We start from the raw sequence: 86,155 nt of genomic DNA, 5'->3' as shown, positions 1-86,155 counted from the left end.
ATTGTAAAAATAATCAAAGCCGGTGAAATTTACTCGTCGTAAATTTCACCGGCTTTTTCATTATCAGAGCAGGGTTTTGTCCCAGCCTCTTTTTTAAATTAATTCGCATGATTCCTGTCAATCTCTCGGTAATGCGATGTCTTTGTGTTCCAATATTGACTTAAGCGTTTATTAACAGATTACCCCCGTGACGCCCAGACAGGTCTGCCATCACTCCTGTAGATGACCACGTTTCCATCATCCTGGACGACCAGACGGCTGTTGTCATGGCCCCATGTATTGGAAGACCACCGCGGCTGGTTGGCTTGATCATAGATCACCAGGTTCCCGTCAGGCTGCATGACGCAAACTCCAACGCCCCCCACTGTATTGGAAGCCCAGATGGCTGTTCTCCTTGTGGTGGTCTGCGGTGGGTTTGCTGCATTGCAGTCCCGAAGTTTGGTGTTTTGCGAGTTGAGCTGGGTAGTGAGCATGCGCACCCGGGCAAGAATGGCTGACTTTTCTCTTGCAGAGGCCCCAGCAAGCTCAGACTGGAGACTTGAAATCTCGCTTTTTATGTTCTCGATTTGTGCTGCGATTGGCTGGCATGCCGGTGAAATGGATCCGGTCAACCTGATGTTTTGATAAAGAACAAGATTTCCGTCGCCTTGATAGACAAACGTATAAACTCCATTTGGTGACTGAATAGGTTGGTCCATACCGAGCACTTCACCCGCCGTCATATCATCGCCGGTGGCAGCGGGACCAGTCTTCATCCACAAATCACGGGTCGGGCTCCAGGAATGGCGTTCCCAGCTGGTCCACCAGGTTTCGGCATCTGCAGGAACTTCACCATGCTCCGCACTCCTTTTATTTACGAGTTCTTTCAGCTTATTCTTAAGCTCCCGCACTTCCAGGATGGCCTGTGGGTCAGCCTGGATCGTCTGTGCTGGATAAATTGGTGCACCGCCATCGTCGTATTGCAGCAGGAATCCGTTTGCTGCATATTCCTTCTCCCAGATCGCCTTCCGTGTCTGGATGATCTCGGTCGTAAGACGACTGTCTCCATACTCATTGGCAATCCGCCGGTAGTCGGCTGCGTTTTCTTTTTTTGCCTTCAGGATGTCATCCGTCCTCATATACCCGTGTGCCATGCGAATGTCGATGAGTCCCGGATCAATCGTCATGATGTCATGGATGTCAAAGTTCGGCTCAATGATTGTGACATTTGCGCCCCATCCGTTAGGAGGATCCGTTTCATTCAGTACCGTCTCATTGGTCATGATGTCATTAGCCGCCCGGTTGGCCACATCCCCAATGTTCGCCACTCCTACATCAAAGGAAGGCAGGCGCTTGCCGCTCAGCAAACTGTGAGCGGGTTCCATTGCCGAGTTAGAGGCAATGATGGCGTATACCTCTGTGGCTCCTTCCTGAATTGCCACCTGGATCGGCGCAATTTCCCGAACACCGCCGTCCACATAATTTTCGCTCCCCAGCTTGACTGGCGGAAACGCTAACGGAATCGAGGCAGATGCCATGACACCCTGAACAAGGGAGACTCGAAGCGTGCTTGGCTGTGCAGGATTCGCGAGCTTGCAGCTGTTTAGCTGTGCCGTCAGCTGGCTAATCTCTGCAGTAAGATTACGGATGGCTGCCACAATGGGGGCCTTCCCGTTTCCGGCTTCATTATGCAGCTCCTCCTGAAGGCTGGCCCGTTCCTGCTTTAGGCCTTCAATCTTGCTGGCAATCGGCCGGCATTCGGATGATAAAACCAATTCCGGCGCAACCACTTTTGTGTGGTTATCCCGCTCGAGCATTTCTCCCGTCTCGGTCACATAGCGCAATGCACCGCTTTCCAGTGCCACTGCTGCCAGGCGAAGCTTAATGCCGCTTTGCTTTACTTTGTTTATATCCAGCCTGGATGGATCATTCAGCTTATCTAGGATCGGGTTCAGATTATACAGTGAGCGGGAACTGGCATTGATGATTTTATCCAGCTCCCTCTTAAATTCATCCAGATCCTTTACTGTCTGGGCAATATCCCTGGCCACCCAGATCCAGCCGATAACCCCGAGGCCGAGCTTCGCAACCTCGAGGCCCACCGCACCAATCTGACTCGCAGCCGATTGCTTGAGGAAGGCAGCCACTTTTGAATTCTTGATATTCTTGAGCCAGTCCTCTTCCTGCCACATGTCACCATTATTATTGAGCCCTCTCCAGATGTTCGTCAGCCCCTGAAGGCCTCTGGAAGGATCATTGCCGTCCCCTTCACCTTCCGCAAGCTTAATTGCATTGATGGCACCAACCGAACATCCCGTCAGTACCTGCGGCCGGATATTCTTTTCATAAAGGTAGCGCAGCGCTCCCACCTGAAAGTCCCCGCGTGCTCCTCCGCCGCTTAACACAATTCCAACAGCCATTTCCTGATTCCCCCTAAACACTATGTAGCCTCTCTTTTTTTATAAAACTGGCAGGTGGAAGAAAAGCTCATTTTAAATGATAAATTTGACCTGCCTAATCAAAATATTTCCAGAGGGCGATGAATAGACCGGGACTATTTGCTTATTTAATGGAAATTTTTGAAAGAAGCAAAATTCCATTGGTATTTGGAAGATGACGGCTAAGGGGAATGCCTTTAAGGTGTTTTAACTTGAATGATCAATCAGTGTACCCTATCTTTCTGTTTGTACTCCCTGCCAAAAGGCATAAAAAAACCAGGCATCAGCTGCCCGGTCCCTCTATGTTCGATCAGCAGCCTTACAATGACTGCCTACTCTCTCTGTTTCTATCATTTTTGATCTTTTATCTCTTCTGTTTAAAATTGTTTACCCCTGATGGCTTCCTTCCAAACCTACTTCTGAATTTCTTCCTTGTCCAACCGGTCCATGAACTCTTTCATTTTCCGGTTTTCCCACTCGGCAGAGAACGGAGTGATTCCGTATGTGACAATTCCATGGGCAAGCAAACCAATCGACCAGCCTCCCAGCGACCAGAAGAACCAGATTTTTTCCGGAGAAACCAGGATATTTAATAGAAACAGACCAAGATTGACGACTGTAAATACAAAGGCATGGATATAAAAACCTTTTAGCTTGTTGACCATGCTTTTGGCTTTTCGATACTTCTGTTCTTCTACGTCCAAACCCTTCTCCTCCTGTCAGCCCCAGGCTGCCTGTTATTGCGGCTGTGCTGCCTTTGCGCCAAGCTCCAAAACCCTGGGGTTAAAATATTCCAGTATTTTTATTCCGTATGAGCTGAAACCCGGGAACTGGATGGTGTATTCTTTGAACGGCACAGCGCCGAGCCCGTTAATGGGAAAGCTCAGGCTCGCATCCTGATAAAGGATGTCCCATAAAGTATGCGGATCCCTGAACCCGTATTGAATGAGCATGCGCTTTGACTGCATTTCGTACGTCCGGATGACTTCCCCGATTCCTCTGCCCTTCAGATAGATTTCATCCTCAAGGGTTCCCGGCAGCAGTTCCGGATAGATGATGGCAAAGTTATGGGATGTAATCAGGTTATGTTTGGTGGAATATAAATAGCTTTCTCTCATGATGCTGCAAGGAGCTTCTCTTGCTAGTGGATCATTCGCCAAAAAGCGATCCACCAGATTTTCCTGTTTCAAAACGCGGACTTGCAATTTATCATGGGCCAGTTTTTCAAGCATATCAGTGGTTCTCTCAATGGATTTCAGGATTTCATAAAAATCCGTTTCAGTATATTGGTCCAAATCCCATCCCCCAATTCCTTGAATTCGTATCATCCCAGGCAGCTTTACAAGCCCGAATGATGACCAATGAACATCCTTCCATTCATTTAGAAGTGAAAGATTGCCCCGGCCATGACCATGAGCAGATTGATCAGAAAATGCAGGACAAAAGACGGAAGAATCCCTTTTGCCCGGATGGCCAGCCCTCCCAAGAGGAAGCCGCCGACAATAAACCCTGCGCAGAACCAAATATTCAGTCCCATTGACAAGTGATATAACCCAAATCCAAAACTGGAAAGAATCAGCCCGCTTTTTTCCCCGAGCGCATCCACAAAATAGCTGAGAAGCAATCCTCTCCAAAACACTTCTTCAAGAGAAGCATTGACAATGGCAAATAAAAAGCTGATAAATATGACCTTTATAGCACCTGAACTGCTGGACGGAAGATCAATAAAAAAGGCAAAAACAACGATATTAACCGAACCTGCTATGAGAAGAGCTCTCCAGATTGGATCCTTGATTCCCTTCCAGATGAAAGGTGTGTAGATGGTGTTGGTGAAGGACCCTTTTGCCAAGTATCTTGGCGCTTCTTTGCTGATCCGCCAATACAGCAGGAATGGAATGATGTAAACCAGCAAGGTCAATCGAGTGGCAATGATGTAGTACTCCCTGCTTAGAAGCCAATGGTTCCACGTGCTGTCCAGTCCTTCTTTTATGGTAAGGGCTGTAAACACCCCGATGGTAAACAAGCTGAAAAATGTAAGGATGTCTCTGCTTGCCGGAAGCTTCCTGGCCATCAAAATAAAAACTGGAACCACAAAAACGGCAGCAGTTCGAGAAACGGAATTAAGATGCAGAGCGAGAGTGATCCCTATAAACAAGATCAGGTAAAGATAATTCATCGAAGTCAGCTTGACGCTATGTACTTCATTTAATTTGAGCTGCATGTGTTTGTACTCCCTTTTAATAATGGGTGCTCCATTCTCCTCCTCATTCCACTATTCGTTTGAATTTTATTGTGAGCATTTAGAAGTGACTCGCCCTTCTGCATAAAAGCACAAGGGCCGTATGATGAGAATGCTGTCAGTTAAAGCTAGAGGCCTGTCAGCCAACGCTGATTTCCTGGCTCAGCAATCGTTCAAGAGACTTTTTATCCACCTTCCCGCCGAGGTTCACAGGAATGTCGGCTACAATCGTGAAATACTCGGGGCATTTATATTCCGCCAGCCTTGTCAGCAAGGCCTGCCGGATGGTTTCGCACACCTCTTCTGGGTGATTGGCCCCCTGCAGCTTTAGGAATGCTGCCGGCACCTGGCCCCATTTCTTGTCTGCCACCGGAATGACTGCAGCTTGCTTGACCTCTTCAATTTGCAGGAAAGCATCCTCAATCTCCGAGCAGTAAAAATTGTATCCGCCTTTATTGATGACTTCTTTGCTTCGGCCGACCAGATATAAATATCCGTCTTCATCCAAATAGCCGAGGTCGCCGCTTCTCAGGAACTCCCCGTGAAAGGTTTGATCTGTCAGCAGAGGGTCATTATAGTACTCATTCATAATCTGTCCCGACTTGATACTAACCTCGCCAATTTCTCCTGCTTCCAGCTCCCTGCCATCTTCATCCATGATTCTCAGCTGGATAAAATATTCAGGGAGACCGGAGGAGCCCGCCTTTTCGTTCCACTCGCAATGATCGATGGACGTAATGGGCCCTGCTTCGCTTGTTCCATAGAAATCAATAACCGTTGCATGTGGAGCAAGAGCCGGCAGCTTCCTTCTCAGCTCGGCGGAAAGTGCTCTTCCCGTACTCATGATTTCAGCCAGGGAGGATGGAATATTCAAAGAGTTTTCTTCCATATAATCAACCAGCTGCTGAAGGTCTGTAGGGCCGCTTGTGATTTGAGTCACTTCATGCTCCGTGATCAGCCTGTAGATTTCACCTGGCGAATCGTCCTCACTCAGGATCAGCGTATCGCATTGAAGAAGCGTGCCATACGCCAGGGTCAGATGCGATCGGAAGAAAATGGGCCTGACAATAAAGTGCCTTGATTGCCTTTCCTTCGCCATGTCCGGCAGAATGGCAGGGGCAATATTGCTTTTTTTCACCACAATCCCTTTCGGTTTGCCTGTTGAACCCGAGGTAAAGAAAAGCATCTCGCCACTTTCCAGGCTTCCTTCATCCTCCTGATCAAGGGATCCGGCCCCAGCAGTCTTCTCCAATCGGACCTCCTCTTTATAAAGGACATCCATGGATACATCCGAAAACCGGTTTCTAAAAAACTCTTCAGTAATAAGCAGGGAAATTCCGTATTCGTCCGCTAATTGTTCGACTTCCTGGGAAGGTGTATGATAATTCAGCGGGATGATCATGGTGTTTAGCTTCTCCAATGCCAGGAGAATCGCAACGAACACCGAGCTGTTGCGAAGGCAGATCATCACTTTAGCGCCAGGCTGAATGCCGGATTCTGCTAAAAATCGTGCCCAATTTGAACTATAAGAATCCAACTCTCGATAGGTCAGTGTCTGATGACTGTCGATGACAGCATGATAATCAGGGTATCTGGCAGAGAATTCTTTTACAGAGCTGATAATCGTCATGTGTGATTTCCGGCCTCCTCGTTTATTTGTCATGTGGTTACGCCAATGTCGTAAACTGGGCTAACGTTAGCTTAAGAGCCACTGCAGGAAGATTTGCTCAGCTTAGAAGCAGCTAAAATAGCTCTATGAATCTGTCAATTATCTTAAGCTATTGACCCTTTCTTCTAACCTATAGATCGTTTCCTCAAAGGGTTTCTTTCTATTAGTTTAGTAAAAAACCGATGTCCAGCCTTTGAAAAATAATAGAGTTCCCCTCTTTTGGCCCCCAAAGTGATACAAATTCACTAAAGATCCCCTTAAGAGAACCTAATTTACATCAGAATGGGGTTTGAGAAACAGGTTTGGGGTCATATATATATGTTTCCTCAAGGTTATACATAGATTCTTTTCATTTATAGATTGATTATTTTGGATTATAGATTTATTATTTTCGTTTATGCATCGATTCTCTTCATTTATGAATCGATTATTCTCGTTTATTGAAAAACTTGTGTCTTCGGTCCGAATTAATCGTTAGAATGTTTCTCATTCCTGCTTCGTAGACTTTAGCGATCTTCCCCCAAAGGGTGCATGAGCCTATGAAAGCAAACTTAGTTCCTTTACTCTCTCAAGTGCCTGCTCCCCTTTTTCCTTTTCGCCGAGGTCCAGGTACGCCCTTCCCAACAGCTGGTAAACCTCAGCGTCTTCCATTCCGTGAGCGATGCTGTACTGCAGCTCTTCAATCGCCTTTTCCACGTTTCCTCCGAATTCTGTTGGCGTCTTCAGAAGCCTGATTCCATTGATCCGGCGAACCATTGGAGAATCCGGCGCCAGCTTAAGCGCACTTTTTACTGCTTTCTCGAATTTCGGCATCAATCTCATTTTATTGACGATATTGGTGATTTCCATTTTCTTTCCTAATGCAATCGCCAGCCAGGTGGTTGCCTCCGGATCGTTCTTATCCATGGAAACAGCCTTTTCAAAGCTCATTCTCGCACCATCATAGTTCGTTTCATTGAGCTGCTGAATGCCTTCCTGAATGAACGCCTTCACCTCTGGCTGTTGATCATATTGAAAGAACTTTGAGCTGTCCCCGAACAAAAGATCTTCCTTGTCCTTTTGGCCGGCTTCATCGGACTGTCCTTTGCTGCTAGCCTTTGCTTCGCTGCAGGTGAGCTCCAATACTTTTTTTACAATCACTTCGGAGCTGTCAATTACGGCTGCACCCTTGATGTCCTCGGCAGACACAAGGATCGGTAATTCTGTACATGCCAGGACAATGGCTTCGGAACCTTGATTTCTTACACCGTCAATGATTTCGAGCACCCGTTTCTTTGAAGACTCGCTTGCGATTCCGTAAATCAATTCTTCGGAAATGATTTTTTCTATTTCTTCCTGCTCCGATAATGGCGGCTGGATTAACTCAAATCCTCCCGCCGTGAGTTTCTCGCCGTATACGAAGTTCATGGTAATGAGCGTCCCGAGCACCGATACTTTCTTCGTGTTCAGCTGATTGCAGGCTTCCACGACTGCATCGACTACATCCACGATCGGCACTTTCGGGAATCCCTCTTTAATCGTTTTAAAGGTGTAAGAAACCGTGTTCGCCGTCGTCACAATAACATCGGCTCCCGCACCGGCCAGGGTCGTAAGAGAGGCCAGCACCGTCTGGCCGATCTTGGTATTGTCCTGCTGTGTATACTGATCATACGGCATATTATGGATCGTCAGCTGAGGATGGGTCCCGCTCCTCTTTATGGACTCCACCACAATGTTCTGATAGCAGAGGGCTGCTCCGACTCCCGTAACTCCAACTAAACCTACATGCTTAAAAGCTCCCATTCTTCTTTCCTCCCGTTCCATTCATTAATCAAACTTAAGCTTCCACACAGAAACCAGCAAAAATGCCAGGCCGAATGCAAATAGGACTCCAATGTTCGAAACTACATCCTCGAGGCCGCCGCCCCGGACCAGGATATCCTGAAATCCGTTTAATGCCCAGGCATGCGGTGTGATCAGCGCCAGCTGCTTCATAAAGTCCGGCATGATAAACAGCGGAACCATCGTGCCTCCAAGCGCTGCCAGTGTCAGAACGATCAGGACAGACCAGCCATTCACCTGTGCTTCCGTCTTAAATAAGGCGGCGATCAACATTCCCAGACAGGAGCTGGCCCAAACCAGAGCGATGGAAATGGCTGCGAGGCCAAATGGTGAAGTGCCAAGGGACATGTCAAACACAAAATAGCCAAAAGCAAACAGAACGGCTACCTGGGCGATTCCTACAATGAAATTGGGAAGCATTTTGCCAAAAAACAAGGTCCACCTGTTCACTGGTGCATTGAGAATCCTTGTAAAGGTTCCAGAACTTTTTTCATTTAAAAATGAACGCCCGGCATACATCACAATAAAGAAGGCGTACATGACCGTAAAACCTGGCACATTCTGCTGGAACGCATCCGGCGTAGGCGGCTCTTTTTCCCCTTTGGTCGAAGCGGTGACAAAACCAATCATGGGCTCCTTCATCGAGGATTGCGCCTGGCTTGTCAGGCTGCTTTTCAATTCGTCCGTATTGACGGCATCCCCATTTGCGGGAACTGCTTCTTGATTGGCCGGCTGTCCGGCACCCTGCGGCAGCTGTGCGGTTAGGCTGGCAATTCTTTCTTCATACGCCTTTGTGATGTCATTTACCTGTGTTTCCATCGTTTGATTGATGCTTGCGACCTGCTCGTCGACCATCGAACTGATTTCATAATTGACAGATAAAGACTGGGCAACTCCTTCAATCGCCTTTTGCAAAACCGAAACGGTTTCAAGCTGCGCCATGTCGCTGATGACTTTTACATCAATCTTTTCGCCCTTTTCGAGACTGTCCTGGAATCCCTTTGGAATGATGATGCCCATCGGGTTTTCCCCGTCCTGGACCGATTTCTCAATCTCACTCTCTTTTTCCAGTTCATCGACATCCATGCCCTCGACTTCATCAATACCTTCTATGTACCTTTTAGAATCCTCGCTTTTGTCCATATCTGCGACTAATATCTTAACGGCATCTGATTGGTCGCCATAGACTGGCTTTAAGGCAAAACTCATAATCGTGATCAGCATCATAGGTAATAAGAATAAGACCACTAATGCCCCGGGATCCTTCAGCATCAGCTTTATGTCCTTCTTGGCAATGTTGAGAAAGTTCATATTACTCCTCCAGTATTAATCTCGTAATGCTTTCCCTGTCTTATATAAAAACAATGTTTCTAATGTTGGAGGCATAATCGTCAAATTCATAATTTCATAGGAGTAAGTTCGGAACTGCTCGACCAGGTACCCGATGTTTTCCTGCGGGTCCTTTACAACCGCCTCCAGCTTGGAGTCGGAAACTCTTGCTTCCTTCACATGCTCATACTCCTCGGCAAGCGCCTTGGCGGACTGTGCGGTATCTGGATCGCGGAACTGAAACTCCAGAATCCCGCCGTGAATTTCTTTGATCAAGCCTTTTACACTGTCAAGTTGAATCATTTTTCCGCGGTCGACAATGGCCACCCTGTCACATAGATTGGTTGCCTCTTCCATATAGTGGGTGGTATACACAATGGACATCCCCTGCTCCTTGAGCAAGGCAATGAGTTCATAAATCTTATTTCTGGATTGAGGATCAATCCCGACAGTCGGCTCATCCATGAACACCACCAGCGGATCATGGAGAATTGCAGCGGCAATGTTGATTCTCCGTTTCATTCCGCCAGAATATTGCTTGATCGGATCCTTGGCCCGGTCCTTCAGGCCGATGAGATCAAGGACTCTATCAATCTTTTTTTTGAGCTGCTTTTTATCCAGCTTGTAAAGGGAACCGAAGAACTGGAGATTTTCATAGGCATTCAGTTCAGGATAGAGCGCAATGTCCTGCGGAACCACACCGACTAGTGATTTCACCTTGAGCTCATTGCCTTTAATTTCATGTCCATTTATCTGGATGGTTCCGCCCGTCTGCTTGATCTGGGCACTCAGCATTGAAATGGTGGTGGTCTTCCCCGCTCCATTCGGCCCCAGCAAACCTAACGTTTCCCCTTTTTTCATTTTAAAACTGATTTTGTCCACTACCCTTGTCCCGTTATACTCTTTTTCCAACTCTGTACATTCGAGGATATTCAAAAGCTGCCCCCCCACTTTCGTAATCTGCCTGCAGCCTGCTTTCCGGCATCGCCCTCGCCTTACCGTCTTGTACAAATGTACCTCTGGTCAAATGAGATGGACAATGCCAGACTGAAAGCTGCAGTTTCTGAACAAGACTTCTGTGATTCCCTATTTAAACTCGAGGGTTACTTTTCGAGTATGGTTTCCTGTATTTTGACTCCAACATGCCTTCCCGGCTCACAAAGGTAAGCGAGGATGGAATCTCCTTCCTTGAAGGTTGTGGCATTTTTGGGATTGCCGTCCCCATCAAAGATCCTGATATGCCAGTCATCCTGGACAATGGCATTGATGGTCTCCCCTTCGTATTCCGCTTCAATCAGCAGCAGCGGCCGGACTTCGATTTTCATCCGCCCGATTGTCACGGTTCTGGCATTTCCGCTTGTATCCACGACGGTTACTTCATTGCCCACAGACAGGTCCGTGATGTACTGGGTCTTATCGCCCGGACACCATACATAGCTGTGCACAGCGCCCGCGTTGACACGAAACGGCCGTGTATTCATGTACGGAAGATAGTGTGTTTCGCTGCACACCAGCAGGCCGCCGCTGGAGGTGGACCCGATCACCATCGCTTCTTCACTGGTCAGAAGGGAGGTGGTATCGATGCAGGCTCTTTCACCCGGCCCCAGATGTTCCACCTTTGTCACCTTTGCCTTCACAACTTCGAGCTGGCTGCGCCTTTTTAAACTGGCCAAAGAATTCAGCTTCACAATTTCCTCCACAGAGTCGCTGGACAATAGAACCCCTTTGGAGCCCACTTCCATCACATCTCCGGAGATCCTTCCATCCACAGCGGTTTTCACATACTTGAACACGTCTACATCATACCTTTGCATTTCAGCAATGATGAGTTCCAGCGGAATATTGGTTTCATCCTTGAACTCAATGATCAGCAAGGGATTTTCCGTTCCCTTTTCGTAGGCAAGATTCATCGTGGCTTCGTCCACTACCTGGATGTACCACGCGGTGACAAACCCTTTTTCTCTTGCACTTTTTAAAATGGCAAGGTTTTGCGACGCAACCACGACCTCGCTGTCCTCCAGCCCCAGAAGCTCTTCTTCCTCTTCAATCATTGCCGCCACCGTCATGCGCGGGGAATGCTCAATTTTATGGAGCTGCTGAGAGCTGTACAGAATTCCTGTAAAATTGCTGGACTGGTTGACCGTTAGGATCATATTATTCACATTCTCATTCAGCTTCCTGGCATCAAACCAAAGTACTTTTCCTTCCATGATCGATTCTCCTAATCATTAGTCTATGTACCAGACTCTTTTAATTTTTCCATCGTTCCGCTGTACCTTCTCAACCACCCTTGCTGTGCACGGGGAGTTTGTATAAAACTCCAGCTTTTCCTCAATGAGCTGGGCCAGATACTCTTTGTCCACTTCATCATTGAAAGGCTCCACCTCAACGGTCAGGCTGTTGCCTTTTACTAAAAAGCGGTACCAGTTCCCCACACCCTCCACCTGCATCAGGATGTCTTCCAGGTAAAATGGAGAAAAGCTGCCGGACTGAAGGACAATCTGATCGCCGCTTCTTCCTCTGAGGTGCAGCTTGGGGAGGTTGATCCCGCAGGCACAGCCGCTTTCCTCAATAAACCCAAGGTCACCAGTACGGTACCTGAGAAGAGGCATGCCTTCTCTCAGGAGAGTAGTGATAACAATTTCCCCCTGCTGGCCGGGATCCAGTAATTCATTGGTTTCAGGATCGACAATTTCGACATACAGATGCCCGTCCGGAAGATGGAACCCGCTTTGGCTGTCACACTCAAGGCCCAACAGCATCGCTTCCAATGATCCGTAAAGAATCGTGGACGTACATCCCCAAATCAGCTCAATCCGCTTTCTAAAAGAGTTGGACGATCCCTCGCCGGTAAGGAAAATATGAGAGACCTTCAGATCCTTGGTTAAATCGATGTTCATTTCCTGTGCTGCTTCCCAGAGTACGATGGCATAGGAAGGAGTTGTCACCAGCACTTCTGCCTCCCAGGCCTGCATGAACTCAATCGCCTTTTTCGGTTCAGAGTAGGCCCCGCCCTTTCCTAAAGGAAGAATAGTACAGTTCAGCAGGTGCTGGAACTCATGGTGGAAGGTTAAAGCCGATGAGCTCATTTCATAAGGCAGCGCATTGGCAACCACTTTATTTTTCACCCGTTCCATCAGGCTTGGATATTTCGGTGCAAAATAGTAGCTGTAAAGTTCATCAAGCGTATGGCCGATATAAATCGGCTTCCCGCCAGTGGTACCCGTGGAGCAGCACAGCTGGGCAAGCTTTTTCTTCGTAAGAATGACTTTCGAATCCTCTCTCAGCTCATCCTTGGTTAAAAACGGAATTTTGCTGAACTCTTCGAAGTCAACGTGAGAGGCAGAGGTGATGCCTGCTTCCTCCAATTTGGCACGGTAGAAAGAATTGTTCTCATAGAGGTAGTGGATCAGCTTATTCACAGCCCTTTCGTGATAAGCTTTTACCTCTTCCCGTTCCAGTGTTTCGATCGACAGATTATTCTCATCCAGTGTTTCAAACCATTCAACATGCTCCTGAAGATGAAGGGTTTTGCCTTCTGCTTTTACTCCAACCGCACTCATGAATTAGCCTCCTTTTAATTAAGCTTTTAGCAATTCCAAAATGGTCTTTGAGTAAATCTGTTCCTTTTGACCGTCCGGGATGTTCAGGCGCTCAATTTTCGTTCTTTCAACCACCGGGTCAGACATCGGGAATTCCGATCCGTAAAACATTTTCTCCGCACCTGCTTTTTCGACCGCCATTTTAATGGACAAGAAGTTGGCTGTCGAGGTTTCCAGGTAGACATTGTCAAGGGTGGAAGCCAGCTCAATGGCTTCGACATCCAGCGGGCCGAACCCCATATGGCCGATGACAAAGTTGGTGTTTTTAAATTCTTTTGCCAGCGTGCCGACGGAGGACGTGCTGGCACTCGCGTGGAAAAGAGTATGGGTGTAGTAGGGCATCCCGAGCTGTCCGCACAGATCTGCGATCGATTTCGATGCTTTTCCCAGCAAGGAGAACTGATGAACCATCGGGGCCATCTTCACTCCCTTGAATCCATCCTTTGCATGCTGCTCCAGCTTTTCGGTAATCACATCGATCTTCTCGTTCGGATTCATGCAGCAAAAGCCAATAAAATAGTCCGGATTTTCCTTGATCATTTGCAGGACAAAGTCATTGGGGGGTTCCACCGTTTCCGGCTTCTTCTTTCCGGTGACATAATCCGTCATCTGCCTTACATCCAGCATTCCCCCAGGGATCAGCACGGCACGGGAAACTTCGGCATCATTCATCGCGGCAATAAGCGTTTCGGCATTGGAGTGCGCCTCCGGTGAAATATGGGCATGTCCATCGATAATCATCTCTCTCACATTCCTTTCCTTATGATTCGATTGGCTTTTCCAAATTGTCTTGGCAGAGAATCCTTTACAAGCACGGTGCATGAAATACCAGCTGTCCGGTACATATGGCTCCGCACCTTATCCGCCAGTTCCTCGTCAGTCAAATCGGAGTGCAGCTTTTCAATCTCGATTGTCAGTTCTTCGTCCTCCAGCACGAAATGGTACCACAGCCCCACTTCAGGCAATAACAGAAGGAGATGTTCCAGCATAAACGGTGAATACGGAATTCCATCCACCACCATATGTCCGTCCATTCTTCCCCGAAGATGGAGCTTGCTGAGCGTAATGGCCGAATCGTCCTCCATTCTTTCCAGGAACCCGATGTCGCCCGTGCGGTATCGGATAAAAGGCATGGCTTCTCTCAGCAAAGTAGTAATGACGACCTCGCCCTCTTCACCATCTGCCACCTGTATTCCGGAATCCGGGTCAATAATTTCTACTTTTACATTGCCTTCCAGAACGTGATAGCCAGTGTCATCATTCAATTGAACACCCACCAGCCCGCACTCGGTCGAACCATATAAGTGCTGGATATCACACTTCCAAAGCTCTTTCAATCTGGAAGCAAATTGCGGCGAGCATCCTTCCCCTGTCAGCATCAGCTTTCTTGGCGTAATATCTTCGCCGAGGACAATCCCAAGCTTCTCCCCCTCTTCCGCCAGCAATGCTGCATAGGAAGGAGTCGTTATTAAAATAGAAGCGTCATATTCTTTCAGGACATCGAGGCTTTTATCGACCGGAGCCATATAGCCTCCTTTGCCTAATGACAAAACAGTCGCTCCAAAGGTAAACTGGTACAGCCGCTGGAAACCAAGCGCTGGCTGGGCAAACTCATACGGCAGGGCAATCCCCACTACGTCCGAAGAGGAATCTCCTTCAAATAGTGACGGATAAAAAGGAATCGCATCATGGATATAATGATCGGCCAGTGTATAGGCGGTATAAATGGGCTTGCCAGTTGTCCCTGAGGTTAAGTGAATCTGCCCAATTTCCTTTGGATCGCATGACAGCAGCAGGTCTTTATCTCCTCGTATCACCTCTTTATCAAGAAATGGCAGCCTGTCGATCTGATCCAGACTTTCCAGGCGAGGCTGAGAGAACCCTTTATCCTCAAGAGCTTTGCGGTAATAAGGGTTATTATTCCAGACGTGTTCAAGCGTCAGATTGACAGCATACAGATGGTAGTCGTTCCGCTCTTCCTCTGAAATGTTTTCAACATTCTTATTTTTTAATGCGAACCCCTCGTACAGTTCCCTCAGAGCTTCAATATGGGAGGTGCGGTGATTCAAAACGGCTTTTAAAACAGGAAATGCATGTGCTGTTTGTTGCATTCATTTTCCTCCTTATGATGAAAAATACATCTTTTCGGCTATAAGAGATTCATAGCTATCGTATGCCTCTTGATAGGTTCTGCCTTCGTGAACCATTCCGTACAGGGCATAGCCCATCTGGGCAGGATAGGCATCCTGAAAAAAGTTCCTGCCCACGCATAACCCTTTTCCGCCTGCCATCAGAGTTTCATGGACGGCCTTAAACCATTCCCGTTTGTCTTCCACCTTCTCTCCGCCCGCAAACAGAACAGGGGTGGAATGGCTTGTCACAATATCGGTTAAAAGCCTGAAGTCATTTGGGTACTGGACTTTTACAAGGTCAGCCCCCAGCTCGGCAGCAACCCGGACCGCATGGGAAATTTTCTTTCCCTCATAGGACATAGAATTTCCTTCGTCAAAGACGTTAATCATGACCAGGACCGGCATTCCCCATGAAGCAGCCTCGTCACAGATTCTTGCCATATCCTTCAGCATGCCGAACTCGCCAGCCACTCCCAGATTGGTATGTACGGAAACCGCAGTGGCTCCCATCCTGACACCATGCTCCACAGAGGAAACAATCTCCTTGCGTGTCGAATCCGGCCCGAGCGCAGTTGAACCTGAAATATGGAGAATATATTCAAAATCCCTGCTGGTTCCGCCTTCGCTCACTGCCCAGCTGATCGCCCCTTTATGGCCAATCACTCCCTGGAAACGGGACTGCTTCGCCAAATTGGAAATCAGCGGCGTGTCCCTTAACCCGTCCAGAGGCCCTAATGTCACACCATGGTCGATTGCAACGAGAATTGAATTGCCTGACTCGTTATTGAAAAGCCTATTTAATCTCACTGTTTTCCCAATCATTAGGTATCCCCCTTGTTTCTTAACGATTTTATCTTGACACTGGGCGGCGTTCGAGCTCATTCCCTTCCCTTTGCCTGCTGAATGTGAAGATATTCACGAACGGATACCCATCTTCAGCATGTCCCATTCCAAAGGCAGACTTTTTTGAAAGGAATTGCAGCAGCATATACCTTGAAGCGCGACTTTCAACTTGTTATCTTGCAGAGAGAATGCGGATTCGGGAAAAGACTCTAGCAGTTGTTTTAAATTCCTAAGAAACTTTTACTGACCTTGCTAAACTAGGACATGTGTAAAATGTTCAACATAATGGAATTTGGAATAGTGCGGAACGGAGGTCAGGTCGGCTTCGTCCACTAATTCGGTAAAGTTCACCGAGACGTCCACACCCAAATGCTGCCTTAGCTCTCCTTCGAGACAAAGCCTCATATCTTCGGTCTTTTCCATTCCAAACATCTGATAATGAAATTTGATCTGGTCGGGATAAACCTGGGCTCTCCAAAGCATAGGCACATATGGCAGAGAATAGACAATGTCCTGTAATTCATAAAGGCTCAACGTTCGATCCTTTAAGGCAATATGGTCACTCTTCCGGCCATAATGAACCAGAACAGGATAAGAACTTCCGCACGTACAGGATGTTGCTTCCCTGATTTCCGCCATGTCGCCATTGGCATAACGCAGCAGCGGCATTCCTTCCCTCGCAATGGAAATGGCAAACTCGCCTTTTTCGCCTAGAGGAACATTCTGGGCTTCTTCGTCCAGGATTTCCACTTTGGCAATGGGATTTTTCATATGATAGTTTCCATGATGACAGGTCATAAAGAGTCCGCCGGTTTCCGTACTGCCAAAGGAGGCAAAAGCAGGAACTCCCCAGAGGGCTTCTATGTACTTTTTACGTTTTGGACTGACAACCTCGCCTCCCAGAACCAAACATCTGAGATTCTTAGTAGGCAGCGGGATGTTCAAACTCCTAGCCAAGGTGCCGATGATTTCCGCTTCGGCCGGAATGAACGTAATCACGGTCGGCTGAACACGTTCAATAATCTCGATCACCCGCATATGAGGGGTCAATAAGCTGGATTTACTGGCAGCAATGTGTGCGGCCCTGGAAAGCTGACATGCCCAGTATAAAATAAAAGAAGGAATGGCAAGTGCGAAAGGAAACCGGTTTAATACAAGGTCATCTTCTGTTAGTCGTAAATGAGATTCCACCGTAAACTTCGCTTCCATATCAACGTCATCGAAAGAGAACCAGCTGGGAGAAGGCTTGCCGGTGGTTCCGCTTGTTTCGTGGTAGGTGGCAATGTTCTGAATGGCCGTGCCCAGCAGGTCATAAGGATCTGCATCCCTCAGCTCTTGTTTTGTGGTAAGCGGAATTTTGCTCCACTCACGAACGTTCACATTGCTCAGTTTCTTTTTGTAAAAGTTGGACTGCAGTGCAGCGCTGATTAATAAATCTTCCATGATAAAGCCAAACACCCCTTTCGAACAAAAGCTGTCGTAGTTATTTTCCGGTGACATGTTAAAAAAGAGAAACCAAACTAGTAAATGATTGCAACAAAAAAACAGGTACGGCTGGGCAATAAAAATTCAGTCAGTTCCTGTTCTCTAAGAAGTTTTCTCTGTAAGATGTTTACACATTGGACGCTGTTCCCTGAATCCTGTTTCCGATAAAGAACAGGAAACCCTTGAGGAATAGTAGAAGGACCAAAGTATTAGTTCCTTTTCTCTAAATATTGCAAATATTTACTATATTTATAATTATATGTAAAATTTTAAAAGATTACAAGGAAAAAGTCCCATATTTTTAAAAATAACCCATATCTCTTATAAGCTGGAAATCCTATGAATTTACTCGCTTTAACAAAACGGTAATCTTATTGGTGGAAAAAAGGAAAGGCAGCAGAAAGGGATTAGTGTGCAGTGTGACGTATACCTCTAAAGGGGCTCATTCCAGATTACTAGGAACGACTCTTCGAAAATTATGCCCCCGGCACCAGTTCTTTTATCTCATTTCAAACTGCATCTTCAAGTGAGTATCTCCTCATAAATTCCGCGTTCGTACGGGGCGAATATGACCATATCCCTCCTTCCTAACCCTCTATATAGTTCTACAGTTCACGGAAATAACCTTCGAATTTACAAAATATTTACAAAATTAGGCACATAGTGGGATTATGATCATTTTATTGTCGCAACTTTATGCCCATTGGCTGGATCCTTCTGAAAGTCAGGAGAAACGGAGGTTCTATTAATATAAAAAAACCGGGCAAAATTTACCCGGTTTGCACGAACGTTAGTCGATATTTTTAGTCATACACTCGCTTATTATCGAATCGCCAGCTTGCTGTTTTGCACGACGTTTAACCATTCCCGTGCAATCAATTCGTGGCCTGCCGGAGTTGGATGCACCCCATCCCACAGCCAATAGGAAGGTTCCTGGCGTTCGCAGGCTTCGTTGAACGGTTTTTGCAATGGAACAAAAACAGCTCCAAATTCCTCCGACAAGTTACCCGCGATATCCTGATACTGTTCAAGGCGCATCTTCCAGGCATCCCATTTCTCGGCAGTGGACCCTGTGTTTAAGATAAACGGTTCGCATATCACCAGGCCTGTTTCTGGAAGCACCTCTTTTGTTTCTGCCAGCAGATGTCGGTAAGCCCTTTCAAAACGATCCGTTATTCCGCTTGGCTCATTGGACATCGACCTCCAGGCATCATTCACACCAATTAAAAAACTAATTAGCGATGGCTGTAAGCTAATGGCATCCTCATTCCACCGGGCATATAAATCAGAAACCCGGTCACCGCTCACTCCCCTATTGATAAACTGAGGATTTTTCTCCGCCAGTTCATAGCTCAGCTTGCCTGCAATCGTAAATGCATAGCTGTCTCCCAGTAAATGACTTGGATCCTGGTTTCGTGACCGTGCTCCATCTGTAATCGAATCTCCTTGAAATAACACGATGTGTTTCTTGTCACCCATAAATCTTTCCCCTCTCCTGTTCATTATGTATAACTATATTTATAGTATAGTGGTTTTGCAGAACCTTCAATGTTTTCTAAAAACAAATGTCAGCTTCATTTGTTTTTTGATTATCGTCGAAAGCAACGAGAGCACAAGAAACAATATAAAAGAGTTTTAATGATCATCATTATTATTTGAAATGACAGATACTTATGATCGTTTACGTTTAAGCTGATTGATAGAGGGAGGTAACATTGAAAAAATCATTAACAATACTCTTAACAATGGTTGTCCTTATCACCTCATGGGTTATTTATATCAATTTTAAAATAAACTTGGTTTTACTCCCATATTAACTATTAACACCCTGTTGATTGGAGTGGAAGCCGCGAGACTCCTGCGGGAGCACGGGTCAGGGGAGACCCCGCAGGTGCGTCAAGCGCCGAGGAGGCTTCCCGGACCGCCCGCGGAAAGCTAAGCGGCTGGAACGGAAGTCAACAGCCCAGTTTTACAACCGCACAAAATAAAAGACTGTTACAAACTCAATTTTCAGCGAGAGTTTGTCTACAGTCTGAAGCGACTAGTAATAGCAGCTTTCAAGTTTTCCCCAAAATCAACAAAGAACTTTTACATAGCCAAAAAGGGTCCGGAATGACATTCCGAGCCCTTTTCTATTAAACTGAGGCTTAGGTATTTTCATTCACTGAACTTCATCTCGTTTCAGCGGCAGCTTTTTCCTCTGGCTTTCCGTAATGATAATCTCTTGCGTCGATGGGTTTCCATTCCTTATTTGGTGTGTAGAAGCGCAATAGATCTCCATTTAACAGTTTATCTGAAAATCCTAATTCCTGAAGTACGGTATCTCTGGTATTAACCATTTTATCTGTTGGATTCGTTATCGGTTCCTTCGTCTCATTATTGTAAAATACTCCTTTAATGTAGCTGTACTCAGCTGTTACAAAGTCCCCGTTTCGGAACGGAACATAGCTTCGGTGATTCTTCGAGAATAAGTCACTTCCAAATAGCAAGTAATCCTTAGCATCGATTCCCAGGATATGAAGGAGAGTTGGCACCACGTCCACCATGCCTGCATATTCATGGTTTATCCCTTGTCCGTCTACCCCCGGGATACGAATCATAAGAGGAACCCGCTGCAACTCGGCATATTCTAAAGGCGTAATCTCTTCATTCAAGATTTCCTCCATGGCCTTTTTATGATTGGAGGAAATGCCGTAATGGTCGCCGTAGATCATGATAATGGAGTCATCATATAATCCGGCTTCCTTTAAGTCGTGAAAAAACTGTGCCAAGGCTTCATCCAGGTAACGGGCCGTCCTGAAGTAGCCATCCACAGTGCTATTGCCTGTTTCCGGTGAAGCAATCGTGGCTTCTTCTTCGTCCAGGATAAAAGGATGGTGATTGGTCAGCGTAATCATATGCGCATAGAAAGGCTGTTTTAACTCTTTAAGCATGGGAACGGATTCTTTAAAAAACGGTTTATCTTTTAATCCGTAGTTAATCACATTTTCATCACTCATATTATAGTAAAGATCGTAATAGAATTGGTCGATTCCCAGTCTTTTGTAGATTTTATCACGATTCCAGAACGATTTCCCGTCTCCATGGAAGACCGCACTCGTATATCCTTGCTGCTGATGCATGATGGCCGGCAAGGACTGAAACGTATTTTTCCCCTTGGTGACAAAGGCTGCTCCTTGTGACAGACCATAAAGGGATGTATCCATAATTAACTCTGCATCGGCTGTCTTCCCCTGTTCGGTCTGATGAAAGAAGTTGTCAAAGTACGTAAAATTTTTACTGCTGTCATGAACCAAAGAATTAAGAAACGGGGTTACTTCTTCCCCATTCAATTTATAATCGATCAGGAAGGACTGAAAAGATTCCAGATGGATTTTTATGATATTTTTACCTGAGCCCATACCAAAATAGTCCGGGTTTGGATCAGCATATTTTGCTTTCGTATAGTTTTCAACTTCAATGAGATCACTGCTGTTTGCCAGCACACGCTGAGTTGAATTTTGAACGCTTAAGTAGGAATCATAAAGGATAAAATTATAAGTTCCCAAGTACTTGACCAAATAGTTGCGGTCAAATGTCCTTTCAAGAAGCTGCGGACGGTCCTTTTCAGCCAGGTGGAGATTGACACTGAAAGCGATGACTCCAGCTGCCAGTACCGTTATAGGCTTATATAGTTTTAATCGTTCATTGGTCCAATTGCCACTAACCTTTTTATAAAAGTATATTAAAAATAGAATGTCGATGAGATAGAGAATATCATAAGGTTCCATTAAATTTATAATGCTTCCGCCTAAACTGCTTCCAAAATTGGAAGTCTGTGTAAGTGTCGCCAATGTGATGAAATCGCTGTTAAAACGGTAATATACCACGTTCGAATACAAAATCAGGAATAAGAAGGCACTAAGGTAGATGATGCTTCTCCCTGCTCTCTTCCCTTTTAAAAATAAAGCAAGTCCCATTAAAAGGATGCCTGAACTTAATGGATTGAAAAACAAGAGAAACTCCTGCATGGCACCTTTTACACCTAATAGAAATTCAATTTTATATATGCTGTATGTTTTGATCCAAAAAAGAACAACGGCTACCCAAAAGAAGCCGAGCCTTGACGAAAAAAATTTGAACATGTTAACACCTCTTCTAATCTAAAAACGGCACCGTTGTGATAAATATTTTAAAAGTTGGTGATTCCACGGCACCAATGCGATTCACCAAAAAAGTTCATTACATCTTGTTGTATTCCTTCCTTGTTGTTTTTCCCTCCAACCTTCAGACAGCATCAACAGCTGATGTTCTGTAATTTTTGCAAAATATGCCCGCGGTATTTTTTCAGCAGAATGTACAATCCGCCATACATAATAAGGGAAAAAACGATGATATTAATAACCGAACCAGCCAGGAAAAGTACACTGCCCGATTGAATGCTCCCTACTGTTTCATTTAAGGTTTCTACATATTCGATATCGTCTACTTCATCCAAGTTGATTTGTTTTATAAAGAAAAGACTTCCCATTTTATAGTTAAGGAAAAAGAGCAGCGGCCAAATAGGCGTTCCAATAACACCGCCAATAACGGCGGCGATGATATTTCCTCTTAGTACTTTCGTGATTGCAACAGAAAGGATCGGTCCAATGCCAAACGTAGGAATCCAGCTCGGGATAAAACCTAATGTCAGACTAAAAGCCACCTGCTGAGGGCTGGCCTTTATACGAAATAAGCGGAGCAGATAGTATTTTATCCTTCGCTTTATCTTCAACCCATATACCTTCTTTCCGTATCCAATCCCAGTCATTCCATATCAAAGGAATTAGATTTTGTTGCTGACAGCCAAAAGGATGTACCCATTAATACTGTTTAAGTTCCTGAAAAGTTTCATCTTCATTTAAATTAATGAATCTACTTGGGTAGAGTGCACATTTCCAGCTTAGATGTACCTTTGCTTTCGCTTGTCGCCCTACACATATTTTTCGAAGTCAGCCTCTTATTTTTCAAATTCCCTGATTATTATCCTAATCGACATTTTTATTTTTTGTATGTCCCTTTTTATTTATTATTTCCACTCATTTATTTTTCATAGCCTTTGCCTTCGCTTGTGGCCCTACACTTATTTTTCAATGTCAGCCTCTTATTTTTCAATTTCCTGATTTATTATCCTAATCGACTGGTTTATTTTTCAAAGTCGCCTTTTTATTTTTCAATTCCAGTCATTTATTTTTCATAGCCTTTGCTTTCGCTTATGGCCCTACACTTATTTTTCAAAGTCAGCCTCTTATTTTTCAATTTCCTTATTTTTTATCCTAATCGACTGGTTTATTTTTCAAATGTCCCTTTTTACTTTTCATTTCCAAGCATTTATTTTTCAAAGCCTTTGTCTTTGCTTGTGGCCCTACACTTATTTTTCGAAGGAAGCCTCTTATTTTTCAAATTCCTGATTTATTATCAAAATCGACCAATTTATTTTCCAAATGCCCCTTTTTACTTATCATTTCCAAGCATTTATTTTTCAAAGCCTCTGCCTTTGCTTGTGGTCCTACATTTATTTTTCAAAGTCAGCCTCTTATTTTTCAATTTCCTGATTTATTATCCTAATCGACTGTTTTATTTTTCAAATGACCCTTTATATTTTTCAATTCAGACCATTTATTTTTTTAAACGAATTCCCGGGGACATTTAATTTCTTACTGAGTAAAAAACGGGCACATCCCTAATTTAGGTGATGTCCCCGTTTCTGACATGAAGTCTTTTCCTTACTAAAAGCCTTACTTCTTAATTCCCTTCAATGCCCGATACGCATTGGCCTCACCTGAACCGAAAAGAGCATCCTGGCCTGGCTTTCCGTAGTCAATGGCTGTCTGGTTAATGATGGCTGAAACTTGTGAAGGTTTTAGGTCTGGGTTTGCTGCTTTTAGAACCCCTGCAATTCCGGCTACTTGCGGAGCAGCCATTGATGTTCCTGCGTTATAGGAATAAGGGGTACCCAAGTAGGTCGGCCATGTACTAAGGATTAGGTTCGTTGTATCGGCACTTTCTGGATCTAGGGTTTCTGCATATTTCCTGCCAAGGTCTCCTCCTGGAGCAGCCACGTCAATCGCACTATTTCCATAATTAGAGAAGAAGGCAAGTTCTTGTTGAGACCATTTGTTCGAAGCGGATACATTGATTACACCTGGCATCTGTGCCGGCACAACCGTTGTCGGTCCCTTGAGTGTGATTCCAAGTGGTTCGTAAAGGGTGCTTAAGTAATTAGTAACCTCATTTTTGTTATCAAGGTTCAAGCTCTCATTCCCGCTCCCCCCTACTACGGTTACATTTTTCTTCAGGGCGTATTGAATCGCACGTTTCCACAATAAGGTATCAGCTGTTGTTTTATAGGTTTCGCCATCCATAATTGTTTTTGAAGTATTATAGAGTCTGAGAGACATATTGATAACGTCGACCTCGTCATTCGCAGCTGCAATGATGCCATCAATGATGATGGATGGCGTCGTGAGAGCCAGCTCCGAATAGAGGACACGATAGGTACGAATTCCAAGATCAGGTCCTACCCCTTTGACATTTCCATTTGCGGCAATGATTCCGGAGACATGTGTTCCATGGCCATTTCGGTCCACTAGGTCATTGGGATCTCCGGTTTCAGTTTCATCCATGCCGGCGGGGACCAAATTCACCCCTCCAAGAAGATTTTTCTGTAAATCCGGATGTTCCGGGTCAATTCCCGTATCAATAACACCTACAACCGCTTTATGTACGGTATCTCCGTCTTCATTTTTATATCCGCCGGTTTCGATTTTATAGGATTCTCCATTGTTTGTTACCCTCTGAATGTCCCATTGAGAATCCCACAGACTTCCCTGTTCATTGATGGCAGCAGTTTGGGCCAGATTCGAAATCACTGCTGGCTGGTTCAATGTGAGCGGCACTTCCCTGCTGGCCACCTCAATGGACGGCAATTTTTTTAGATTGCTTAAAAATGCAGGATTATCGGACATGGCCTGGATCCCACCCACTTCCGGGAGTGCATTCCCGACATGGCCGCCTGCCTTCTCGATTGCTTGTTCATAATCCTTTGGCAGCCCGTTTTTAAATGCGATTGCATACAGGTTTTTCCCTTCTGTTTTTGCCACTTGGTTTTCAGCAGCCAGACCAGGTGCTGCACCTCCTGCCACGAGACCGAATGCTACGGTCACAGAAAGCATGGATTTTACTAAAATTTTCTTCATCGTTCTCCCCCTCGTTATGGAATATATTACCTCACAATTTACCATTTTAATATAAACTCCAGATTAATTCCATTTTTGGGAATTGACTGTGAATGAACAGCCTTTACGATTGAATATAAATCAACTTATATTAAGTCCCTTTTGGACATAAAAATCAGCAAAAAAAGGCGCTTTTCTCAGAAGCACCCCAGCCTGTCATTGCAAGACATTTTTCATCAAAAAAATGATTTTTGCAGAAAGTCTTTTAATGCCCCAACAAACAAGCCTATATAGGAAACTTATTATCTTGTAAAAGCGTCTACCCCCTTTCCGTTATAGGAGGTCTTTTGTTAGGTTGGGAATCGAACTATCTGCTGCATGTTCCTGAGACATTATATACTTTTAAGACTCCGAGGATAGGATTTCAAACGTGCCTACCTTATTTCAATTTCTTATTCTCCTGTTTCGATGTCCGCCAATATCTCATCCAGCGTTCTTTTCGCCAGGGTAACAAATTGTGGGTTTGTTGCTCGATAGTATGGAATGATCAGTACTGCCTGGTGAAGTGCATACCCTCGGGCGCGAAGCCATGTATCCTTGTCGGCATGGATGGAATTCTGAAAGACTTTCCGCCCTTTGGAGTTGAAGATACTCCAAGCAGGTATAAGGTCAAAAGCCGGATCTCCAATTCCCGCTCCGCCAAAATCGATGACTGCAGCTAAACGTCCCGAATGAACCAAAAGATTGGTTCTAAGTAAATCAGCATGTATCCATACTGGATGACCGTTCCAGACAGAAGCTTTACAGGAATCTTCCCACGCTGCTAATACTCTGTCTCTGTCCAGCAAATCATCTGCCTCATTCATACAATCTATTGTTCTTTTATTTAACTCAAGCAAAGGAGCTCGTCCTGCCCTGGGCGTACCAGCCGGCACATCAATTGAGTGAATTTCATTAACAAAATGTGCCAAATCCCTTGCAGCTCCTCTTTCGTCATCAATTAACTCATCAGAATAGTTATTGCCCTCTATCCATTTGTATATGGCCCAGTTCACAGGGTATAAAGGATCAGGTTGACCTAAAGCCACGGGTTCGGGTATCTTGAGTGTCAAGCGGGGAGCTAGATAAGGAATCCATCTCCACTCTTTTTCTATATCTGCCCACTCTTTTACCCTTGGCAGGCGTATAAATAGCTCTTCCCCCAGCCTGTATACATGATTAACCGTACCAACCGAATTCACGGGAGTTATCGGTAACCTGGAGAATTCAGGGAACTGCTGATCGATTAAGTCTCTAACAAGACTCATATGAACATCCAATTCATTGGCATGCATTCTGCTCATAATTCCACCTTCTATTTATGTTATATTTCTCAAAAGTCTTTCTTTACAAGTAATAAACATTATTCAATAGAGGAAAATAATAAAGAGCTCTCTATGTTACTTTCTGAATGATGGACATGTAAAAAAATGAACATCATTATCAATAAATTAAAAAATTGTACATCAAGCGGAACTTCCCAGCGGAAGAATACTCTGCATAAGATTTATAAGTTAAATCTTTCTTTAATAAATTGGGCTGCCTCTGCAGCACTCAAATCAGTATTGTTTATCTTTATATATTGTTCCTTTTTTATTTCACCTTCATGGGAGTTCAATCTGTGTTTTTCGATTGATGCCTTTAATTCTTTTTCAGACCATTCAACGTTTCTTTTAGTGGGCTTGTGTTCAAGTCTGTTAGGACTTTTGTTTCGTCGAAGTCTTTCTTCCAAATCCGCCTCAAGTTCTACAAAGTAAACTGTCCCTCCTCTGGACTCGAAAATTCCACAAATATTGTTGACATAATCCCAATCTTCTTGCAGGTCAAATCCCCACACATATGTAAAGATCAAACCTTCCATGTCACTCTTTGCAACTGACTCAAATATTTCCTTACGAAACAAATTGACCAATCTCCACATTTCCGGATTAAATCCGAATATAGGTGCAAGTAAATCAATGGTCATATGATTGTGGAATAGTTTCAATTCCGTTCTTTTTTCCAATTCCTGTCCTACTGTCATTTTGCCGGCTGCCTGGGACCCAAATATAAGCACGAATTTCATAAATCTCCTCCAGATACCCATTTCCCCTGAATCATTCTATTCTTATGTGGCATTTTCCTTCTCAAGTAACCTTTATTGGAAGAAAAGGCTGCTTTTTTGCTCCCTCTCCTTTAAGGGATTTTTTACCCCTTTTAAGAAATCATTGCATTCCCATCCTTTTCTTCCATATAAAAAGTGCAGCAAGGCGTTAGATGCCTTTCTTTAACTACTCAGTCTTACTGATATCCCGTAATACTGACTACCGTGTTAAAAAAAACGGATTAGTAAGGGTTACACATTACAATGTTATTCTATAGGGAGTATCTATTGAGTTTACCCTTTTCAATCGCTTCATGATCTCATATCTTTACAAAACTTGCGGACTTAGTTTTTACGTTTGCTGGTAGTTCCTAGGAAAGGAATTCAAGTCGTCCTGTGACATTGTGAGATTATTGCTTATCGAAAAATCCACTAGAACTTTGCCGTTAGCCACGATCAATCGTATCGTTTAATTTCTTGCGGTATTTGTCCTTCCAGGTTTTCTCGTCCTTCACTAGCTCGTCGCAGAAAGCAGCAACGTCCTTGCCCGTTAGGTCAGTGACTTTTTTGCCTTCCGCGGCACCTTCCTCGAAAAGATCGAGAATGCCGCCAAAGATACGGCTGCTGTCTTTCCAGTCGGAGGGGCCGCCTGCGGTCCACAAATATTTTTTGATGGCGTTGTAAGCGTTGCGGTACTCAGTTGGAAGTGACTTCGCACGCGCTTCCATCGCCTTCCATTCCCGTTTGTCATCCAGACTTCCAATAATCTTTTCAAAAATAGTCATATTATTTCTCCTTTACTTTACTTTTATTTTAGTTTTAAGTTCGTTTATTTTACTCGAGACGAAGTCCCATTTTTCCCAAAAAATTTCGAGTTGCTTTTGACCTGCTGCGTTGAGTGTGTAAAATTTTCTGGGCGGTCCCATTGTGGATGGCTTTTTCTCAATGTCCACCAGATTGTTTTTCTCAAGCCGCATGGTAATCGTATAAACTGTGCCTTCAACCACATCAGTGAAGCCGAGTTCTCGCAGCTGTTGTGTGATTTCATAGCCGTAAGTTTCACCGCGGCTGATAATTTCTAGCACACAACCCTCAAGCACCCCTTTCAGCATTTCCGTGATATTTTCCAATTTTTTACCCCCCCATTTCTTTTACTTATATTTTTGAGTAATAAGTTGTAAATGTATTGAGCGTTTCCACTATTCAGTGTTACTGATTACTAGTATATAGGATTACTAAATAGCTCCACTTGTCAAAAAAACTTTTCGACAAAAAGCCCGATATTAGTTGTTCGTGGAAAATGGGCTTTTTTGGTGCTTTCCTTGCTTAAGTCTTGCTCCGCAGCGCTTTAATCAAATGCGCAGAGTGTGATAAAATATTAGCCCGGTTCATTTATACAACTAAAGCACTCAAAAGATAAAGTACACGATTTTTCCAATTTCTCTCATTACATAACAAAAATGGCGACCTTCATCTTGAAGAAATCGCCCTTTACTACATATTTTTAGGTTTTCCTAGACTAAACTTGCAAGTAAATCATTTATGGTAACAATACAAAAATCGTTATGATCAAGATGCTTCATCTCAAATCAGCTTCCTCACAAAAAGGGCATAATTCTTTCGAAAAAATCCAATTATCTCCTCGCTTTTCCGGCTCAATATACAGGCCTTCACTCAAAGAGTTTTCTATCGCTTGTAAAGCAGCGTGTTCGTCACACCCATTTGCAGTAATCTCGACATAAGTTCCAGGTTTAATGTTTAAAGACATAAGCTCCATCAACGAATAGGGGGTGTTTTTCAGGTTGACAGAAACACTCTTGTACTCAAGAAATAGTTTAGATTTGAACTTAGAAGCATCTCTTATGATCAAGCATGCCGGATGGGCAAATCCCGTAACACCAATTATTTTATAACGCTTTTTAATCACTTTTCACCCCTCCTTTCGAGTTCATCCAGAAAGGATTTGCGCAACTCACTTTTACCAGCTGATTTGTTTACCATCTCTGAAGAATTCACCATTAGGACCTTCAGGACCAACTGTTGCTAACCACAGGATGGACTCGGCTGCTTGCCTTGGAGTTCTAGGAGCCGATGGTCCACCCATATCTGAACTAACCCACCCTGGATCAACAGCATTTATTTTTATGTCTCCTTTGATTTCTGCAGCAATTAATCGTGTCAATCCATTTAGGGCCAGTTTAGACAATTTATAAGCGCCTTCTCCTGAATATGACATTTCGCTCATCGCCCCATATTCTGAGGAAACATTAATAATTCTTCCGTACCCCTGTTTTTCCATGAGGGGAATGAAGGAACGGATGACATGGTAAGCACCGAAGAAATTAGTTGTCATTGTTCTCTCCAGTATGGAATGGTCCATCGCTACTAGCTTTTTACTCCCCTCTAAATACACGCCAGCATTATTAATCAATACATCTAATCTTCCATATTGCTCATTTATTTCAACTGCAGCTTGATGGATGCTTTCTTGATTATCCACATCCATTACTACGTGCGAAACATCCAGGTTTGACTCCTTAAGATTTTGCGCTGCTTTATGACCCGTCTCTGGATTTCGACTTGACAAAATGACCTTAAAATTTTTCATTGCCAATTGCTTGACCAGCTCATATCCAATTCCTCGATTCCCGCCGGTGACCAGTGCAACTTTTATCTCTTTTGACATTTTGAACTCCTCCATGCACCCTATGAAATAGGGATATTGAATGGTCCAGATAGGACTTAATCTGTTTTTCTAATAAACTGTTTATCTCAACTTTATTTTTAAAAGCACTCACATTAAATACGACTTTTTCTATTATATTTATTATAGTTATGTCTTAATGACATAGCCAATACTTATATCTAATATCATGATATGCTTATAAGTTATAAGATAAATATAATAAACGATTAAAAGAAAAGTTACATTTTGGATTAAAAGGTATGCAATATTTCCTGACTGTTCCAAAAGAAGGAAACATAACGGCGACGGATGATTTTTGCATGATAGACAGCGAACGATATCCAAAGGATTAAAAGACACTGAACACGATCTATAATCTTAAGATGAAGGAATTCATGGAGGAAACAATAAGTGGTGATGTCAATATAGGGTTAGGGGAAAACTGAGGTATGAGACAGAATGCACGGGCAGCAAAAGGTTTACAGTTACGTTAACCAGATATACAGTATCATCCCTTTAGCGAATCGAATAAGACTAACCGCCGTTAGGGCAATTAGAAAAAGGCTGCCATAATGACAGCCTATAAGTTCAGCGCTTGCACCCGATACTTAAATACCTTCTATCGCTGACTTCCTATCCAGGGGGACATTCATTCTCAAAAGCTGGAAGCAGATTTGAAAAGGCGCGGGATTAAGGATTTTTCATTCCGATCGATTTAGTAGCAGACAGACAACCCCTGACCGGTATTTGGTGTATTGCCTTATCTACTGCCCATTCATTTGACGAGCTATCTTTAGGAATGGAAATTTTAAAGGCGAACCTTCGTTCATTCACTTGACTGACGAACTTCCTAAATAGATTCCTTTTTACCTAATTGCAGAAAAAAATAAAAGGCCGTCAAAGAAACCGGCCTTTTGGCTGCTGGATGGCGGATTTAGGCTTATAATAAAAGACCTTTTCCCTATTTAATGATTGCAAAGGCCGTTCCGGCAGATACAGCACCTCCGGAGAATTCATAATCACCGGTAAGTGTGTCCCCTATTTTTCCAGTTACCTGGACATCCTTGTAGTCTTTAGTAGTGCCCTTCGATAACTGAAGATATTGCTCGAAATCTAATTCTATGTTTTTTTCAGTAAATTTATGGGTTGAGTAATTTCGAGGGTTGAATGTCCAAGTAAGGTTTACCGATTCTTTACCCACGAAAGTTTCCTTAGGAGAATCTGTTCCATCATCAGCGTATTCAACTTTATATACATCTACTGTTTTATTGACCGTTACAGTTCCTTTAGTTGTATTAAATTCCACTTCCGATGCGGGAATGACGGTATCTCCATAAAAATATTCTTCACTTTCAAAATTTAATTTCTCTATAAATAAATTGTATTGACCATTATTCCCCGAATAAGAAGAGAGGGTTACATAGGTTTCCGTATTTTCATTTACACCAGAAAAAACAGCTTCCTTAAATGAACTTTTTTGAGCAGGAGAATCAGTTTGACTGCCTTGCCCCATCGCTGGCAGGGCCATTGTTAGTAAAAATACTACCGTCAACATGAACACTCTTAATCTTTTCAATGCATACACCCCCAAATAATAAAACCTAAATGCCGTAGATTCATATTACTTTATTTGGCAAAGCAAGTGTTCAATTAATAATCGACATGTTTTTTATCGTTCTTTTATTGTGCTCAAGACCTTTTTCCTCTGTTACAGCTAGGCATTTACCTTAGCGTACTTTTCAATTTGGTATTTATTGGGATTCATTTCTTTCCTAACATCCCGGAGATACATACGGCGTTCAATAAAAAAAGCTGTCTATATGACAGCCTGACTCTATCAATCTTGGTATCAATCTCATTTAAACAAAAATTCCTGATTGTGTATAAAAAACAAAAGGCTTACTATTTAAGTTTCAATGGCTCTATGTTTACTTTTAGCACGATCTTTTGAGAATCGTGAACCATGTTAATTTTATTTACAATATACTCTTGTTTGTAGATTGTTACAGTGTCGCTGGCTCGCAACGAAGCTACATATTGATCCCAATGTTCGATTGTCGTACTTAAAAGAACACGATCTCTTAAATGATAATCCACTCTGTTTTTATTCATTGCTTCATCTCTCCCCTTTACAATCCAACCATAATGAATACCCCTGGCTTATGTAAAACTTATATGATGAAAGCGCTTTAATCAAGTGTTTTTTTAATTCTTTATATTGTGTTAAAGATAAAAGGACTTCCGTTCCCGGTCTCACCTGATCTCTTTGTTTCTTGGAGAACAATTTATAGTATCTTATAAAACACATTATTAATCGTGTTCTGCCATTTTTAATTCCACTTTTCCAGAAGGTTTCCTAAATTGAAATGAAAATTGCAATGGGAACTCAGTAACTTTTAAACATTCAGATGAACCAGTTTTCGAACTAACTTAAGATTCAATAGAAGGATTGAAAATATGACTGGGTAGGCAAGTGCTGAATACCATATTTTCCACCCATTGTAATAAAAAAAATGAGTATGAAGACAAAACCATTCAAAAGTAATCGAAAATAATGTCCAAGCAATTATATATATAATCTTTTTACTTGTCTTATTCTCTAATGGATATAGATTTAAAAACAAAATGCTGATGGAGGGAAAATAAAGAACGATACCTAGAAGTCCTAACCATTGAAATCCTTCTTCAAAATATCCGTAAAGTCCGTAATGTAAATCTAATATCATATCTATTGTAACTCCATAGGTGAAGGCAAAAAAGGTAGTAGCATAAATTTCAATATTGCTTAGTTTTTTGGGTATGACTAATGCAGCTGCATTAAAAATAGCAAAACATACATATACAAGTTCCCACACAGAGATTTCCCCTTAGTTTGTTTAGTAAGAAAACAATTTAAAACTCACTTTACTCATAAGTTGAGAAGGAACTGCGAGGGTCTCGGCCCGATTCTTAAGCTCCTTTATTATAGTTAAAGAATGGTTACTATTCAGGCAATGGTACGTGAAAGTAAATAATAAAAAATGCTGTAATGATAAAAGAAACAACCCAAGCTGGAATGGGCTTATAAAAATGTAATTTCATCATAAGAACCCATAAAATATTAAACCCAATGGACCACCAAAAGTTCCAACCATGATGATAGGTGATTCTGCCAGTAAGATACATGATGAATTCAATACCCGCAAGAATTGATGCCGCTAGGATTATATAGGTAATTTTTTTATGCTGATATTTAGGTAAGTAGGACAAGAACAGGATGATAAGGCACGGAAAAATAATGAAGTTTTGTACTAAAAAAGAAAAGGTAGGATTCAATAAAAAATCAGGTTCTAACTTCCACAGAAAATATTTCTTTTCACTAACGAAAAAGCTATACAATAAGTTATTAATAATAACATACAAAATAGTGGGATAATATGTTCTCCAATTTTTGATATCTCCAAGCTTCCAGCAACTAATCACTAGGATTAGGGACAAAAGTATCCGCATGCATATCACCCTTACTGAACGTTTATCACTACTATCACCTAAAAAATGATAAATATTACCTTCCTCATCTAAATCCTTCATCTTATTACACTAAGAATGCTTCGTTTCCTTTTCAGACAAAACATTTTTAGTTGACGAATTTTATTTTAACGATACTTATGTACGTCGGTTTGGTGTTGGAGATCCCTTTTGTTTCTGCTGCTAAGGATAGAAGATATTTCAAAGTATTCCCAAGACAATGCATTCCAACTTTCTTTTGCCATCTAGTTGGTTCGAAAACTCCAAATTAAAAGAGATAGCTGTATCCCAGCTATCTCTTAGGAAATCACTCTTAGCAACCACCAGCTTCTTCCTCTTCTTCACCAGCGTCAGCCGCGGCTCCAAAAAGCATTCCGTTGATTTTCTTAGCCTCATAGACACCTACTTGGCCAGCAACATCAAAGTAAGCCAGACCTTCTTTTTCGTTAACGAATTGAGTCACATCTGCCGCAGCTCCATTAACCAGGATACGGCTCATTGGATAACCAGGAGGAAGTTTCTTCATGATCTTCTTGAGATTATTACGTTTTCCCATTTTGTTCACCTCGCTTCGTTTCTATGAATCCCTGCATTTCATCAGGGTTAATATATACTATTTATGACGGTCGATTTATGTATAGACAAGCGTTTAACTTTTACAAAAAAGGCATTTGTACCTGCAGGCGAAACTACTACCCTGATTTTTGCTATCCTTTACTTACACTTGGTCACGAACTCTATTTATATGATGCTTAGAAAAAAATTGTGAAAGCCGTGAATCAAAATGACCGCCCATAAGGAACCCGTCTTTTTAAAAATATAACCAAAAAGCAAGCCGATACAGAAAACGTAAAGATGGCTGCCATAGTGATGAAAAAGGTCATTGTAAATCCAGATCGGATAATGGATGACTAAAAACAAAAGAGCCGTGATCCCGTTTGCCTTCCAAAAAGCCATTCTTTTATTGATTTCCTGTAAAATCAGCCCTCTAAAAACAATTTCTTCGGCAAGGCCAGCCATAATAAAAGTATTTAGATAATCATCAAATGATAACGAAAAATGAAAGGCTGCGTTGTCAAAGATGAATGCTTCCAGAATTAACCCTCCACCCAACAGTAGCGAGAGAGCAATGCCCCACAACAGCCCTCTCTTAACCTTCTCATTCAATTTCAAATAGATGACTGGATCAGCACGTAAAGAATACTTGTTCAATAACCAGACAGGAATGATCCAGATCACACTCTTAACAAACGCTTCCAATAAAGGTGATCGTATGTCACCGAACATGTAAATCTACTCAATCAGCCATAATTCTTTTAAACTCCATACGAAAAAAAATACTAGCAAATAAACTGCCATCCTATTTACTTGAAGTGGTGCAGCTTTTTCCGCGACGCTCATGTGACCCCTTCCCTCTCCTCGTTTTTTTAACAATACGAATGAATAGAGAAAACGTTCCATATTCTTCCTATCTTTTTTGTCAAATAAACAAAGGTTAACGCTTTTCATCAAAAAGAGGCACGCAAATCCTTCCAGGATGAACGCACCTCTTGTTTAAAAATAAATTCATTCTATTATTTCTTGCTGTTTAAATATTCTCGTTCCTGTTCGCTGCTAAGGATGCCCGTAGCCTTGCCAATGGTTCCTCCCTGCATTTTCCAAATGGTGTTATGATCTTCATCTACCTGACTGAAATCACCCTTTTTCCATCTTTCAAGAATGCTTCTGAACGTGGCTTCCCTTTCTACATCCGCCTTTTCCAGGCCTTCCAGCAGCCAGTCAATCCTCTTTTGATTAATACCGTAGAAGCCCCACTTTTGGTCAGCCACTACTTTTTGATGGGACATTCCATGAATAAATGTTTCGTAGTCGAACTGAGTTAGATTTTCCTGCTGCGTAGCCGTTCCAAAAGGATTCAATCCATCTTTCTCGTACTCTTTCATTTCTTCTTCTGAAACTTCACCAACCGGCCCTCCATTAGCAGGAGGCGCTTCAGCCCCTTGTGCAGCCTGCTCACCTTGATTGTCGAACTTTTCATTAATGTCGGTGAAAATAAAATAGAAAATCCCTGCTACCACTAAAATACAAACACCCATAAATATGAGTATATTTTTCGTACTGAACACTTTTTCTAACAAAATATGTACTCCTCCCCCAAAACAAATAAAGCTAAGACTAAATAGTGAAGGTCTGATGTCCAGTTCTCCAGTTCTCTTGCTGGATTTGGGCCATCATCAGCTCTATGAAGGCCTTTTCCAGTAAGCTCTTCCCGAAATTGGGCCATCATCAGCTCTATGAAGGCCTTTTCTAGTAACCTCTTCCCGGATTCTGGTCTTCATCAGCGTTATGAAGCCCTTTTCCAGTACGCTCTTCTCGGAGTTTGGCCTTCATCAGCCTTATGAAGCCCTTTTCCAGTAAGCTCTTCACCGATTTTGGTCTTCATCAGCGTTATGAAGTCCTTTTCCAGTATGCTCTTCTCGGAGTTTGGCCTTCATCAGCTCTATGAAGCCCTTTTCCAGTACGCTCTTCTCGGAGTTTGGCCTTCATCAGTGTTATGAAGCCCTTTTCAGCTCTTCTCGGAGTTTGGCCTTCATCAGCGTTATGAAGCCCTTTTCCAGTAAGCTCTTCTCGGAGTTTGGACTTCATCAGCGTTATGAAGCCCTCTTCCAGTAAGCTCTTCACTGATTTTGCTCTTCATCAGCGTTATGAAACCCTTTTCTAGTAAGCTATTCTCGGATCTGCGTCTTCATCAGCCTTCAGATGTCTTTTTCCTTCCAAAGCACTTCATGGTTTTCGCCTTTATCGGGCATTATTGTTACTGTTGCGTTAGAGATTATTGCTGCAACTATTTTCATCAACAAAATCAGGATTTACCATTGCGGCCAGCTTGTTCCTGCCCTTGTACTTTACTGCCCAACCCCCTGCTGTCGCATCTTCCCTCAATCCTATGACGAACCCAGATTCATATCATTAAGTTCTTCTCGATTTCCCCCCATGAATTATTTCTGTAATATAACCGTAACATAAAAACTTTGTTCTCGCATTGAGAATTCCATTTTTTTTGACTTCTTACTAAATTTTCTAGTCCCACTCCTTGCATCTTATTGGTATGATTACTGCTGCATCGCTCCTTTCCATATAAATAGGGAGACTTATTTTTAACCGGCTTCCTCAATCCATTCAGGACTACAACACAAAAAATCCGGCTTATATTTAGCCGGATTTTTGCGGAAGAAGCAAGCACTGTAGAGATGGAACGGCCTGCCCTGACGGATGGCAGCAGGCTGTATCTGAGACCCATGTTTCGAACTCCTCCGGATACCGATTTTACAAGTGGTTTTCTACTGCACAAGCCATTTAACCACTCCCTGCTACTTAACTATGCACGATTCCCCGCGTTCATCAAATGCCTGCTTAAAATCAAAGGCAAAAGGTGTGGCTCCATGCTGAAGATAATACCTGTATCTTTTGAAAGCCTCGTCCCATGAAACATCCTGCACACTGTCTGTCCACCATACTACATATGAAAGATGTTTCTCCTGATAAGGCTCCATCCATTTGCCCCTGTCTCTCAACGCCTGGCGATGTCGGCCAGAATAAGTAAAAGCGTATAAAGACTGAAGGCTTTTCCAAACGGTAAGGGTAAGAACAGGGAACCCCTCCCCCTTTTTAGCTTCCTCAGGCAACGGAACTCCATCAGATGAAAATGCCTCGACAAGCTGTCCTGAACCAGTTGCCTGGCGGAACACTTCATTCCCCACCTCATAAAATTCACGTGAGGCAGGGTGGTCATACGGGTGGTTCAGCCTGCCAATTGTATAGATTGAAACAAAAGTCATGTACAGCCCTCCAGATCCTGTTTTTACTATTCATATTCAGGGACCACCACCCCTCATCACTTATTCATTGTAAAGTTAGAGTCCTGGACTGTTATCCTAATGTTTAAGTAAGTCTTTTATAAAAACAGCGATCGATATGAACAGGATTCAAAAAAGTCACATGAATGCCCGCTTTGTTTCATATTTTTAATCTGGGGGTGATAATATGGCACGAATAGCTTACCGGGATGCGGACGTTGCCCTAATGGCGAGAATGATGCGAGCTGAGGCTGAAGGTGAAGGACAGCAGGGAATGTTATATGTTGGAAACGTCATTGTTAATCGTCGAATTGCAAACTGTTTAGACTTTAGAAATTTAAGAACGATTAACCAGGTTATCTTCCAGGTGCAAGGAGGAAATTTTTCCTTTGAGGCTGTACAAAAAGGAAACGTATTTTATCAAAGAGCAAGAAATGTAGAAAAGAGATTAGCAAGGAAGAATCTCGAATTTTGGAGACAACACCCAGCAAAATTTGCCCTTTGGTATTTTAATCCAGGTGGTCAATGCCCTCCAACATGGTATGGCCAGCCTTTTTCCGGCCAATTTAAAAATCATTGCTATTATGAACCTAGACCAGGAACCTGTGAACCTGTTTATGGGGGCTGAGCTTACTCTCTGAGTAAGCTCTTTTATCTGCTTCCAAACATACAACTCTGAACCTTGGCATCGCTGTGTATCCTCCCATAAGTCCCAAGCCATACAAGGGCTGTTCTTCCATCCGATTTTTTAGGTAAAAATAACTAAATATTTAAAAAAGTTTGCAATCGATTTCATAGGCTGGTATATTCAATTTGTATTCAAGTTGTGCAACCGCTTGCACTTTTGCGCAAACGATTGCACCCTACAAAAGAGAGGAGAAGGAAAAAATGAAAAAATGGTCCGTATTAACCCTGTCATTGCCGCTTGCAATCAGTCTGTCAACAGGAGTCCACGCCGAGAACGTACATAACAGCAAAACTCAAACAGATGCTAAAAACGGTGTTTTCTATGAAATCTATGTCAATTCTTTTTATGATTCCAATGCAGACGGACACGGGGATTTAAATGGAATCACTAAAAAACTGGATTACTTGAATGATGGCAACCCTCACAATAAAAAAGACCTGCAGGTAAATGGCATGTGGCTCATGCCGATTAATCCCTCGCCAAGCTATCATAAATACGATGTAACTGATTATTATTCCATTGACCCAGAGTATGGAACCTTGAAGGATTTCAAAAACCTTACAAAAGAAGCAGATCAGCGGGATGTGAAAGTCATCATGGACCTCGTGGTTAATCATACAAGCAGTGAACATCCATGGTTTGAAGAAGCGAGCAAAGATCCGAACAGTCCATTCCGGGATTATTATATTTGGAGTGATGAAAATACAGATTTAAACGAAAAGGGATCTTGGGGACAGCAGGTTTGGCACAAAAATCCAAACGGGGACGGATATTTTTACGGCACCTTCTGGTCTGGAATGCCGGACTTGAACTTTGATAACCCAAAAGTGCGGGAGGAAATCATTAAGATCGGGAAGTTCTGGCTTGACCAGGGAGCTGATGGTTTCCGGTTAGATGCTGCTCTTCATATATTCAAAGGAGAAACTCCGGAAGGCGCCGAAAAAAATATTGAATGGTGGAATGAATTCCGAGATGCGATGAAACAAACCAATCCGGATGCTTACCTGGTTGGAGAGGTTTGGGATCAGCCGGAAGTGGTGGCCCCTTATTATCAGTCACTAGATTCTTTATTCAACTTCGATCTCGCCGGCAAAATCATCAATTCCCTTAAACAAGGTGAAGATCAAGGCATTGCACAAGCCGCCTCTGCTACAGATGAATTATATAAAACCTTTAATCCGAATAAGATTGATGCAACCTTCCTGACAAACCATGATCAAAACCGGGTAATGAGTGAGCTTAGCGGTGATGTGGGCAAAGCCAAAACAGCTGCCTCCATTCTCCTGACGCTCCCCGGCAATCCGTTCATTTATTACGGCGAAGAAATTGGCATGACAGGCGAAAAGCCGGATGAGCTCATCCGCGAGCCATTCCGCTGGTATGAAGGAAACGGAACAGGACAGACAAGCTGGGAGACCCCGGTTTATAATACTGGACATAATGGTGTTTCTGTCGAAGCACAGGATAAAAAGAAGGATTCCCTCCTGAATCATTACCGTGAAATGATCCGCGTTCGCCAGGAGCATACAGAGCTCGTAAAAGGAAATCTGGAATCGATCCAAACTGTAAACTCAAAAATCCTTGCCTACAGCCGTTCTTATCAAAATAAATCGCTCCAAGTCTATCATAACCTTTCAGACGAGACTGTCACTTTGATCCTTCCGCAAAATGGCAAACTGATATTCTCTAGTGAAAAAGGAGCGAAGAAAGTTAAATCAACCCTTGTCATACCAGCTAACTCTACCGTACTGGTAAAATAGTCAAAATGCGTGGGCTCTCAGCATCCCCGGATTCCTAAGCATCCGGGGATGTTTATCATTCCTTTAAATTAACAGTCTTCTTCCTTTTGACTTCCGTTAAACATGAATAGATTCCAAAATCTGTTAAGTTCCTTGATCTCTACCTGCTTCTTCTTATTGCAGTCCAAGCGAGTATTCCTAATCCGACACCTGCCAGCTTGAACAGGGCAGAATGCTTTGATGCTTTCACATACATACTGGAAGACCGTTTCCAGCCTATGTTCGTCCCTCGCTCGTGCATCCCGTAACCTGCGTGATATAAATTCCCTTCTTCGCGGAGATTTGAAGGTCTATTTGGGTCATACTGGGTCGGAGGCATAAACCGTTCCATTAGTTTATCTGTCAAACGCGGAAAGTTTGCACCGATCAATTTTATCGCTTTAGCTTGCGAACCGATAAACATGTCCCTCTTTGGGTGTTCTGCCGCATACAGGATTGCTTCAGCTACAGCTTCTGGCGGATAAATCATCCCTTTATGTATCGGCTGCTCGTCTAGATAACTTGTTGCATGTTCATTGTAAGGTGTATCGATTCTCCCCGGATGAATGAGTGTCACTGAAATGGGGACATTTTCATTTTCTAATTCCATTCTTAAGCTCTCCGTCCACGCGTGCACGGCAAACTTTGAAGGAGCATACGTTGATTGAATAAGAGTGCCTCGGTCCCCAAATAAACTACCAACGTTAATGAGTGCACCTGGAACACCTCTTCCTTTAAAGTGTTTCACCGCTTCCTTCGAGCCGTAAACAACTCCCCAATAATTCGTATCAAACATACGCTTCATATCCTCAATACTAACATCCATTGCGTACCCATATATCGTTACCCCGGCATTATTCACCCACGTGTCAAAACGTCCAAATTCCTTTAAAGCCGCTTCCGCAATTTTTTTAACATCTTCCTCTATCCCGACATCTGCTTTTACCATCATGGCAGTATGGCCCTTTTCCTGTAATTCTTTAACGAGTTCCTTTAATGCTTCTTCATTTCTTGCTGCTGCCACTACTTTCGCACCACTTTCAGCTGCCATCCTCGCAGTTACAAGACCAATTCCGCTTGATGCCCCTGTAATCACAATAACCTGGTCTTTTAAATTCTTTAAATTCATATTCCTTTTTCCGCTCAGAATCCCCCTCTCCCCTTTGTCCAGATTGCTTATTTCTCGATCCATAAAAATAGCCTCCCTGATTAACCAATATATATATAGAAGAATTAGCCGTTGCTCTACTTACAGTAGTATTTGCTCAATAAGGAAAACAATTTATATAAATTACCGTGATTCCATTTACCAGTCCGTCCTGTACTTTCGTTAAGCTAACCAGTTAATGACTTTCTTACGTACAGAACCCCTAACGGGAACAAGCCGCAGGGGTTTCTCTTTAGCCACGATATTGGTTTTACAAAAACGAAAAATCATTTTCCACTAGAGTTGATTCCATTATTTGTAAATCCTTTTAACATCCCGGTTCTGCACGCTTTCGTTGAAGAGCGTCATGATCCTTTTTTGATTACATTCACCCAGTAGTCCCAGGCTTTAAGATATTCCCCAAAATCACTTGAATGATGTTTAATACACGTCCCAAGCCTTAGATATAAACCAATGACCACTTTTTCGTATAAGAATGACTTCTCTTTTTCTCCTTCAATCATCAAATGACTTACTGCGTAATCAAAGGTTTCTTTTGTTAAATCATCAGGGGAAGAGCAAAAGGCATAGATTAAATCATATAGAGGTTCTCCTATAACGGGAGCAGGATCAATCACGCCACAGAGCTGCTGCTCATGAAAAATGAAATTATGAACTCCGCAATCCCCATGTATTAAATATGGTTTTATTTCTAATCGGATTTTTTTAACAAGGGTAATGACAAAATCATGGTCATCTCTACCCAATCGTGAATCAATCCATTTTTTTGCTTCAAGGATTTCATTGATCAGAAAATTCTCCCAGGAATCTGCCGGCTGGTCCGCCCACCCCCAGCCGACTACATCGGGTATGGGCTTATAATGATTCAGAAGTCCTTGTACCAGAGCCTTGAGAATTTCTTTTTTATTTTTTCTGCCGTAATCTGTTGACCCGTTAATGAAAGAATAAACGATATATTTATAAGATGGCTCCATAAATAACAGTTTAGGCAATAAAGTTGTTTCTTTATAATAATGGAGAAAAGCTGCCTCTGACTGAATCACTTCAGGGGTATTTATCTTAACTACGTATTTGATCCCATCACTGTTCAGGAGATACAGTTGACTGACCGTACCCCCGATTAATGGTTCATATTGTGTTGGTTTTGTATGTATGATCTTATTTTGAAGCAGCTCCAAAATGACTTTTTTAATGTCCATTTTTCATCCCCACTTTTAAATCCGAATACTAATGTATCTCCTTTCAATTTCCCCGCCTAGCCTTTACAATTAAAAAATTAGGATTGTTCATTAGTCTCTCATACCCATCTGGTTTTAGTGATTTAAATTCTACGGTTGGCTGAGGTTCAACAATGCTTTCGATCGTAAAATACTGAAGAGTCTTGTTCAATATTTCATTCAAAGGCCTACGGTAAAACGGGACATCGATCAACTTTCCTTGCCTTTCCCATTGGTCATTAATGAGCTCTGTAGAAAAGTACTTCTTTTCTTTAGAAAGGTTTATATCCATAAAAGGATGATGGGTTGAAAATAGCAGGATCCCTCCTGGTTTTAAAATCCTTTGAAACTCACTAAAAGGCCTGTCCCAATCTTGAATATAATGCATGACCAGAGAACTGATTATGAGATCGAAAGAATGATTTTGAAAAGGCAGTTCTTTGCTAAGATCCAGATTTAGAACCCTCGCTTTGTTCCCAACACGCCTTTTAGCAGCTGCTACCATATCTGTACTGATGTCAGTTGCGGTCACTTCTGCGCCAAGCTTAAGTAACTCGGCTGTATACCAGCCTGCTGCACAGCCAGCATCAAGCACCTTCTGGTTTTTTATATTTGCAGGGAACAAGTTCAACATTGCCGGTCTTTCGTAATAAATGTTATATGCATTTTTAGTGTCTGCATGGTGTTCATAATCGCTCGCAAGCTGATCGAAAGCTGTTCTTACGTTTATATCCATTCAACTATTCCCCTTTTAATATGGATTATCCATTTAACATTACCTCTAAAAAGAAAGAAAACTGTCTGTTGGGCGGCAATTCTCCCTTAAAGTTTAAATTTATTATGAAAGTTTATAAATCATTCCTTCGTTATCTTTCCCATTGAATTCTAAATAAAAGGGGTGAGTACTTTCATCTAGGCAATACTCGATCCTCTTTCTGAAATTTTTCCAGGTTACCATCTCTAATGCTTCTTTAATGGGGTAAAATCCGACTTCTAAGCTCTCACCAGGGCAGGCAGTTGGAGCTCCCCCAATTGCTTTACCTAAAAATAATGTATTGCAGATGGAGCGATCTACATTTTGAAAGACACCACAAAATTTTATGATCTCAATATCGATTCCTGATTCCTCTTTTGCTTCCCTGATGGCAGCATCTTTAATTGATTCCCCCTCTTCCACTTGTCCGCCAGGCATCTCCCATCCACGGCGCGGGCCTTTTATCAATAAAATTTCTCCTTTATCATTAAAAACAATACTTGCTGCTGAAACAATGTGTTTCGGTATTGGCATCCAGATATCCTCCCCAAATTTCACACAAATTGTTATGGAGTAACTAAGTATTTTTTCAACAAATAAGCTGCATATCCCTTTGTAAAAAACGCATACACCAAACCTTTTATTATTTCTGGAACGACATTGTGGACAACCCCCGCAGTCGATACAAAAAAAATTGGTGGGCATTCATGAATTGTTTAGGTTGTACATATGGACGAGGCACATCACAATCTCCCGTAAATAATTGATCAAAGGTTTCTTAAAATAATTAGGTGAAATAGCGGCAAACTAAGAACTCAAAATTCAGTTATAAAGGTGGTTATTTGCATGAAAAGTGTAAAAGAAATTATGACGAAAGATGTAAAGGCCTGCGCACCACATGATTCAGTGAGATCAGCTGCAAAAATTATGCAGGAAATTAATTGTGGCGCAGTCCCAGTCTGTGAAAATAAAAAAGTGATCGGCATGATCACGGACCGGGATATTGTATTAAATGTGGTTGCAGACGGACAGGATAGTGATTCTGTTCATTGTCATGATTGTATGACGAGTGATGTTATTACTTGTTCTCCAGAAACGGACGTTCATGAATGTGCCCGCATCATGGCGGACAATCAAATCAGGAGAATACCTGTCGTTGAAAATGGAGAAATGGTCGGCATTTGTGCAATCGGGGATTTGGCAAGAGTCAACATTTTCGTCAACGAAGCTGGAACAGCATTAAGCCAAATTTCAGAACCTACCCATTTGCAGTAATACATGGAATAGATAAGATCGTAGTTACAAGCTGGAGCGTGCTTGCTTCAGCTTTTGGATTTATTCCATCACCTAGCACCCGGGGGACGACACCAGGAATGCAAAAATGGGTTCTGGTTATCACTCCTTAAGGATCACAGCATTCATAGTAAGCAGGCTTAAATATTGGGCATGCTATAAAGGAAAGTTACCTAAAGGACAACAATAACGAGGAAGCGATCATCTCCCCCCAAAAAAACTTACTTCTAATGGGTACAATTAAAAAGACACTGTTCAAACTATGATTAGGAGGCAGAAAGATGCCAGGGAATGAAAACAAGAAACAGCAAACTAAAGGGGACAACCGTAATCAAGATAAAAACAATAAAAAAGATACGATGAATTCTGAAAAAATCAGGTACGAGCATGCGGACGACATATATAAATAATAAAAAAATTAAGGGCCAATCAGCAAACGACTAAACGTATGAACCGGCCCTTTATCTTGTCTATATATATGTTTCATAAAGTATCATTTTAAACTTCTTCTGTTCCTTATTCCTACCCACGTAATAGAATAGAAAATCTTCTACTTCTTTCTTATGGATTTGACTACCAACATTACACCTATTAACCCTAATAAAATAGAAAGTATAACTGGAAATGTCCCTGTCTCTCTAAAAGCAGTTCCGTAGACTCCGTATCTATTATCCCACCCCAGACCATCAGTACCTGCTAACACCTGAGAATAGAATGATGCAGAAATCAATGTTGAACCATAGATAATTGAACTTGATAATAAAAAAGTTAAACCAATCGTTAATAGTTTCATTTTATCTGCCCACCTATATCATACTAATCTGTATAAGATATCCTGTTTATATAATACGTAAATAGTAAAATTATTCCTTGTCTTTTTCAAAAGTAGTATCCTTACAAAGAAAACCTTGTAAAAAAATGTGGCGGATTAACACCATCCCTTTCTGCATTGGGGATGTTCGTATCCATTTAACTTATTCATCCACTTTTATTCCTAAAAGGGATATCCTCCATGAAGATCCAATTTCCATTGAAGGCGAAAAAAGACGGAATTACTCTCGAAGCAGCCCTGCAATACGAAGGATTGTATATATCAAAATTTACCGAACTGCCAGTTGATTATTATACACCCTGTCCCTAATATAATTTATATAAGAAGTAATATATGCACTCTGAGGAGGACATTTAGTGAAAGTCAGTAATAAAATGATTGATAAACAATTGAGAATCAGAGGAAAGCTTTTTAATCTTTTAATAAATAAATCCAGTGAAGCCAAGTATATAAAGTTTATGCATGCGATTAATAAACGAATGGAGAAACAGAAAGGAAAAGCCATTGAGGGATTATACTCTAGTCAAGAGTGGATTACACGGAAAGATGGCTCAAAATTACGTATCTGTATATATAAACCGCTTAATCCAAAAACCGATGTACCTGGTGTCCTTTGGCTGCACGGCGGAGGATATGCACAAGGGATTCCTGAAACATTTGCGGACACTTACAAAAGATTAATAGAGGCAAGCGATTGTGTAATCATAGCCCCTGACTATCGTTTATCAATAGAGGCTCCATTTCCGGCTGCATTAGAGGACTCTTACGCTGCCCTTTTATGGATGAAAAGTCATGCAAGCGAACTTGGGATTAGGGACAATCAACTTATCGTAGGCGGGGAGAGTGCTGGCGGGGGATTAACTACTGCACTTACTCACTATGCGAGGGACAAACAAGAAGTAAATATTGCTTTTCAAATGCCTTTATATCCAATGATAGATGACCGAATGATAACAGAATCCGCTAAAGATAATAACGCTCCTATTTGGAATTCAAAAACCAACAGATGGGCATGGAAGCTATATCTTGGTGAATTATTTGAGAAAAATGTGCCTGCATATGCTGCAGCTGCCAGGGCAACAGATTATAGTAACCTTCCACCTACCATTACATTTGTAGGTGATATCGAACCTTTCAGAGATGAAACGATTATGTATGTTGAAAATTTAAAACGAGCAGGTATCCCAGTATACTTTGAGTTGTATAAAGGCTGTTATCATGGGTTTGATATTATAAACCCCCATGCAGAAATAAGTAAAAAGGCAATCTCGTTCTTCATTCGTTCGTTTAAATTGGCGGTAGAACGTTATTTTGCAGAACAGAGTTAGTCCTTAACTTTACCACCTTAATCATTCATACAGTTAAAAGGAATTTGTTAGAAGAGCTTTACTTCCTCTAAGGATGAAGCTCTTCCAATAATACCCTCTGCAACAAACCTTGTTTATCAAGAAAGGTATTCAAGCTGAAGGATCTTTTTTTGTTCCTTGATGAAAGACCATTTTCCATTTACCCTCGTTAAGTTTCCATATAGAACTGCGCAAAGAATGTTGTTTACTTTCTTCATTGAAAATGCTGTATGTCGCTAACAAGACGGAATCCGATAGAGGGTGAACATCAAAATCACTCAATGTCATCCTAACTATTCCTATTCCGCTTTCACCGATCTCTTCATCCTTATACAAAACCTTCCCTGAACTTCCGAATTCAAAGAAATCATCAGCCAATAATTTTTTTAGCTCCGTTCTCGATGAACGTACTTCTGGGTTTAATAATTTCTCCTCCAACTCTTTAATATGGGCTTTTAAATAGTTATTGGTTTTCATTAGGTGATGTCCCCTTTACAACGATTATTCATCTCTTTCAACCTAAAGAGCGCAAATTTAACCTGATTAATGCCCGTCCTGTTATAAAATAAAACTGATTTCTTGTAGAAGAAAAAATCACGCTAAATCAAGTTGCTTTTGCATCCTGTAGTTGATTAAGTAAAAGCTTTTGTCTATAAAAAATATTCTTGGTACTCAATAACGGTTGCGATTGTTGCCCCTACTAGGTAAACAATAGATGCAAAAAATGCATATGAAGGGTAGAATTTTTTCTCCGGCGAATTAACTTTAATCCCAACCCCCCCTTGTACTTGCCTATCTAAATTACGGCTTGTTACCCCACCCGATGATGAAAAGAAATAGATACTTACTGCACTTATTAGTCCGACAAAAAAAGATGATTCAATAAATCCTAGATCAGTAATAAAAGTGATACCAAAATTGATCATTCCAATTATAACTAAGGTTATCATGCTGCTTACCATCTTACCTATGCCAATTCCCCCTTTTTATTTAATACGACTGAGATATCAAATTGTTCCCAATTCAATAATTATTTTAGCTGATGTCATAGAAGCCCTATTCTACTCCCCTGCACCGTACTTAATAACGAATTTAATTAGCCTAATCCTCCGATTACCTACATCATAAATCCTTACTATTTGAATATATTTTATTTAGAAAATAAAGTTAATTCAATGGAATGAGGTTATGGAAATGAAAAAAATGATTAGTATCACACTGGCAAGTAATCTTATTTTAATCATTAATCTATCAGCACTTTTGATGCATATCCTGATATTACTTAAAATTCTTCCATATAGCTTTGTATGGGGAGGAAGATTAAAGAACGAGGCGGATTTAATCCTATTTGAAAGCATATCAATAGTTGTGCAAATACTTTTCATTTCAATTATTGCGATAAAAGCAGGATATGTTTTTAAAGAAAAGTTCAGAAGGACGGTGATGTTGGCCACTTGGGTCCTGTTTGCTCTTATGGTGCTTAATACAATAGGAAATTCAGTTTCAAGCTCTGGATTTGAAAAGCTGATCATGACTCCATTGACCAGTCTGCTTGCCATTTTAGTCTTCAGATTAGCCATCGAAAAATAAATTTTCACGAAGAAAAATAGATGATTTTCTTAAACTACTGCCCTATTTATTGTTGAAAGTAGAAAAGAGACCGGCTGGAATAACAGCCGGTTCTTAATCTTGCATCCGTTTGGTTTAGCACAATTCTTCACCATTTAAAATGCTATTTTTCCGTAAACTTAGCCAAGGAATCCGAATAAAGGTTTTCACTCCTCAAAGAAATGACAGGGAGATGAATTGACTTATAAGATTCGTTAAGAAAAGCCCCACTAACGCCACTATGACAAATATCCTCCAATATAGATATAGGTTATTCAAAAAACCCTCCCCTTAATTTTTTTCGATTCGTGAGATTAGACATTTTTGAAACCTCACTTTAGTTATTTCGTATTCATAGATGATAAATAAGGAATGCAATCTTTTCACCATAATTTTTTTCGAAATCAATTATTTCCAACTTCTTTTGATACGCTGCATTTAAATTCAATGACCGAAGAACCGTTTGAATCGGTTAGTTGATTATGTCGGAGTCATTGCGTATAGAAGGAGGAAAAAGGGGGAAATCCAATTAAACATTAATATGCAGCAAAAAAAATGTCTACATAATGAATGTACCGTTTCCTTATTTCATTAATAATTGATCTATAAAGACAAGAAATGACTGTTTACCTTTTTTGAGAGGAGTACACCTTTGAAAGAATCAAAACTAAAAAAAACGTGGCTGGGATTAGGAGCAGTAGGGCTGTTCCTTTTAAGTAAGATGAAATGGCTATTTGTTGTGTTAAAATTAGCCAAGTTCGGGAGTTTAATCTCCATCTTTGTCTCTTTGGGTGCCTATGCCCTTGTATACGGATGGAAGTTTGCGGGTGTTATTGTGTACTTGATTTATGTGCATGAAATGGGACACTTGCTTGCGGCTAAAAGAAAAGGGGTCAAAACATCCAAAGCCATCTTCATCCCTTTCCTGGGAGCCTTTATCTCCATGAAAGAGCAACCAAAAGACGCCAACACTGAGGCATATTTAGCTTATGGCGGTCCGCTTTTAGGGACGATCGCCTTCCTTCCAGCAATCCCCTTGTTCATTATGACCGATAATCCATTCTGGTTGTTGGTCATTACGCTAGGTGCCTTATTAAACCTGTTTAACCTTATGCCTGTCCATCCCTTGGACGGAGGGAGAATTGTCGGCGTCATTTCAACAAAAATTTGGGCATTAGGGATAATTGGTATGATACTGTACTTATTCTTCCATCCGAATCCACTTCTAATATTGTTTCTGTTATTTGGAGTCGGAAAATGGTGGAGTGATTTCCGCGGAGAAATGAATGCTTTTAAAAGACAGGTTGTTATCGATGCGAACCGCTTTGCGATGGAGGAGTTTGAGAAATTCACAGCAGCACCTTTTGACGAAAGAATTGGGTTCATTAATAAATGGAATGCTGAAGCTGATTACATGAAGCGTAAATTATATAAGATGAATGGTTGGTTCATTCCCGTTTTAGAGGATAAAAAGAAGAAGGAAAAATACAAAATCGAAACGGAAATAAGTACCCGTTCCTTATTGATGGACCATATCTTAAAGATAGATACCGAACCAAAAGAAACGGTTCTAGATTTCCACAAAAATAAAATCAAAGAACAAGAAGAGCAATTGGAAAGTGAACGGTCGTATTATGTTTCAGACCGTAAGACAAAAATCGTTTGGGGTATCCTTTATGTGGGACTAGCCATTTTCCTGATTGCAACAAGCATGTATGCCGGGGATTTAATGGACCAATACAAATCAATGCTTCCTTAATCTGTTAGGATAATCTGATGAAACCAACATATCTGCCCATAATAGGCAGTCTCGTTTTGACTGCTCCCCTAAAAACGTACAACTACGTAAATTCACCATCCTGTTGGCATCTAAAAAAGCAAAACTCACCTAGTGAATTGGTGAGTTTTTTGTTATAAATCCTAAGCCTTATTTGACTAAAAAACTCGTTAGTTTAAGTACATTGCTTTACAATGTTTTAATAATGATTGAATTAAAACTCGTCTTGGGTTAAGTCTGTATTCACTCCAATTGCGGCTTTACTACCTTCAGCCGCCGCAATAATCACTTGTGAAGGAGCGATAACTGATGTATCACCTGCTGCATAAACACCTTCAATATTGGTCCTGCCCAACTCATCTGTTATAATTCCGCCAAGCTGGTTTATTTCGCATCCTAAAGATTGACCCAAATGTGAAGCCTGAATCCATTGGGGTGTCACAAATCCGCCATTCCTCTTTACTTCTTGACCATCCTCAAAAATTACGGATTCTAAAAATCCATTTTCACCAACAAGAGTTTTGATTTTTTGTTCAGATACCTTTATACCTTTTCTTTGAAGCACTTCTTTTTGCTCCGTAGTTAAAACCTTGTGTCCATTGGTACAAACGATTAAGTCTTTGCTCCAATTATAAACAATTTTAACAAAATGGAAAGCATGTGGGAATTCTGTTAACACTATAAGCGGAAGGTCTTTCAACTCCCAGCCATCACAATAAGGACAACTAAAAAGACTTTTTCCGTAATAATTCATAAGGTTATCCACGGACGGATGGATTTCCTTTAGACCAGTCGCTAGAATAACTTTCTTTGCTTGAATACATTCCCCTTCTTCTGTCACGAGTTCAAATAACATCCCCTTTTTTTTAACGTCAGTAATTTTTTCATTTCTAATCATTACAGAAGGATATTTGGCTATGTCATGGTGAGCAATTTTCCTGAATTCACTTGGTTTAATTCCATCTCTTGTTATAAAGCCATGCGACTCATGGGTCACCGCGTTTCTCGGAGAATTACTATCGAATAAAACCACTTTCCTTCTTGCCCTACCTAATACAAGTGCAGCGTTTAAACCTGCTGGACCTCCACCTACAATTACACAATCTAGCATAATATACGCTCCTTTTAATTAAATATATTAAATACCTTTATTATCTATAATTAAGACAAAAAAATTATTTGGACTCATTGTTAATAAAAATGATTACGCTTGAGTCAACTTTCTCAGTTAATTCCTTAATTTTCTTTTCTTTAAGATAAGTCACCATTTTGAGTTCGGCATTGACCATCACTTTTTCAATTAAACAGTTTTGATTATCAGATGCAATGTGTTCTAAATTACAGTTGAACATTGAAGCTGGTCCTTCTATGGCATGAATGACATCAAGGAACGTAATGTCATATCTGTTCTTTATTGGCTTATAGCCTCCATTAACACCAGTAGCAGATTCAATAAAACCAGCTTTTACAAGTTTTGTCAAAATTTTCGAAAGATATGTGGGAGACACTCTTAAAAATTCTGCTAATGGTCTTACCCCGATGCTTTTCCCATCAGGGATGAGAAGGAGATAAACCATCGTATGCAATGCGTAGTTGGTTGCTTTAGAGTATTTCAACTTAGTCACCTCTAATTACAGACTTAATTTGTCTATAATACAACCTGAAACGTATTTTGTCAATTTACCATTATTGATTTTCTATGTTCGGATAATCATCTTCTTCTATTGAAAAATCTTGTTACACGAGACATCAAGAAAATAAGTTTTCTCTGACTACACTGACTTATTCAACTCCCTTTAGTTCCGTAAGAAAAAGGGCTGCTGATCAGCTCCTGGTATTGAAGTAAAGATTAGTTCAACAAATTTTTTTATTTATGTTCTTTAATTGGCAGACTCAATTACAATTGCAGTCAGTCCAGTGGCAGTTGCTGTGTTTCGTGTCCTTCACCTTTTTCCCAAAAACTATATCGTTAGCTTTTATATTCATTTTTAATTCATTATCACTACAAACCCAGCCTTCTCCATCTACAACAATGGAATATATTTTTTGGTATCAAACAGACTGATTTAATCAACTTCTAACCCTAAGTAAACAGCATAATCAAACCCGGCTCGTTTATTTTTCTCCGGCACCCGCTTGAATTCCCGGAAACCAACCTTCTCATACAGGCGAATCGCGCTGTGATTCGTGTCATAAGTCTCGATGACATACTTGCCATAATCCCGGTCCTTAATTGCCTCCAGCATCAGGCCACGGCCAATTCCCTGGCCCCGAAACTTAGGAGCCGTCCCCACAATATCAAAGGAACCGGTGCCAGCCTCCAAGGAAAACGGATAGACAGGATTCGCTAAATACTTATTGACAACCCCATAAGCAATGGTGCCACGCAACAGACCCAATTCCCGCCTCAAGACTTTCTTATCCAAGGCCATAAACGGCGACTTTCGATCCGTGACAGCCACAAAAGACGCAACCTCGCCATCGGCTACCGCCACATAATAATTCTCCAAGACAAAACAATGGGCAAACGCCCGAACCAGCTTCTCCTTATCTTTAGTCAGTTGCTTCAACCACTGAAACCAGCCTTCCACAAAAATTCGGCTCATATCCAAACGCGGATCAAAACATGTCCAATCTGCTCTTATGTACTTCATCTCTCACGCTCTTTCCAAAAAAATTCTTTTTCATTACAGGATGTTAGGCTTGCTACGATTCCACCTCCGAGGTGATGAGTAAAGAACCTATAATATAACCTATAACTATTCGCATATTCCCGACATTATACGCTGTAGTATGTACCAGCCCTAAAAGAGTTGGTGCAAGGGCTATATGGCGTTATGGCTGCCCCCCCTTAAACATAAGGGAATACGGAAGGTTTTTTCCTACATTTCTAACCAATTAACAAATGGTACGTCTTTGATGGGATTTAACAATTCACGTGCTTCATCTTCACGTTTCTTTCTTAATGCTTTTGACGGTTGTTTTCCATATGTAAGGCTTGACGTTCCATTGATCTGAAAGCTCTATCAACGGAACTGGATAGGTATGTAATGGTGGAACCATTCTTGATAGCATCTTGCACTCTATTGAAAACGGCCTTCATTATTTTATTACCGCTTATATTATTACTTTCTTGTTTTGTATTACTAGATTCTAAAAGAACAATAGATTCAACTGATTTATGCAGTTAACCTATAATTGACTTTTTTATTCCACTATCCTTCCCCGATGATTCCAGATGAAAAAGCTGCCTTTAAAGACAGCTCCTATCCTTAGCTATAGAACCCTTTCGTTTAAGTGCGTTTATTCACAAACTTATCCTTTTTTCAGTTCATTCATTACAGGAGAACTTGTCTTATTTTTTAAAAAAACGACTGCTCTTATTTGCAATCGCCCTCGTAAGCTCTATTTTGACTAACTATTTCACCAAATTTTCCCTATTAATCGAATTATAATTCTTGGTATAATCATTAAGATGCTCCATACCACTTCAAATATAAACTCAATTAGGGTATCTTTTAAAAAGCCATTTCTATTTCTTTTTTTATTTTTCATCTTCTAACTCCCAATTAATTAATGGTTGTTTAACTATTCTGACTGGGAATAACAATTAGATCCTTTAAATAAATTCTACTTTTATTTTCTGTTTCCTTCTTCCGCTAACTTTTAGCTCCATAAGAAAAAAGATCGCCGCAGCGATCCCATCTTTAACTCTTGCACCCGTTTACTTAAGTATATTCTTTCACAATCTTGTATTAATAAAATAGAGGCTGCTACAGTTAGCAACCCAGATGTATATTATCGTATTCTTTTTTCTAAAGTTCATATTATTTATCTTCCAAAAGTTTAATTACATTTTAGGGGCTTCCCTACCTATCATATCCCATTCCTCTTTTGATGGACCATAAAGACCAGGGACGGTTAAACCTGCTTGCCGCATCAAAATGGTCATTTGTCCACGATGGTGAATTTGATGTTGAATCAAAAAAGTTAACAGTTCGAGATTGGACAATCTCTGTCCAAAAACATCTTGTTCATCACTAAGATTTTTGTCACTCCAATGATTTTTTACTGCTTGTGAAAAAGCATTCCTTGCTTGTTGATAGCTATCAGAGATGAATTTTGCTGAGGTTGGCACAGGATAATCATGTGTAGGTGCGTCAAGGGTAAGGTCAGTTCGAGATGAGATAACACCAATCGCTGTTACAGTATGCCAAGCTATTCTTCCTAATGTCCAATTTTGAGATGTAACTTCTTGGGATAAAGACTCATCTGTAAGTTGATTAAGAATTTTCTGAGTGGCATCTGCTTCAAAATTCCATAATTTAAAGAAACCATCTAATGTTTGAAACATATTCACCCTCCTCACTTGATACTTCATAAATATATTCTGTATATACCAAAAATTACCTCCTAATTTAATAAAAGATAATAATCCGAAAAAATAATCTACGTTAATAGCGATTCATTTTGTTCAATAAGGAATTCAACAAAAAAGGTGCTTAATCCTTCCTGGATCGACGCACCCGTTTGTTTAATAACAATCCTATGTCCTATTCCAAATTCTATTAACTTTTTTCAGATTCTTTTTATCAAATGTTAACTTGTAAATATCCGGCATATCAAGGTCTTTCCAAAAACTAAAACCATATATTTCATCAAAGAAATTCATAATTAGTACCATTATATTACCGTGTGTTCCTACAACAATGTTTTTACCTTCATAAGTTTCTAATACCTTTAAAGTTGCCTTAATCCCCCGTTTCTGGGCGTTAATATTAGATTCTCCACCTTCCCAAGAAAAGGCAGGTTCCTCCCATACCTTTGTAATAGCTAAATTAAACTCCTCAACAGGTTTTACAGATAAGTTCCGCTCCTTAAATCCGTCCTCGACTGTAACTTCTTTACCTATAAATTTTGCGACTCCCTCAACTGTTTGAACCGCCCTCTTGTATGGACTGGACATGACAATATCTATGTTTTCTCTTTCAAGAATGTTAGTAATTCTTTCTACATCAGCAATACCTCTATTAGATAAAGGTCTTCCTAATTCATCAGGTGTATATGTAGAATGTGCGTGTCGTACAAAGTACAAATTAGTAAGCAAAATTTTCCTCTCCCATATAATTTTCTTTAATATTATTCAACATCAATAATTATCTACCTTCTCTTTAGTTGAACAAGAAAAAAGCCGCTTTTTCTGGCAGCTGGTTCTTGGATAAACGCACCCGTTAATTTAAGTACATTCCTTCACATTCTAATATTCCGACTTTTTTTATAAACAATAAAAGCCTTGGTAAATACCCAAGGACTTTTGTATTTTAGTTGTTAAAAACTTTCTTTACTCAGAAACTTTTATTACAATTTTACCAAATGCCCCTTTATACAGGTGTTTATACGCATCAAGGGCTTCATCAAATGAGTACACCGTATCAATGACAGGTCTAATATCAAGCTCATCAAAAGCTCTAATCATATCCTCAAAAGCTCTACGATGTCCTACGTTGATCCCCTGGATATGAGCTTGTTTTGCTAATAATGAGAATACATTCACTTCTGCCATCATACTTTCCAAGAAACCAATAATATAAATATGACCTTGAAGAGCAAGAGCTTCAATTGAACGGTTAATACTTTGACCACCAACTACTTCTAGAATATGGTTTACACCTTTACCTTCAGTAATTTTTAATACTTCTTTTTCCCAATCTGGAGTCTCTGCATAGTTTATAACCTCTTTTGCACCCAGTGCTTTTACTCTTTCTAATTTTTCGTTGCTGCTGCTAGTTGCAATAACTTTTGCTCCTAGTGCTGAAGCAATTTGAACAGCGTATACCGAAACTCCTCCAGTTCCTTGAACAAGCACAGTATCTCCCGCTTTAATTTTTCCATATTCCACTAATGAAAACCAAACAGTAAATGCAGCGATAGGAAGTGTCGAAGCTTCCTCATCAGTTAAGGTAGCTGGTGTCATTACTGTTGCGTCCTCATCAAGCAGCATGTATTCTGCTAACCCGCCATTTTTTGGTCCTCCTAAAGCATGGGCACCATCATCTTTATTTGGAGTTCCATCCAACCATTTAGTAAACATATGAGAAGTTACACGGTCGCCTTTTTTAAACTTCTTTACCTCTGAACCTACTTTTATTACTTCCCCAGATGCATCCGATACAGGTACGAATGGTTGTGTCATTAGATGCGGCAAATAAACCCCATCAACAATTGCTTTATCACGAAAGTTAAGTGAAACAGCCTTTACACGAACAAGAAGTTGTTTCGGTCCAGGTTCTGGTGTAGGTAAATCCACCAATTTTAAATTTTCTAATCCAACGCCTTGTCTTTGCCATGCTTTCATGAGCTCAAATCCTCTCTTCATATATAATTTTATTTGTTAACAAGGAAATTATCCTAAATCACACTTTTCAAATGCACATATTAAGAATTGTCGATATGTTTTGATAAAAAATATATAAACATATTAAGAATTGTCGATATATTAGATGGTAAAAACAACTAAATTCTTATCCGAATTTAGTTGTTTTTACAGGTCTGTTTGAATGTATAAACCAAGATTTTTTATGGCTTCCTCATCCCTTTTATAGTAAGTCCATTTACCAATTCTTGTTGCCTTTATTAAACCAGCTTTTTGTAACGTTGATAGGTATTGGGAAGCAGTAGATTGTGTCATATTTAATTTTTCTGTTATTTGACTAACACACACACCTACTTCTATCAAATCAATTCCATCTTGTGGTCCAAAATGAGCAGCAGGGTCTTTAAGCCATTCTAAAATCTGTAATCGAGCCTCATTTGAAAGTGATTTAAAGATATTTAACTTGTCCATGTTCACATTATAAATCGATAAAGTTCGATTTGTCAATTCAATTGAATTTTATAACTAAAAGCTTTTTTGTAAACTTATTTTTTCTTCAACTATCCTGCCATTTAGTTGAATAAGAAATTTTTATTTAATGATAGTATAAAATTGTAATTAAACCCCTTTTGTATGATTAGCAACAATCCTTACGAAAACAGCCAAGAAAAAAAAACACCTTATTGGTGTTCTCTTTTAATTCCAAGCATCCCCCTATTTGAAATGGAGGATTTCATGTTCTCTTACTTATATCTATTTTCGCTAATAGTTTTAAAAATTCTACTATAAGCGTCTCTGATGTTGTTGTCGTTTACTTCATCGTTATATAAACCATATTCCCAGTAGGTAATTTGTTCTTTTTCCTTTAAATATCCTGTGGCATAACTTTTTGTTTTAACAGTAATTGCACCTTTGTACGATAATTCCTTATCAACGAAAGGGAGATATGACTTTTCAGTTTCTATAAAGAAAAAGGGGATAGGAGAATTTGGGTATACCGTTGCATACTTTGGCTCAGATGCTTCATAAAGAGAATCCTTCATAATAAAAATACCATCGTATGATTTATGAAAATCTTCTTTTAAAATATCAGTAAGTTGGATTCTGTTAAATTTTATATCCGTTTCATTAACCTTAGGTGGTTTTCCAACAACTCCAATGGTTAACGCTTTCCCTTCGTACAGTTCTGTACGAACGCCTACTTTATTGCAAGCAGAGATAAGTATTAACATTAACACGGGCAATAACAGAATCAACCACTGTGATTTTTTAAACATCTTTATCTATCCCCCTCTTCTATTATAAATAATAATATATTTTATTTGACTCCAACCTCAAATGAAATGGTTAGTTTCACCTAATCATAATTACTTATATAAACACTAATGGTATTTGTTACCGTTTTTTTTAAAAAATACAAAACACAAGTGGAAATAAGGACCTATTCCATGTTGTTGGAACATATCTTAACGATCGATACCGAACCGAAGGAATTGGTTCTTGCACTATACGAAAGTGAAATTAAAAAACATGAAGAGCAATTGGAAAATGATCGGTCGTATTATGTATCTGACCGAAAGACAAAAATCATTTGGGGTGTTCTGTACATTGGACTAGCTGTTTTCTTAATGGTGATCAGTATGTATGCCGGGGACTTAATGGACAAGTACAGGTTATTGCTTCCTTAATATTGTTAGAGTTTAGTGTGAAAAATTGAGCACTTCCTCTTATGCTAAAGGGATCCGTTTAGAGCTGCTTTCCTAAAAATCCATCGAAATGCCTACCCTCTTGACATCGTATTTGGCATATAAAAAAGCAAAACTCGCCTCAAGTTGGCGAGTTGTCTTTGTTATAAATGCCAAGTCATCTTTAAACCATTGGTCGAAAAAGAAATTACCAATCCCTTTTATATACCAGATTGTTGATTAGTTGTATCCTTCTTTCCTATACTAAAAGATATAATTGAAAAAATGGTTAAAATGAAATCAATAATACCAAAAGCTGCACCTTCAAGTCCTCTAAAGTTAACAAAACCGATATAAAAGAGAATAACAGCAGCTACTGTTAATACAATCCCTGGCAACATTTTTAAATTGAAGAGAAACCTCAAACTTTATGCTAAACGGTCAGGAATTTTCAAGGTATTCTTTCAGTTCCGCCAAACTATTCGCAATCTTTTTATTACAATCCTTCAGCATACGTTTGGTGTCCTCTTCATTATAGCGGTATACCTCTACCCCCATAAGCAGGGACAGATAAATTTTGTACATATAAAACCGCAGTTTGTTATTTCTTGTAAAGGTGAAGGGTTTGCCGGATAATAAGCTGTAATTTTCCTTGAATACATTGTTGTGCTCCACATCCCCGCAGATATTCTGAAGGGAGATAAATTCGGCGTAGGGGTCGCCGTAAAACGCCCGCTCATGGTCAATAATACCGTCAATATAGTATTCGCCGTCTTTTTCCGCAAGCATAATATTCATTTTCCAGATGTCAAAATTGACAAGACATGGTTCCTTAACTTCATTCAAAATCTCCCATAAGGGCTCGAAGGCTTCCAAAATAGAATCATAGGGAAGGTCGACGCCTCCCTTTCGCCCATCCCGGATCGCTATATGAACCATGTTTTGGAACGCAGAGCGCCAATCCGAGAACTGAAACTCCTTATCATTCCTTATGTATCCGAAATAACCACCCTTTATATTATGCAGTGCAGCGGTGTACCGGGCGATATCAGCAATTAGCTTCTCCTTATTTTCGGGTGTAATCTTTTCGTCCACTTTCATCCAATTCTCTCCCTGGAGTTTCTCCATGATGAAATAATCGCAATCCACGAGCGACTTACTGAAATCGTGGACGAGAATCTTTGGAACCGGCACGATTGTGTCCTGCAGTAAGCTGTAGACAAGGATTTCTGCATGCATGATATTTTTCTCGTAAGAAAGGACGTATTTAGATTCCTGAACACCAGTCTTTATGACAACTTCCTTAAATCCCCTCACGCCTTGTCCGACGAAAGATAAAATATAGACTGCGTTGAACCACCCATCGGTCAACTCGGTAATCGTATCCACAGCGATATCCTTACCGAAATTCTCTCGAATAATCATCTCAATGGTTTCCCGAGGGAAATGGCTCTTGGTATTGCTATTCATTACTCGCTCGCTCCTTTTCCTTTGGCATTTTGTTTTTATATGAAACCTTTAAAAAAGCGGCTGAAACCTAAAAAGGTAAACACTACGCAAGGGAGCGAAAACAAATTTCAATCCCGCAGCTTATCTCCCTGTTGAAGTCTATTTTTTCAATATATTTCTCCATTTCTGCTGTTCAATCAACGCACCCGATATTTTATTGATATTTTTATACAGACCGTCTATCTACCCGTTAGGGCTAACGGTTAATTCCCCTTTCTCCCTCCGGCTATTCCAACCACCTTTAAAACATTCATAAATGGATTCTCATCCCTTATCTTCATGAGTTTAACGCGTTCAGCCGAAAAATGATGTTTATTTCCACCCAGACACGGAGATACAACTCTGCTAATGGTTGAATAGGTTTTCACGCTTAGGTCCCCCAATAAACTCCGTGGTTATTTACTAATGACCTGGTATAGATGAAACAGATCCTCTTTGTTCAAGATTCTCGGTACAGGATAAAGTGGATTGGCTTCTTTTAGTGCTCGTTCTACCATGAGAGGAATATCCTTATCAACAATACCTTCGACTTTCTCCGGAATGTTCATGGCTTTGTTACGCTCCCGTATTGCACTTATGAACTTTCCGGCTTTTACCTCCATGGAATCAGCTTCTTCCGTAAGACCCACTAAATCCGCCAGCTCTGCCAAAGGTTTATGTACCGAACGGCTGTAATAGTCAAGAACATGCGGCAGGATGATGGCATTTGCCAAGCCATGCGGAATATTGTAAAATCCCCCAAGGGTATGGGCAATCGCGTGGACATAGCCAACAAAGGCTTTTGTGAAGGCAGCTCCTGCATAATAAGAAGCTATCTGCATATTTTTACGAGCATTTATATTTGTCCCATTTGAATAAGCTTCAAGGAGATTATCAAAAATGAGGCTTACCGCCTCCCTGGAGTACTTTTTTGTTTCCTCCGTATTACTTCTGCCAATGTATGCCTCGACAGCATGTGTTAAAGCATCCATCCCGGTCGTTGAAGTAATATGTGGTGGGAGATTTACTGTCAGCAGAGGATCCAGTACAGCAACGTATCAAGGACAGCATATTTTTCATGCGTCTTGCTATTGGAAATGACCGCAGCGAGTGTGGCTTCACTTCCAGTGCCGGATGTTGTTGGGACCGCAAATAAGGGAGGAATAGCTTTTCTCACTTTTAGCTGACCCTTCATTTCTGAAATGCTTTTTTCAGGTCTGGCTAAGCGTGCCCCGACACCCTTCGCACAGTCCATGGGCGAACCCCCGCCAAATGCTAAAATCCCTTCACATCCATTTGCCCGGTAAGACATTAATGCTTCTTCAATATTATCAATCGTTGGGTTTGGTACTGTCTTGTTGTAAATAACATACTTTATCCCTATAGAAGTTAACTCATATAGCAACCCATCCATTAACCCGATCTTGGTAATTCCTTTGTCCGTTACAATTAATACGTTCTTTACCCCGTTCTTTTTGATCAGCCCAGGCAGCTTGCTTAGACTTTTTTCTCCCTCTACTAATTCAGGCTGCCGCCATGGAAGAACCTTCATCACTGCTTTTAACGTTCGTTGATACATCCTGCAATACAAATGATACATATGGCCAACCCCTTATTCAGAATCTCAGGATTCCCTAAAAAACCAAAAACAAAAGCTTATTCTACATTTTTATGGGAGCTGGTACTTGGAGAGAACCGGTTTATTGCCGTGATTCTTCCCTTTTATGGCAGGTTTCAGCTGTTTATTCTCCTTGCTTTCTTTTTATTCGTTTATCGGTTTAAAGATATAATTTTCTTTTAATATTCAACATCAAAAATGATTTACCTTCTTTACCCTTTTTTTCCTATCATTTTATAGACACTTATCTAGGGAACGACTGGGTAATTTGAGCTTTTATCTGGAATAAAAACTTTCCACATAAGAATAATAAAAATGGCACTTTAACTAGGAAAGGGGAAGCTTTTATGAAAAAATTATTGCTAATTGGATTTATTTTGTTATTTCCATTAAACATGGTGGCTGGAACAACTAGTACGTACGCTAAACCACGAATAGAATGCATTAGCACATCTCAGGTTCAGTTTGAAAATGAATTCAGGAAACTTTGGATTGATCATGTATTGTGGACAAGTAATTATATAACAAGTGCGACAACAGCAGGAGCGGAGGATCAAAAACAGGTTCTGAATAGGCTTTTGAGAAATCAGGAGGATATTGGTAACGCGATAAAGCCAGTATATGGAGAGAAAGCCGGAAACAAACTTACGGATTTGCTTAAGGAGCATATTGTTATTGCGGGAAAGATTGTAGATGGTGCTAAAAGTGGAAATGAAACCTTGGTGAATCAACTAAACAAAGAATGGTACAGGAATGCGGATGAAATAGCAGTTTTCCTAAGCGGCGCAAACCCCTATTTGAAAAATGAAGACCTGAAAAATTTGCTGCATATGCATTTGAAATTAGTGGCAAATGATTTATCAGCAAGCCTAGCAAAAGATTGGGACGCAAGAATCGTTTCCATAGACGAAGGGCTCACACATATTATCACAATGGCAGATACGATCTCTGAGGGAGTCGTAAAGCAATTTCCGGATAAGTTTAAAAAATAATCTTAAAGAATCTCCAGTATTCTGTTGGAGATTCTTTAATTATGAGAACATTTGCCTACGTTAATCAAGCATACAACGACGCTGGCTGCGTAACCTCCTTGTTGCTAAAGTTTGATTTGTTTTTATATCTTGTTGAATGGTTTCATGGCCCTGTAGTGACGTCAAAGAGCGCTTCGTTCCTTACCTAATGATTGTAGCTCCTCCATAACTGCTTCGAACTCCATCCTCTTGACCTGCCTGCCTTATAACTAATAACCATTTAATGTACGAAACTAAATTCGATTCTATTTCAAGTCTTTTGACCTTCTTCATTTTACCACTATCTTATTCCAGTATTCTGCCGAGTTTGCCCAATTAGAAAAAGGAGTGCTTTTGCAACCCCACGCTTAACTGAAGCTCCTTTTATCATGATCCTTTTAATCGAAGAAATCTCCGATAGCAGCTTGCCATCTATCATTTAATAAAGTGAACATTATTTCCTTGTAGAACGGCACATGGCTTGCCGGCGGTCGTGCAGAATCATCATGAGAGTTATTCCCATGGTCACTCCCAAGATGCTGCCTAACTCTGTGGTTAAAACAGATGCAAGCGGGTTCTCAAGTGCTGATTGTGCACCGGGCCGAGTGGCGGCCAAGGAGTTAAAGAGGTTATAAGAGAACAGCATTCCCGACGAGACCCAAGCGGCTGCCATAGGAGGGAAGAACCTCTTCGACCGGCGTCGGGTGATCAGTGCCAACAAACCCCACGCGCCTGCGAAGGCCCATACACCTGTACTCAAAGACAATAGACGCCACCATAAATCCCTGTTATCCAACATAGCTGGAAGGATCCCAATCGTTCCGCCAAACGCCCAGAATAGTTTAATAGATCCAAGCAGGATACAGCCTGCCGCGACAAGCCTGGCCAAAGTGACATATAGGTTCTGGCTGCACCCCGGAAATAAATCATTCTTGATTGGATCAGCAAACGCCTCTGGCCACCGCGCTTTAGCGTAACCAGCTAATGCAAAAGGCAGACAGATTCCCACTCCTACCAGTGAGATCATAACGAAAATCTGCTCATATACCCATACGTTAGCTGCTCCTGCCTGTTGATCCCGTATCATCGCAGCAGGACCAAGTACAGGTGCCAGCAACAGCATAGGAATAAGTAAACCAGTACCTACCCAGACAGGCAAGGCGACCAGCCAGGCTGGCACTCGCTCACCCCATTTCATGCTAAAGGTCAATGCTAACAGGATCCCAGCAGCAGCTAAAACCATTGTTACTGCGTTCGCAGTGCGCCAACTTGAATCGTCCATTTGTTCGGTCGGCAGTAAGAGACCGAAAGTCCAGGCGATTTTGATTAACAAATATGGCGTTACCGCTACAGCGGCACCATAACCCCAAAACCTGCGATTCTTCATAAGCTTTTTCATTACTTTCATGAGCTCACCTCTGTCGCCAGACCAGCGAGTCCGTAAATCTCTACCTCTACAGGGAACAGAGCGATTCGAAATAAAGCATTATTTTTATTTATAACTATAAATAACACCCCCTTAGGATAATTATTTAAACTATTTTAGTTTTTATGAATACCAAGAGATTCAAGGATAAGTTTTTCCCAAATTATCTCACCATCATTACCCTAATAACCGTTCTGCCCCTTTAACTTTACATCCTTTTCCTATGTAGATTCCTTATTCTATAAAACAGGGACAAGATGATTTCCTTCATCGTCGACCTTCTTGTGTTTCTTCTTGAACCATCCATTCCCCAGCAAGCATTCCATAGATCACATGGTCCACATAGTGGTCATATAGCCATTCTGCTTGCCTGATGCACCCCTCATTTACAAAACCCAATCTTTCAGGAACACTTCTGCTTTTCTTATTTTCCACAGCAGCCCTAATTTCAACTTTATTCAGGTGTAACTCACTAAAAGCATAATCTGTTAAGGCTTTGGCGACTTCGGTCATAATTCCATTCCCCTGAAATTGTTCTCCGAGCCAATATCCAATATAGGCTGTTTTATTTGACCAATTGATCTCATTAAAACCAGCGACACCAACGTGACTCCCCTTATAGAGAATGACGGTATTCAGGCTTCTATTTTCAGCAATGCCTTTCAGTGACATCTTAATATATTCTTCTGTATCTTCAATCTTTGTTGTAGTATCCAGCCATGGCAGCCATTCCCGCAAGTATTCTCTTGATTGGTTTGTTAACTTAAATATGCTTTTTGCATCCCTTAATTCAATTAATTTTAATGACAGTTCTTCATTAATTTTATGTACAAACATTCAAATTCCTCCCCCTATACGGTCGCTAAATAAATAAAGACTTTTCCAAATTACACCATTTACGCGCCACTTTTCATTCTTGCTGGCATTAACACTTTGCGATTCTACTATCCTTTTAACCTTTTCTTTCGATAATAAAGCATGATCGTTAGTTTACCCTTCTCCTAAGCCCAAGAAGCATCGTAGGTTATGAGGCACTATAAAACGAATTAGCCTTTTAGTTCTGAACGGATGTGCAGCTGCTCGTGATACTCATTCCAAAAAATTTGATACATTTTCTTATCCGTATCATCTATACGCTTTTTACTAGAGTTTTTTAAACAAACCTTAGCTTGTAAGGCGAAAGTTAGAATGATATTTTCATATTTTATGATCATTGTAACCTGCAAACCCGGATAATGGATCCTGCCCTTCTTTGGATCAGCTGCAGCTAGGTTAATAATGGTTTCTTCCTAAGTTCCGATACGATCGGAACTTAGTGTCGAGGTTAAAAAATTATTACAGATTATACTGAAACAGATTATACGGCAAAGTCATTTTAATCAGTTTTAATGGTTCCCTGAAAGTGATTATATTTTTTCATTTCCTTAACGGTCTCTTCAATTTCTGCCATGTACTTATCAAATAAATGATCTTTTTCGGAAACAGTAAAGTTCCTTTTGTCAATTGCATGAAGCAAAGCAATGACCGCTTCAAACTTTAAATCATCAAACAGGGGGATTTCCGTTTCACCGCTGATTTCACCTTTTACAATCAGTTGTCCCTTTTCATTCTGAAGGTTAAATTTCAATGTTTGTATGGAAATAATCTTCACTCCCTGGCTTTATTAGAAAATCGATCTCCTAAGAAGTTTTAATTCAAGGATTCCAAAACCTCCTATCTAATGGAACATAAATTTGGTCTCCTTTTATTTGCTTATGTATAATGAGATTCGGACATTGGTTAACATTTTGTCCTTCTCCCTTCCTCCTGGCTCGTACGTTTACCCCTAATATTGACTCAAAGCTGTATTGTGATGATTTCATCTTAGTTCTCTCACTCCAAACCATATGAAGATTTTCAATAATTAGGTCAGTAAACTTTTTTTACTGCTCTTACTAGCCTTACTTTTCCTTTAAGATCAGGTAATTCCCCTTTCCGCGAGTATTGATATCTGGTGTTTATCTCTGAGTTAAAAACTACACCCTGCTTTAAGAATATGATTCCCAAAAATTAGGTGCCAATTCCTGATCCCCATTCTTGTAACAAACGGGGACACTGAAAGGCACTGTACGAAGGCAGTCAACGAAGAAACATTCTTGCTTGTTATTGGAGCAATCCTGTTGGATACCCCGTCATCTTCCAATCCTTTTTATCTAGAATGGAACGTTGAGATACCCTGCAATAACTTTTATGATAATTTTTGCTAAATTTGCACATCCTGAATGTTGGAGGTGATAAAATGGAAAATCAAAATAATAGTCAAAGAAATAATAAAAACCAGAATAACCAGGATAATAATAACGGTGGATTTATGAATAAAATTGGTCAAGGGCTTGAAAATGTAGTGGATTCATTAACTGGTGAAAAGCAAAATAATGGTCAACAGCATGACAATAATAAAAACAACCAATAATGCCCCGACATATTATTTGAAAATTCCAGCCTAAGCAGCTGGAATTTTTTATTTCCGTCCTTAGAAAGTTTCAGGATCGCTCTGTATTCCTTTCTAAAAACACTCATCTAAACCTATATAGCAACTCTGTTATGATTCATATTTGAATTGAATAATTGAAATTAACAGTTGAATATGAAAAAATAGGTTTATACCAATTTATACCACATTTTTTGAGGGAATGATTGATTGCTATCCATCCATTTCACTGAAATTTTAATTAAACTGCGTAATATACTAATTAAAAGTAAGCAGAGTTAAAACATACCCCAGGTTATGGAGGAACTTAAATGAACATAAAATGGCATTTGTTTAATGTAATTGCAGGTCTTTTTATTATCGTTGCGATGATTACAGCGATTGTTGACGGGAGCAACGTTCTTCCTTATGTGTTCATTCTTTTATTTTTAGGTGCATATTGGCTGCAAAAGATCAATTATAAAGGATTTACCAGAATACTAGGCTTGATCATGAACATCTTCCTATTCATTTTCTCGGTGCCTCTGTTAATGACTTTATCATTCCTTTTGCTCCATAGAAGATAGGGTTTTCCATGGTTTATTGGGAGGTTAATAGGAGGACACGGATGCATAGAAAGGAAGATGCAAAATGACGTTAATGAAAAAAGAAAAGTATTTAAACCTAACGATTTATTTGCTGATTGGGATCCTGCCGTTATCAGCGCTTGGTTATTATTTTGCAGTGGAGAATGAGTCCTTATTTTACCTGTACCAATGGCTGCTTTCCGCTCTTATTGTCCTTGCAGGTATACTGGCCATTAAGTGTATCGTTTCTCTTAGTGGCGGGTTAAAATGGGTTGCGATTGCAATTTTCGTTTTTCTCCTGGAATTTTCGGTCCTTGGATTGTTTTTAGGACCGTTCACTCATTTCTTAATGATTTATTTATATTATTTGGTTGCATTGATATCCTTGGTTGTATTTATAACCGCAATAAAAAAGAGTCGGTCCTATCGGTATTTGCCGGTTATCTTTATTCTTTTTACAGGTCTAACCTCCATCTATGTGATTTTTCTCAACCTCCTATGGGGGAATAACCTGAGTTAGTTTACTTATGGTTACCATGTGAACCCTCTATTTGGTTTATACACTAAAAAGCCTGTAAAACGAATAAACCTTTGACCAAAGAATAAATTCGAATAGAAGGGAGCAGCGGCTTTCGCCATCTGCTCCCTTTTTTTGTATTTGTTGATAGTTAAACAAAAAAGCAGCCAGAAAATGTCTGGCTGTTTTATTCATTAAATTCTACTTTAACTCGATGAAATTAAATCAAATTAAAGCATCTACTTATTTAGTTATTCAATCACTTTGTTCATTTAAATGCGGTTCTCTTTCAGTCGGTTTATATCCGCTCTAGGTGAGAAACCAAACATGCGGGAATATTCCCGACTGAATTGAGATTGGCTTTCGTAACCCACTCTGAATGCGACATCCGCAACATCTGATGATTCAGCCAATAACAAACGCCTGGCTTCCTGCAATCTCAATTGTTTTTGAAACTGAATTGGACTCATAGCAGTTATCTCTTTAAAATACCGATGAAACGAAGCGGCACTCATATTCGCTATTTCCGCTAGATCCTCTATTCGAAAGGACTTTTCATAGTTATTAATGATATGCTCGATTACATTTCTTATTCGGCTGGCATGGCTGCCTTCTAACGCCATTTGCTCCAGGGCTTCTCCGTGCGGACCTTGTAAAATCCAATAAAGTATTTCTTTCTTAAATAATGGTGCAAGGATCGGAATATGTTTCGGATTGTCCAGTAAAAAAGCTAATCTGGTTACTGCATCCAGCAAAAATGGCTCCACTTCGCTAATAAACATCGCCCGTTTCGGATTTTTTCTCTTTGCAGTTTGAATTTCTGTATTACTTACAGCCTCTAAAATTTCGCTCGGTGTAAATTCAAGTTTGAGTGCTAAATAGGGAGAATCAGGTGAGGCTTTTATAACTTGCCCTGTTACTGGCAAATCGACGGATGCAACAATGTAATTACCAGAACCATACCTGAAAATTTCCTCTCCCAACATAACCTCCTTCTCTCCTTGGACGATAATACAAAAGGACGGCTCGTTCACTCTGGAGATAGGTTCAGTGATTATGGATTCACGAATGAGAAATAATGATGGGATAGAGGTAACATGGACACCATTCTGACCTGTATAACGTTCTATAAGTTTGCCTAATTCATACTGCTTGTCGATTGTCACAGACATGTATCAATCTCCTTTTCCCTTCATCTAAGATGATTTAATATTACTTGATATTAGCCGAGCGAGAAAGTTTTTTGATAGGATTAGGCAAAAACTTAATGGGATTGGGGTTAGGGTTTGTTTAACACTTGTGTCGTCATTACAACCTGTCATCCTCTAGCATATGATGTTCATCGATCACATAAGTTGGAGCAAAAGAAGGGAAAATAGAACGCTCCAACCCATCATCGATTTGCTATTGATGCAGTTTATCGAACCTTGAGTTATATTGAAGAAAGTTAAGGAAATCTTCGGCATTCACGGACAACCATTCATACGATTGCAATTGATTATACCCCTGAATTTACAGGAGTATAACTATCAACATAGTTCTTATAACAGAGCCTTTTTATAGGCGAATGGGGTCATGTTCATCGACTTCCGGAACCGATCAATGAAATAGCTTGTGCTGTTGAAGCCTACTCGATAGCCCACTTCTGTGACATTTGATTCTGGTTGCTGCAATAAAATCAAACTTTTTTGAATGCGATAATCGTTTACGTAATTCAAAGGGGTTATTTTCAACATGCGCTTGAAGTAACGACAGCATTCGGAACGGCTTAAATGACCAGCTCGTGCAATATCTTCCAATAGGATTTTCTCGGCATAGTGAAGATGTATCCAATTTAACATCTGCTTCATTCGATGACTCTTTGATAACTCGGCCTGTTCATATTCTAATTTAAAACCATTTCTAATTAGGTTCTTCCACATTAATGATAAGATAACGCAGATGTCAATTTCATAATAAGGTGAATGTTGTTTGATCAATTGATTGATTTTGAGAATAGAACCTAAAATATTGGCGCCCCAAAGCTCACTGGGCAGCAAGTGCAAAAAAGGTATATTTGTTGCCTGGATATAGGGGGTTACAAAGGTGGTATAAAGTTCTTGTGATAAAATGAAACGAGGAACGACATTTAGACATATATACGTACAACCTGATTGAACTTCATCTCTGGCCATGTGCAGGCTGCCACTGTTAATAAATAGCCCTTCGCCTTCTTGAACAGTCAATTTTTCCTCATTTATCTGAAAAATCGCTTCACCTTTCATAACGAGAACAAACTGAAATTCATCATGCCAATGAAGCGGGATATATCCGTTTTTATTTTGGTTAATTGTTGTTTCGTAACATGCAATCGGAAATACCATGGTACGATGTTGAGTTAGTTCTTTTAAACTTTTATCTACTATAAAATTTTTAATTTGCATATCGGCTACCTCAATATCCTTTTACTTTTCATTCGATTCAGGTATTAATTTAGCGATTTTCCACTTATTATTAAACTATCGTAACACGATTTTTATATTTAAAGGTGGAGAATCAATCATGAACAGACGGAAGGGGATCTTTCTTGTTATAACTGGAGCGGTATTTTGGGGAATCGGCGGCACTGTTGCGAAGAAACTTTTTCAACAGTATCAGGTGGATGTCGATTGGCTGGTAACGGTCCGGCTACTAATTGCTGGTGTTTTGCTTTTAGCACTTCAGTTTTTCGGAAAAGACCGTTCCCAGATACTTGGTGTTTGGAAATCTCGAAGGACAGCCATTCAATTGATGATCTACGGATTATTCGGCATGCTTGCGGTTCAGTATACCTATATGGCGTCCATCGAACACGGAAACGCTGCGGTAGCAACGCTCCTGCAGTATTTGGCACCTGTCATGATTATCGTTTATTTACTAGTGCGCAAACAAAGTGTTCTGACACCACAGGACCTGTTGATTGTTTCCCTTGCCCTAATTGGCTGTTTTTTCTTATTAACAAACGGTTCACTCTCTCAAATATCTGTGCCGTCAGCTGCAATTATCTGGGGTGTATTATCGGGAGTAGCCCTGGCTTTTTATACCCTGTATGCCGTTCCTTTACTGAAGCAATACGATTCACTGGTCATTGTGGGATGGGCAATGATTATAGGCGGTTCTGCATTAAGCCTGATTCATCCGCCCTGGCAAATAGATGTTAGCGTCTTCACTCTCGAAGCTTATTTATCTTTACTGTTCGTTATCCTATTCGGCACGATGTTTGCATTTTGGTTCTATATCGAAAGTTTACAAAGTCTGCTTCCTAAAGAATCGAGTCTTCTTGGCAGCCTGGAGCCGCTGGCTGCCGTTTTGACAACGGTCTTTTGGTTAAAAGAACCCTTTGGTATTTTTCAATGGGCTGGTACGGCTTGCATCATTGGAATGATCTTACTGGTGGCTTTACAAAAGGAGTCTTCTTCAAGAAGCAATCAGCATCCCCGAAATGAAAAGCCCCTCAGAGTCAGCTGACTGGAGGGGAATCTTTACTTAAGAACAGGAATTCCCATTTTTTATCTAAATGCTTTTTTAACTAGATAGCTTACTTTTTCTAGCTGGCCACTTCCCACGCTCGGCTTTCTAATTAGGGGCTTACCAACGGATATTACCTTACTGATTCAATTCCGCTTTTAAAGAAACCCCCTTTGGCTTCTTTTCTATGCAATATTCCTTTAAAACAACAAAGGTGATATTGGTGATATAATTGAATTCTAACTTCAGTAAAAATAAAAGAAGTGCAAAGGGACTTCCTTCACACTTCCTAAAATCACTATTAGCAACCAATGAGTATTATTCACTTGATGACCTGATTCTTCTTCTACGAGATCATTTTGACCCTAATGTACCTTGCTTAAACGTTCAATTGTTTTGGCCAGGAGGGCTGTACGCTTAGGGAAAGATGATAGATCCACATATTCATCCGTCTCACTGTGGGAAAATTCCCCAAGCGGACCCATTCCGTCCACTGTTGGCACATTCTCTATGGAAGTATAGGCCGCATCCGAACCTCCGCCCCAATAAACGATATAAGTATCGATAAGGGATCCTGCATTTTGTCAGATCTGGAATTTCCATAACCTTTTCGTAGCCATGCTTAAAATTCTGTTCAGATTTTTCATCCAGAACATATTCAAGGCCTATAAAGTCCAGCTCTCTCGGAGCCATCACATATGCCTCCGTATCGACCAACCCCGTTATTATTTTACCATTTGTTAAAAATTGTGTAGGATCCATATCAACTAAAACAAATGTGGAATATTCAGGGGCGGGTAATCCATGTACCAAGTTATTTATCTCAGCAAGCTTCCTTTTTATTTGAAGCTGTTTATCGTAAAATCTAGATACCATTTCAGTCATTGTATCAATTAAATGTTGATGAAACTCTTCCTGCCTTATTTTAAAATCTCCGGAGGGTTTTCCAACGTAGCTTACTTTGTACTGGTGGATCCTGGCCAATCCTTCACCAAGGCTCTGTAATACTGTGGATGGCTGTCCTATAAATGTTTTCACTACTTCACCGTTCAACTTATCCACAACAATAAATTCTCTTGAGAAAGCATCTCCCTTATCTATTATTTTAGGAACTGGGATTGAGGTTATGTCGTTTAAAAGGTTGTTAACCTTTTCTAATTCATACACTTTCCTTGGATCAATTCCAAACAGCTTTTTACATCCCCACCAAAAATCATTATCAGGCTCTCCTGTAAGTCTAGAAGAACGAACAACTGCCTCTTGTTTATCTGTTTTAACCAACTATACATCGCAGGCATGATCTTCATATCCAGGGCTTAATTCCTGGATTTCTATAATGGGTTCTTGAAATAGAAATTGTAAATCCATAAATGTCCTGCTTTCTACTTGATTATTTAATGTTATATTTCTGTCCATGCATTTGGTTTTCCTTCTTAACTTCGATAGCTAAGATGCTGCACCACCTAATCTTCTGCTTCAGCCCCTTTACATGAACAGTAAAAACCAAGAAACATCCACGTGAATAAAAAACCTCTGTAAACAAACACTATATGAACTATCTCCGGAAAGGTTGTGTTTTTATTGACCCAGGAAACACGAGTTGCAAATGAACTTCAAAAAATGATGACCTGGAACCTAGTCCCAGTGTCCGCTCAAGAAGATATCAATGAGATTTGCGACAGTTTAATGAATGGGTCTGTCACCCTGAATGAATTGGAAAATCGGGATCCGTTTGTGGTTGAAATCATCCATAAAGCAATGAACCAGGCAGGAAAACAATAATTTAACCATTCATCTTTTCGTACATAAATTGAGAGAGTCCATTTCTTATCAAACATTGCGGGGGGAGTCATACCCCTCTTTTTTGTGGTTTTGTTTTCGTATCCTAAAAAAGACACCACTCTTCTAAATAGAGTAAACAAGGGAGCTCCTGAACCAACATGGAGCCCCTTTTTCTTTATTTTAAAAAATCTTATAGTGTATTAATTAAATCCGTGCCATATGAATTGTCAATGGCACACAGCCATTTGCCCTGTGAGTTTTTCTTGAAAACATATGTAGCTCTTCTATCCATTGAGAACCCTTGTTCATTTTGTTCTGCGTCCAGAAGGGTCTGGGAAAGAACCAAGGCAGTGTCGCCAGCTTCTAAAATCAGCATCTCTCCCTGTGTTGGTACAAGGCTGTTATGAAAATATTGGGAAATTTTTATAAATGCATCTTTAATTTCCTGTTTACCCCGTGCAATTCTTCCAGGTTTGACTACTAAAATCGCGTCCTCACAATAGTAGTCCATCAATGCATCAAAATCTTCCTGCTTAATGGCAAGGTCACACTCCCTGATTACGCCTTTTATTTCATGTTCCATTCTTACTCCCTCCCTTAAATGAACACTTCCTGTCTAAAATATATCACGCCGCCCCTGCTCGAAGCAGTAAATATGTAATTTTTTCCACCTGGGATTTCCCATGCTTTAAATGAACATGTAAAAAAGCCCTGCTGTAAAAAATGATAAAAAAGCTTCGCTGCAAGGTTTCATTGGTTACCATTGATTCCATCTACCCTTGCAGCAATGCTTCCCCGGCCCTGGTTTCCCTTGTATCAGCCTTAGCACCTCTAATCTTGGACAATAATATAAATTTTTAAAAAACATTCTCAATTTGATATTGTTTTAATCTCGTTTTGAGATGTATAATAAAAATAACAAAAGGGAAGCGTTTTCAAATAGCAGCCACTTCGCTGCTTTTCATACATAAGGGAGGATTTATTATGAGCCGAGTTGAAAGAAATTTCAAAGTGAAAAATTTATTAGAAAAAAAGAAATTTAATGAAAAAGAAATTTCCGAAATGACTGATACACAGATTGAATATTATCACTGGCTCTATTTCGATGATTCTGTCCATGATTATATGTAACTTTAAATAACCTTTCACCATTATCCCCCTGTCATTCTTTGACTGGGGGTTTTTCGTCGTATATATCTAAAGGAGTAATACAAGACCCCCTTTCCATCACTAACGATTTCTTCCCCAGCTGCCGATGTTCCCCTGTCTTACCTGCATGAAAAAGTGAGGCTGCAAGCGGAAAACTTCCCTTCAAGCAAACAGGCTTGTCTAATCCTGTCGTTTTTTTTAAGAAAAATAAAATTTTCTATTGCTATCTAGATTGTTTGTGTTATTATAAAAACTGCGTAAATTGGAAAGCTACTTATTCGAGATAACTGGATCTTTCCAAGCAGATAATTTTTGATCACTTCCCTTCAGGAAGTTAAGGCCATACGGACAGCCGGGTCAAATGCCGATTGGCAACTTTAGTTGCCTTATTGATTGAGTTAAAAGCTCAAATTTTATAAGTTGGTTACTTTACAACCAGTGCATTTTTGCACATCAACTTGTGAAACGGTCAATAAGAGTGGAAAAAGTAATTATTTGCTATTAGACTCTGATCCTTTTATGATATATTCTGAATATTAAAGAGCTTTCCTACAAAAGTCCTGACATTTTTGGTTATTGTATAGGCTGCTTTTGTTACGGAGATACATATGCTTTTTTAATATTAAAGATTATATCTAAAGCAAGTGTGATGCGCGGATACGCGTTGTTTGCACTTGCTTTTTTGTTGTGATGAGCTCTGACCATCACCTTTGCCTGTTACTCTGCAGGCTGGCCGGTACTCCCTCGTTGAAATTCGATGAAATTCTTTTTAAAAATCTATTAGTAAGGGGATAGAAATTATGGGAAAAGCTCTAGTTATTGGCTGCGGCGGAGTGGCATCTGTTGCCATTCATAAATGTGTTCAAAACAGTGATGTGTTTGAAGAAATTTGCATTGCGAGCCGTACAAAATCGAAATGTGATGAGCTAAAAGCAAAGCTCGATGGCGGGAAAACAAAAATTACCACTGCACAAGTGGATGCAAATAATGTGGATGAACTAATTGCTCTGATTGAAGAGGTAAAACCGGATATCGTTATGAATCTTGCGTTGCCTTACCAGGACTTAACCATCATGGATGCTTGTCTTGCCACTAAAACACACTACATGGACACTGCAAACTATGAGCCGGAAGATACGGCAAAATTTGAATACAAATGGCAGTGGGATTACCGTGAGCGCTTTGAAAAAGCTGGCATTACAGCTCTTTTAGGCAGCGGATTTGACCCTGGTGTAACAGGTGTTTTCTCTGCTTACGCTCTGAAGCACTACTTTGATGAAATTGAATATATTGATATTCTTGACTGCAATGGCGGAGATCATGGCTATCCATTCGCTACGAATTTCAACCCTGAAATCAATATCCGCGAAGTATCAGCAAACGGCCGGTATTGGGAAAATGGTGAATGGATCGAGACTGAGCCAATGGAAATCAAGCGCGTTTACAACTTCCCGGAAGTTGGCGAGAAGGATATGTACCTTCTTTACCATGAGGAGCTTGAATCTCTTGCAGAAAACATCCCTGGACTCAAGCGCATCCGTTTCTTCATGACATTTGGGCAAAGCTACCTTACTCACCTGAAAGCCCTTGAAAATGTAGGAATGACTTCGATTGAACCAATTGAATTTGAAGGAAAGCAAATCATTCCCCTTCAATTCCTGAAGGCAGTATTGCCAGATCCGGCAACACTTGGACCTCGTACAGTCGGGAAAACAAACATTGGCTGTATCTTTAAAGGGAAGAAAGACGGCAAAGAGAAAACCTACTATGTCTATAATGTATGTGACCACCAGGAGTGCTATAAAGAAGTTGGCTCTCAAGCTATCTCTTACACAACAGGCGTTCCTGCGATGATTGGAGCGGCCATGATTATGACTGGCAAATGGAACAAAGCCGGCGTTTACAATATTGAAGAGTTCGATCCAGATCCATTCATGGAAGAGTTGAATAAATGGGGACTTCCATGGGTAGAAGACTTTAATCCTGTTATGGTGGATGAAGAGCCTTCCAAGGCGAAAAAGCCGGAGTACGTTCGTTAAGATGCGGTTTGAGGAATTACCAACACCCTGTTATGTAGTCGATGAAGAACTCATCGAAAAAAATCTAAAAATCCTGAATGGCGTCATGCAGCGCACAGGAGCCAAAATTGTATTGGCACAAAAAGCATTTTCTATGACAACCATGTATCCCCTGATTGGAAAATACTTGAGTGGCACCACGGCGAGCGGGTTATTCGAAGCCCGCCTCGGCCACGAGGCTATGGGTAAAGAAAATCATGTCTTTGCCCCTGCCTACCGTGACGATGAAATGGACGAAATTATCTCCATTTGCGACCATATTATCTTTAATTCTTTCTCGCAGCTGGAGAAATTCAAGGATAAAGCTCTGCAGGCCGGCAGAAAGGTGGGCCTGCGCATCAACCCTGAATGTTCTACACAAGAAGGACACGAGATTTATGATCCATGTTCACCAGGTTCCAGATTTGGTGTTAAGCAGGAAGATATTCGTCCGGACTTGCTTGATGGAGTCTCCGGACTTCACTTCCATACTCTTTGCCAGCAAAACTCGGATGATTTAGAGACAACGCTGAATGCAGTGGAAGAAAGATTTGGACAATGGCTCCCGCAAATGGAATGGATCAACTTTGGCGGCGGCCATCATATTACACGAGAAGACTATGATATTCCGAGACTGGAATCCTGCATTAAGAGAATGCAAGAAAAGTACGGATTAGAAGTCTATCTTGAACCAGGAGAAGCCATCGCGCTTAATGCAGGCTACCTGATCACTTCCGTTCTGGATCTTCATAAAAACGGAATCGATATTGCCATCCTTGATACCTCGGCAACCTGCCATATGCCTGATGTATTGGAAATGCCGTACCGCCCCCCTCTTCTGGGTTCAGGCGAAGTTGGCGAAAAGCCTTTCACCTACCGGCTTGGCGGGCAAACCTGCCTCACTGGCGATGTAATTGGAGATTATTCATTCGATCAGCCATTGAAGAGCGGCGACCGATTAGTATTTGGAGATATGGCCATCTATTCGATGGTGAAAACCAACACATTCAACGGCATGCCGCTGCCTGCCATTGCCGTGCAGCATAAAGATGGTGACTGTCAAGTCGTGCGTGAATTTGGCTATCAGGATTTTAAGACCAGACTCGCATAGAAAGATTGGCAGCCTGCTTGCAAGCGAAGGCTTTATCCAGACTCTACGAAACTAGAGTCTGGATTTTTTTAACTCCATAATTTTTTAAATATTTAGACGTTGCAAACAAAAAGGGTTATACTATAAAAAACTCCTGCAAAGAAGATGATCTATTTGCTGTATAAAAGCCTTGAATTCAAAAATGTTGTTGGACAGAAGGTAAAAGTCATTGAAATCCCTGTATTGTCCACAAATAACCGTTATTATTTTATGGTTCAGTCCCGACTGCAATTCCTTATAAATGCCCTGTACAATGAACCGCAAACTAAAGAATCTTATTCCTTTCGTGATTATCTTAAACGAAAGATAAAATGGGGCGATTACCAGGACGTATTTTATACCGAAGAATTTAAAAATAACGCTGAACTGTGATTGGAATGCTTTCGATCATCTATTCTATCAAAACAGCAGCCCGCCAGCGATTTGCTGCCGGGTTTTCAACGATTGGATCGGTCCTTCCAATTAGACTGCAAAAAAAAGAGGAGCCCCAAATGCTGCTTGGGGCTCCCCTGTCAGGAAGTTGAACTCTATAATTTTACTGGCTGCCCTACAAATGCTTTCACATCCAACGGAGCGGTGAGGAAGTCTTTTGCCTGAGCAACAAACTTCGTAAAATGTTCTGTTGAGTTATGGCTCTCCACTGCTTGCTGATCCTGCCACACTTCCACCATCATATAGACATGTTCACGTTCGGTATCTTTTTGCAGCTGATAGGAAATATTCCCCTCTTCTTCTCTTGAGGCAGCAATCAACGGCTGAATCTCCTCCAGAAACCGGTCCTTCTTTGCCGGGTCAATATGAAAGACTGCATGAATGATAATCATTGGACATCCACCCTTCTTTTTTTCATAACACTCTTTATTTCCATTGTGCAACGTGATCAATTGGGAGGCGAACAGATTGGTGTCCGCTGTCTGCCGCCTTGCCGATTGAAATTAACATTACCGGCACATAGCGGTCTTTGTCCATTCCGAAAGCTTCTGCGATTTTGTCCTTTTCATAACCGCCGATCGGGTTTGTATCGTATCCATAGGCGCGTGCAGCAAGCATCAGCTGCATGGAAACAAGGCCTCCATCCACTAACACTACATCTTTCATCTCTTCACGTGAAATTTTTTCAAAATAGCCGGAAAAGGATGCATGAATGTTTTCTTTTACTTCTGCGGGCATATATCCCTTCTCTACAGCTGCACCGTAAATGTCCTCGAATTTATCAAAATTATTTAAATCGCCAAATACCGCAATGACGGCAGATGAGGTTTCCACTTGATTTTGGTTGAAACTAGCCAATGGTGCGAGTGTTGCTTTACCCTCAGGGCTTTCGATAACAAGAAAGCGCCATGGCTGCATATTAACGGAAGAAGGAGCAAGTGTTGCTAATGTTAAAATTTCCTCCATTTCTTCGCGGCTTATTTTTACATTTTTATCGTAATTTTTGATGGAGCGGCGCCCCGTTACGATTTTATGAAAGTCATTCGTTACTTGTGCTGGTTTCTTAGTAGTCATTGTTGAATTCTCCTCTAGTCAATATGAGTATTTATTTTAAGGAATACACCCTGATTCTATTCATTTCATCCAAAACTTATAGATGGTCTAAAGTGTTCGTGCGTATAACCTTACCTAATCATCTCCATTTTGTAAACTAAAACGAACTGAAGCTAAACACTGGTTTAGCATCAAGAAAGGGGGGATTAAGGGAATCTGAGTAGGTTTAAATTATCCGCCGTACGTTCGGAAATACTGTTCGATCTGTTGTTTCATGGCTTCTTTATTTTCAGCGAACAGCCTGTGACGATGGCCATTCCCCCCTGATGGATGCGGAAATCCTTTTAAGATCTGTCTTTGATCAACATCTCCACTTTCTGCAAGAACAGACAGAACTCTCAAAACATTCACACCTAATGGAATGATGAGTGGATGATTAAGACTGGTTATTTCTTTTGTGAAATTTTGAAGTACATATTTTTTCAGTATCTCTGTCTTTAAAATATTGGGGGTAGCCCCATTAAAATTTTTCCCTTTATAAAAGACCGGATAAGAGAGAATCGATACCAAATGTACGAGATGATTAGCCTCACCGAATAACTCTCCGGTGGAAGTAACGCCTAGATGGTTCTGTAATTGAAGTTCATCTAACATTGTAATTAAATTTTTCCTCAGGGGACCCGAAAAGCTCGCCCTCTTTTTTACCTCGTTCAAAATTTTCTCATCGGCCCATTGTGGATCCGAACTCATGACCGCAGAAAATGATTGTCTCATTTGGTACCATCCCGGCGTAATCCCGACAAGGACTACTTTGGCCTTTTCATTGATATACTCAAAAGGTGCATAGTAAATCTCAATTTGCTTTTTCTCGTCCCTCTCCAGCAAAAACGTTTCGCTCTTCAGCGTTTCCTCATCATTGTCACTTAAAGAGAATATTAAATCTTTGTACTGATCAAACATTGAATGTCCGACGATGCCCATGGAATAAAACCCCCATTTTTCATGCTGGCTATATTATTTTCCCCAAAAGAATGGCCCTTCAACTATATTCTTCGGCTATTGGCCACAGATGAACTTACTTCTAAGCAAAGAATCCCTTTTTCTGAAGCTAGTTACTAATAATTAGCTTCGTCACAATCATCAAGAGTACATTCCTGTACTATAAAACGGCCCCGACGATTGGTTCGTCGAGGCCGTTTTATTATAGCAGTCCTTACACAGTTGGCTGGACTATTAAATAACTTTTTCGAACTGAACCGTAGTACGGCAGGAATGTCAGAAAGCTTGCTGAAAAGATGAAAAGTACACCCGATAGTAAGCAGCATAACACCAATTTCTTTAAACTGGAGAAATTTCTTAACTGAACGTCTAGATAAATTTTATTATACGTTCGATTGTTTCCTGCAAGCCCTTGTAAGAAACCGGCTCTGCAATCCTTGCAAGAGAAGATAATGAAATCGTTTTTTGCTGAGGATACCAATGGTCGAGATCATGAGTAGGTACCACATAGAATTCCCACTGAGAAGTATCGAGTGTATTAATGATTTCTGGATTCGTTTCTTTCAAAAGACAAAATACATAAATATCCGCATTCCTTTTTGCATCAGGGCTATATTTATTAGTTTTATAATCATATTCCCTTTTCGCTCCAATGCCAAAGCTGATTTTGGATGGGTGTCCGCTATACCAATCCTGAATGTAAGCCGCTGATTTAACTTCTATTTTTTTATCTTTATACTGTAAGTCAAAGCTTTCCCATTCCACTCTCGATTCGTGGAGTGCACCAATTGCAGCACCTACCAGAAATTCTGCAAAAATCCCTCTCAATGAATTTGTTTGTATATTGGAAAAACCCCATCTCCAAAAATCGATCACTGTCTGGTCCGTTCCTGGTATACGATCCTCCGGATTTAATTGATTCTTCCTCCCCATTGTAAATCACTCCTTACAACGATCAACAAATTCTTTACTGTGATAAGGTACCTATAAGCTTAAGGTCTTTGCTTTGCAGTAAATTCAAGTCTCAAATTAAACAGTTTAATTCTTAAGCGCTAGTTTTAGGTGATTACTAAACCTCCTGAAAATTAGCTTTAATGATGTTAGTAGAAATTCGTATATCCCCAAAGGGCCTGCTGGTGGAGACAATCCTTATCGTCATTGTGGCGGATTTTCTACACCGAAACGGATCCAATCTTCTTTCGGCGGTCCATAAACCCCAAACGGTTTCAATCCTGCTTGCCGCATTAAAACGGTCATTTGACCACGATGATGAACAATGTGCTTGATGAGACCCATCAGGATTTGAGCATTTGATTCCTGCCTTCCGAATGCTTCCTGGGTTTGTTCCAGGGAGTTATCCGTCCATTGGTGTTCAATGATTTGGGCTGCCCGAGAACTTACCTCTATAAAGGTTTCAACAATTTCCTTTGCTGAAGATGGAACATTCTCTGAATGGTCTACTCCCTTGATATTTAACCCGAATTCAGCTAAGTATTCCGGTATGCTTGTGGTTAAATGCCAGGCAATTCTTCCCAGCGTCCTGCCTTCTGAATATACTTTTTGGTTTAAAGAGTCATCTGTCAAACCTTCCAATACTTTTTGAGTCAGGATCGCTTCCTTGGACCATTCCTTAATAAAATCTGATACCGTTACATACATAGACATATCCTCCAAAGTTTATTTAATTGCTTATCCGCCTCTCCGTTTCGTTCAATCTCGTTAACACCATGCTACTTTTACTATTTTGAAAATGGAAGAGGCTTTTTGCCCAATATCCAAGGCACCATAAGGAAAAAAAGCTGTTTGCCGGAAATTCATAACTGTTTAAATGCAGGATGTAGCATAGCCACAAAAAGAAGAGCAATTCCCCTCTTCTTAGAAATTTGTGCATGCCTAATTGATTCTAGTCCTTGGTGATTGATTTACGTTGCTGCTGATCCGTTGCCGGCACTTGAATTTCTCCTGCGTTTTTCAATCTCATTCACACCCATTACAACGCCAATCAGTTCTTCTGTCAGCAAAGAACCTGCAATCTTCTTCAATTCGTAGGCTGCAGCCTGAAACAATCCGTTTACTTTTTTAAAGGTGGCGACTTCCTCTTTCTTCTCATTAAGGATGGTATATTCCTTCGAAAAAGCAGGAGATTCGATTTCATATCTTCCGTCTATGGCCGTATAATAATACCGTTTGGTAAATAGAGAAAACGAAGCACTGACTTTGCCTAATTCCGTTCCGTCCGGCTTTGTAATCACCCATTTACCAGATAAAAAAGGAAAAGCTCCTTCCACTACGGTTTCCTTCATTGAATTCTCGACACTCATGCTTGAAGTAAAAGCACTTTTTAAGTTGAGTTCTCCCACCTTCTCCTGTGATTGATTATAAATCTCGGTTCTGCCAGCTGAAAAAAGATTATCAGCGAAGTATACGGTGTTTTCCATGTACAGCACCCCTTTTCTTACCTATACGGAACAAAGCCCGGAAAGGTTTCAGCTTTTAGACAGCCCTTCACGGACACTTGGAAGAACCCGCACTTTTTAGGATGCACCTGTTTTAGCCTTCTTCCTTTTGCCTCCTCTTTGGCGGTTCGTATACCAGGTCACTCCTGTATTTTTACATCCGTGATGTCCGCAAACTCAATCCGAAACGCAGTCCTATCTTCCGAAACCATCCGTATCTCCTTCCGAATCGGGTCCAGATAATGGACACGGCCGGTCTCTTGTATGATAAAACCATCTGTCCATTTAGAAATGACGACTCTCTGGTTGAACTCCATTGCCTCGCAGATCCGGCGTTCAAAATCCTCGAGTTCATACTCATCAATCAGCGGTTTGGCTTTCCGAAGTTGATCCCGCTGCATTTCACGCAAGAACGTCCGGTGTTCAGGCATGAAATGAGCGGGCAGCCATTTCAGCTTCCCTCTATCGCGGATTGCCATTCCTATCATCCCTTTCAAGTTAGTTACTTAGTTACCCCTTTTATTATATGCGAATATATGTTCGATTACATACAAAAAAATTTTTTTCATTGTCCCAAGGGTTCTATCTTAGTAACTACATAGCAAAAAAATCACCATTCCCCACTCAAATTAATCAGGAATAGTGATGGTTGTCTCCTATCTTTTTAACAGCGGAACTTAAATAATTTCAATCGTGGAAGTTTTGTTGTCCCAATCGGAAGCCAGGTTGGCTGTTCGCACAAAACCCGAGGCTTAACCCCGGGTTGTTAGGTAGATCTTATAAAAATAGACGATTCAATCCAAAATACAGACTCATGATTGAAAGAAGGCCGAATAGAACAGTCAGGTAATGGGACTTGTCCCTTTTAATAAGAAGGAACAGCATTCCAAGAAAACCTGCACCTAAAATCAGGAGACTGGCCCCCTCCCACACATTCCCCCCCGTAACGGACAGATTGACGGGTGTCTGAATGGATTTTCCGGCCAGGTATTCAGCCCACGGAGACGCCCCTTCCGAATCCACTGTAAAGTCAATATCGTGAGGTGGAGACAAAATCCCCAAAAATGCGGTACATCCAATCGTCAGCAAGAAAATCAGAGACTCCGCCTTCAGCGTCTTCCTTGGATTGTAGGAGTTTTTTCTTGAAAGATACGCGTTCGAAAATGCAATCAGCAAAAGCGGCAGAATGACGATGTGCTTCAACAGCAGGGTTTGCCCATAGGACAACACCCAGGAATCTGCATAGTCCTTTACCTCAACCACCATGGTCATTGTCCAGAACCCGGTTGTCAGGATGACTGCCATACAAGCAGCCGCAAACGGAGAGAACCATTTGACAAACGCCGGCCAGTTCAGCGGAGATGCAGCAAACCAGGAAATATGAAGAAGAACCCCGGCCCATAGCACCACACCTAGAAAATGCAGGGAATGGGCCATCCAGCCTTCCCATAAAGATAAAGAGGCGACATGGCTTGAATAGCCAACAGCCAGAATCATTATCACCATCCATAATAACTTCAGGTATCGGGAACCATTAAACAAAATGGTGATCATCATAAACAGACAAACCCAGGAAATGACAAGCCAGGCATGCCCTACCTGAAAGTCTGTCAGGACAGCGTAGAAGGCTCTGACTGCTCCAACACTTTCATAGAAATAGAAAACAACCTGAAGGACAGGTCCAAAGGTGCTAAAAACAATTCCCAATGAGGAGACCAGGAGCAGGTGTTTGGAAACCTTCAGCACCGGTTTCTTGTTTTCAGGAACAAAGGATAACACCACATGACCCATCAGCAAGGAGAAAAAGATGTATGTAAGCCACTCAGAAGCTGCAATAATGATGCTCATGTTATTTCTTCTTTCTCAGCACCAGGAATGAAACGGCGAGCACGATGGCAAGTCCAATGATTAAAATCTGAAAAAGGTTACCTTCTTCGTTTTCCGCTTTCACATCTTGCGGCTCGTCCTGTTTTTTCGATTCATCTGCAGCCTGACCTCTGTCATCTTGAGGCTCATCTGCCACGGTATCTCCCTCCAGCTGGACTTGGAAATTCACTTTTCCCTCAATGGTATGGCCGTCCTTCCCGACGATTTTCCAGTTGATGGAATAGGCGCCGTTTTCCAGCTCCTGGCCAAGGTTTGCCATCATGGTGTTGCCTTCAACAGTAAGGTTGTTTAAAGGGATTTTGGTTTGTTTGGCATTAACGAGCTCCATGGTGCTGAGTGATTCAATCACGGTTTCATAGGTTAGCACCACTTCTTCAAGCTGCTGTGATACAACCTCTCCTTCCTTTGGATTCGAGGTTTCCAGTCCTGTGTGGGCATGGGCCAGCATAGCAGGCAACATCATATAGAAAAGAAAAGCAATCGTAATTAATTTCTTCATAAAAGCCCTCCTTTACTTCTTTAATAACCTTATTTTCCGATACATCCCGTTAAACAGAAGATCCTGGTCCTCTACCATGATAACATCGTCCTGTGCGTCCTGGTAGAGATGTTTGAATGTGACCCCTATATCTGTTCCTAAAAGAGAGATGAATGGCCGCAGAAATTTTTTCAGAGGGGACAAAGCTTTGTTTTCCGGTGCAAATTTATCAAAGATTAAAATCATACCGCCTTTCTTCGTTACCCTTACCATTTCACGGAACACTTTCCTACCGTCGGGAACCACGGTCAGAATCAAACTGGCCACTACATAATCATATTCTTCGGACGCAAGCTTAAGGTGCTGGGCATCCATTTGGAGAAACAGGATGTTGTCAGAAGAGAATTTTCTTTTGGCCTGTTTCAGCATATCCTCCGAGTAATCGATTGCCGTGATGGCAAGTTTGTTCAAAGTGATTTGCTCCAGATCCGCCCCCGTTCCAACTCCGATAAATAGTACAGAGTTCCCTTCTTTGAAAGGAATATCTTTAAACAAGCTTCTTCTCGCTTTCAGGAAAGGCCCTGAATTGAAAAACAAGTCATAAATGGGGGACCATATTTTATAAATGAACAAATTCCTGTTGTTATCCATACCGTTCCTCCTTGGGGAAAATTCTATTAGTTATTCATTCTTTACCTATAAAATCCCTTCAGCGTTTCAATTTAGATTCTCTTAAAATATGACGTCCTTAGATGAAGAAGAGACTCAACAAAGTGGATTGCGGTTCAACGAAATGCGATTTTTAATAAATCACTAATCGCTGGATCAAAAGGTTTTGTTTTGCCAATAGAAAAAGGCTGACTCAACATCAGCCTTTTTCCACCACTGCAAATCATGCTGTATTTTCAGAGGATTAGTCCAGCTCTTGATCCTGATCCTGGTCCTGCTCCTGATCTTGATCGGCGTTTGCCCTGGAGCGAACCCTTGCACGTGAATCACTGTCAACGCGAATATCCAACTCGATTTTAGAGTTTCCGCTTTTCTCAACACGCGCTTTCGCTTTGTTGACGTTCTGGTCTTTTAATCTGACATCCGTCTCATTGTCCGCTTCCGCTTGATTATCAAGTTCCGCGTCTAACTCCACATCCACATCGACGTCATTCCGAACGTCATTGTCAGCATTATTTCTTCCATTTCTTCTGTTACTCATATATGATGCCTCCTTTTTATTTAACACTTTACATTATTCGTAAGTTATTTTTTTGTTTAGATGAATGCCTGTTTTCTTGTACAAAATTACTTTTTGGGTTCGCCCCCCATATCCATCTCACTTATGTACCAACTGCATAAAAAAGCCTGCTGACTAGTCTGTCTATCCAACTTTGTCTGCAGGCTGATGCCAATATTCTAGTTACGGTTCATATAATTGAGCTAGCTTGACCTCGCGGTGTGTAAAAATTAATTCATACCAGGTCTCGTGAAAAGATTCTCTCATCAATAATTTGCATCGATATCGACCACGGTTATAAAAAGACACATTTATTACAAACCCTGACGGAAGGAAATGTATGTAAACGTTCGTCCCCTTTAAAATAGAAGTGGGCCATTTTTATAACAGGCTCAACCTATAAAAGGCAGCCCAGAGTGCAGCTGCCCACATTTTGTTATTCACCAGATTGATTCTGCAAGTTGTCCCCATTAATCATGTTTTCACCCGTTTTATCAACCGAGCTTCCATGCTCAAGTTGAGCATTAGTTAGTTCGTTCCTGTTAAAACGTTCATTATTGCTGCCTGTGTTGCCATAAGCTTTTCCAGATCCATAGTTACGTTTTTCCGGCATGTCATCTTCTCCTTTATCTTAGATCTTTGCCTTCTTATTGTTTGTTAGATGAGATCTAAAAAACCAATAAAAACGCGGATTCCATTATTTGTTTTCAATCTGGACCTTCAATTTTCCCTCTATATTTCTCAGAACATTTGTATATTTTGGATGAAGGAGCCGCACTGGCCAATCCCTTATAATTCCTGTTATCAAATTGGAAAAACACAACAAACTAGATAGTGGAGGTGGGTAACTGTGGAAAACCAAAATTGATTTAGACCAATAGAGGGAAACATCTTCCTCAGAGAGCTGACATTAAGCAATCATGAATTAGACAGTTTCCAATTAGGAATGGATGCTCATTCATTTTTATCCCCTCTTATTTTCCAAACTCCTCATTTAATTTTCCGAAGCTCCTCTTTCATTTTTCAATTCAACAAGTTTATTTTTCAATCCGTATCCACCGGACCTGCACGACCATTTTATTTTCCAAATGAACTTCTTATTTTTCAAAAAGCCATTTTATTTTCCAAGCTCCTCATTTTATTATCCGAAGCTCCTCTTTTATTTTTCAATTTCACTAGTTTATTTTTCAATCCGTATCCACCGGACCTGCACGACCATTTTATTTTCCAAATGAACTTCTTATTTTTCAAAAAGCCATTTTATTTTCCAAACTCTTCATTTTATTATCCGAAGTTCCACTTTTATTTTTCAATTCCATTAGTTTATTTTTCAAACAGCAACCGCCAGACCTGAGCGAACTTTTTATTTTCCAAATTGACCCTCTTATTTTTCAAAAAGCCATTTTATTTTCCAAACTCTTCATTTTATTATCCGAAGTTCCACTTTTATTTTTCAATTCCATTAGTTTATTTTTCAAT

The 86,155-nt window shown here is 40.8% G+C and carries 91 protein-coding genes and 2 pseudogenes; 20 read left to right on the top strand and 73 right to left on the bottom strand.

From position 1 onward, the window contains the following. Positions 1-179 precede the first annotated feature (179 nt). The 34 genes from EV146_RS27715 to EV146_RS23235 all read right to left on the bottom strand — a co-directional run bounded on the left by EV146_RS27715 (position 180) and on the right by EV146_RS23235 (position 36,887). The gene (locus EV146_RS27715; RefSeq protein WP_181215940.1) at positions 180-2,399 is read right to left on the bottom strand and encodes a patatin-like phospholipase family protein; all 2,220 of its coding nucleotides are present in this window, start codon (positions 2,397-2,399) and stop codon (positions 180-182) included. Positions 2,400-2,830: 431 nt separating this feature from the next. Next, complete coding sequence (locus EV146_RS23385) at positions 2,831-3,121, bottom strand: 2TM domain-containing protein (RefSeq protein ID WP_132011154.1); 291 nt, start codon at positions 3,119-3,121, stop codon at positions 2,831-2,833. Positions 3,122-3,154: 33 nt separating this feature from the next. After that, the gene (locus tag EV146_RS23380; RefSeq protein ID WP_121612638.1) at positions 3,155-3,712 is read right to left on the bottom strand and encodes a hypothetical protein; all 558 of its coding nucleotides are present in this window, start codon (positions 3,710-3,712) and stop codon (positions 3,155-3,157) included. Positions 3,713-3,798: 86 nt separating this feature from the next. Beyond that, positions 3,799-4,638, bottom strand: a complete 840-nt coding sequence (locus EV146_RS23375) for a CPBP family intramembrane glutamic endopeptidase (protein WP_132011153.1) — start codon at positions 4,636-4,638, stop codon at positions 3,799-3,801. A gap of 157 nt (positions 4,639-4,795) precedes the next feature. Next, entirely contained in the window at positions 4,796-6,286 is a 1,491-nt protein-coding gene (locus tag EV146_RS23370; protein WP_158287198.1) for a class I adenylate-forming enzyme family protein, read from the bottom strand. Positions 6,287-6,862: 576 nt separating this feature from the next. Then, a complete protein-coding gene (locus tag EV146_RS23365; protein ID WP_158287197.1) occupies positions 6,863-8,107 on the bottom strand; it encodes an amino acid racemase in 1,245 nt (414 codons plus the stop codon). A 24-nt stretch (positions 8,108-8,131) separates the two neighbouring features. Then, positions 8,132-9,457, bottom strand: a complete 1,326-nt coding sequence (locus EV146_RS23360) for an ABC transporter permease (RefSeq protein WP_132011150.1) — start codon at positions 9,455-9,457, stop codon at positions 8,132-8,134. Between the two features lie 15 nt (positions 9,458-9,472). Continuing rightward, positions 9,473-10,411 (bottom strand): ABC transporter ATP-binding protein, encoded by a 939-nt coding sequence (locus tag EV146_RS23355; RefSeq protein ID WP_132011149.1) that lies wholly within the window; start codon positions 10,409-10,411, stop codon positions 9,473-9,475. A 167-nt stretch (positions 10,412-10,578) separates the two neighbouring features. After that, complete coding sequence (locus tag EV146_RS23350) at positions 10,579-11,685, bottom strand: 3-dehydroquinate synthase II domain-containing protein (protein WP_132011148.1); 1,107 nt, start codon at positions 11,683-11,685, stop codon at positions 10,579-10,581. 18 nt (positions 11,686-11,703) lie between these two features. Further along, entirely contained in the window at positions 11,704-13,038 is a 1,335-nt protein-coding gene (locus EV146_RS23345; protein WP_132011147.1) for a phenylacetate--CoA ligase family protein, read from the bottom strand. 18 nt (positions 13,039-13,056) lie between these two features. Continuing rightward, a complete protein-coding gene (locus EV146_RS23340; RefSeq protein WP_132011146.1) occupies positions 13,057-13,818 on the bottom strand; it encodes an amidohydrolase family protein in 762 nt (253 codons plus the stop codon). Positions 13,819-13,823: 5 nt separating this feature from the next. Continuing rightward, positions 13,824-15,188, bottom strand: coding sequence for a phenylacetate--CoA ligase family protein (locus EV146_RS23335; protein WP_132011145.1), 1,365 nt, complete (start codon positions 15,186-15,188; stop codon positions 13,824-13,826). A 12-nt stretch (positions 15,189-15,200) separates the two neighbouring features. Then, entirely contained in the window at positions 15,201-16,031 is an 831-nt protein-coding gene (locus tag EV146_RS23330; RefSeq protein WP_158287196.1) for a class I fructose-bisphosphate aldolase, read from the bottom strand. A gap of 273 nt (positions 16,032-16,304) precedes the next feature. Next, positions 16,305-17,495, bottom strand: coding sequence for a phenylacetate--CoA ligase family protein (locus EV146_RS23325; RefSeq protein WP_158287195.1), 1,191 nt, complete (start codon positions 17,493-17,495; stop codon positions 16,305-16,307). Between the two features lie 864 nt (positions 17,496-18,359). After that, positions 18,360-19,016, bottom strand: a complete 657-nt coding sequence (locus tag EV146_RS23320) for an SGNH/GDSL hydrolase family protein (protein WP_132011142.1) — start codon at positions 19,014-19,016, stop codon at positions 18,360-18,362. A gap of 692 nt (positions 19,017-19,708) precedes the next feature. Further along, complete coding sequence (gene ltaS, locus EV146_RS23315) at positions 19,709-21,661, bottom strand: lipoteichoic acid synthase (protein WP_132011141.1); 1,953 nt, start codon at positions 21,659-21,661, stop codon at positions 19,709-19,711. Between the two features lie 152 nt (positions 21,662-21,813). Next, a complete protein-coding gene (locus EV146_RS23310; RefSeq protein ID WP_132011140.1) occupies positions 21,814-22,290 on the bottom strand; it encodes a DUF2062 domain-containing protein in 477 nt (158 codons plus the stop codon). 1,003 nt (positions 22,291-23,293) lie between these two features. Then, the gene (locus EV146_RS23305; protein WP_132011139.1) at positions 23,294-24,754 is read right to left on the bottom strand and encodes a S8 family serine peptidase; all 1,461 of its coding nucleotides are present in this window, start codon (positions 24,752-24,754) and stop codon (positions 23,294-23,296) included. Between the two features lie 431 nt (positions 24,755-25,185). Then, positions 25,186-26,076: an aminoglycoside phosphotransferase family protein gene (locus EV146_RS23300; protein WP_132011138.1), complete on the bottom strand. Its 891-nt coding sequence runs from the start codon at positions 26,074-26,076 to the stop codon at positions 25,186-25,188. 203 nt (positions 26,077-26,279) lie between these two features. Beyond that, positions 26,280-26,837, bottom strand: a complete 558-nt coding sequence (locus tag EV146_RS23295; RefSeq protein ID WP_132011137.1) for an AAA family ATPase — start codon at positions 26,835-26,837, stop codon at positions 26,280-26,282. 464 nt (positions 26,838-27,301) lie between these two features. After that, entirely contained in the window at positions 27,302-27,640 is a 339-nt protein-coding gene (locus EV146_RS23290; protein WP_132011136.1) for a DUF1048 domain-containing protein, read from the bottom strand. A 12-nt stretch (positions 27,641-27,652) separates the two neighbouring features. After that, on the bottom strand, positions 27,653-27,985 hold the full coding sequence (locus tag EV146_RS23285; protein WP_132011135.1) for a PadR family transcriptional regulator: 333 nt from the start codon (positions 27,983-27,985) through the stop codon (positions 27,653-27,655). 449 nt (positions 27,986-28,434) lie between these two features. Then, complete coding sequence (locus EV146_RS23280; RefSeq protein ID WP_132011134.1) at positions 28,435-28,782, bottom strand: HPr family phosphocarrier protein; 348 nt, start codon at positions 28,780-28,782, stop codon at positions 28,435-28,437. Between the two features lie 51 nt (positions 28,783-28,833). Further along, entirely contained in the window at positions 28,834-29,541 is a 708-nt protein-coding gene (locus EV146_RS23275) for an SDR family oxidoreductase (RefSeq protein ID WP_132011133.1), read from the bottom strand. Between the two features lie 961 nt (positions 29,542-30,502). Further along, the gene (locus EV146_RS23270) at positions 30,503-31,117 is read right to left on the bottom strand and encodes a hypothetical protein (RefSeq protein WP_132011132.1); all 615 of its coding nucleotides are present in this window, start codon (positions 31,115-31,117) and stop codon (positions 30,503-30,505) included. Between the two features lie 326 nt (positions 31,118-31,443). Beyond that, the gene (locus EV146_RS23265; protein ID WP_132011131.1) at positions 31,444-31,653 is read right to left on the bottom strand and encodes a hypothetical protein; all 210 of its coding nucleotides are present in this window, start codon (positions 31,651-31,653) and stop codon (positions 31,444-31,446) included. Positions 31,654-31,937: 284 nt separating this feature from the next. After that, the gene (locus EV146_RS23260; protein WP_132011130.1) at positions 31,938-32,396 is read right to left on the bottom strand and encodes a CBO0543 family protein; all 459 of its coding nucleotides are present in this window, start codon (positions 32,394-32,396) and stop codon (positions 31,938-31,940) included. A gap of 127 nt (positions 32,397-32,523) precedes the next feature. Then, positions 32,524-33,111, bottom strand: coding sequence for a CBO0543 family protein (locus tag EV146_RS27300; protein WP_158287193.1), 588 nt, complete (start codon positions 33,109-33,111; stop codon positions 32,524-32,526). Between the two features lie 250 nt (positions 33,112-33,361). Then, complete coding sequence (locus tag EV146_RS23255) at positions 33,362-33,604, bottom strand: hypothetical protein (RefSeq protein ID WP_132011129.1); 243 nt, start codon at positions 33,602-33,604, stop codon at positions 33,362-33,364. A 185-nt stretch (positions 33,605-33,789) separates the two neighbouring features. Further along, positions 33,790-34,335: a CPBP family intramembrane glutamic endopeptidase gene (locus EV146_RS23250; protein ID WP_132011128.1), complete on the bottom strand. Its 546-nt coding sequence runs from the start codon at positions 34,333-34,335 to the stop codon at positions 33,790-33,792. Between the two features lie 287 nt (positions 34,336-34,622). After that, the gene (locus tag EV146_RS23245) at positions 34,623-35,186 is read right to left on the bottom strand and encodes a DUF6241 domain-containing protein (protein ID WP_132011127.1); all 564 of its coding nucleotides are present in this window, start codon (positions 35,184-35,186) and stop codon (positions 34,623-34,625) included. Then, positions 35,180-35,335 carry a hypothetical protein gene (locus EV146_RS27295; RefSeq protein ID WP_158287192.1) on the bottom strand — a complete coding sequence of 52 codons (156 nt, stop codon included), beginning with the start codon at positions 35,333-35,335 and terminating at the stop codon, positions 35,180-35,182. The genes EV146_RS23245 and EV146_RS27295 overlap by 7 nt, the downstream gene beginning before the upstream one ends. A gap of 161 nt (positions 35,336-35,496) precedes the next feature. Then, positions 35,497-35,730 carry a hypothetical protein gene (locus EV146_RS23240; protein WP_132011126.1) on the bottom strand — a complete coding sequence of 78 codons (234 nt, stop codon included), beginning with the start codon at positions 35,728-35,730 and terminating at the stop codon, positions 35,497-35,499. 689 nt (positions 35,731-36,419) lie between these two features. Then, positions 36,420-36,887 (bottom strand): DUF3291 domain-containing protein, encoded by a 468-nt coding sequence (locus tag EV146_RS23235; protein ID WP_132011125.1) that lies wholly within the window; start codon positions 36,885-36,887, stop codon positions 36,420-36,422. A gap of 205 nt (positions 36,888-37,092) precedes the next feature. On the opposite strand from EV146_RS23235, the gene EV146_RS23230 reads away from it, so the two are divergent. After that, positions 37,093-37,533, top strand: a complete 441-nt coding sequence (locus EV146_RS23230; RefSeq protein WP_132011124.1) for a cell wall hydrolase — start codon at positions 37,093-37,095, stop codon at positions 37,531-37,533. Positions 37,534-37,793: 260 nt separating this feature from the next. Next, positions 37,794-39,353, top strand: coding sequence for an alpha-amylase family glycosyl hydrolase (locus EV146_RS23225; RefSeq protein WP_132011123.1), 1,560 nt, complete (start codon positions 37,794-37,796; stop codon positions 39,351-39,353). A 139-nt stretch (positions 39,354-39,492) separates the two neighbouring features. Here EV146_RS23225 and EV146_RS23220 read toward each other — a convergent pair whose 3' ends face one another. From EV146_RS23220 to EV146_RS23205, 4 genes are all read right to left on the bottom strand, one after another. Further along, positions 39,493-40,500 carry an SDR family oxidoreductase gene (locus tag EV146_RS23220; RefSeq protein ID WP_373566083.1) on the bottom strand — a complete coding sequence of 336 codons (1,008 nt, stop codon included), beginning with the start codon at positions 40,498-40,500 and terminating at the stop codon, positions 39,493-39,495. 383 nt (positions 40,501-40,883) lie between these two features. Continuing rightward, complete coding sequence (locus EV146_RS23215; RefSeq protein WP_132011121.1) at positions 40,884-41,738, bottom strand: aminoglycoside phosphotransferase family protein; 855 nt, start codon at positions 41,736-41,738, stop codon at positions 40,884-40,886. A 43-nt stretch (positions 41,739-41,781) separates the two neighbouring features. Next, positions 41,782-42,492 carry a class I SAM-dependent methyltransferase gene (locus EV146_RS23210; RefSeq protein ID WP_132011120.1) on the bottom strand — a complete coding sequence of 237 codons (711 nt, stop codon included), beginning with the start codon at positions 42,490-42,492 and terminating at the stop codon, positions 41,782-41,784. 102 nt (positions 42,493-42,594) lie between these two features. After that, positions 42,595-43,044 carry an NUDIX hydrolase gene (locus tag EV146_RS23205; RefSeq protein ID WP_132011119.1) on the bottom strand — a complete coding sequence of 150 codons (450 nt, stop codon included), beginning with the start codon at positions 43,042-43,044 and terminating at the stop codon, positions 42,595-42,597. Positions 43,045-43,356: 312 nt separating this feature from the next. Here EV146_RS23205 and EV146_RS23200 point away from each other — a divergent pair, with 312 nt between their 5' ends. Together EV146_RS23200 and EV146_RS28265 are read left to right on the top strand one after the other, a co-directional pair. Beyond that, the gene (locus EV146_RS23200) at positions 43,357-43,785 is read left to right on the top strand and encodes a CBS domain-containing protein (protein WP_121612601.1); all 429 of its coding nucleotides are present in this window, start codon (positions 43,357-43,359) and stop codon (positions 43,783-43,785) included. A 299-nt stretch (positions 43,786-44,084) separates the two neighbouring features. After that, positions 44,085-44,213 (top strand): hypothetical protein, encoded by a 129-nt coding sequence (locus tag EV146_RS28265; protein ID WP_258236017.1) that lies wholly within the window; start codon positions 44,085-44,087, stop codon positions 44,211-44,213. A gap of 140 nt (positions 44,214-44,353) precedes the next feature. Here EV146_RS28265 and EV146_RS23195 read toward each other — a convergent pair whose 3' ends face one another. Continuing rightward, on the bottom strand, positions 44,354-44,596 hold the full coding sequence (locus EV146_RS23195) for a phosphatase (RefSeq protein ID WP_132011118.1): 243 nt from the start codon (positions 44,594-44,596) through the stop codon (positions 44,354-44,356). 219 nt (positions 44,597-44,815) lie between these two features. Between EV146_RS23195 and EV146_RS28260 the strand changes: the two genes are divergently transcribed. Together EV146_RS28260 and EV146_RS23190 are read left to right on the top strand one after the other, a co-directional pair. Then, entirely contained in the window at positions 44,816-44,944 is a 129-nt protein-coding gene (locus tag EV146_RS28260; RefSeq protein ID WP_258236018.1) for a hypothetical protein, read from the top strand. Between the two features lie 47 nt (positions 44,945-44,991). Further along, positions 44,992-45,963, top strand: a complete 972-nt coding sequence (locus EV146_RS23190) for an alpha/beta hydrolase (RefSeq protein ID WP_241994026.1) — start codon at positions 44,992-44,994, stop codon at positions 45,961-45,963. A gap of 129 nt (positions 45,964-46,092) precedes the next feature. On the opposite strand, the gene EV146_RS23185 is transcribed toward EV146_RS23190, so the two are convergent. Both EV146_RS23185 and EV146_RS23180 read right to left on the bottom strand, forming a co-directional pair. Then, positions 46,093-46,458, bottom strand: coding sequence for a nuclear transport factor 2 family protein (locus EV146_RS23185; protein WP_132011117.1), 366 nt, complete (start codon positions 46,456-46,458; stop codon positions 46,093-46,095). A gap of 173 nt (positions 46,459-46,631) precedes the next feature. Beyond that, positions 46,632-46,931: a hypothetical protein gene (locus EV146_RS23180; protein ID WP_132011116.1), complete on the bottom strand. Its 300-nt coding sequence runs from the start codon at positions 46,929-46,931 to the stop codon at positions 46,632-46,634. A gap of 244 nt (positions 46,932-47,175) precedes the next feature. On the opposite strand from EV146_RS23180, the gene EV146_RS23175 reads away from it, so the two are divergent. Further along, complete coding sequence (locus tag EV146_RS23175) at positions 47,176-47,571, top strand: hypothetical protein (protein ID WP_132011115.1); 396 nt, start codon at positions 47,176-47,178, stop codon at positions 47,569-47,571. A gap of 739 nt (positions 47,572-48,310) precedes the next feature. Beyond that, the gene (locus tag EV146_RS23170) at positions 48,311-49,348 is read left to right on the top strand and encodes a site-2 protease family protein (protein WP_422392566.1); all 1,038 of its coding nucleotides are present in this window, start codon (positions 48,311-48,313) and stop codon (positions 49,346-49,348) included. 232 nt (positions 49,349-49,580) lie between these two features. On the opposite strand, the gene EV146_RS23165 is transcribed toward EV146_RS23170, so the two are convergent. The 8 genes from EV146_RS23165 to EV146_RS23130 all read right to left on the bottom strand — a co-directional run bounded on the left by EV146_RS23165 (position 49,581) and on the right by EV146_RS23130 (position 57,016). After that, positions 49,581-50,480 carry an NAD(P)/FAD-dependent oxidoreductase gene (locus EV146_RS23165; protein ID WP_132011113.1) on the bottom strand — a complete coding sequence of 300 codons (900 nt, stop codon included), beginning with the start codon at positions 50,478-50,480 and terminating at the stop codon, positions 49,581-49,583. 61 nt (positions 50,481-50,541) lie between these two features. Continuing rightward, a complete protein-coding gene (locus EV146_RS23160) occupies positions 50,542-50,982 on the bottom strand; it encodes an Rrf2 family transcriptional regulator (protein ID WP_132011112.1) in 441 nt (146 codons plus the stop codon). Positions 50,983-51,432: 450 nt separating this feature from the next. Beyond that, positions 51,433-51,936 carry a GNAT family N-acetyltransferase gene (locus EV146_RS23155; protein WP_158287191.1) on the bottom strand — a complete coding sequence of 168 codons (504 nt, stop codon included), beginning with the start codon at positions 51,934-51,936 and terminating at the stop codon, positions 51,433-51,435. 1,280 nt (positions 51,937-53,216) lie between these two features. Next, positions 53,217-53,720, bottom strand: a complete 504-nt coding sequence (locus EV146_RS23150; RefSeq protein WP_132011110.1) for a DinB family protein — start codon at positions 53,718-53,720, stop codon at positions 53,217-53,219. Between the two features lie 192 nt (positions 53,721-53,912). Then, on the bottom strand, positions 53,913-54,473 hold the full coding sequence (locus EV146_RS23145) for a histidine phosphatase family protein (protein ID WP_132011109.1): 561 nt from the start codon (positions 54,471-54,473) through the stop codon (positions 53,913-53,915). Positions 54,474-54,707: 234 nt separating this feature from the next. Then, positions 54,708-55,721: a zinc-dependent alcohol dehydrogenase family protein gene (locus EV146_RS23140; protein ID WP_132011108.1), complete on the bottom strand. Its 1,014-nt coding sequence runs from the start codon at positions 55,719-55,721 to the stop codon at positions 54,708-54,710. Positions 55,722-55,907: 186 nt separating this feature from the next. Then, positions 55,908-56,210, bottom strand: a complete 303-nt coding sequence (locus tag EV146_RS23135) for an ArsR/SmtB family transcription factor (RefSeq protein ID WP_132011107.1) — start codon at positions 56,208-56,210, stop codon at positions 55,908-55,910. 272 nt (positions 56,211-56,482) lie between these two features. Continuing rightward, entirely contained in the window at positions 56,483-57,016 is a 534-nt protein-coding gene (locus tag EV146_RS23130; RefSeq protein ID WP_132011106.1) for a transcription elongation factor GreAB, read from the bottom strand. A gap of 177 nt (positions 57,017-57,193) precedes the next feature. On the opposite strand from EV146_RS23130, the gene EV146_RS23125 reads away from it, so the two are divergent. Further along, complete coding sequence (locus tag EV146_RS23125; protein ID WP_158287190.1) at positions 57,194-57,427, top strand: hypothetical protein; 234 nt, start codon at positions 57,194-57,196, stop codon at positions 57,425-57,427. A 218-nt stretch (positions 57,428-57,645) separates the two neighbouring features. Here the strand turns inward: EV146_RS23125 and EV146_RS23120 are convergent, their stop codons facing one another. The 3 genes and pseudogenes from EV146_RS23120 to EV146_RS23110 form a co-directional block, all read right to left on the bottom strand. After that, on the bottom strand, positions 57,646-57,825 hold the full coding sequence (locus tag EV146_RS23120) for a hypothetical protein (RefSeq protein ID WP_132011104.1): 180 nt from the start codon (positions 57,823-57,825) through the stop codon (positions 57,646-57,648). A 40-nt stretch (positions 57,826-57,865) separates the two neighbouring features. Next, entirely contained in the window at positions 57,866-58,894 is a 1,029-nt protein-coding gene (locus EV146_RS23115) for a phosphotransferase (RefSeq protein WP_132011103.1), read from the bottom strand. 434 nt (positions 58,895-59,328) lie between these two features. Next, positions 59,329-60,512, bottom strand: a pseudogene (locus EV146_RS23110) (iron-containing alcohol dehydrogenase). A 365-nt stretch (positions 60,513-60,877) separates the two neighbouring features. On the opposite strand from EV146_RS23110, the gene EV146_RS23105 reads away from it, so the two are divergent. Further along, the gene (locus tag EV146_RS23105; RefSeq protein ID WP_132011102.1) at positions 60,878-61,522 is read left to right on the top strand and encodes a glycosyltransferase; all 645 of its coding nucleotides are present in this window, start codon (positions 60,878-60,880) and stop codon (positions 61,520-61,522) included. 472 nt (positions 61,523-61,994) lie between these two features. Here EV146_RS23105 and EV146_RS23100 read toward each other — a convergent pair whose 3' ends face one another. From EV146_RS23100 to EV146_RS23090, 3 genes are all read right to left on the bottom strand, one after another. Then, positions 61,995-62,948 (bottom strand): hypothetical protein, encoded by a 954-nt coding sequence (locus tag EV146_RS23100; RefSeq protein WP_132011101.1) that lies wholly within the window; start codon positions 62,946-62,948, stop codon positions 61,995-61,997. 285 nt (positions 62,949-63,233) lie between these two features. Then, positions 63,234-63,803, bottom strand: coding sequence for a GNAT family N-acetyltransferase (locus tag EV146_RS23095; RefSeq protein ID WP_132011100.1), 570 nt, complete (start codon positions 63,801-63,803; stop codon positions 63,234-63,236). Between the two features lie 538 nt (positions 63,804-64,341). Further along, entirely contained in the window at positions 64,342-64,593 is a 252-nt protein-coding gene (locus EV146_RS23090; RefSeq protein WP_199232713.1) for a hypothetical protein, read from the bottom strand. 651 nt (positions 64,594-65,244) lie between these two features. Between EV146_RS23090 and EV146_RS27285 the strand changes: the two genes are divergently transcribed. The 3 genes from EV146_RS27285 to EV146_RS23080 all read left to right on the top strand — a co-directional run bounded on the left by EV146_RS27285 (position 65,245) and on the right by EV146_RS23080 (position 66,522). Beyond that, positions 65,245-65,418: a hypothetical protein gene (locus EV146_RS27285; RefSeq protein WP_158287188.1), complete on the top strand. Its 174-nt coding sequence runs from the start codon at positions 65,245-65,247 to the stop codon at positions 65,416-65,418. A gap of 329 nt (positions 65,419-65,747) precedes the next feature. After that, on the top strand, positions 65,748-66,002 hold the full coding sequence (locus EV146_RS23085; protein WP_132011098.1) for a hypothetical protein: 255 nt from the start codon (positions 65,748-65,750) through the stop codon (positions 66,000-66,002). 64 nt (positions 66,003-66,066) lie between these two features. Continuing rightward, positions 66,067-66,522 carry a hypothetical protein gene (locus EV146_RS23080; RefSeq protein ID WP_132011097.1) on the top strand — a complete coding sequence of 152 codons (456 nt, stop codon included), beginning with the start codon at positions 66,067-66,069 and terminating at the stop codon, positions 66,520-66,522. A 269-nt stretch (positions 66,523-66,791) separates the two neighbouring features. Here EV146_RS23080 and EV146_RS23075 read toward each other — a convergent pair whose 3' ends face one another. Together EV146_RS23075 and EV146_RS23070 are read right to left on the bottom strand one after the other, a co-directional pair. Beyond that, entirely contained in the window at positions 66,792-67,691 is a 900-nt protein-coding gene (locus EV146_RS23075; protein ID WP_132011096.1) for an AraC family transcriptional regulator, read from the bottom strand. A gap of 369 nt (positions 67,692-68,060) precedes the next feature. Further along, positions 68,061-68,936 (bottom strand): AraC family transcriptional regulator, encoded by an 876-nt coding sequence (locus EV146_RS23070; RefSeq protein WP_241994030.1) that lies wholly within the window; start codon positions 68,934-68,936, stop codon positions 68,061-68,063. Between the two features lie 124 nt (positions 68,937-69,060). Here EV146_RS23070 and EV146_RS23065 point away from each other — a divergent pair, with 124 nt between their 5' ends. Then, complete coding sequence (locus EV146_RS23065; protein WP_132011094.1) at positions 69,061-70,005, top strand: EamA family transporter; 945 nt, start codon at positions 69,061-69,063, stop codon at positions 70,003-70,005. A gap of 365 nt (positions 70,006-70,370) precedes the next feature. Here the strand turns inward: EV146_RS23065 and EV146_RS28025 are convergent, their stop codons facing one another. Further along, positions 70,371-70,490, bottom strand: coding sequence for a hypothetical protein (locus tag EV146_RS28025; protein WP_241994029.1), 120 nt, complete (start codon positions 70,488-70,490; stop codon positions 70,371-70,373). Continuing rightward, positions 70,459-71,373, bottom strand: a pseudogene (locus EV146_RS23055) (phosphotransferase family protein). The gene EV146_RS28025 and the pseudogene EV146_RS23055 overlap by 32 nt, the downstream one beginning before the upstream one ends. Positions 71,374-71,586: 213 nt before the next feature. Here EV146_RS23055 and EV146_RS23050 point away from each other — a divergent pair. Then, complete coding sequence (locus tag EV146_RS23050) at positions 71,587-71,787, top strand: hypothetical protein (RefSeq protein WP_132011093.1); 201 nt, start codon at positions 71,587-71,589, stop codon at positions 71,785-71,787. Between the two features lie 190 nt (positions 71,788-71,977). Here the strand turns inward: EV146_RS23050 and EV146_RS23045 are convergent, their stop codons facing one another. After that, positions 71,978-72,370: a YybH family protein gene (locus EV146_RS23045; protein ID WP_132011092.1), complete on the bottom strand. Its 393-nt coding sequence runs from the start codon at positions 72,368-72,370 to the stop codon at positions 71,978-71,980. A gap of 43 nt (positions 72,371-72,413) precedes the next feature. Then, positions 72,414-72,560 (bottom strand): hypothetical protein, encoded by a 147-nt coding sequence (locus tag EV146_RS27280; protein WP_158287187.1) that lies wholly within the window; start codon positions 72,558-72,560, stop codon positions 72,414-72,416. Positions 72,561-72,771: 211 nt separating this feature from the next. On the opposite strand from EV146_RS27280, the gene EV146_RS23040 reads away from it, so the two are divergent. The 5 genes from EV146_RS23040 (at position 72,772) to EV146_RS27275 (ending at position 76,667) form a co-directional block, all read left to right on the top strand. Continuing rightward, the gene (locus EV146_RS23040; protein ID WP_121612579.1) at positions 72,772-72,918 is read left to right on the top strand and encodes a BH0509 family protein; all 147 of its coding nucleotides are present in this window, start codon (positions 72,772-72,774) and stop codon (positions 72,916-72,918) included. A gap of 818 nt (positions 72,919-73,736) precedes the next feature. Beyond that, entirely contained in the window at positions 73,737-74,975 is a 1,239-nt protein-coding gene (locus tag EV146_RS23035) for a saccharopine dehydrogenase family protein (protein ID WP_121612578.1), read from the top strand. A gap of 1 nt (position 74,976) precedes the next feature. Then, positions 74,977-76,104 carry a carboxynorspermidine decarboxylase gene (nspC, locus tag EV146_RS23030; protein ID WP_132011091.1) on the top strand — a complete coding sequence of 376 codons (1,128 nt, stop codon included), beginning with the start codon at positions 74,977-74,979 and terminating at the stop codon, positions 76,102-76,104. A gap of 153 nt (positions 76,105-76,257) precedes the next feature. Further along, positions 76,258-76,515 carry a DUF2535 family protein gene (locus tag EV146_RS23025; protein WP_132011090.1) on the top strand — a complete coding sequence of 86 codons (258 nt, stop codon included), beginning with the start codon at positions 76,258-76,260 and terminating at the stop codon, positions 76,513-76,515. Continuing rightward, positions 76,512-76,667, top strand: a complete 156-nt coding sequence (locus tag EV146_RS27275) for a hypothetical protein (RefSeq protein WP_199232712.1) — start codon at positions 76,512-76,514, stop codon at positions 76,665-76,667. Before EV146_RS23025 ends, EV146_RS27275 begins: the two co-directional genes overlap by 4 nt. A 3-nt stretch (positions 76,668-76,670) precedes the next feature. On the opposite strand, the gene EV146_RS23020 is transcribed toward EV146_RS27275, so the two are convergent. From EV146_RS23020 to EV146_RS27270, 12 genes are all read right to left on the bottom strand, one after another. Beyond that, positions 76,671-76,967 carry a putative quinol monooxygenase gene (locus EV146_RS23020; RefSeq protein WP_132011089.1) on the bottom strand — a complete coding sequence of 99 codons (297 nt, stop codon included), beginning with the start codon at positions 76,965-76,967 and terminating at the stop codon, positions 76,671-76,673. 34 nt (positions 76,968-77,001) lie between these two features. Next, positions 77,002-77,649: a nitroreductase family protein gene (locus tag EV146_RS23015; RefSeq protein ID WP_132011088.1), complete on the bottom strand. Its 648-nt coding sequence runs from the start codon at positions 77,647-77,649 to the stop codon at positions 77,002-77,004. 210 nt (positions 77,650-77,859) lie between these two features. Then, the gene (locus EV146_RS23010) at positions 77,860-78,609 is read right to left on the bottom strand and encodes a hypothetical protein (protein ID WP_132011087.1); all 750 of its coding nucleotides are present in this window, start codon (positions 78,607-78,609) and stop codon (positions 77,860-77,862) included. Between the two features lie 387 nt (positions 78,610-78,996). Next, positions 78,997-79,560, bottom strand: coding sequence for a hypothetical protein (locus tag EV146_RS23005; protein ID WP_132011086.1), 564 nt, complete (start codon positions 79,558-79,560; stop codon positions 78,997-78,999). Between the two features lie 222 nt (positions 79,561-79,782). Next, positions 79,783-80,286: a DinB family protein gene (locus tag EV146_RS23000; RefSeq protein WP_132011085.1), complete on the bottom strand. Its 504-nt coding sequence runs from the start codon at positions 80,284-80,286 to the stop codon at positions 79,783-79,785. A 263-nt stretch (positions 80,287-80,549) separates the two neighbouring features. Continuing rightward, on the bottom strand, positions 80,550-81,065 hold the full coding sequence (locus EV146_RS22995; RefSeq protein ID WP_132011084.1) for an LURP-one-related/scramblase family protein: 516 nt from the start codon (positions 81,063-81,065) through the stop codon (positions 80,550-80,552). Between the two features lie 158 nt (positions 81,066-81,223). Next, complete coding sequence (locus EV146_RS22990) at positions 81,224-81,562, bottom strand: YolD-like family protein (protein WP_158287185.1); 339 nt, start codon at positions 81,560-81,562, stop codon at positions 81,224-81,226. 298 nt (positions 81,563-81,860) lie between these two features. Next, positions 81,861-82,931: a copper resistance D family protein gene (locus EV146_RS22985; protein WP_132011082.1), complete on the bottom strand. Its 1,071-nt coding sequence runs from the start codon at positions 82,929-82,931 to the stop codon at positions 81,861-81,863. A gap of 1 nt (position 82,932) precedes the next feature. After that, complete coding sequence (locus EV146_RS22980) at positions 82,933-83,469, bottom strand: copper resistance CopC family protein (protein ID WP_132011081.1); 537 nt, start codon at positions 83,467-83,469, stop codon at positions 82,933-82,935. Positions 83,470-83,481: 12 nt separating this feature from the next. Next, complete coding sequence (locus EV146_RS22975; protein WP_132011080.1) at positions 83,482-84,099, bottom strand: class I SAM-dependent methyltransferase; 618 nt, start codon at positions 84,097-84,099, stop codon at positions 83,482-83,484. Between the two features lie 262 nt (positions 84,100-84,361). Next, positions 84,362-84,658, bottom strand: a complete 297-nt coding sequence (locus EV146_RS22970) for a hypothetical protein (protein ID WP_132011079.1) — start codon at positions 84,656-84,658, stop codon at positions 84,362-84,364. A gap of 454 nt (positions 84,659-85,112) precedes the next feature. After that, positions 85,113-85,289, bottom strand: coding sequence for a hypothetical protein (locus EV146_RS27270; RefSeq protein WP_158287184.1), 177 nt, complete (start codon positions 85,287-85,289; stop codon positions 85,113-85,115). Positions 85,290-86,155 lie beyond the last annotated feature (866 nt).

The sequence above is a fragment of the Mesobacillus foraminis genome (genome assembly GCF_004340465.1).
In the GTDB taxonomy this organism is placed as follows: Bacteria; Bacillota; Bacilli; order Bacillales; family Cytobacillaceae; genus Mesobacillus_B; species Mesobacillus_B foraminis.
This window is presented reverse-complemented; position numbering and strand designations above follow the sequence as displayed.

What these genes read in the sequence shown, in the direction of transcription:
- EV146_RS23085 (WP_132011098.1), top strand. Translation starts at nt 65,748, where the DNA reads ATGAACATAAAATGGCATTTGTTTAATGTAATTGCAGGTCTTTTTATT.
- EV146_RS23120 (WP_132011104.1), bottom strand. Translation starts at nt 57,825, where the DNA reads ATGTTGCCAGGGATTGTATTAACAGTAGCTGCTGTTATTCTCTTTTAT.
- EV146_RS23275 (WP_132011133.1), bottom strand. Translation starts at nt 29,541, where the DNA reads ATGTCAAAAGAGATAAAAGTTGCACTGGTCACCGGCGGGAATCGAGGA.
- EV146_RS23345 (WP_132011147.1), bottom strand. Translation starts at nt 13,038, where the DNA reads ATGAGTGCGGTTGGAGTAAAAGCAGAAGGCAAAACCCTTCATCTTCAG.
- EV146_RS28265 (WP_258236017.1), top strand. Translation starts at nt 44,085, where the DNA reads ATGCCAGGGAATGAAAACAAGAAACAGCAAACTAAAGGGGACAACCGT.
- EV146_RS22970 (WP_132011079.1), bottom strand. Translation starts at nt 84,658, where the DNA reads ATGAGTAACAGAAGAAATGGAAGAAATAATGCTGACAATGACGTTCGG.
- EV146_RS27280 (WP_158287187.1), bottom strand. Translation starts at nt 72,560, where the DNA reads ATGGAATCAATGGTAACCAATGAAACCTTGCAGCGAAGCTTTTTTATC.
- EV146_RS23265 (WP_132011131.1), bottom strand. Translation starts at nt 31,653, where the DNA reads ATGAATAAAAACAGAGTGGATTATCATTTAAGAGATCGTGTTCTTTTA.
- EV146_RS23045 (WP_132011092.1), bottom strand. Translation starts at nt 72,370, where the DNA reads ATGGAACATGAAATAAAAGGCGTAATCAGGGAGTGTGACCTTGCCATT.
- EV146_RS23220 (WP_373566083.1), bottom strand. Translation starts at nt 40,500, where the DNA reads ATGAATTTAAAGAATTTAAAAGACCAGGTTATTGTGATTACAGGGGCA.
- EV146_RS23175 (WP_132011115.1), top strand. Translation starts at nt 47,176, where the DNA reads ATGAAAAAAATGATTAGTATCACACTGGCAAGTAATCTTATTTTAATC.
- EV146_RS27285 (WP_158287188.1), top strand. Translation starts at nt 65,245, where the DNA reads ATGGAAAATCAAAATAATAGTCAAAGAAATAATAAAAACCAGAATAAC.
- EV146_RS23250 (WP_132011128.1), bottom strand. Translation starts at nt 34,335, where the DNA reads ATGTTCGGTGACATACGATCACCTTTATTGGAAGCGTTTGTTAAGAGT.
- EV146_RS23235 (WP_132011125.1), bottom strand. Translation starts at nt 36,887, where the DNA reads ATGACTTTTGTTTCAATCTATACAATTGGCAGGCTGAACCACCCGTAT.
- EV146_RS23135 (WP_132011107.1), bottom strand. Translation starts at nt 56,210, where the DNA reads ATGGACAAGTTAAATATCTTTAAATCACTTTCAAATGAGGCTCGATTA.
- EV146_RS23360 (WP_132011150.1), bottom strand. Translation starts at nt 9,457, where the DNA reads ATGAACTTTCTCAACATTGCCAAGAAGGACATAAAGCTGATGCTGAAG.
- EV146_RS23105 (WP_132011102.1), top strand. Translation starts at nt 60,878, where the DNA reads ATGAAAAAATTATTGCTAATTGGATTTATTTTGTTATTTCCATTAAAC.
- EV146_RS22985 (WP_132011082.1), bottom strand. Translation starts at nt 82,931, where the DNA reads ATGAGCATCATTATTGCAGCTTCTGAGTGGCTTACATACATCTTTTTC.
- EV146_RS23215 (WP_132011121.1), bottom strand. Translation starts at nt 41,738, where the DNA reads ATGGACATTAAAAAAGTCATTTTGGAGCTGCTTCAAAATAAGATCATA.
- EV146_RS23075 (WP_132011096.1), bottom strand. Translation starts at nt 67,691, where the DNA reads ATGTCTGTGACAATCGACAAGCAGTATGAATTAGGCAAACTTATAGAA.
- EV146_RS23170 (WP_422392566.1), top strand. Translation starts at nt 48,311, where the DNA reads ATGAAATGGCTATTTGTTGTGTTAAAATTAGCCAAGTTCGGGAGTTTA.
- EV146_RS23065 (WP_132011094.1), top strand. Translation starts at nt 69,061, where the DNA reads ATGAACAGACGGAAGGGGATCTTTCTTGTTATAACTGGAGCGGTATTT.
- EV146_RS23080 (WP_132011097.1), top strand. Translation starts at nt 66,067, where the DNA reads ATGACGTTAATGAAAAAAGAAAAGTATTTAAACCTAACGATTTATTTG.
- EV146_RS23015 (WP_132011088.1), bottom strand. Translation starts at nt 77,649, where the DNA reads ATGACTACTAAGAAACCAGCACAAGTAACGAATGACTTTCATAAAATC.
- EV146_RS23330 (WP_158287196.1), bottom strand. Translation starts at nt 16,031, where the DNA reads ATGATTGGGAAAACAGTGAGATTAAATAGGCTTTTCAATAACGAGTCA.
- EV146_RS23375 (WP_132011153.1), bottom strand. Translation starts at nt 4,638, where the DNA reads ATGCAGCTCAAATTAAATGAAGTACATAGCGTCAAGCTGACTTCGATG.
- EV146_RS23230 (WP_132011124.1), top strand. Translation starts at nt 37,093, where the DNA reads ATGGCACGAATAGCTTACCGGGATGCGGACGTTGCCCTAATGGCGAGA.
- EV146_RS23300 (WP_132011138.1), bottom strand. Translation starts at nt 26,076, where the DNA reads ATGAGCAGAATGCATGCCAATGAATTGGATGTTCATATGAGTCTTGTT.
- EV146_RS22975 (WP_132011080.1), bottom strand. Translation starts at nt 84,099, where the DNA reads ATGGATAACAACAGGAATTTGTTCATTTATAAAATATGGTCCCCCATT.
- EV146_RS27300 (WP_158287193.1), bottom strand. Translation starts at nt 33,111, where the DNA reads ATGAAGGATTTAGATGAGGAAGGTAATATTTATCATTTTTTAGGTGAT.
- EV146_RS23150 (WP_132011110.1), bottom strand. Translation starts at nt 53,720, where the DNA reads ATGTTTCAAACATTAGATGGTTTCTTTAAATTATGGAATTTTGAAGCA.
- EV146_RS23195 (WP_132011118.1), bottom strand. Translation starts at nt 44,596, where the DNA reads ATGAAACTATTAACGATTGGTTTAACTTTTTTATTATCAAGTTCAATT.
- nspC (WP_132011091.1), top strand. Translation starts at nt 74,977, where the DNA reads ATGCGGTTTGAGGAATTACCAACACCCTGTTATGTAGTCGATGAAGAA.
- EV146_RS23205 (WP_132011119.1), bottom strand. Translation starts at nt 43,044, where the DNA reads ATGCCAATACCGAAACACATTGTTTCAGCAGCAAGTATTGTTTTTAAT.
- EV146_RS23325 (WP_158287195.1), bottom strand. Translation starts at nt 17,495, where the DNA reads ATGGAAGATTTATTAATCAGCGCTGCACTGCAGTCCAACTTTTACAAA.
- EV146_RS23305 (WP_132011139.1), bottom strand. Translation starts at nt 24,754, where the DNA reads ATGAAGAAAATTTTAGTAAAATCCATGCTTTCTGTGACCGTAGCATTC.
- EV146_RS23370 (WP_158287198.1), bottom strand. Translation starts at nt 6,286, where the DNA reads ATGACGATTATCAGCTCTGTAAAAGAATTCTCTGCCAGATACCCTGAT.
- EV146_RS23365 (WP_158287197.1), bottom strand. Translation starts at nt 8,107, where the DNA reads ATGGGAGCTTTTAAGCATGTAGGTTTAGTTGGAGTTACGGGAGTCGGA.
- EV146_RS23100 (WP_132011101.1), bottom strand. Translation starts at nt 62,948, where the DNA reads ATGAAAGTAATGAAAAAGCTTATGAAGAATCGCAGGTTTTGGGGTTAT.
- EV146_RS23290 (WP_132011136.1), bottom strand. Translation starts at nt 27,640, where the DNA reads ATGACTATTTTTGAAAAGATTATTGGAAGTCTGGATGACAAACGGGAA.
- EV146_RS27715 (WP_181215940.1), bottom strand. Translation starts at nt 2,399, where the DNA reads ATGGCTGTTGGAATTGTGTTAAGCGGCGGAGGAGCACGCGGGGACTTT.
- EV146_RS23210 (WP_132011120.1), bottom strand. Translation starts at nt 42,492, where the DNA reads ATGGATATAAACGTAAGAACAGCTTTCGATCAGCTTGCGAGCGATTAT.
- EV146_RS22990 (WP_158287185.1), bottom strand. Translation starts at nt 81,562, where the DNA reads ATGGCAATCCGCGATAGAGGGAAGCTGAAATGGCTGCCCGCTCATTTC.
- ltaS (WP_132011141.1), bottom strand. Translation starts at nt 21,661, where the DNA reads ATGTTCAAATTTTTTTCGTCAAGGCTCGGCTTCTTTTGGGTAGCCGTT.
- EV146_RS23130 (WP_132011106.1), bottom strand. Translation starts at nt 57,016, where the DNA reads ATGTTTAAAAAATCACAGTGGTTGATTCTGTTATTGCCCGTGTTAATG.
- EV146_RS28025 (WP_241994029.1), bottom strand. Translation starts at nt 70,490, where the DNA reads ATGGGTCCGCTTGGGGAATTTTCCCACAGTGAGACGGATGAATATGTG.
- EV146_RS23295 (WP_132011137.1), bottom strand. Translation starts at nt 26,837, where the DNA reads ATGAAATTCGTGCTTATATTTGGGTCCCAGGCAGCCGGCAAAATGACA.
- EV146_RS23350 (WP_132011148.1), bottom strand. Translation starts at nt 11,685, where the DNA reads ATGGAAGGAAAAGTACTTTGGTTTGATGCCAGGAAGCTGAATGAGAAT.
- EV146_RS23335 (WP_132011145.1), bottom strand. Translation starts at nt 15,188, where the DNA reads ATGCAACAAACAGCACATGCATTTCCTGTTTTAAAAGCCGTTTTGAAT.
- EV146_RS22995 (WP_132011084.1), bottom strand. Translation starts at nt 81,065, where the DNA reads ATGGAAAACACCGTATACTTCGCTGATAATCTTTTTTCAGCTGGCAGA.
- EV146_RS23340 (WP_132011146.1), bottom strand. Translation starts at nt 13,818, where the DNA reads ATGATTATCGATGGACATGCCCATATTTCACCGGAGGCGCACTCCAAT.
- EV146_RS23020 (WP_132011089.1), bottom strand. Translation starts at nt 76,967, where the DNA reads ATGATTATCATTCATGCAGTCTTTCATATTGACCCGGCAAAGAAGGAC.
- EV146_RS22980 (WP_132011081.1), bottom strand. Translation starts at nt 83,469, where the DNA reads ATGAAGAAATTAATTACGATTGCTTTTCTTTTCTATATGATGTTGCCT.
- EV146_RS23005 (WP_132011086.1), bottom strand. Translation starts at nt 79,560, where the DNA reads ATGGGGAGGAAGAATCAATTAAATCCGGAGGATCGTATACCAGGAACG.
- EV146_RS23200 (WP_121612601.1), top strand. Translation starts at nt 43,357, where the DNA reads ATGAAAAGTGTAAAAGAAATTATGACGAAAGATGTAAAGGCCTGCGCA.
- EV146_RS23225 (WP_132011123.1), top strand. Translation starts at nt 37,794, where the DNA reads ATGAAAAAATGGTCCGTATTAACCCTGTCATTGCCGCTTGCAATCAGT.
- EV146_RS27270 (WP_158287184.1), bottom strand. Translation starts at nt 85,289, where the DNA reads ATGCCGGAAAAACGTAACTATGGATCTGGAAAAGCTTATGGCAACACA.
- EV146_RS23010 (WP_132011087.1), bottom strand. Translation starts at nt 78,609, where the DNA reads ATGGGCATCGTCGGACATTCAATGTTTGATCAGTACAAAGATTTAATA.
- EV146_RS28260 (WP_258236018.1), top strand. Translation starts at nt 44,816, where the DNA reads ATGAAGATCCAATTTCCATTGAAGGCGAAAAAAGACGGAATTACTCTC.
- EV146_RS23255 (WP_132011129.1), bottom strand. Translation starts at nt 33,604, where the DNA reads ATGGGAAAACGTAATAATCTCAAGAAGATCATGAAGAAACTTCCTCCT.
- EV146_RS23035 (WP_121612578.1), top strand. Translation starts at nt 73,737, where the DNA reads ATGGGAAAAGCTCTAGTTATTGGCTGCGGCGGAGTGGCATCTGTTGCC.
- EV146_RS23185 (WP_132011117.1), bottom strand. Translation starts at nt 46,458, where the DNA reads ATGAAAACCAATAACTATTTAAAAGCCCATATTAAAGAGTTGGAGGAG.
- EV146_RS23095 (WP_132011100.1), bottom strand. Translation starts at nt 63,803, where the DNA reads ATGTTTGTACATAAAATTAATGAAGAACTGTCATTAAAATTAATTGAA.
- EV146_RS23000 (WP_132011085.1), bottom strand. Translation starts at nt 80,286, where the DNA reads ATGTATGTAACGGTATCAGATTTTATTAAGGAATGGTCCAAGGAAGCG.
- EV146_RS23140 (WP_132011108.1), bottom strand. Translation starts at nt 55,721, where the DNA reads ATGAAAGCATGGCAAAGACAAGGCGTTGGATTAGAAAATTTAAAATTG.
- EV146_RS23180 (WP_132011116.1), bottom strand. Translation starts at nt 46,931, where the DNA reads ATGATAACCTTAGTTATAATTGGAATGATCAATTTTGGTATCACTTTT.
- EV146_RS23115 (WP_132011103.1), bottom strand. Translation starts at nt 58,894, where the DNA reads ATGAATAGCAATACCAAGAGCCATTTCCCTCGGGAAACCATTGAGATG.
- EV146_RS23040 (WP_121612579.1), top strand. Translation starts at nt 72,772, where the DNA reads ATGAGCCGAGTTGAAAGAAATTTCAAAGTGAAAAATTTATTAGAAAAA.
- EV146_RS27295 (WP_158287192.1), bottom strand. Translation starts at nt 35,335, where the DNA reads ATGATGGCCCAATTTCGGGAAGAGCTTACTGGAAAAGGCCTTCATAGA.
- EV146_RS23320 (WP_132011142.1), bottom strand. Translation starts at nt 19,016, where the DNA reads ATGGGTGACAAGAAACACATCGTGTTATTTCAAGGAGATTCGATTACA.